Consider the following 115,343-nt stretch of genomic DNA (forward strand, 5'->3'; position numbering starts at 1 on the left):
AAATTCTCAATAAAAACTTATACTTAACTTTCGTGCATGAAAGAATTAGTTAATTATATATTGCAGTTTGGCAATTTGAATCAGCAGCAAATTGATTTGATTTTGACGAAAGCCAAAGAAAAAGAAATCAAGAAAGAGGAATATTTTTCTGAAGCTGGAAAAATAGCCACAGAAGTTGGATTTATCGTTGACGGAATAATGCGTGTTTGTTACTATAACAACAAAGGTGAGGAGATTACTAAATATTTTATCGATGAGAATAATCTGGTCGTAGACTTAGAAAGTTTTGACAATAATATTTGTTCCTCTGCTTATGTCCAAGCGGTTACAGATTGCAAAATCATTGTATTTTCTAAAGCTGAATGGCAAGAATTACTAGATACCATTGTAGGCTGGGACACGATTGTACATAAAATCATTTCGAAAGCATTAATTCAAAAAGTGGCTAGAAGAAGTCCGTTGGTTTCAGAAGATGCTACAACTCGTTATTTGTCATTTATGGAAATGTTTCCAAAAGTAATCAATAGAGTTCCACTTTCGTATCTCGCTTCTTATCTCGGAATAACACAATCGTCTTTGAGCAGGATTAGGAAAAACATCCGTTAAAATCGCTTTTTGCCATATGGCAAATGTTTTTATTTTTTATCCATGCAATTTTGCCTCAGATAATTTTAAAACATAAAAAAATGAAAATAGTATTAATTACGGGCGCAAATAGAAGTATTGGTTTAGAAACTGCTAAACAGCTCTCCAAGAAAGGATTATTTGTTTACTTAGGAACGCGTGATCTTGCAAAAGGAGAAGAAGTAGTAAAAGAATTGCATGAAAAAGGATTTCAAAACATTCAAGCTATTCAAATTGATGTCACAAATGCAGAAAGTGTTTTAGCAGCAAAAAATAGCATTGAAAAAGAAAAAGGCAAATTGGATATCCTGATCAATAACGCTGGAATTCTAGGCGATATTCCGCAAGATCCTTCTACGACTTCTATCAAAAACATTCAGAAGGTTTTTGATACGAATTTCTTCGGAGTTATAGCCGTTACACAGACTTTTCTTGAATTATTGAAAAAATCAGACAGTCCGAGAATCAGTAACATAACATCTGGACTTGGTTCTCTGACTTTGCACAGCGATCCAACTTGGAAATATTATGCAATTAAAGCCATTTCGTACGTTTCTTCCAAAACTGCTTTAAATGCCTTTACAGTTACTTTGGCTCATGAATTAAAAGAACTGCCATTCAAAGTAAACTCAATTGATCCAGGTTATACCGCAACCGATTTTAACCATCATAGCGGACCAGGAAGCGTAGAAAGCGCAGCTAGTTTTATAATAAAACACACTTTGCTAGATGAAAATGGACCAACAGGAAAATTCTTCAGTAATGATATTGAAGACGAAAGCGAAGAAAGTCCTTGGTAAAAGAAGAAAACCTTCCAAAATCATTGATTTTGGAAGGTTTTAGCATTATAATAACGATTCGTTCTAGAGAAAAGTAGTAAATTTAACCCGTTATTAATTTTTAAGAAACAAAACAATGTCCATTACAACTGAAGCAGAATTAGCAGGAATGAAAAAAATAAGTGAGGCTGTAGCTTTTACTTTAAAAGAAATGAGAAAATTTGCCAGACCTGGAATATCTACAAAAGAATTAGACGATTACGGCGGACAAATTTTAAATGATTTAGGAGCTAAATCTGCGCCTTATCTAACGTATGGATTTCCTGGTTGGACTTGTATTAGTGTTGATAATGAATTTTGCCACGGAATTCCTTCCGAAAAAAGAATTTTACAAGAAGGCGATTTAATAAATATAGACGTTTCTGCTGAATTAGACGGATTTTGGTCAGATAATGGAGGTTCTTTTGTAATTGGTTCAGATGTAAACGAACATCAAAAACTTGTCGATGCTTCTAAAGATATTTTGCATAAAGCGATTCACAATATAAAAGGCGGCGTTCGTATTTCTGATATTGGTTTTTTAATTGAGACAGAAGCAAAAAGACGCGGTTACAAAGTAATTAAAAACCTAACGGGACACGGAGTAGGGAGAAGTCTTCATGAAGCGCCACATGAAATTGCGAATTACAGAGATCGTTTTAATCAAACTAGATTTAAAAAAAATTCTGTTGTAGCAATTGAAACGTTCATTTCTACCGCTTCTACATATGCTGAAACCCTAAAAGATGGCTGGACAATGGTTGGAAATAAAGGCGGATTCATGGCACAACACGAACATACCATTGTTGTAACTGAAGGAAAACCCATTATCTTGACAGAAATGAATGAAATTTGGAATTAAGAAAAACATAAAATAAAAGCTCCATTAGAAATAATGGAGCTTTTGTGTTTTTAAACAGATTTATTCTGTTTATTAAATTCGTTAACTAAATTTTTATTTGCTTCAATTATCTTACTTGGATGTATCATATTTGGGTTGAATATAAAATCGTAATTCACGTCTTTTGGTTTAAACTTATTTACTCCAAAAGCTACACTATTGGGCGGAATATCTTTTGTGATAATAGAACCAGCGCCAATAACAGAATTCTCTCCAATTACTACTGGACCCAAAATTTTAGCTCCATCGGCAATTACAACATTTTTAGCAACAATAGGGCTTCCAACATTTTCCCATTCTTTACTAATTTTATTATACTTCAAATTGGCTCCGATAGAAACGTTTTGAAAAATTACTACATTTTCGCAAATTTTAGAAGCAACAATTGTACACCCGCGTCCGTGATGCGCAAACAAGACACTCTTGTCCATTTCAGCGCAATTGATTTCACAGCAATAGAGTTTTTCTAATAAATTGCCAGCAATCAGTTTTAAAAACCTATTTTTTGAATGACAGTTTATTTTAACTAATGTATTAAACATATTATTTTCCAGCTTTGGGAATAACTTCTAACTCATAATCCATAACTCACAACTCAATTAAGGTTCCCAAAGTTCAATTTTATTGCCTTCTGTGTCCATTATATGAACAAATTTTCCGTAATCGTACGTTTGAATGTCATCAAGAACAGTAACGCCGTTTGCTTTTAATTGCGTTACAAGTCCTTCAATATTTTGAACACGGTAATTGACCATAAAATCTTTCTTAGACGGAGAAAAATAGGCATCACCTTTCTTAAAAGGGCACCATTGCGTTGATTCGATTTGCTCTGGATTTTCAAGATTTCGAGACTCAAAACTTGCAGAACCCCAATCGTTTATTTCCAATCCTAAATTTTTAGCATACCAATCTTTTGTTTCTTTCGGATTGTCAAGAAAAAAGAAAATTCCGCCAATACCTGTGACTTTTGGCGTAATTTCATTTGAATTATTTTCCATATAAATAGTTATTTAAGATTGTTTAATCAATGTCATTTTTAAGTCTAAGGTATTAAAAATATTCATTGCGTTTTCCTTTTTTATTCTTTTGATTTATCTTTACATCAAAGCTTTTGCACTAAAATATAGCATTTATGAAAACGGAAAGAATTTACAAAATACTATTTTCTAGCGTATATCCTTTATACATTCAAAAAGTCGAAAAAAAGGGGAGAACCAAAGAAGAATTAGATGTCGTAATCAAATGGCTTACAGGATATAGCGACGAGCAAATTAAAGTACAAATTGAAAAGAAAGTAGATTTTCAAACCTTCTTTGCTGAAGCTCCAGAAATCAATCCGAATGCATCCAAAATTACTGGAGTCATCTGCGGATATCGAGTAGAGGAGATTGAAGATCCATTAATTCAAAAAATGCGATATCTAGACAAATTGATTGATGAAATCGCCAAAGGCAAAAAAATGGAAAAGATTCTAAGAGAATAAAAAAAGACCTTCAAAACTACTTGAAGGTCTTTAATTTTTAAACCCTCAATAAACCGCGAAAGCCTCTCGCGGCATAATAAGAATCGGCTCCATTATGATATACAAAAACAGTATTGTATCTAAAATCGGAGAATATTGCACCTCCCAATTTTCGTATTTCTGGCGGAGTTAAAATCCAGCTCGAAGTTTTAGCATCAAATTTTCCTAGCTTTTGAAGTTCTTTATATTGCTCTTCGTTTAAAATTTCAATTCCCATTTCTTGTGCCATATTGATAGCGCTGTCGGCGGGTTTGTGTTCTTTTCTTTTTTCGAGCGCCTCATGATCGTAACAAATGCTTCTGCGACCTTTAGGACTCTCAGCCGAACAGTCTACAAAAAGATATTCATCTGTTTTTTTATCATAACCCATAACATCCGGTTCGCCTTCAGTTCTTTCCATTTCGTCAAGAGACCACAATTTTAAAGGACTAGCTTTTAATTTTGCTTCTATTTTTGCCCAATCCAAATTCTCATGTCTACTTTTATTTTTCTCAAAACGTTTTTCAAGAATGCTCAAAAGTTCTTCTTGCTCATTTGCTGTCAATTGCTTTTTCATGATTTGAGTTTTTTAGTTAAAGCTGCATTTTCTGTTTTCTGGTCTGAAATACCAAGAAACTACAGTTAAAACAATTAATAATACAGGTCCAAAAAGGGTTGAAGCCTCATCTTTTATAGCCAAATGCGACACTACAGCCCCAGACATTGCAAAAAAGAAGCCTGCATATGCCCATTCTTTCAATAAGCCAAATTTAGGAATCAAAATTGCGATAACGCCTAAGAGTTTCCAAACACCTAAAAGCGTTAAAAAGTATAGAGGATAGCCTAAACGTTGTATCATTTCTACCTCTTCTTTCATTGGTATAAGTTGTACAATACCGGTAGCCGTCATTCCTAAAGCCAGCCAAAGTGTAGCAATCCAATAAATAATTCTATTACGTTTTGTCATGATTATTTTATTTTAGTTACAATTTCTTCTAGTCTATTATGTGCCATGTTCAAACCTTGAGCAAAAGGCAGTTTCAATTGCGTCGCTCTATGTTCGATCGATTTGTAAATAATCTGCATCGTTAATTTACTCGTGTCATCTGTTAGTTTTTCGAATTCAAGAAACTCCAACTGAGGCGCAAAATTGATATTTTCCATCTCAAAAGTGCGCACTATCTTTTGGTTGGGAACAAAATCATGAATAACACCATTGGCTTTAAAAACTACATTTCCATTAACATCGCTTGTCTCAAACTCCCAGCCACCATATTTTTTATTTTCGAGTCTCAAAACTTTTGTTCCCATCCATTGTGCTACAATTTCAGGATCTTCATAAGCTTTAAATAATAATTCTACAGGCAAATCAAATTCTCTTGTAATCACAAGGTCATGCCTGTCGTCTTCAGCATGAATTTTGGTTTTCTTTTCCATGGTTTTATTTTTTGTAGTTTTTCATAATTGATTCTAACTTATTAAAACGATCATCCCACATTTTTCTAAAAGGTTCGATGAATTTGTCAATTTCTTTCATTTTTTCAGGATTTAAATGATAATAAATTTCTCTTCCGTTTTGTGTCTGATGCAATAATTCGCATTCGTTTAGAATTTGAATATGTTTTGAAATCGTCTGTCTTGACGAATTAAAATTTTCGGCAATTGCCCCAGGAGTCATTGCCTGAATGGCTACTAAACTTAAAATAGCTCTTCGAGTAGGATCGGCTATTGCTTGAAAAACGTCTCTTCTAATTTCCATTACGCAGTTATTTGACTGCAAATATAATGAAGTCATTTGACTGCACAATATTTTTTTAAATTTTTTTTCAAAAAAAAAAACCTTCAAACTTTTAAATTTGAAGGTTTTACGTATGCTTTTCATTAAGATTAATCTAAACCAGCAAACTGAAAAGGTTTTGTTTCTTTGAAGTTTAGAAGAGAATCGCCCGCATAGTTTTCATTATTGGCGAGACTCAATTTCTTGATTTTTCCTTTTTCGCTAAAATCAATTTTACTGAATTCGACCCAAATAACATTCGGATTTAAAACATTGTCAAAATAATAAACCAAGTTTTTCTGGTCAGCTACCGTTCTCCAACGCGTAGAGGAGATATTAGGTTCAGTTTCAGACGAAATCCCAAGAGGAACAGAACAGTTTCGAATTACACCAAAAACACTAGCCAACGCCGTTCTTGTGTTATCTGTCTTTGGGATTGCATCAATATAATAGAAAGCTCGTACAAAGCGATCTGCTGCACGGTTCGTTCCAGGAAGCATGATTGTGCCTGGAATTCCTTTCCAATACGCATTTATAGCCAATTGCTGGTCAAAAATCGGAGAATTGGTCATTGTCACATACTTTCTATCATGATGAATAACCAGTTTGCCATTTATATATTCAAAAATGGCATTGTCTCCACTAGAATCGGAAATAGATAAATGGACCGTAGCAAAAATATTGGTTCCTGGAATGTGTGAAGAGGCAATTACAAAATCGTTTTTTTCTAATGCCGATACTGTTTCTGCAACAGTCGAAAAATTATCCAAAACATATTGAAGCCATAAAGAAACAGCCAAACCTTTTACTTTTCCGTTTTTCTCAAATGCAGGATATTGCGATTCTACCAGCCACAAAAGATTCCCTACAAGTCCTTTTTCGTTCATTCCATCAGAAGAAGCAATATCCCAAGAACTCGTAATAACGCTTCCGTATTTGGATTTCCATTTAATAGAACTCGTTCCAGCTTCTCCAGCTCTTTCAATTCCGCGAGGGAAAATCCATAAATTGGCAGGAATTTCTCCACGCCAATCCATTGAACGTGCTGTAATAATTGTTCCGTTTAAACCTTCGTAAACCACTCTTGTACAAGGAAGAACAGTTTCGGTTATTAATAAGGTAAATGCAAGTAGGACGGGAAAAATTCTGTTTTTTGGCTTCATAAAATTTTTAATTTTAATTAAACGTTCAATTTGAATTTCATCAGTTTTTACTGCAATTTACGGAAATTTTAATTTAATATTTTGAATATCAAATTAATACTAAAGAAAAGAGCCAAGAGAATTCTTAGCGCTAATTGTTTTCGTTTTAAAGTAAAATACTTTTTCCGATATTAATCTGTTCCAAAAACGACTGATCGTGCGAAATCACAATTAAAGTGCCTTGGTATTCATTGATGGCCGCAGTAAGGATTTCGATATTTTGAATGTCCAAATTGTTTGTTGGCTCATCTAGAATGATAATTTCTGATGCTTCGTCGCTAATCGTTAGACAGCACAGCATTAAACGCATTCTTTCGCCACCGCTTAACGCATTACAAGGCTTGTCCCAATCATTTCTAGAAAATAAAAAACGATTTAATCTCATTTTGATATCGTGTTCTTCCAAACCAGAATCGTTAAAAATCTCAGCTTGCTCATAAATTTTCAAGTTTTGATTTAATAAAGAATAATCCTGATCAATATAAATTGCTTTTTTTGCTAAAGAAGTAATTTGCCCTTTTATTGGATTCAACTCGCCCAGAATAATTTTAATTAAAGTAGTTTTTCCCGAACCATTTAATCCCTTTATTACCAAGCGATCACCAGACAGAATTTCAAAACTTAGATTTTCATTCCAAAGATCTTTCTCGCCATAACTATAATTGATTTCTGAAGCTTTAAAAAGGGTTTTTCCCTTAAGAAAAGAAGTGTTATTAAAACCAAATTTCATTTGATCTATAGCGGGAAGCGACGAACGCAGGTTTCTTAAATCTTCAGAAATGCCGCTTATTTTTTCCCCATGAACATCCTTGATCTTTGAACTGCTTTTTTCGGCTTTATTTCGAAGCGTATTCATCATAATTCTAGCAACACCCGATTTTTCCTGTTTCTTTTTTCCTCTCGAATCTAATTTGTTTTGGCGTTCGATACTTTCTCGTTCTTTTTCTTTCGCTTTTTTCAATGCCTTTTCTTTGCTCTGAACGTCTTGTTCTAAAGCATTATTTTCTACTTTTTTCTGTTCGCTGTAAAAATCATAACCGCCACCATAGACCAAAATTTCATTTTTTGTCATTTCTAAAGTCTTATTCAGAATATTAAGCAAAGTTCTGTCGTGGCTTACAATTAAAAGCGTGATTGAGGTCGATTTGATAAAATCGTACAATAATGTTCTTGCCGCAAAATCCAAATGATTACTAGGTTCGTCCAATAAAACCAAATCGGGTTCATGAATCATGATTCCAGCCAGAAATACTTTTGTTTTTTGTCCGCCGCTTAAGGTTTCCATTTTCTGGTTCAAATCCAGATCATGCAATTGCCAATAGGAGAGAGCTTCATTACAGCGTTCTTCAATTGTCCAATCATCATCCAGTAATTGAAGATTTTCTTCGGTTACTACACCTTCAAGTATTTCTTTAAGTGAAGCTATTTTTTCCTTTATTTGTAAAGCTTCAGCAATCGTCAAGTTGTTAAACTGACCGAATAATTGCGGAACAAAATAAGGTTTAGAATCTTGAATGATTTGCCCTGAAAAGGGTTGTAATTCGCCAGCAATAATTTTTAATAAGGTTGATTTTCCGACACCATTATTTCCGACCAAAGCGGTTTTGTCGTGATTATTTAGCGTAAAGCCAATGTTTTGAAACAGCATGTCTTTATTCTCATGCTGATAAGAGATATTTTGAAGAATAAGCATAATTCCTTTCTTTTATAGATAAATATTCTAGCCATCACAAAATCGTGATCGCTTACTCAATTTTCCTGAAAGAAATTATTTTTCACATACAGCACTGCTTATTTAAGAAATGCAAAGATATTTATTTTAGTTTTAAAAATCAAAAAACCATTCTTTACAATTGTAGTGAATGGTTTTTTGTATCAAATTACAAGGTAATTTGTATTCTAAATTTTATCAAATGTTAGTTTGGCTTCTTTGGTATCTAAAATTAATTTATCATCTGTGATCGTGCTTTCACAAACATATGGTGTTCCAACTTCGTCTTTAATAACAAGTTTTTTACCTTTTTGGCTTAACGCGTAAGTTCCGTCTGTGATTTCACGAAGCAAATATCCAGTAACATGCCCGTCTTCAGTAAAAGTAAGCATCCCATTGGTTAAAATTGCATTTTTTGTAGAATCAGAAACGGTTTCTTTTGGTTCTACAGCACTAACTTTCCATGAATTCACAAGCTTGTCTCTTTTACGATGACATGAAACAATTAATACAACGACAGCAATGGCAATTACGAGGGTAAATAATTTTGAGTTTTTCATGATTTTGTGATTAAAAGTTAAACAGGAAAAAGTTACAAAAAAAAATAACATTAAAATATTCGTAATCAAATATTTATAAAGATTTTTTTTACTTCTAAAAATGAATTGCTTTTAATACAGAAAGTCTTTGTTTTTGGGACTTTTGCTGATAACCAGTCTTTTACAAATTAACGATTAAAATCGTCTTAATTGGACAAATTGCCTTTTAGAGACCGTTAATTTAGAGTCAAAGCTCCTAAAATTTCTTCATACATAAACGGACCTCCAGGATAAGTTGCAGTATAATCCAGATTCATCCAGACTTGTCCACGCTCATCTATATGGTAGTGTAGTTTTTTGTCGTAGCTTTCTTTCACAAAAAGAACATTTTTGATAAGATAATTGACTTTTTCCAAATCGATCATCGAACCAATTAAAATTTCAGGATAAATGTGCCCTTTGGTATGAATAAGGCGAGGAGTTCCGCCAATAGAACGCACAGCAGCCGCCATCAAAATAGAGTGATCATCGCAATCGCCTGAGAAATACTCAAGTGATTCGCTGGCGGTTGCGATATAATCACCGTCTTTTGGATCGTTTACATAATTCCATCTGCCGTTTATTTCTTTAAAAACAGCGAAACACTGAATTATGGTACGATAATCTGAATAACCTCTAATGCCTTTAAAATGCTTTGAAGTTGCCATAATAGCAAAGTTTCGCACTTTAGGATTTTGATATTCAATAGCATTTAAAATCTTTGATTTATTAGGAAATGGAAGCAGTTTTGCCACAATAATATCCTGCGGATATGGATTATCTGACATGGTGTAAATCATAGAATTATAATCTTCAGAGATTTCGTTAAAACCATAATTTCCAATTACCGATCCGTAAAATAAAATCAACAAATAAACTGCAACGCACAGAATAATAATTGTTCTGAGATACATCAGAAGAAAAAACACAGTTGCAAAAACAAAAATAAAGATAAATATACGATCTAGATTGAATGCCCATTCTAAATCGATCAAATTTTGATGCAGTATGATGAAAATCGGTATTGTGATCAAAAGACTCAACAGCGAAATAATAATCCTATCCCACGGCGATTTCACCTGTAGTTTGGATTTTAAATGCGGTAAGTCAATTTTAGGGAATTTCATCATACGAATCAAAAAGCAGTATTTACAAAGCTTTTACTGTTTCTACAAAAATACTTTTTTTATCAATAATTCCCAGATCAAATAATTGATTTTGAATTTTATTAAAAGATTTTTCTGTCAAATTTTTCTGTGACCACTGAGTCAGTTTCAACCATTCTTTAATATCCTCTGCTTTTTGATTAAACAGTTCAGATAATTTTTTGTCAATTTCTGGAATTTCTTTAAAATCAACCGTTGTTTTGTTGATTATTTTAAGAATCGTCTCTACCGTTTTGGCATTCTTTTTTAAAAACTCATCACGCCCCACAATAATAAATGAAGGCCAAGGAGTAGGGCAGTCGTCAATTCTTCTAAAAACACCTTTATCTACAAGTGGTTTAGTCATAAAACGTTCCCACATAAAATAATCGGCTTTTTTATTGGTCAAAGCATCAACAGCGCCATCTATAGTATTTACGATTTCAAATTCGAGATCATCCATTTCCCAGCCTTGCTCATTTGCATTTACATAAGCCATTAATTGTGATCCCGATCCTAATCTCGAAATAGCTGCTTTTTTGTTTTTAAGATCTTTCAACGTCTGAAAATCAGATTTTGCATCAACGTGAATTCCCCAAATTAAAGGAGATTGTACGTAAACCTGAACAATTTTGCTCGGATTTCCAGCTGAAATATCTTTTAGAATTCCTTCGGTTAAAATAACAGCAAGATCTGTTTCTCCGTCCCGAAGCATTTGGCACATTTTCCCGGTTCCCTCGGGTACATTTGTCCATTGTAAATCGATGTTCTCTTCTTCAAATTCGCCGTTTTCGATGCATAGATGCCACGGCAAATTGAAGTGTTCCGGAACACCCGCAATTTTGACAGTTTTCATTTATTTTAAGTTTAAGTTAAGTTGCTTGGTATGCGTATGCGTAATCTTATGGTTAAATTTGGTTAGTTTTACTTATTGTTCAAAATTATTTTAACACATAGAAACATAGCTTTTGCAAATTTTAAAAAAAGGCGTTTCACTAATTTCAGTCCACATAGCTATGTGTTAAAGCTTGCTTTTTCTATAATCTCAAACAGATTCAATAAAAATCTATGTTTCTATGTGTTTAAATACAATATTAGTTTTTTAATAAATCTGCTCTGTGCTTTTCTGAAAGACAAGGTTCTGCAAATTCGATAATATCTTGCGATTCGTATTCGTTCAAAAGACTTCTTACCAAAGAATAATCAATGTCTTTGGTTATTTCTGCTGCAAAAAATGTTTCATTCAATCCTTCAGACAAACAATTTAGCGCTTTTAATCTTTCGCGAATGATTTCTTTATCAAAACCTTTTTCTAAAACCGCAACCTGAATAATCGAGTTTCCAGAATTCTGGATCGTTTTTCTATGCATAAAACGTTCTTCCATTTCGTCATATTCTGCATAAAAAATGTCATCCGTAGCAATCAAAGGTCCAAAGAATGGAATATTATCCAATTTAAAAAGTCCTTTTTCTAGATCTATAATTTCTGCCCACATGGTTTCAGACACTACTTCATCTAGATAATCACTATAGTATTTAAATAATATTTTCTTATGAGTTTCCTGTTCCATTATTCAATTTCGCTAATTACAGCTTTTAAAGGTGATATTACAATTCTATAACCATCGGGATCCTGAATCATTTTTCCATTTTCATTCCAAAACGGATTCAGCGAAGGTATAACTGCAATATTCTGTTGCGTTAATTTATTTACTAATTTATCATAATCTGCAATAGTTTTAGGATATAATACCATTGCGTCATCTTCATCAAAAGTATGTTTGGCCGTGACTTTAGATTGCGTAAACTCAAAATGCCAGTCTAATCCTGGTTTTCCAATAAAAACGCCATCATAATTATTATGATTTTCAAATCCGCCTAATCGTTCAAACCCGAGTATGTCCACATAAAAATTCTCCATTTTTTCTAAATCATTCGTATGTCGTGCCACTCGTAAAAACATAAATGCTATGATTTTATTTGATTAATATGATGTTCTAAATGCTCTACATAATCGGTCATCAGAAACCTTAAATCAATTACAGATTCATCGCTTAAAATGATTTTATAATCCAAAGCATTTTCGTCAACAGATTTCATGATTCTAACAATCTGATTATTTATTGAAAACCATAATTGAGTTAGTTCCTTAATGTCTGTTTTCTGATACTGATTTAAATTTACTAATTCGATCTGATTATACGGTCTGTGCCTATACGGTTTTTCCGAATAATTAATCTCTGTAAAACGTACCAGATTATGGATTGCAGAATCTACCAAATGACCTAAAACCTCTTTCTTAGACCATTTACCAGGATTTTTTGCGTCTAAAGTTTCATTCTGTATTGTTGGAATATAATTTACATTCTCATTCAATAACTGTTCAAATTTGAGAATAACACTTTCCATCAAGATGTTAATTAGTTTCCTGCTAATTTATTTAATGTATAAGCAATTAGTTCATCTACTGCTTTATACGGATCTTCACTGAAAGTTCCGCTAGCACGATTTGCAATAATAGCATTAAGCGATAAAGCATTGTGACCTAGTAGAGCCGAAAGCCCGTAAATTGCCGCTGTTTCCATTTCTAAATTAGTGATTTTAGTTTCATTAAAACTAAAATTATCCATTTTGTTATTCAATTCTTCATCTTGAATATTCAAACGTAAAACTCTTCCTTGTGGACCATAAAATCCTCCAGCAGTTGCCGTAATTCCTTTAAAAATTTTATCTGATTCTATTAGTTTTTCTAATTTTTCAGAACATTGCGTTACGTAAGGTTTTCCTTTTTTTGGATCCCAGTTCGTATGTGCTACAAATGCATCTTCAATTTCGGTAATAGAAACATCTTCAATTAAATAGGAGCGAAGCATATTGTCTAATCCCAACCCAAATTTTGACATTACAAAGCTATCAACTGGAATATCTTCCTGCAAAGAACCCGAAGTTCCAATTCTGATAATATTTAAAGAAGTCAATTTTTCTTTTGGCTGACGCGTTTTCAGATCAATATTTACTAACGCATCCAATTCGTTTAGTACAATATCAATGTTATCAGGGCCAATTCCTGTAGAAACTACCGAAATTCTCTTTCCTTTATAAATACCTGTTTGTGTTTTAAATTCTCTTTTTTGAGCAGAATGTTCGATTGAATCGAAAAATTGAGTGATTTTTTCTACTCTATTTTGGTCACCAACAAAAATAATGTCGTGCGCTATATGTTCAGGACGAAGGTTTAAATGGTAAACGCTTCCGTCAGGATTTAGTATTAATTCTGATGATTGAATCATTTTTTTTTAAGTTTCTAAGGTTCTATTTTTTAAATTTCAATTTTTAAATTCCAAATTCCAAGACCTAATTTTTGATTTTCATTTTTAAATCTAGAAAATTTGGAATTTGGATTTTATTTTTTGGAATTTTATCCTCCTACACGTTTGGTTTTGAATCCTTTTTCTTTTAGGATTGCCATAATTTTATCTCTATAATCGCCTTGAATTATAATCGAATCGTCTTTAAAAGTTCCTCCAACGCTCAATTTGGTTTTAATTTCTTTGGCCAAGATTTTAAAATCTTCATCAGAGCCTTCATAACCTTCAATTATAGTAGTTGGTTTTCCTTTTCTTTTTTCAAATTTACAAATCATTGGCTCTTTCTGAACATAAAGAACGTGTTCTTGTTCTTCAACTTGCTCAGGTTCATTCGATTCTACGTGATCTGGAAATAAGTTTTTTAATTGATCTTTAAAGTCCATATTTTTTTATTCTAAAAATAAATTTCAAGCATAAAGATATTTAAAAATTAAATTCCAAACCCCAAGAAAAACTTGGAATTTGGAATTTTTAATTTAAAATTTATGTAAGTTTATTTTTTAATTAAACCTAATTCTACTAAACGTTCGTATAAGAACTCTCCAGCAGTAATATCTTCATATTTCTTCGGGTTTTCTGCATCAATACAATTTTCAAGGCAATCCAAACGCATATCGCTTACTGGATGCATGAAAAATGGAATTGAATAACGTGAAGTTCCCCACAATTCTCTTGGCGGATTTACAACTTGATGAATTGTAGATTTTAATTTGTTGTTAGTATGTCTAGACAACATGTCACCAACATTGATCACCAATTCGTCATCTTGCGCAATGGCATCGATCCAATCGCCATTATGGTTCTGAACTTGCAATCCTTTACCTTGAGCTCCCATTAATAAAGTAATCAAGTTGATATCACCATGAGCTGCTGCACGAATTGCGTTTTCTGGCTCAGAAGTAATAGGTGGGTAATGGATTGGTCTTAAGATTGAGTTTCCTTCTTTTGCATAATTGTCAAAATAAAACTCATCTAAACCTAAATGTAAAGCCAAAGCTCTTAAAACATAAACCCCTGTTTTCTCTAGTTTCTGGTACGCTTCTTTACCCACTACATTAAAACGCGGTAATTCGGTAACTTCAACATTGTCTGGGTATTCTGAAGCCCATCTTGAATCTGCGTCAACGTATTGACCAAAATGCCAAAATTCTTTTAAATCTCCTTCTTTGCGTCCTTTAGCATGTTCTTTTCCAAAAGAAACATAACCTCTTTGTCCGCCGATTCCAGGAATTTCATATTTATGCTTAGTCTCTATTGGCAAGGCGAAAAAATTTCTAATTTCACCATAAAGTTCGTTTACCAACTGATCATCAAGGAAATGACCTTTTAAGGCAACGAAGCCAATGTTTTCAAATGCACTGCCGATTTCATTTACAAATTTTTGTTTACGTTTCGGGTCGTCCGAAAGGAAATCACGTAAGTCTACACTAGGAATGTTTTGCATACTTTACATTTTTTATTTTAAAAGATAAAAGGTGTCATAAGCACCTTTCGCTAACAAAGGTAGATAATATTTTAGAAAATAATCTTAAGCTCAGGCATTAAAAGCAGATTTCTTATTAAAATTTTATATCATAATCCAATAAAATTGGCGCAAATTGTTATATTTGAAACACTAAAAAACAAAAATTTTCATGATTTTTTACCGACAAAACCTTACTAACACCGAGTTATTAGATTTATATAAAAAGATATTAAAGCCAAGATTGATCGAGGAGAAGATGCTGATCCTGATACGACAAGGAAAAGTCTCTAAATGGTTTTCTGGAATAGGACAAGAAGCCATTGCAGTTGGAGTAACTGCTGTTTTAGACCAGTCAGAGTACATTCTTCCAATGCACCGAAATCTTGGTGTTTTTACAACAAGAGAAATCCCGCTTCATCGTTTATTCTCGCAATGGCAAGGAAAAGCAAATGGTTTTACCAAAGGACGAGACAGAAGTTTTCACTTTGGAACTCAAGAGTATAATATTATTGGAATGATTTCGCATTTGGGTCCGCAGTTAGGAATTGCTGACGGAATCGCGCTTGCGAACAGACTTCAAGACAATAAAAAAATCACTGCAGTTTTTACCGGAGAAGGCGCTACAAGCGAAGGAGATTTTCACGAAGCTTTAAATATTGCAGCCGTTTGGAAATTGCCTGTAATGTTTATCATTGAAAATAATGGCTACGGACTTTCAACGCCAACCAACGAACAATATGCTTGCGAAAACCTTGCTGATAAAGGAATTGGCTACGGAATTGAAAGCTGGATTATTGACGGAAATAATATAGTTGAAGTTTATAATAAATTGTCTCAGCTAAAAAAGGAAATGCAAGAAAATCCTCGTCCTATTTTGTTGGAATTTAAAACGTTCAGAATGCGCGGGCACGAAGAGGCGAGTGGCACAAAATACGTTCCTCAGGATTTAATGGATCAATGGGAACTGAGAGATCCTGTTACCAATTACAGAAAATATCTAACGGAAAACGGAATTTTAACGGCAGAACAAGACGAACAATTTCACGCCGAAATAAAAAAAGAAATTGATGAAAATTGGACGATGGCAAATGCAGAACCTGAAATCGAACCAACTTACAGTGGAGAATTAGATGATGTCTATAAACCATTTCAATATGAAGAATATACACATAATTCTGATTCAACAAATATTCGTTTTATAGATGCCATACGAAACAGTTTGGAGCAATCTATGTGGCGTCATAAAAACTTAGTTCTTATGGGGCAAGATATCGCCGAATACGGTGGAGCCTTTAAAATTACAGATGGTTTTGTTGATGCTTTTGGAAAAGATAGAGTGCGAAATACGCCAATTTGCGAAAGTGCCATTGTTTCGACAGGAATGGGATTATCAATCAACGGATATAAAGCAATTGTAGAAATGCAGTTTGCAGATTTTGTTTCAACCGGGTTTAATCCAATTGTAAATTTATTGGCCAAATCTCATTATCGTTGGGGTGAAAATGCCGATGTTGTAGTTCGCATGCCTTGCGGCGGAGGAACTCAGGCAGGACCATTTCACTCGCAGACCAATGAAGCTTGGTTTACTAAAACTCCAGGTTTAAAAGTAGTTTATCCTGCATTTCCTTATGATGCAAAAGGACTTCTAAATACCTCTATTAATGATCCGAATCCAGTTTTATTCTTCGAACATAAATTATTATACAGAAGTATTTATCAAGATGTTCCAACAGACTATTACACTATTCCTTTAGGTAAAGCGGCGTTGGTTAAAGAAGGTAATTCTGTTACCATTATTTCGTTTGGAGCACCCGTTCACTGGGCTTTAGACACTTTAGCAAAGCATCCAGAAATTGATGCTGATTTAATTGATTTAAGAACTTTACAGCCTTTAGACACCGAAACCATTTTCGCTTCTGTAAAAAAGACAGGAAAAGCTATAATCTACCAAGAAGACACTATGTTTGGTGGAATCGCAAGTGATATTTCGGCTTTAATTATGGAAAATTGCTTCGAATATCTTGACGCTCCTGTAAAACGTGTAGCGAGTTTAGATTCTCCAATTCCGTTTACAAAAGCACTTGAAGATCAGTTTTTACCAAAAAATCGTTTTGAGGAAGTTCTCCTTGAGTTACTAAGATACTAAGTTTCTGAGATGCTGAGTTGCTAGGACGCTAAGAAAAAAACTTAGAATCTTAGCAACTTAGAAGCTTTAAACAAGAACTACCAAGCGTTTCCCATCAGAAAGTTCTGCATTCCACATTTTCTCAATATCCGATAAATGAACGGTTTCAATATTTACTTTTAGTATATTTTTTGAAGCCAAAAGAAACATTTCAGGAAGTATTTCAGAAAACAACAATTTGACTTCTTCTTTTGTCCAGCTTCCTAATCCTGAACCGGATAACTGAAGATCAACGCTTCGTAAAATCTGCGCAGATAATTGAATAGTATCTCCAGACATTGAGCCTACAGAAACATATCTCGTTTTAGGTGTAAAGTTTCCATTTCCTTTTAAAACAGAAAGAATAAGTTCTGCCGAATGTCCCCATAAATAATCAATTACAATATCAATTGGAGTGTTTTTATGGATTTCTTTTAACTGAGAAACAAAAGATTCGTCCTCTTGTTTTAAGTAAACAATTTGATCTGCACCAATTTCTAAAAGGTTTTCAAGGGATTTTTCGTTTCTTCCTGTAACAATAATGTTCTTAGCTCCGTAATGCTTGGCAATTTGAACTGCCATTTGTCCTGTAAAACCAGTTGCTCCATTTATTAAAACGGTTTCACCAGGCTTTATTCCAGCTTTAAAACGAAGCGCCATTGCCGAACCTGCAACCGCATTTGGCATTGCTGCGGCCGTTGCATCGTCAATTTCGTCTGGTAAAACCACCATTCGGTTTTGCTCTACTAAAGCTTTTTCGGCGATTGTTCCTGAGATTCCGCGGGCATAAACTCTTGTTCCGTTTTCTAGAACTCCAATTCCGTCACTTCCGACTATAAATCCGTTTTGATTTTCTTTTTCCGAAGAATAATGATCTCCGCTTGCAATGCCTTTATCCAGATTTGTAATGGCTACGGCTTTTACCAAAACCAAAACTTCATTTTCATTTGACGCAATTGGCTCCGGAAACTCTGCATATTTTGGCAATTCGCCTTTTGTATAAACTACTGCTGCTTTCATAATTATTAAATTTTATGAAGCAAAATTACAGAGCTGTTTATGGGCAGACGATAACATTTGTTATCAAATTTTTCTTTAAACCATATAAGTCATATAAGCTAATTTCAGTTTGGCTTAGATATCTTAGTGGTAAAATATCAATTATTCTTTACTTACTAATTTACTTTTCAGTCTGCTTAAATGCACAGTAGTTATGCCCAAATAAGAAGCAATATAATGTTGTGGAACACGCAATATGATCTGAGGCCTTTCTTTAATTAAATTAGTATAACGCTGTATAGGGGAGTCTTTTATAAATGAAACAAAATATTTCATATAATCAAAAGTACGCTCAAAAAGCATATTAATGAGTTTATCTCTCAATTCTGGAATTTCTTTTATTTCTTCGAGAATTTTATCCAGATCATTTTTATGAATCCACCACAAAATTGAAGGCTCAATCGTTTCTATATTTGTCGGACTTGGAAGTTTCTTCATAAAACTTTCGATAGAAGCAACGCTCTGATTTTCAAAAAAGAATTGTGTAGTCAGATCTTTTCCGTTATTGTTAAACCAAACTCGAATACATCCTTTTTCTATGATATAAAGTTTTTTGGAAACTTCGCCTTCTTCTAAAAGTGTCGTTTTCGCAGGAACTTCAAGACGATTAAAATAACCAATGTATTCGTTCCATTTTTCATCGGTTAAAGGAAATTTATTTCTGAATTGGTTAAACATTTTTTCATTCTATTTCACTTCCACTTCAAACAATTGCACCTGATTTTTCAATCGGTCAATCAATAAATTCATCATTCGTTTATTTAAATCAGAAGAGTTTTGAATGTAAGTATTGTATTCCTCTACAGTAAAAAGCGCCATTACAATTCCTTTTAAAGAATTCCTGAATTTAATGTCTTTCTGAATAGAATTTTCGATTGTCTGTAGTTTTTTTTCAACCGAGTAAGAATAAAAATCTGGTTTGTTTTTGTTTACATAATTGATAAAAACCGCGATGAATAAGTCGTTTTGGAGTTTTAAAATAGGCCTGATGGTCTGGTTTTGAAAGATCTCATCTGCTGAAGATTGAGCACTTACCGTTCCTAAAGTTTCGCCTCTGAATTCTTTTAAAAAAGTGTCTCTATCTTCCATGTTTTTTTCTTTTTAGTTTTATTTAAAGTTAAAGAAATAATCCCATAGTAAAAACCTATTTTTGTTTTTATAAAAATAAATTATGCGATTATTTCTGTTTCTCTGCTTATTACTAGCTTCTTGCAATTCTAAAGAAGATAAAGAAAAATACAATCATCAATTATATCGTGCTGTAAACAATAAAGACACAGCGGTTTTGGATATTCACATAAATGACAAACGTTTTTACGGACGCTATGAAATTAGTCATTACGGAACCGGAAAAGATTCTGGAGATGTACGAGGAGATTTAAGAGGCGATACGCTTCGAGGTGATTATCATTACATTTCGTTTGGTGGTGCCTGGAAAAGAGTCCCGCTAGCTCTTTTAAAGAAAGACGAAAAGCTTTATCTAGGAAAAGGAGTAATCGGAACTTATTTTAATCTTCCGTGTTACGTTCCTGAAGTTCCAATCGAGTATAATAATCCTGAGTTTCTGTTTGAAAGGATAGAGGAGAAGTAGTTTTTTTGTTTCAGGTTTCAGGTTTCAAGTTTCAGGTTTCAAGTTTCAGGTTTCAAGTTGAATGGCTTGTGTGTTTTACCGCAAGGTTCGCAAAGTTTTTTTTGTATTGGAGTTTAATAAAAACGCAAAGTTCGCAAAGCTTTATCAAAAAAACTTTGCGAACTTTGCGTATTCTTTGCGTATTCTTTGCGCTCTTTGCGGTTAAATATGCGCAATCTAAATCAACTTGAAACCTGAAACCTGAAACAAAATCTAACTCAACGTAGAAGGCAATTCAAAAATTTCAAGATCAAAATATCGTACCGAAGCCATAACATGATCGAAAATATCAGCCATAATGTATTCGTAATTAGCCCAGCGTTTATCGCTCGAAAACACATAAATTTCTAAAGGAACTCCATGTGCGGTTGACTGTAATTGTCGGCACATGATATGCATATTTTTGTTCAATCCTGGATGATCATTTAAATATTGCATGATGTATTTTCTAAACAAACCTAAATTGGTCATATTTCGGCCATTTAGCGAAAGCGTTTTATCAATTCCTCTAAGATCATTGTATTTGTCAATTTCCGCTTGACGGCTATCTATATAAGAGGTTATCAATTGTACTTTTTTTAGTTGATGCAAATCTTCATCATTCAAAAAACGAATTGTGCTGCTTTTTATCAAAACATGTCTCTTGATACGTCTTCCATCAGATTTCTGCATTCCGCGCCAGTTCTGGAACGAATCTGAACTTAATGCATACGTCGGAATTGTGGTAATCGTATTGTCGAAATTTCGAACTTTTACCGTTGTTAGATTGATTTCAATTACATCTCCATCGGCACCAAACTTATCCATTGTAATCCAGTCGCCAATACGAACCATATCGTTTATCGCAACTTGAACACTCGAAACAAATCCTAGAATTGTATCTCTAAAAATTAAGATGATAATAGCTGAAAGTGTTCCTAAAATGGTTAATAATTCGCCTTTTTTAATTCCGAATAAAGTCGAAATGATCATGGCAACACCAAAAATCCAGAGCACAATCATAATAACCTGAACAAAACTGTCAATTGGCTTGTCGCTATATTCAGGCTTTTGTTTTAAGTAATCTCGTAACGAATTAAAAACCGTTCGAACAATCCACAATCCAAGTAATACAATATATATACCGACAATTTTTCCGAAAATCGATTCCCAATATTCATATTTATCTAAAATAACGGGAACGGCTTTGTATATAAAGAAAAACGGAATTAAATAAGCGGTATATCTTGTTGTTTTGTTTTGAATTAAATAATCGTCAAACTTGGTTTTGGTACGTTGCGCAAAAACAGCGGTCAAAGTAACCAAAAGAAATTTGGCTGCGTAATAAATTACATAAGCCAGTGCTATTAAAATAGCGATATTAAAGATCAGACTGGTATAAGACGCAACATTACGGCTCATTCCCCAATCTCTAAAAACAGGATATAAAAAATTAAATATTTTTTCCAAAAGCTTATGCATTTGCTTTAGTTTCTAAATATTTTTTCTCGATATAAAAAGTTCCAAACGGAATAAGAGAAGCAACTAGAATGATTGCAAATGTTTTTAAATCCCAATTCATTGATTTTTTCAATAAAAAGGCTAAAAGAATGTATCCGATAAATAGAACACCGTGTGTCATTCCTAACGGACGTAATAATGTATGGTAAAGTTCAGGATTATTGTTTTTGATAATTAACATATTAGCAAACAATACTAAATAAGAGATTCCCTCTAAAATGGCAGTAATTTTGAAAATCTTGAGCATGTATATATTTTTTAAGTTTTATGCCCGCAAAATTAAGGATTCTGGATTGATTTTAGAATTTAAAAATTCAAAATTACATAAGTTCAACAGGCCGAAAATTGGAATTTGGAATTTAAGAATTTGAAAATTATCTTTACTGTATGAGTAAAAGAGATTTAAAAAAATATTTAGGCGAATTAACAAAAGAGCAACTCGAAGAACAATTGATCGAATTGTACGAGAAATTTGCTCCTGTAAAGGTGTATTATGACTTTGTTTTCAACCCAAAAGAAGATAAATTGCTTCAGGATGCTAAAGTCAAAATCTCGCACGAATATTTCCCTATTAAAAAACCTGGGGCAAAATGGCGCCCAAAAGCCAAAATGCGAAGATCGGTTGCTCAAAAATTAATTAAGCATTTTATGATGCTAGGAGTAGATTCTTATATTGTGGCAGATATTATGCTTTATAATATCGAAATTGCGCAAACGTTTTCTTCGCAAAATTTCATCAAGCAGGAATTGTTTTACAAAAGCATCCTTAATTCTTTTGAGCAAGCAGTAAATTTTATTGTCTCAAACGGAATTTTTAACGATTTTAAATTGCGAATTAATGCAATTCAGAACGAAACTTCCGAGCAAAAATGGAAAAATAAGTACGAATTTGAGGCAATTTTGGAGAAAATCGACTATTAAAAGCCTTTCTCATAAAAAATCTTTATTTAAAAAAAACATTTATTTTAAGTTAAAAGAAGATGAATAACTGTTTTTTCGATGTATTTTTGCAAAAATCCAAAAATAAACAATGTCTCAAAACACTTTAGAAATACAAAGAGAAGAGAAGAAAGAACTGTATGCATACCAAAAAGGCGATATTGACGCCATTTTTGACCGTTTAGACAATGCTCCTCCAAAACACCACTTACTGTATCAGCTTCCAACAGGAGGAGGAAAAACAGTAATATTTTCTGAAATCGTTCGCCGCTATTTATCTCATAATGATAAAAAAGTGGTGGTTTTAACGCACCGAATCGAACTTTGTAAACAAACTTCAAAAATGTTAACTGGTTTTGGTGTAACAAACAAAATAATCAATAGTAAAGTAAAAGAATTGCCAGATCAGAATGATTTTTCTTGTTTCGTGGCGATGGTTGAAACTTTAAAAAACCGTATTAACGATGAAAAACTTCATCTAGACAATATCGGTTTGGTTATTATTGATGAGGCACACTACAACTCATTTAGAAAACTATTAAACTCATTTAAAAATGCTTTTATTCTTGGAGTAACAGCAACACCTTTGAGTTCGAACATAAAATTACCAATGCACCAAAGTTACAACGAGCTTATTGTGGGTGATACTATTGGTTCTTTGATTGAAAAAGGTTTCTTGGCAAAAGCTACAACTTACAGCTATGATGTTGGTTTGACTTCGTTAAAAGTGGGTATTAATGGAGATTATACTGTAAAATCTTCAGATGATTTATATACGAATACCTTGATGCAGGAAAAACTGCTTCATGCGTATACAGAACGTTCTTTAGGTAAGAAAACATTAATTTTCAATAACGGTATTCATACTTCATTATATGTATATGAAACGTTTAGAGAAGCAGGTTACGATATTCGCCACTTGGATAATACAAGTAGTTCTGAAGAGCGTAAAGACATTCTGCAATGGTTTAAAAAGACTCCAGATGCCATTTTGACTTCTGTCGGAATTTTGACAACTGGTTTTGACGAACCGACTGTAGAAACTATTATTTTGAATAGAGCAACAAAATCATTAACGCTATATTTCCAAATGATTGGTCGTGGCTCTCGTAAATTGCCTGGAAAAGATGAATTTACAGTTATCGATTTAGGAAATAATGCCGCTCGTTTTGGTTTATGGAGCGATCCTGTAAACTGGCAGCATATTTTTAAATCGCCAGAGTTTTATTTGGAGAATCTTCGTGATGATCATGAAATCGAAATGTTCTTTAAATACAGCATGCCACCAGAATTGCGTGCCAAATTTAGCAAAACGGCCGACGTTAGTTTTGATGTTGATGAAGAACATAAATTAATCATCAAACAAAATCTTCGTTCAAAAGTAGTTTTAGACAAATCTTTAGATCAGCATGCTGGAATGTGTGTAGACAATACAGAAACGCTTCAGGAAGCAAAAATGCTAGCTAAAGAATTAGAAGATGATATTGAAGACCGTATCAAGCGTTATTCTAAATGTTTGAGCCAATGCAGTAAAAACTACCGTGAATGGCTGGTTGACGATTACAAACAAAGATTGACTTTATTGATTGGAAAAAAATATCGTGAGAAAATCATGAACGAACCAGATTGATAATTTAAAAGTTTAATTGTTTCAGGTTTCATGTTTCAAGTTATTGGAATCTAAAACATTATTTATAATACAAAAGGAGAAATAGCATTTCAAAGTAAATGTAATTTCTCCTTTCAACTTATTAAGTTTTTGGTGTAACTTGAAACCTGAAACTTTAAACAAAATTAAAGAACATGTCTAAACCATTCTCAACATTAGGACTTTCGGCTCCAATTTTAAAAGCTTTAAGCGAATTAAATATTGTTGAACCAACAGAAATTCAACAAAAAACAATTCCGTTATTTTTGAGCGAAACCCATGATATTGTTGGTTTAGCAAAAACAGGAACCGGAAAAACCGCTGCTTTTGGATTGCCTTTATTACAATTGGTAAATGCAGAATCAACAATAGTTCAGGCTGTAATTTTAGTTCCAACGAGAGAACTGGGACAGCAGATTTTTAGAAACTTAGAAAGCTTTTCCAAATATATTCCTAATATATCTATTGCTTCAATTTGTGGAGGAACTCCAATAAAACCACAAATCGAAAGATTAAAAGAAGGTGCTCAAATTGTAGTGGCAACTCCAGGACGTTTAATCGATTTGATTCAGCGAAAAGCAATCGATTTAAAACAAACCGAATATCTAGTTTTGGATGAAGCCGACGAAATGGTGGCCATTCTTAAAGAAAGCTTAGACGAAATTGTTGCGGAACTACCTAAAAAGCACCGCACTTTATTATTTTCAGCTACACTTCCTGGAACCATAAAACAGCTGATTCAGAATTATTTGAACAAAAATGTGATTCAGATAAGCGCGAATATGGAAACTGTTGGAAATGAAGGAATAGACCATGAATATATTGTGGTAGATCCGATTGAAAAACTGGAAGTTTTAATGCATTTCTTGAATTCTAGAGACGGCGAAAGAGGGATTATTTTCTGTAAAACGAAAGCTGCCGTTAACAAATTAGCTAAAAATCTGGCCATCAATAAATTTTCCTCGGGAGCACTTCACGGAAGTTTGACACAGGGAATTCGTGATCGAATTATGGAACAGTTTCGCGAAGGACATATCAATATTTTGGTTGCAACCGATTTAGCTGCGAGAGGAATCGATGTGAAAGAAATCTCGTATGTAATTAATTATCACTTACCTGATACTTACGAAAACTACGTTCACCGAAGTGGAAGAACGGCAAGGGCAGGAGCAAAAGGACTTTCTTTGACGGTTTTACAACAAGAAGAAGTTTTTGAAATTGCTGATTTTGAAAGAGAATTAGGAATTAAGTTCTCTGAATTTAAAAAACCTTCAGCGGCAAGTCTTGAAGAAAACAATATGCTTTTGTGGGCAAAACAAATCTTCAAAACAAAGCCCAATCATGAGCTTTCGCAAGATTTAAAAACCAGAGTAAAAACCGTTTTTCATCATTTGACAAAAGACGAACTAATCGAGAAATTAATGGCAAGTTATGTCTTACAGAACAAAATCGATGTAGTTGAAAAAACAGTTAAAAAATTCAAAAAGTAATAAATATGACAATTGTCATTGCATATTAAAGTTGTATATTTATAAGGAATTATTTTATAATCCTACTTAATACAACATATATGAGAATAGTCATTATTGGAGGGGGATTTGCAGGGATTAACCTAGCAAAAGAACTTGTAAATCAGCCTCAAATACAAGTAACGCTTGTCGACAAGAATAATTATAACTTTTTCCCACCACTTATATATCAAGTTGCTACGGCGTTTTTAGAACCATCGAGCATTAGTTATCCTTTTAGAAAATTTTTCGCAGGTAAAAAAAATCTAAGTTTTCGTCTTGGCGAATTATTGTCTGTTTCTCCTGCCGAAAAGAAAATCACTTTAAGCAACGGAGAACTTGAATACGATTATCTTGTTTTTGCCACTGGTGCAGAAACGAGTTATTTTGGCATGGAAAACGTAATGAAAAATGCCATTCCGATGAAAACCTTAAATGATGCCATCGTAATGCGTAACACATTGCTTAAAAACCTTGAAAAAGCAGCCATTTGTAAGGATATGCGAAAAAGACGTAAATTACTTACAATCGTAGTAGCAGGAGGGGGACCAACAGGAGTGGAGGTTTCCGGAATGTTTGCTGAAATGAGAAAAAATATTCTGCTTAAAGAATATCCAGAATTGGATACTTCTGCGAGCAATGTTTATTTGGTTGATGGTGGAGATGCACTTTTATCACCAATGAGCAAAGATTCACAAAAAGATACTTTGGAGGCGCTGACAAAACTTGGAGTTGTAGTAAAACTAAACACTAAAGTCGTTGATTACGTTGATGATACAGTGGTTTTTGAAAATGGAGAAACCATTAAAACCAAAAACTTAATTTGGGCTGCCGGTGTTTCTGCAAAAATCTTTGAAGGAATTCCGAAAGAAAGTTACGGACGCGGCCGACGCATGGCAACTGACGAATACAATAAAGTAAACGGTGTAGAGAATATCTATGCCATTGGTGATACAGCAATTGCTGCAGGAGATAAAAATTTCCCTGATGGACATCCGCAGGTTGCTCAGGTTGCCATTCAGCAAGGTTTGAATCTGGCTAAAAATTTCAAAGCCATGGTAGTCAATAAACCTCTTAAACCATTTGCCTACAAAGACAAAGGATCCATGGCCATTATAGGAAAAGCAAAAGCTGTTGTAGATTTACCTAGTCCAAAATGGCATTTTAAAGGTTTCTTTGCTTGGATCATCTGGCTGTTTATACACTTAATTTCTTTAATCACTTACAGAAATAGATTAAACACATTCTGGAATTGGATGGTTGCCTATTTCGCAAAAGATCAATCGCTTAGAATGATTATTCGACCAGATAAAAAGACACAAAATTAGGTTTTGTAAAATTCCAATAAATTTTAAAAATTCCAATTTTTTGAAATTCCAAAATCCAAAAAATATAAAGCCGAAATCATTAGATTTCGGCTTTATTGTATATAATCCAATTGGAATTTGGATTTTAAAAAAAAATGGAATTTAATTCTTTTTTAATGTCCTATAATTATATCGTCGCTATCTGACAATTCAACTTTTTCTTTTATAAATCGTTTTCCAATATTTAAAATAATAAATGCTGTAATAGTTGTAGTGGTCATAATGGCAACCATAGGTATTACAGAACTTTTTACAAAAACACCAACTGCAAACGAAGCCAAAGCCCCGATTCCTAGCTGAATTGCGCCCATTAACGCAGAAGCACTTCCGGTGTTTTTAGCAAAAGGAGCAAGCGTTAACCCAGCAGTATTTGGATTTGAGATTCCTAAACAGGCTAGAAACAAAAATAACATTCCGATCGTTTGGTATAATCCTAGAAGATCATTTAAAGCCAAAATCAAGAATATGACGCTAATAATAGATTGCGAAATTAAAGCTCCAAAAATCATTTGTTCGCTTGAAAATCGCTTCAGCAACATAGAATTTAACTGACTCGAACCAATAAAACTAATAGACATTAGCGCAAAAATCCATCCATAAGTTTTAGCGTCAACCTTGTAAATGTCCATAAAAACTAGAGGGGAAGCCGCTACATAAGAAAACAATCCCGAAAATGCGACTGCTCCAGTAAATGCATAAGTATAAAATTGAGGCTCTTTTAAAACTAACAAAAAATTAGATATAATAGGTTTTGGTTTTAAAGAAATTGAAGTATCAGGCTTGTAAGTATCTGGAAGACCGAATTGTGAAGCTGCCAAAATCAAAATTCCCATGCACATCAAAATAAAAAACACAGCGTGCCAACCTAAATCTTCTGTAACATAACCGCCAACTGTTGGCGCCAACATTGGAGAAAGTCCCACAACCAACATTAAAAGTGAAAACACTTTCGGAATATCTTTTACAGGAAATAAATCACGAACCATTGCTACAGAAGCAACTGTGGCAGCGCAACTTCCAATAGCCTGAATAAAACGAAGAAATATAAATGAATCTATATCAGCAACATAAATGCATCCTAAAGAAGCGAGAATGTAAACCAAAAGTCCAATAAATAACGGTTTTTTACGTCCGAAACGGTCTAATAAAGGTCCATAAAGCAATTGTCCAGCCGAAATTCCGATGAAATAACTGGATAAACTCATAGAAACTTTAGCAACAGTAGTATTTAAATCTTTTGCAATTCCTGAGAAACCAGGTAGATACATATCTATTGAAAAAGGACCTAGAGCGGTTAAAGAACCTAATATGAGGATGAGCTGAATATATTTTTTTGTTGTCATTATCTTAAAAAAGGGCTTATAATTTTCTGCAAAGGTAAAGATTTCATACCTTGTTATAGAACTTGAAGAAGTTTATAACAATAAATTAAAGTAATCGCGAAAATTATTGAGCGTAACTATCTATTAATCTTTAAATTAAGAAAGTATGAAAAAGTACCTTTTGTTATTAGCAGTTTTATTTACATCAATTTCATTTGCTCAAACTATTACGTCAAAACAAGAAGAAGCCAGCGTTGAGCAGTACGAGCTTCTTAAAAAAGTAAATCAATATTATCCAGACATTACATTAAGTAAATCGGTTACCAATTTTTACGCTGATGGAAAAATTATCGATTCGCAGCAAGATTTCGATTTAAGAGGAACAAAATTTTCTAGTTACAAATTAGGTATTGAACCAGGAAACAAAAAAGTAAAATTTGATTATACTTCTAGTGAAGCGGGTCATGTGTATGGCGACGTTACAATTTTTAACGGAAATGCTTTACGAACAACTTTTAACGAAAAAACGAATCAAATTGATGTTTCGTTAAACGGAAAATCGGTTTATTTGAAAAAATTGTAAATTTTAAAAGATTTAGAAAAAGCATCGCAAATTTGTGATGCTTTTTTGATTTATATTTGGTTCAGATTTTAATAAAATAAATTACAATGAAAAAATTTCTTTTCCTGGCATTTTTAATTTCCTTACAAGCATTCTCACAGCAAAATAAATTCTCAGGAACTTGGGGAAACCAAAAATGTAAAGACTGCAAGAAAGAGTATGTTTTTACAATTACGATTGCACAATCCAATTATAAGATTTTTGGAACCGCCGAAGTTACAAGCGATCATAAAGAATTAAACTCAGGAATTTTGGAAGTTTCCGGACATGTTTATCCGCATGGCGATAAAGCTCAAGTAAAATTGAAAGATAAAAATGGAGTTACATCTAGCGCAGTTTTATTTGTAAAAGATGAAGTATTGCAATTTAATAAAAATGGCGGAGGTGACATTGTGCCAAAAGATATGATTTTGAATAAATTGTATGAATAAAGCTCCTTCTCGGAGTTATTCTATTTTGAACTATAATTTATATTATGTAAAATAGAATATTTCAAAAACTGCCCTACAAATACGCTGTACAGCTTTTAGCTTAAAATGTTTTCATTTGTCGGAAATTTATCATCCTCGCTTCTAGGGTTGTTTTTTGCTTGAGAGTTGTACTTTTATTTCTAAACTGAAATCTCGAGAATGCGTTATATGATTTTATTTTCCAAAAATTCTCAAATATTGAAAATTTGAATTGCTAGATTTACAGTTTGTATTCTAAATTCAAATCGCTCATAAATACGCTGTATGATTTTTATTTTCAAAAGTTCTCAAATATTGAAAATTTACCGTGCTTGATTATGTAGTTAATTTTTTCAATTCAAACATTTTCTTTAAATTCAAATCGCTTATAAATACATTGTACAGTTTTCATTTTAAAAAATTTTAAAATATTAAAAATTTAACCTGATACATTATCCGTTCGTTTTCAATTCAAATATTTTTCTTGAATTCAAATCGCTTATAATTACGCTGTATGAATTTTATTTTCTAAAATTCCTAAATATTGAAAATTTAGCGTGCCGGATTTATATAGTAAGTTTTTAAATCAAAAGATTTTTCTTAAATTCAATTCTTCATACATGCGCTATATAATTTTTGATTTAAAAAAATTTCAAATATCGAGTATTATCAGTCTGGTTAATTAGTGTTGCTCAGAATAAATCATCTTTTTGCCAATCCTAAATATTCAAAATTTAAAAACCTAAAAGTTTTTGCAAGTCTTATTGTCATTATCTTTTAACATTTCTTTAAAATAATTAGTTTCTACTAAAGAACTTTCATTGTAAGAGTTTATTTTACTATTTTTACATTCGATACTTTAAAAATAAATTATCACATATATGAATACAGTTGCTGAACATATTGCAGATTTTTTAAAAGAATACAAACCGTTTGATAATTTAACTTTTCAGGAATTATCAGATATTGCTACGAATATTCGTGTCATTAATTTAGAAAAGCATGCGGTATTATTTCAAAATAACGATCCGCTTCATGAGAACTTTTATGTTGTAGCTTCTGGTGTCATTAATCTTACGACTATTGCTGATGCCGAAGAAACTATTATAAATAAGTGTCATGAAGGCGATATTTTTGGTTTACGTCCGTTTTTTGCCAAAAATAACTACATGATGACGGCTAAAGCGCGTGAAGAAAGTATTGTATATGCTATTCCAATTGCTGTTTTTAGACCTTTTGTAGCCAATAATTCAGATGTATTAAACTTTCTTCTGGAGAGTTTCGCTGTAAATTCACGCCACACCAAAGACAGCATGAGTTCTAACGGCAAGTTAGTTTCAGATTCTGATTATATAGATCAGCAGACAGAAATGCAATACATTCAGTCACTTAACTACAATAATTCACCGTTAACGACAAAAGCAGATTCTATAATTAAAGACGTTGCCATTTTAATGACAGATTCTATGTTAGATAACATTATAATCTGTGGCGAAAAAAATCACCCAATTGGTATTGTAACCAATGCCGATTTATCGTCAAAAATTGCAACAGGACGCTTTCCTATTACTGAAACTATCGATAAAATTATGTCGTCGCCAGTTGTTACAGTTTTAGAAAATGTCTCTTTGGCCGAAGCGCAATTATTAATGCTGAAACACAATGTAACGCACTTATGTGTTACTAAAGATGGTACAAGCAAATCTGTAGTTAAAGGAATTATTTCTGAGCACGATCTTATTGTAGCACAAGCTAGTAACCCTGGTGTGTTAATTAAAGAGATTAAACGTTCTCAGCTTCCAAAAGATTTAAAACAAATACGTGATCGTCTATCAGATTTGATTCAGAATTCGATCCAAAAAAATATTCCAATCTCGCACGTTAGCAATATTGCAAGCGAGATTAACCTAGCTATCATTAAGAGAGCAGTCGAATTATCTATTTTAGACTTAGGCTCCCCTCCTGCACGTTTCGCTTGGTTAAGCATTGGTAGTCAAGGACGTAAGGAGCAATTATTGCTTACAGATCAAGATAGCATCTTAATTTTTGAAGATGTTACGCCAGAAAAATACAGAGAAGTAAAAGATTATTTCTTAAGATTGGCAAAACGCACTACTTCTATATTAGAAAAAGTGGGCTACGATTATTGTCCAAACGGACATATGGGAAGCAATATGCTTTGGTGCAAATCATTGAGTGACTGGACAAAACAATACAACAGCTGGATGAATACTCCGGGTGAAAACAGTAATGATTTGAGCAGTATTTTCTTTGATTATGAAATTGTTTTTGGAGAACCAAAAATTGAAGAAGCTATTGAAAACGTAATTTTTAAGAATGCCGTTAACAATACTTTATTCTTTGACTTTTTAGGAAATGATGCTTTGAAGAGAAATTCTCCTTTAAGCTTTTTCAAGAAATTTATTGTTGAAGAAGATGGTCCTAACAAAGATAAATTTGACATTAAGACAAGAGCTTTGATGCCATTAATTGATGGAGCACGTTTATTGATATTAAATGCAAATATTAAAGGAATTCAAAATACTTACTTGAGATTCAAGCAATTGGCAATTACAGATTCTAAAAATGCTGAAATTTATTTAAGCTGTGCAGAAGCTTTTTTAACGCTTTCTAAATTTAGAACTGTTGAAGGATTAAAAAATGACGACTCGGGCCAATATATTAATTTAAGAGAAATGTCAAAAACTGACAAAGAGAAATTAAAAAATGCACTATCCCCAATGAAAGACCTGGAGGAACTGATTAAGAGTAAATTTCAATTGACACAATTCTCATAAAATATGCTAGACTGGCTAAAAAACATTAACAAAGACTATCCAGAGTTCTGGAAAGACTATTTGACTAAATTCGAAACCAAACCTAATAAGTTTGTGGTTTTGTCTACTGAAACTTCTGGTTTAAATCCGGATAAAGATGTTGTTTTGTCTCTTGGAGCCTTCTCAGTTATTGACGACAGTATTGTTATTAAAGAAAGTTTCGAAACAGTCTTATTACAATATAAATACCTTCAGGATAACGGACTTTCTAATGAATTTATCATTGAAAGCAAAATGATGAAAATGCCTGAACCTGATGCTCTTGAAGCTTTTGTGAAATTTATCGGAAATTCAATTTTAGTTGGACATCATATCAATTTCGATATTGAAATGCTGAATGCTGCCCTAGAACGCTTGAATTGTGGCCGATTAAAAAATGAAGCTCTAGACGTCGATGTGATGTATAGAAAATTGACTGATATAAACGACAAACAGTTTTCGCTTGACGATTTATGCGAAATTTATAAAATTCCAAAAAGTGATCGCAATTCTTCTTCTGAAGATGCATACCGAATTGGACTTTTGTTCTTAAAACTAAAATCTAGATTGGGAATCAAATAAATTTAAAAAACATTAATTACTAAAAATACAAAAAAGCCCCTCGTAACTTTGGTATAAATTATCTCAGCAGTACAAACAAAAAATCTACTTTAAATTTAAAATCTATGAAAAAACTATTAATTATTTTACCCATGCTATTTTTTGCAACAACAATTTTTGCACAAAAACAAGATCCCTCATCTAAGCGTATCTTAGGAAGCTGGTACTCTAAAGCAAATGTGGATACTAAATGGGTTTTTAATCAAGATGGAAATGTTTACAATTATGACAACAACCAAATGAAAGTGATGTACAAATATACTGTCTCACGCAGCTGTCAGAATTATTCGGATAACAATACTGAATATGTAACTTTACGAGATAAAGATGGTAATGAATTTTGTTTTAAAATAAATGGAGTTAATGAGAAAAAAAATGGAATTTTATCTCTTACTAACTTAAGTAATTCGGAAACTCTTGTTTTTGTAAACGATGTTAACATAAAAATTGCAGAATAATAGAAAAAAATCTACATTTTTAAATTTACAAATTACAATCGATTAATAAAAAACGCCTCTTAATTTTAAGAGGCGTTTTTAGATTTATATTCTTACTTAAGAAATCCTTTCCTTTATAATTTCTTCTACAATTTCTGGATTCAATAAAGTTGAAGTATCTCCAAAATTAGAAAAATCTCCTTCGGCAATTTTACGTAAAATTCTACGCATAATTTTTCCTGAGCGTGTTTTTGGCAAACCAGAAACGAACTGGATTTTATCTAATTTAGCGATCGGCCCAATGTGATCAGCAATATATTGGTTAATCTCTTTAGAAAGGTTTTCTTTATTTCTAACTTCTCCAGTTTCTTTCAGAATAACGTAACCATATAAAGCATTTCCTTTAATATCATGTGGGAATCCAACAATAGCAGATTCTGCAACAGCTGGGTGCTCGTTGATCGCATCTTCAATTGGCGCAGTTCCTAAATTATGACCAGAAACAATTACTACGTCATCTACTCTACCCGTGATTCTGTAGTATCCAACTTCATCTCTTAAAGCGCCGTCTCCTGTAAAATATTTTCCAGGGAAAGCAGAGAAATAAGTGTCTTTATAACGTTGATGATCTCCCCAAATAGTTCTAGCGATTCCTGGCCATGGGAATTTAATACATAAACTTCCAACTACTTGGTTTCCTTCAATTTCATTGCGTTTTTCATCCATTAAAACAGGTTGGATTCCAGGTAATGGCAATGTTGCATAAGTTGGTTTGGTTGGTGTTACAAAAGCAATGGGCGAAATCATAATTCCTCCAGTTTCTGTCTGCCACCAAGTATCTACAACCGGACATCTCTTATCTCCAACGTGGTCATTAAACCAGTGCCAAGCCTCTTCGTTAATTGGCTCTCCAACAGATCCAATAACTTTAAGAGATTTTAGAGGATATTTTTGAATGTAATCTAAACTTTCTTTTGCTAACGAACGTATTGCTGTTGGCGCTGTATAGAATTGAGTGATTTTGTGTTTTTCGATAATATCCCAAAAACGGCTAAAATCTGGATAAGAAGGAACTCCTTCAAAAATAACAGTTGTAGCTCCGTTTAATAATGGACCATATAATATATAAGAGTGACCTGTGATCCATCCGATATCTGCTGTACACCAGAAAATATCATTGTCTTCGTAATTGAAAACATTTTTGAAAGTATACGCAGTGTAAACCATATAACCAGCAGTAGTATGAACCATACCTTTTGGTTTTCCTGTTGATCCTGAAGTATATAAAATAAACAACGGATCTTCGGCATCCATAATTTCTGCAACGCTGTTGTCTAAAGCTGCGTCTAATAATGGCTGCAACCAAACATCACGGCCCTCTTTCATTTTTACATCAGTATTAGTTCTTTTAGTCACTAAAACTTTTGTAACAGAAGGACAAGTTTCTAGAGCTTCATCAACAATTCCTTTTAAGTCAATTGTTTTATTTCCTCTATAACCTCCGTCTGATGTAATTACCATTTTACATTCACAATCATTGATTCTCGCAGAAACTGCAGAAGCAGAAAATCCAGCGAAAACAACAGAGTGAATAGCTCCAATTCTAGCACAAGCCAAAACAGAAACAGCCAATTCTGGAATCATTGGCAAATAAATGCAAACTCTGTCTCCTTTACGAACACCTTGCTCGCGAAGAACGTTTGCCATTTTTGAAACTCTTTCGTATAATTCATTATACGTTATATGTAAAGCTTCTTCAGAAGGATCGTTCGGTTCAAAAATAATTGCCGTCTTCTCTCCTCTTTTGCTTAAATGTCTATCAATACAGTTTTTGGTAATGTTAACTTTAGCATCTGTAAACCACTTTACTTCTGCTTCGGCCATATTAAAATCAACAACCTTTTCCCATTGCTGGTACCATGTGAAATTCTCCTCAGCTATTTTTCCCCAAAACTTTCTTGGCTCTCTTATTGATTTATTGTAATGTTTAAAGTATTGTTCTAAATTTTCAATTTTGTAATAGCTCATCGTTTGTTGAATTTTTTTATAAATGTATTAAATCTGAACGTATCCGTGAAATAATTTAATTCATAAATTTTATTAAAAAAAAACATTTATTTAATAAAATATGATAATTATCTGAAATTATTTCAAATCCTTTATTTTTTATTGGCACTTAAGGCAAAAAAGGCATAATAAATAGATATTATGCCTTTTTTAATTTAACAAATTTCAGTAACAATTAATTTTTTGCAAACCGCACTGCGAGACTTTTCTCTATTTTGAAAATAGCAGCATCATTATTAATTAAAACAGAAATTTCAACAAGTATATTTTATAAATATACCCCATTATTAGGGATCCGCTTCACTTAACTCTCTCACAGAAGTTAAGTGAATGCAATATGCATCTATATCTTTTATCTTAATAAGTGCTTACTAATTCAAAATATTACAAATCATTGATATAGTGCAAATCCCGCAAAATCGAATTCTGCGGGAATTCCCAATTTTTTTAATTATCCAATTTTTTTCATTGCTGTCATAGACTCTCTCAACCAAGCACCTACTTCTTCGATAGGGTGTTGACGAATTTCTTTGTTTACAGCGATCAATACTGCATTATCAACTCCGTTTGATGTTGAAAATGGTTTACCAATAATATTAGTTTCTACTTTTTTCATGAATTCAGTCAATAATGGCTTACATGCATGATCAAATAAGTAACATCCGTACTCAGCAGTATCAGAAATTACGCGGTTCATTTCAAACAATTTCTTTCTTGCAATTGTGTTTGCAATTAATGGCAATTCGTGTAATGACTCGTAGTAAGCAGATTCTTCGATGATTCCAGCTTCTGTCATTGTTTCAAAAGCTAACTCAACACCAGCTTTTACCATTGCAATCATTAATACTCCATTATCAAAATATTCTTGCTCTGAGATTGGAGCTTCTTGTGGAGCCGTCTTTTCGAAGTTAGTTTCTCCTGTTGCAGCTCTCCATTTCAATAAGTTAACATCATCATTAGCCCAGTCAGCCATCATCGTTCTAGAGAATTCTCCAGAAATAATATCGTCTTGGTGTTTTTGAAATAATGGACGCATGATATCTTTCAATTCTTCTGCTAATTCGTAAGCTTCAATTTTAGAAGGATTATTTAAACGATCCATCATATTGGTGATACCACCGTGTTTTAAAGCTTCAGTGATAGTTTCCCATCCGTATTGGATTAATTTAGAAGCATAAGCAGCATCAATTCCTTTTTCAACCATTTTGTCGAAACATAAAATAGATCCTGTTTGCAATAAACCGCAAAGAATAGTTTGCTCACCCATTAAATCTGATTTTACTTCAGCTACGAAAGATGATCTTAAAACTCCTGCTCTGTGTCCTCCAGTTGCTACAGCGTAAGCTTTTGCTTGATCTAAACCAAATCCGTTTGGATCATTTTCTGGGTGAACAGCGATAAGAGTTGGAACTCCAAATCCTCTTTTGTACTCTTCACGTACCTCAGAACCTGGACATTTAGGAGCACACATAATTACAGTGATGTCTTTACGAATCTGCATTCCTTCTTCTACAATGTTGAATCCGTGAGAGTAAGACAAAGTAGATCCCTGTTTCATTAATGGCATAATAGCAGTTACCACAGCAGTATGCTGTTTGTCTGGTGTAAGGTTACAAACTAAATCTGCAGTTGGAATCAATTCTTCGTAAGTTCCTACCGTAAAACCATTTTCAGTTGCATTTTTATAAGAAGCTCTTTTTTCTGCAATTGCATCAGCACGCAATGCATAAGAAATGTCTAAACCAGAATCTCTCATGTTTAAACCTTGATTCAAACCTTGTGCTCCACAACCAACAATTACAACTTTTTTTCCAGCCAATGCTGCAATTCCGTCTGCAAACTCAGATTGCTCCATAAATTCGCAAACTCCTAATTGTTCTAATTGTAATCTAAGTGGTAATGTATTGAAATAATTTGCCATTTTTTTTTTAATATTTAATGAAATGAAATTTTATAATTGATATATAACTAAGATTTTTTATTATTTAAAGGATTCTAACAATGTAGAAATCTCCATTTTTTGTTTAGAAACTGATATTCTTCCCGAACGTACAAACTGCATAATTCCGTATGGTTTAAACTTTTGGTATAATTCTTCAATTTCAGAACGTCTTCCAGATTTTGAAATCACGAAGAAATCACGAGAAACCGTTACAATTGTAGACTGGCTTTCTTTGATGATATTCTGAATCTGTTTCTCGTCAAACAACAAACTTGAAGCGATTTTAAACAAAGCATTTTCTAAGAAAATAGTCTCTTCATCTGTGTGATAAAATGCTTTAATAACTTCAATTTGTTTTTCAATTTGGCCTACAATATTCTGAACCCATTTTTCTGTCGTATTTACTACGATGATAAATCTTGAAACATTCTCTATTTCTGATTCTGAAACATTTAGACTTAATATATTAATGTGACGCTTTAAGAATATTCCAGATATCCTATTTAACAAACCCACATTATTTTCTGAGTATACCGATATGGTAAATGTTTTATCTTCCATTTGCTTTTTTAGTTTTATTTGTTTCAAGTTTCAGGTTTCAAGTTGTTGAACTTGGAACATGAAACTTGAAACCTGAAACTTTTTTCTTAACTTAATCTAATTTCTGATACACAAGCTCCTGTTGGAATCATTGGGAAAACGTTGTTTTCTTTTTCGACTACAACTTCTAAGAAGTATGAATCTTTTGATGCCAGCATCTCAGCGACCGCTGCATCTAGATCTTCACGCTGTGTAACTTTTTTAGATTTGATATGATATCCTTCAGCAATTGCAACGAAATTTGGATTAATCATTTTTGTTGAAGCATATCTGTTATCAAAGAATAATTCCTGCCATTGGCGAACCATTCCTAAGAATTCATTGTTTAGAATAACAATCTTCACTGGAACTTGAGTTTGGAAAATGGTTCCAAGTTCCTGAATTGTCATTTGGAAGCCTCCATCACCAATAATCGCTACTACTTCACGCTCTGGTTTTCCCATTTTTGCTCCAATTGCAGCAGGCAATGCGAATCCCATAGTTCCTAATCCGCCAGAAGTAATGTTACTTTTAGTTGAATTGAATTTAGCATAACGGCAAGCAAACATTTGGTGCTGCCCAACATCTGAAACGATAATAGCATCTCCTTTTGAATGTTTGTTGATCATTTCGATAGTTTCTCCCATCGAAATTCCTTTACCATTTGTTGGATTTAATTCTTCTTTTATCACTGAATCATATTCAACTTTATTTAATTCCTTAAATTCATTGTGCCATAAATCATGAGATTTTGCATCAAGAAGTGGCAATAAAGCTGCTAAAGATTCTTTTACATCTCCTAAAACCGCAATTTCTGTTTTCACGTTTTTATCAACCTCTGCAGGATCAATTTCGAAGTGAATTACTTTTGCTTGTTTTGCATAAGTGCTTAATTTACCTGTAACACGATCGTCAAAACGCATTCCGAAAGCAATTAAAACATCACATTCGTTTGTTAGTAAATTTGGCGCATAATTTCCGTGCATTCCAAGCATACCGACGTTTAGAGGATGATCTGTTGGCAAAGCCGAAAGTCCTAAAATTGTCCATGCTGCTGGAATTCCAGCTTTTTCAATCACCGCTTTAAACTCAGCTTCCGCCTGACCCAAAATAACTCCTTGTCCAAAAACAATAAAAGGTTTTTTGGCACTATTGATTAGAGCTGCAGCTTCGGCAACTTTATCTAAGTTTAATTTTGGAACTGGAACATAACTTCTAATTCCTGTACATTTTTCATAACTAAATTCGAACTCATCAAATTGAGCGTTTTTAGTAATATCTACCAATACAGGTCCTGGACGACCAGAACGAGCAATGTAAAATGCTTTTGCAATAATTTCAGGAATTTGAGAAGCTTCAGTTACCTGAAAATTCCATTTTGTAACCGGAGTTGAAATTCCGATAATATCTGTTTCCTGAAATGCATCAGATCCTAATAAATGTCTTCCAACCTGCCCTGTAATACACACTAACGGAGTTGAATCGATTTGAGCATCTGCAATACCAGTCACTAAATTTGTAGCACCTGGTCCAGAAGTAGCAATTGCCACCCCTACTTTTCCCGTAGCTCTTGCATAACCTTGAGCTGCATGTGTTGCACCTTGTTCATGACGTACTAAAACGTGGTGTAATTGATCTTGAAATTTATATAATTCGTCGTAAACTGGCATTATCGCTCCACCTGGGTAACCATAAATTAAATCTACTCCTTCTGCTAATAAACATCTTATAACGGCTTCTGCCCCTGATATTTTCATAGTATATTGTTTTTTCAATGTCAATTTCAATATCAAACTTCAATGGCAATAGCAAAAATCAATTTTAAATTAATCTTTTATATTTTTTTATTATAATCGCTACTGACTTTTGATATTGTAATTGTTATTGCTTTTTGAAATTGTTATTGTAATTAATTATCGGTTACACATCCTGTTGATGCACTCGAAACCGATCTAGCGTATTTAAGTAAAACCCCTTTGTCAACTTTTAATTTCGGCTGAACCCATGCCGCTTTTCTTGCTGCAAATTCTTCGTCAGATATCTTCAGGTCGATTGTATTTTTCACAGCATCGATAGCGATTAAATCTCCATCTTTTACTAGTGCAATACCACCACCGTCATATGCTTCTGGTGTAACGTGACCTACCACGAAACCGTGCGAACCGCCCGAGAATCTACCGTCTGTAATTAGTGCACAACTGCTTCCTAATCCAGCTCCAATAATCGCAGATGTAGGCTTCAGCATTTCAGGCATTCCCGGACCACCTTTTGGCCCACAACCCCTGATGACGACTACATTACCTGGTTTAATCTTTCCGGCTTGAAGACCTGGAATTACTTCAAATTCACCTTCAAATACAACAGCTGGTCCTTCGAAATATTCTCCTTCTTTACCGCTGATTTTTGCCACAGCACCTTCAGAAGCAAGATTTCCGTATAATACCTGAATATTTCCTGTTGGTTTTAATGCTTTTTGAATTTCATGAATAACTTCTTGTCCGTCTTGTAAATCTGGAGTTGAAGCTAAGTTTTCTGCAACTGTTTTTCCTGTTACGGTCAAACAATCTCCGTGGATAAGTCCCACTTTCAGTAAGTATTTCATAACTGAAGGAATACCTCCAACTTCGTGGATATCTTCCATCATATACTTACCACTTGGTTTCATGTCTGCTAATACTGGTGTTCTATCGTTAATAGCTTGAAAATCATCTAAAGTGATTGTAACTCCAACAGAATGTGCCATTGCAATTAAGTGCATAACAGCGTTTGTAGAACCACCTAAAACAGCTACGATTGTAATAGCATTTTCAAAAGCCTTACGAGTCATAATGTCTCTTGGCTTGATATCTTTTTCCAATAATATTTTGATTGCTTTTCCAGCTTCCAAACATTCGTCTCTTTTCTCTTGACTCAAAGCAGGATTAGAAGAACTGTATGGTAAGCTCATTCCTAATGCTTCGATTGCAGAAGACATTGTGTTTGCAGTATACATACCGCCACAAGCACCAGCCCCTGGACAAGCATTCTGAATAACACCTTTAAAATCTTCTGGAGTGATTTCGCCTTTTACTTTTTTACCTAAAGCTTCAAAAGCAGAAACGATATTTAGAGATTCTCCTTTCCATTTTCCAGAGTGAATAGAACCACCGTAAATCATCATTGACGGGCGATTCAATCTTCCCATTGCAATTAATGCACCTGGCATATTTTTATCGCAACCAGGAATTGCAATAATACTATCATACCATTGCGCTCCAGCAACAGTTTCGATAGAATCTGCAATTACATCTCTAGAAACCAGCGAGTAACGCATACCTTCAGTTCCGTTAGAAATACCGTCACTGACACCAATGGTATTAAAAATAAGTCCGACAAGATCCGCATCCCAAACACCTTTCTTAACATCTTTTGCTAAATCATTAAGGTGCATGTTGCAAGTGTTACCATCGTAACCCATGCTCACAATACCAACTTGTGCTTTCTTTAAATCTTCTTCAGTTAAACCAATTCCGTACAACATCGCTTGTGCCGCTGGCTGTGTTTGATCTTGTGTGATGGTCTTGCTGTACTTATTTAATTCCATTATTGCTTTTATTAATTTTTAATTTTTTATTCAAAAAAAAACCTTCCAGTATTTGGAAGGTTTGTAATATAGTCTTTCAATTATATTTATAACATTCCCGATGCAGATGTGTGAATCACATTGACAACAACGACAGAAGTAATAATAATTGAGATTTGCATCATTTATTTTTTTAGTGTCACAAAAGTAAGTAAACTTCTGGAAGTAAAAAAATAAAATCTCAACATTTCAAAGACTTCTTGTTATTATCTTCACGTTTTAACAAAAAATATTAAACAATTGTAGATTGTCCAATACTTACATTATCATTATTAAAATACAGCAAATCGTCTTTGCTGAAAATAAAATTAGAAACGAACTCTCCTACTTCGTTTGTTCCAAATTTTGAATCTGGTTTCAAATCAACTGTAACTACTTTGTATTCAATTGCTTTCTCTACGGCTTTATAGATTACATGAGCTTCTTTAGTTAATCCAAAATGTTCTAACAAAAGCGCTGCCGCTAAAATCGAAGCAATCGGATTAGCTATGTTTTTTCCTTTTGCCTGCGGATATGATCCGTGAATTGGCTCAAACAAAGCATTTTTTTCTCCTAAAGACACTGATGGCAATAAACCAATAGATCCTGTAATTACACTTGCTTCGTCTGATAAAATATCTCCAAACAAATTCTCAGTCAAAATCACATCAAACTGTTTCGGATTTAAAATCAGCTGCATGGCTGCATTATCCACAAACAAGAAATCAAGTTTAACATCTGGATAATCTTCGCTCACTTTCTGAACTACTTTTCTCCACAATCTTGAAGTCTCCAAAACGTTTGCTTTATCGACCATTGTTAGCTTTTTGCGTCGTTTTTGTGCCGATTTAAAAGCTAAATGTGCAATTCTAGTAATTTCTTCTTCTGAATATTCACATAAATCTGAAGCGTGTGTTCCTTCTTCATTAAGTGTTTTTGTTCCAAAGTAAGCTCCACCAGTTAATTCTCTAAAAATCGTAAAATCAGCTCCTTCAATAATTTCTCTCTTTAAAGGAGAAGCTTCAATTAAGGCTTTATAAGGTTTTATAGGACGAATATTAGCAAACAATCCTAATTCTTTTCGCAGTTTTAATAATCCTTGCTCTGGACGAACCTTTGCATTTGGGTTGTTATCGTATTTTGGATCCCCAATTGCACCAAGCAAAACTGCATCTGTATTTAAACAAAGATTCAGAGTTTGTTCCGGCAAAGGACTTCCTGTTTTATCGATAGCAACCGCTCCCATGAGCGCTTCCTCAAAAACAAATTCATGATTATACACTTCGCCAATGGCGTACAAAGCTTTCTTAGCTTGTAAAATTACTTCAGGTCCAATTCCATCTCCTGGTAAAACTGCTATTTTTAAATTCATAATCTCTCGCTATTTATGTCTTTAAATCCTTATTGTTCCTTAAAATTCTTATTTTGAAATATTAGTTTCTGATTAAGTCTCCTTCTATTTTAGAAGCTTCAATAATTTGGTGAATATCTGCGTCTACAACTTCTTTTTTAATATCAGCGAATTTCAAGAATTCGATGTAAACGATATCCAACTGTACTTTTGTTAATTCGTAACCTACTTTTTTAGCACGGTAAGCCAAAGCAGCTCTTCCGCTTCTTGCTGTCAAAATGATTGAAGATTCATTAACACCCACGTCTAGCGGATCCATAATCTCGTAAGTTGCTCTGTTTTTGATTACACCGTCTTGGTGAATTCCAGAACTGTGTGCAAAGGCATTTGCTCCAACAATTGCTTTATTTGGCTGTACAATCATTCCCATACTTTCAGAAACCAAACGGCTCATTTCGTTCAATTCTCTTGTATTGATGTTTGTGTCTAAATTTAAGTAAGGGTGTTGTTTGAAAATCATTACCACTTCTTCAAGCGCAGTATTTCCAGCTCTTTCACCAATACCATTAATAGTACATTCTATTTGTCTTGCTCCATTGATAGCTCCTGCAATTGAGTTTGCAGTTGCCATTCCTAAATCATTATGACAGTGACATGAAAGGATTACGTTTTCGATTCCTTTTACGTTTTCTTTTAAGTATTTAATTTTTGCTCCGTATTCTTCCGGAAGACAGTATCCAGTAGTATCAGGAATATTCAATACAGTTGCTCCAGATTTAATAACTTCTTCACAAACTTTAGCTAAGAACGCATTATCTGTTCTACCTGCATCTTCTGCGTAGAATTCTACATCTTCTACATAAGATTTAGCATGCGCTACAGCAAATTTTGCTCTTGCAATAATATCTTCAGGCGTAGTTTGTAATTTGTGGAGTATATGAGATTCTGAAGTTCCGATTCCAGTATGGATTCTTGGTTTCTTAGCGTGCTTTAAAGCAGCTGCTGCAACATCAATGTCGTTTTTTACGGCTCTTGTAAGTCCGCAGACGGTTGCATTTTCTACAATTTTACAAATCTCAGAGACCGATAAAAAATCGCCTGGACTTGACACAGGAAAGCCTGCTTCGATAATGTCAACTCCCATTTTGTCTAGTCGTTCTGCGATAACTAATTTTTGCTTAGTATCTAACTTACATCCTGGAACTTGTTCACCATCTCGCAATGTGGTGTCAAAAATTTGAACTTTCTCTCTATTCATATTCATTTATTTAATGTAATTTCACATCTTGATAACAAATATATATTGTACTATTACAGTATGAAATTCATTTTAATGAAATTATACTGTTCATAAAACGTTTTATCTTACATCAACTAACTTATAATCAGTAAGTTATATTATTATTTTTTACAATGGCTAACCATCAAAAAGATTTCTTATTTGTTCTAATCAAATCACTTTCGAAATCAGAAAAAAGGCAGTTTAAAATTTTTGCAAGCCGATTAGAAACGAGTTCAAACACAAAATTTATCGAATTATTCAATATTTTAGATAAATCTGAAGTTTATGATGAAAAACTCATTCTTAAAAGTGGTATTATCCAAAAAGTACAGTTATCTAATTTAAAATCATACTTATACAAACAGATTCTAGTCAGTATAAGATTAAATATCCCTAGCCAAAACATTCGTTATCAGCTTCGAGAACAAATGGATTTTGCCGTTATTTTATATAATAAAGGATTATACAAGCAGAGTTTAAAAATTCTAGATAAGACCAAACAGCAAGCTTTAGAAAATGACGAAAAATATATGGCGTATGAAATTGTTGAATTCGAAAAACTAATCGAATCGCAATATATTACCCGAAGTATTCAAGGACGTGCTGACGAATTGGTTGTTCAGGCCAAAGAGTTAAACTACCGAAATACGATTTCAAGTAAATTATCTAACTTATCGCTTCAGCTATACGGCATCATGCTAAAAACGGGTTACGTAAAAAGTGATGAGGAATATAAATATATAGACGACTATTTTAACAGACATATTGCAAAACTAGACGAAAGCAAGTTTGGTTTCCGCGAAAAATACTGGTTTTATAATGCTAATCTTTGGCGAAGCTTTCTGGTACAAGATTTCTTGGCGAGTTATAAATTTGCTTATAAATGGGTTCAGCTTTTTTATGATAATCCAAATATGATTTATCTTAATCCTGTGTTTTTCCTAAAAGGAAACCACTATTTTCTCGAATCGCTTTATATGCTGAAATATACCTCGAATTTCAAGAGATATTTGAATCTTTTAGAAGAAACCATTGCAGACCCTAAGTTTCCTTCAAATGATAATCTTGCATCATTGTCTTTCTTATATGTATACAACAATAAATTAAATCTACATATTTTAGAAGGTACTTTCGCGGAAAGCGAATATTTAATTCCTGAGATTTTAAATAAACTGAAATTACACAGCGAACATCTTGATGAGCATCACGAAATGTTGTTTTTCTATAAAATTGCTTCTATTTATTTTGGTAACGAAAAATACAATGAATGCATTAATTACTTAGATAAAATCATCAACAACAAAAACTTGACCATGCGCGAAGATTTAATGTGCTTTGCAAGATTATTGTCTCTGATTGCACATTATGAGCTTGGAAAAGATTATTATTTAGAAAATCATTTGAAAAGCACGTATAAGTTCTTATTGAAAATGAACGATTTGCACGAAGTTCAAAAAGAGATTATCAAGTTTTTAAGAAACCTAAACAACTTCTACCCTGCTGATATTAAAAAGGAATTCAAAAAAATGCATACTCGTTTCGTAGAACTTGAAAAGAACACCTACGAAAAAAGAGCTTTTTTATATCTTGATATTATTTCGTGGCTGGAAAGCAAAATCGAAAACAGAAAAATTGCTGATATTATAAAGGAGAAAGCGAAATTGAACAACAGATAAATGTTTTAAATTACAATAAAGAAATTCCAAATTCCAATCAAAAGGGTTGAAAAACTTTGTTTTTCAACCCTTTTTGTCATCCTGAGAAACGAAGGATCGCACTCGTAAATCAACAAAGATTGGAGAATTACCTTTCGATAGTTTCTAGTGTGATCCTTCGTTCCTTATGATTACATACTAAACGCTAAAAACAGCAAACTCGACAGGTTTAAAAAAACTGTCAGGTTTAATAACCTCAAAAAAAAATCCCAAACTCCGATAATTGGAATTTGGGATTTTATATATTGAAAATTAAAAGATTTTATTCAACTATATTAGAAGTCGTTACATAGAAATCTTTATCTACTTCTACTTTTCTGTCTTCACTTGTTGTTTTTACTGATTGCCATTCTGTAGTTGGTTTCAGCCAAGTTTCAACACCGTTTAATTTTACTCTTACTGGCATATCAAATTTAGAAACACAGTTTGTCCAGTGGTAACCGAAAGTTCCGTTTTTAAACATATATTCAAAAACCGGGATTTGAGTTGTAGTTAAATATTGTGCAAAAACTCTGTTGAAGTTAATTCCTGACTGGTCGTTGATATAATCTTGAATCTGTTTTCCCGTAACTGTTTGGTGATAGAAGGTCTTATTCATACCTCTTAAAATCGATTTCCATTTTGCATCATCATTGATTACCTGACGAATCATATGTAGCATTGAAGCTCCTTTTGGATACATATCGCCAGAACCTTCATTATTCACATCATAATGTCCGATAATTGGAATATCATTTTGAATATTTTTTCTACAGCCAATTACATACTCTGCACCAGCTTCTTTTCCGTAGTAATACTCCACAAAAAGGCTTTCTGAATAGTTTGTAAAACTTTCATGAACCCACATATCAGCGATATCTTTATAGGTAATATTATTGGCATACCATTCGTGGCCCGATTCGTGAATAATGATAAAATCAAACTTTAATCCCCAGCCTGTTCCACTCAAATCACGTCCTAAATATCCATTTTTATATTGATTGCCATAAGTTACAGAACTTTGGTGCTCCATTCCTAAATATGGAACTTCAACCAATTTATAGCTGTCTTCGTAGAACGGATAAGGTCCGAACCAGCTTTCAAAAGCTTTTAGCATTTTTGGAGCATCTTTAAACTGCTCTTTTGCTAAAGCTAAATTGTCTTTTAAAACATAATAATTACAGTCTAAATTTCCTTTTTCGCCTTTAAAAACCTCAGAAAAATTCACATAATCACCAATATTGATGTTTACACCATAATTATTGATTGGGTTTGAAACATACCAATTGAAAGTTTTAGTTCCGTCTTTTTCTTTTTTAACGCTCTGTAATCTTCCGTTAGAAACTTCCGTTAAATCTCCTGGAACATTTACGCTAATCAACATATTCTCCACTTCATCGTACATATGATCTTTACAAGGCCACCAAACGCTCGCGCCTAAACCTTGACAAGATGTCGCAATAAAATCTTTTCCGTTTTTATCTTTTTTCCAAGAGAAACCACCATCCCAAGGAGCTCTAACAGCTTCTTTAGGTTTTCCTTCAAAGAAAATTACGATTTCTTTTACTGCACCAACTTTTTGCTTTTCTATTAAAGTAATAAAGAAAGCATTTCCATTTCTTTCAAATTTTAAATCTTTACCATTCTGAGTCACTTTAGTAATATTCATTGGCTCCTGTAAATCGATCTGCATACGATTGTTCTCTGTTAAAACAGTATAACGAACAGTATTTGAACCTGAAATAAATTTCTCTGAAGGCTTAACCTTTACATCAAGGTGATAATATTTTAAATCCCACCAGGCTCTTTCTTTTGTGATGCTTCCGCGTAAAGTATCCTGATGTGTAAAAACGGTTTCTGACTTATTTAAAAGTCCCTGAGCATTGGCAGAGAAACCAACCAAAAAGGCGATAAAAATGCCACTAAAGTATTTTTTCATTATTTATAAATTTGTACAAAATAAAGGTTTTAAATCAGTTTATTTTCAACAAATGTAAACATTCATATCTAGTATTTTAAAATTTTATGATTTCCGGCAGAAAAAAAAATCACTTATTTCAATTAATCTTCTCTATTTTAGTGGTTTTAAAATACTAGAATCATATATGAGATTTGGCACAATACTTTCGTCTTTACTGGTAATAATTGCAACTACTGTTAATTCACAAAATATCCTCATTCATAAAACAAATAAAAAAATAAAAATCGACGGTGATTTAACCGACTGGAAAACGCCTTTTCTTGGCCCTTTTGTAATTCATAATACAGGAGAAAGCGCCACTCAAAAAACCTTCGTCTCACTTTCTTGGAATAATAAAAACCTTTACATCGCTTACAACTGCACTGATTCTAAAATTGTTGGGACGCTACAAGCAAAAGATTCACAGATTTTTCAAACAGATGATTTAGCTGAAATTTTTCTTGATCCAGACGCAGACAGCCAAAACTATATTGAAATTGGTGTAAACGCATTTTCAACAAACTATGATTTACTTTTAAAATGCATTTCAGAAGGATGTGGCGGATGGAATACCTCAATGGATTTTGACATTAAAGGCTTAGAAACTGTCAGTAAAATCAATAAAGACGGATACACTGTAGAAATAAAAATTCCTTTTTCTAGTCTTAGAAAAATTAAAAATGGCGGTTTTTCGAAACCTAAAGTCGGAAATAAATGGAAAGGAAATGCTTTTAGGATTGATTACGGTAACACAACCGAATATATTGCTTTACAGCCTTATAATAGTTTAAAGTTTGGTTTTCATCAGCCGCAAGAATTTGCAGTTTTTGAATTTGTGAAGTAATTATAAAACGGGAAAAAATTGTACTTCTGTTGGCTTAAAATATTCTGCATTCTCAACTAAAAACTTAAAAGCCGTATTAGTTTTTGTCATTTTATAAACTTCAAAAATAGACTTGCTGCGCACAAAATGAGCATTTTGATAAAATCGATCATTAAAATTTCCATAAAATGTATACGTATCCAAAAACATAGAAATCCCTTTCTTTAGAATTGTAGGATTTACAAAAGCTTTGGGCAAGAATATATCGAGAAAAGTATTATTATCTACATACAACTCTCCAGTACTTTCATTAATTGGATAAAAATTTCCATACGGAGATCTTTCCAGAAACAAAATCATTCTCTGTCCTTTTTTTAATTCTTTATTTCTGGGATCACATAGCCACTCTTTCCAGATTGCTACATTAATTTTTGAGCTAGATTTTCCTTTTATGAACTCACTTATCGTGAACTCATATTCATTTTCAGAAACTTTAGAAATAGTTCCGTCAACAATCAAAACAGCTTTAGAAATAACCATCGAATATGGCATTACATTTTTTTTAAAGCCATAATTTAAACTCGGAACCAAAAGCAAAAACAAGTATAGAACTAATCGCATAAATATATTATTTAATACTAAAATACTATATTTTTTGTTATTTCGAGTGAAGGGAGAAATTCCCTCTATAGATCGACAAAGATTGAATACATTCTTTGCGGAATTTCTAGTGTGATTTCTCCCTTCGGTCGAAATGACAAGCTTGTGTTACTTTTGGCGTCCCTTCAAAACCTCCACAACATCATTCAATTGATATCCTTTTGCTTGAAGCAGAATCAAATAATGAAACAATAAATCAGCGCTTTCGCTAAGGAACAAATCATCATTATCATCTTTAGCTTCAATAACAACTTCTACAGCTTCTTCCCCAACTTTTTGAGCAATTTTATTAATTCCTTTTTCAAATAAAGAAGCTACATAACTTTTCTCTGAATCAGCATTTTCTCTGCGAGTTTTGATTGTGTTTTCTAATTGAGAAATAAAACCATAATTCGCATCATTTGGCTCTTGCCAACACGTATCAGCTCCTGTGTGACAAGTTGGTCCAACAGGTTTTGCCTGAATTAAAAGCGTATCTCCGTCGCAATCATTTTTAATGCTTACTAAGTTTAAAAAGTTACCACTCTCCTCACCTTTTGTCCAAAGTCTTTGTTTAGAACGGCTAAAGAAAGTTACTTTTTGTGTTTCTATTGTTTTTTGAAGCGATTCTTCGTTCATATACCCCAGCATCAGAACATTTTTTGTTTCTGCATCCTGAATGATCGCCGGAATTAATCCGTGTGCGCTTTTGATATCGATGTCCATAATTATTTTTGATTTTTGATTTCAGATTTTAGATTCTTAAAACTGAAATTGATTTTTTATTTATTGATTGAAATTTGGATTTTTTACAACCTTACTTCAATACCATTATTCTTAAGTTCTTGTTTCAAAGCTTTGATTTCGATATCCTTAAAGTGAAAAACGCTTGCCGCTAAAGCTGCATCAGCTTTTCCTTTTTTGAAAGAATCTACAAAATGCTGAATATTTCCAGCGCCTCCCGAAGCAATAATGGGAATATTTACTAGTTCTGAAAGTTTAGCCAAAGCTTCATTTGCAAAACCGTTTTTAGTTCCGTCATTATCCATCGATGTGAACAAAATTTCTCCAGCACCACGTTCTGCAACTTCCACAGCCCAATCGAATAAATTTAACTCAGTTGGAACTTTTCCACCAACCAAATGTACAATCCATTGTCCGTCAATTTGTTTAGCATCGATTGCCACAACAACGCACTGGCTTCCAAATTTCTGAGCCAAATCATTAATCAATTGCGGATTTTTTACTGCTGATGAATTAATTGAAACTTTATCTGCTCCATTATTCAACAGAATATCAACATCTTCAACAGATGAAATCCCACCTCCAACCGTAAACGGAATATTGATTTTCTCTGCGACGCTTCGCACCATGTTTACCAGTGTTTTGCGCCTTTCTTCTGTTGCAGAAATATCTAAGAAAACCAATTCATCCGCACCTTCAGCCGAATAAATTTCAGCTAATTCAACAGGATCTCCAGCATCGCGCAAATCCACGAAATTAACGCCTTTTACGGTTCTTCCGTTTTTTATATCTAAGCAAGGTATTATTCTTTTTGCTAACATTTATCTAATGTGTTAATTAGAAAATTATTCAATTAGATAATTAATTTACACAATCTGCAAATTAATTATCTAATTATCAAATTTTCTCATTTACTAATTATAAAATTCTCTAGTTGTTTCAAGCTAATTCTCCCTTCGTAAATCGCTTTTCCAATTATGGTTCCTTCGCAACCTAATTCGGCAAGCTTTGGCAATTCGTCAAAAGTTGAAATTCCGCCAGAAGCGATTAGTTTTACGCCTTCAGCTTCTGCTAAAATTTTACTGTATAAATCAAAACTTGGACCTTGAAGCATTCCATCTTTGGCAATATCGGTACAAATAACATACTGAATTCCTTTTGATTTATAATCTTGAATAAACGGAACCAAATCTTCATTAGATTCTTCTAACCATCCAGAAACGGCAATTTTTTCATCTTTAGCATCAGCGCCTAAAATGATTTTTTCTGAACCGTATTCTGAAATCCATTTTTCGAAAATTGCTCTGTTTTTTACGGCAATACTTCCGCCAGTTATTTGGTTTGCACCGCTTTCAAAAGCAATTCTCAAATCGTCATCCGATTTTAATCCGCCTCCAAAATCAATTTTTAAGCTCGTTTGATTGGCAATTTGTTCCAATATCTTATAATTGACAATTTTGCTCGATTTTGCACCGTCTAAATCTACTAAATGCAGATATTCGATTCCGTGTGCTTCAAATGATTTCGCTACTTCAAGCGGATTTTCATTGTAAATTATTTTAGTATCATAGTCACCTTTGGACAAACGAACGCATTTTCCTTCAATGATATCTATGGCTGGTATTATTCTCATGCTTTTAATTTTAGATTTCTGATTTTAGATTTTAGATTCTAAAAATTGAAATTGATTTTTTGAAATTTTGATTGATATTGAAATTTTACATTTTTAAAAAATTTCCTAGAATCTTTTCGCCAACATCACCACTTTTTTCTGGGTGAAATTGAGTTCCGTAAAAATTATCTTTTTGTAAAGCCGATGCATATTCAACGTCGTAATTTGTTGTAGCAATAGCTTCATCACAATTTGGCGCATAAAAACTGTGAACTAAATACATGAATTCATTTTCAGAAATACCTTTAAATAAATCGGTTTTTAAATCATAAATCTGATTCCATCCCATTTGTGGCACTTTTACATTGTTTGAAAATTTCAAAACATCAACATCAAAAATCCCTAAACCTTCTGTATTTCCTTCTTCTGTTTTGTTGCACATCAATTGCATTCCGAGGCAAATTCCTAAAACAGGCTGTTTCAATTCTGGAATCAAACTTTCCAAACCGCTTTCACGAAGTTTTGCCATCGCTGAACTCGCTTCGCCCACGCCCGGGAAAATCACTTTATCGGCCGATTTAATTTCGTCCGGATCATTACTCAAGACTGCCTTAAAACCCAATCTTTCAATAGCAAACATAATGCTCTGAATATTTCCTGCTCCGTAATTTATAATTACTATTTTCATTATTTTTTTGTTTGTTTTGTTTCAAGTTTAAAGTTTCAGGTTTCACGTTCTGTTGAGCAACTTGAAACTTGAAACCTGAAACTTGAAACAAATTTTAAAGCATTCCCTTTGTTGAAGGCAAAATCATTTTCTCAGTATCTCTTTTTACGGCTACTTTTATCGCTTTTGCGAAAGCTTTAAAAATGGCTTCAATTTTATGATGTTCGTTGATTCCTTCTGCTTTGATATTTAAGTTGGCTTTTGCGCCGTCTGTAAATGATTTAAAGAAGTGATAGAACATTTCTGTTGGCATTTTACCTACCATTTCGCGTTTAAATTCGGTTTCCCAAATCAGCCAGTTTCTTCCTCCAAAATCAATTGCTGCTTGTGCTAGACAATCATCCATAGGAAGACAGAAACCGTAACGCTCGATTCCTAATTTGTTTCCTAACGCTTTCGCGAAAACTTCTCCTAAAGCAATTGCAGTATCTTCTATGGTGTGGTGTTCATCTACTTCTAAATCGCCTTTTACAATAATTTCCAAGTCCATTTGACCGTGACGTGAAATTTGATCTAACATATGATCAAAAAACGCAATTCCAGTATCGATTTTGCTTTTTCCTGTTCCGTCAAGGTTTAAGTTGATGTAAATATCCGTTTCGTTTGTTTTACGAGTAATAGAAGCAGAACGCGCTTCTAATTTCAAGAATTCGTAAATCTTCTTCCAATCCATTGATTGCAAAACGATTGTATCATTTAATTCTTCACGTTTAGATGAAATTTCATTGCTTCCAATTCCATCTGTATCGTTCATGAAAATGGCTTTTGCTCCCAAGTTTTTAGCCAGTTCCACATCTGTTAAACGGTCACCCAAAACAAAAGAATTAGCCAAATCATATTCGGGATTGTTCAAGTATTTAGTCAGCATTCCTGTTCTTGGCTTGCGGGTTGGTGCGTTTTCTTCTGGAAAAGTTCTGTCTACGAAGATTTCATCAAAAACAACTCCTTCATTTTCAAAAGCTTTTAGAATAAAATTCTGCGTTGGCCAAAAGGTATCTTCAGGAAAACTATCCGTTCCTAAACCGTCTTGATTGGTTACCATTGCCAATTCGTAATCTAATTCATTAGCGATTTTAGCCAGATATTGAAACGCCTTTGGATAAAACTCTAGTTTATCTAAGCTGTCTAATTGTAAGTTTTCAGGTTCTAAAACAATCGTTCCATCACGATCGATAAAAAGTACTTTTTTCATGTTTTTATTTTTGAGAATAAAGAAAAAAGAGTAAAAAAAATAGACTTTTCATTCTAGCTCAAAAGTTCTTTCATTTTTTTCTTTCTTCTTTACTCTATATTCTTTCTTCTATTTCAACAATTTCAATTCTCTAATTACAACTGCATTTTCTTCTTTCGTTCCAATTGTAAAACGAAGGCAATTTTCGCATAAAGGCTGTGTTGTTCTATTGCGAATAACGATTCCTTTTTCAATTAATTGATCGTATCTTTTGTTAGCATCATCTACTTTGGCTAAAATAAAATTGGCTTCTGTTGGATATACTTTTTCAACAAAACTTACTTCAAGTAAAACTTTAAGCAATTCTTCTCTTTGCTTGATGATAGAAGCTATTTCTTGTTTTATTTTGTCAGAATCTTTCAAACGTTCTTTCGCTCTTTGCTGTGTCAATTCGTTTACATTATAAGGCGGTTTAATTTTATTCAAAACCGAAACCACAGCTTCAGATGCATAACAGATTCCTAAACGAATTCCTGCCAAACCATACGCTTTTGAAAGCGTTTGCGTAATCACTAAATTTGGATATTCGTCAATTTCTGTCAGCCAGCTTTCTTTATCTGAGAAGTCAATGTAAGCTTCATCAATAACGACTAGACCTTTAAAGTTTTGAAGCAATTTCACGACACTTTCATCTGAAAATGAATTTCCTGTCGGATTGTTTGGCGAACATAAAAAGATGATTTTAGTATTTTCGTCAACCGCTTCTAGAATCTTTTCAACTTGAGGTTGAAAATCTGTCGATAGGAGAACTTCTCTGTTTTCAACAGCATTAATATTCGCTAAAACGCCATACATTCCGTATGTTGGAGGAAGCGAAATGACATTATCTTTTTTAGGTTCACAGAAAGCTCTAAAAAGCAAATCTAAAACTTCGTCGCTCCCGTTTCCTAATAAAATCTGATTTTGCTTTACTAAATTATTTTTAGCTAAAATAGCTTTAACTGAATTCTGCTGCGGATCCGGATAACGGTTTACTCCATTTTGAAACGGATTTTCATTGGCATCCAAAAAAATCATTTCTGCTGTATCAAAATCTTCAAACTCATCTCTTGCAGACGAATATGGTTTTAAGGATTTTACGTTTTCACGTGTTATTGTATTTATATCGAATTTCATTTTTATTTATTTTTTAGAATATAGAATAAAGACGATAGACTCTCTTCTGATTTGCAGTTTTTTTACTCTTTGTTCTATATTCTATACTCTTTTCTCTTTATAAACTCTTCAATCTTAATGTTACAGCATTTTTATGCGCCTGTAACCCTTCGGCTTCAGCCATAGTTTCGATGGCGCTTCCTATATTCAGAATTCCTTCTTTAGTAATTTTCTGAAAAGTCATCGATTTCATAAAACTGTCTAGATTTACACCGCTGTAATTCTTTGCATAACCATTTGTTGGCAAAGTATGATTCGTTCCTGAAGCGTAATCTCCGGCACTTTCAGGCGTGTAATTTCCAATAAAAACAGAACCTGCATTTACGATTCCGTTACAGTAGAAATCATCATATTCAGAACAGATTATAAAGTGCTCTGGTCCATATTCGTTGATTAAATCTAAAGCGATTTGATCGTTTTCCACATAAATCAATTTCGAATTTTCGATCGCTTTTTCTGCAATCGCTTTTCTTGGAAGCACTTCTAACTGAGATTGTATTTCTTTCTCTACTTCTACAATTAGTTTTTTTGAAGTCGAAACTAGAATCACTTGGCTATCTGTTCCGTGTTCTGCTTGAGATAATAAATCTGAAGCCACAAAAGCTGGAACTGCTGTATCATCGGCCACAATTAATAATTCTGAAGGCCCTGCAGGCATGTCAATTGCAACTCCAAATTGCGTTGCCAATTGTTTTGCTACCGTTACAAATTGATTTCCTGGTCCGAAAATTTTATATACTTTCGGAATGGACTGTGTTCCAAAAGTCATTCCTGCAATTGCCTGAATTCCTCCAACTTTTAGAATTTTAGTTACGCCACATAAATTCGCCGCATATAAAATTGCTGGATTAATTTTGCCTCTTTTATCTGGTGGCGAACACAATACAATTTCTTTACAACCCGCAATTTCAGCAGGAACCGCCAACATTAAAACAGTAGAAAACAAAGGCGCTGTCCCTCCAGGAATGTATAAACCAATTTTTTGAATTGGTCTTTTCTCTTGCCAGCAATTTACTCCTTCAATTGTTTCCACTTCGACTCTTTCTGTTTTCTGAGCGTTGTGGAATTTATAAATATTTTCTTTTGCTAATTCAATAGCTTCTTTTAATTCATTAGGAATCAAACTAATCGCCTCAGTTATTTCTTCTTCTGAAACTTCATAATTGTCTTGTGAAATTCCATCAAAAATCGAAGTATATTTTGCTACAGCTTCATCTCCTTTTCTTTGTACTTCTTTGAAGATTTCTTTTACTGTAACTTCAATATCATCAACGGTTTGAGTTGGCCTTTTTAATATTTCTGACCAGATCTCTGGTTTTGGATTATCTATTTTATTCATTATTTTTTTCGCTTTAAGCTTTAAGCTATACGCTATAAGCTAATTAACTTTGTGTATTTTTTTCCGGCCTTAAGCTTAAGGCTTACTGCCTAAAGCAGGCAAAGCCCTACAGAACCATTTTCTCGATTGGGCAAACTAGAATTCCTTCTGCTCCTACTTCTTTTAGCTGGTCAATTACATCCCAGAAAGTATCTTTGTCGATTACAGAGTGAACACTACTCCAACCTTCTTGAGCGAGAGGAAGAACCGTTAAACTTCTCAAAACGGGAAGGATTTTTCCAACCGCTTCGATTTTATCGTTTGGAACGTTCATTAGGATATATTTCGAATTTCTAGCTCTTAAAACCGCTTGAATTCTGAATTTTAAAGTATCAATGTGTTTTTGAATTTCTGGAGAAACTTTTGGAGAAACTGCTAAAACCGCTTCGCTTTTTAAGATTACTTCAACCTCTTTTAAGTTGTTTTTAAAAAGTGTGCTTCCGCTTGAAACGATATCTACAATTGCATCTGCAAGTCCAATATTTGGCGCAATTTCCACTGAACCAGAAATTTGGTGAATATCTACCTTTATACCAAATTTACTGAAATATTCGTTAACCGTGTTTGGATAAGAAGTTGCAATACGAAGATTGGCTAAATCTTGAACCGAATTGTATTCGAAAGTTTTTGGAACCGCTACCGAAACTTTGCATTTTGAGAAACCTAGTTTCTGAACGACTTCGATTCCTTTTCCTTTTTCTACCAAAAGATTGTCGCCAACGATTGCTAAATCTACTACTCCATCAATTAAATACTGTGGAATATCTGAATTTCTAAGGTATAAAACTTCAAGAGGAAAGTTTGAAGCTTCTGCTTTTAACTGATCGATTCCGTTGTTGATTGAAATACCGCAGTCTTTTAGAATTTGAATGCTGTCTTCGTTTAAACGACCCGATTTTTGAATTGCAATTTTTAAAGTACTCATTTTTTTAGTTGTTTGTTGGATTAATAGTTTGAGTACAAAGAGAGTTAGAATTAAAAAACCCGTTTGATGTACTCAAACGGGTTTTAAAATATGATGATTTACATGCATACCATTAACACATCGCTTGAGAGCAATAATGTAAATGATGATGATGTAATTGAATTGAAATCATGATTGGTTTTGTTTTTTACTTCTTTGATTCGGTTGCAAATATACTAGATAAAATAATTAAAAAGCAATTTTTAATTTAACTTAACGATAGTTTATTGTTAAAAATCGTTTTCAACTGCATTTTACTTGATGATTTTAAAATTACTTTAACGAATTATCATATTCTTCAAAAACCAATAATACCTTGGTTCCTTTCCCAATTTCACTTTCAATTTTAAATTTAATCTGTAGCAAATCTGTCATTCGTTTTACTATAAACAAACCAAGTCCTGTTCCTTTTATTTCAGAGTGATTTAAGGAATCTGACCTAAAAAAAGGATTCAAAATAGACTCTAAATCTTTTTTGGCAATCCCAATTCCTTGATCTGAAATATTGCACAAAATTTTATGATTTTCTCTGGATAATGAAATTTTAACTTCACTATTCGGTTTAGAATATTTTATAGCATTTGAAATGATATTTCGAAGAATGGTCACTACTAAATAATTATCAGAATAAATATAAAATTCTTCTTGAGCATCCCAAATCACATTTATTTGTCCAGACTTTATTTTCTCCGTATTTAATGTTAGCACATCCAAAACGACTGCATTCAGATAAACATTTTCTTTTAGAATATTCTGTTTTTGATTCTCAAAACGAGCCATCATGAGCAACTGATCTACAAGCGAATTTAAATGGTCAACTTCATTAATACAATAGTTGATTTTTTCTTCGTATTCCTTGCTATCACGAGGTTTACGAATAAGTACTTCAAGTGTTCCTTTAATTACAGTTAAAGGCGTTCTTAATTCGTGTGAGGCATCAGATGTGAACTGTTTTTCGCGTTCAATCGCATCTTCAATTCGATTCAATAAATTATTAATGGTCTTTGAAAGTGTAAACAATTCATCCCTAGTTTTTGGCAACGGAATTCTTGCTTTCAGATTGTCTTTAGTAATAATTTTAGAAGTTTGAATAATATTATTTATTGGTTTAATACTTCGTCCTGCATAAAATCTTGCTAGAAAAAATAAAATCAAAAGGATGATTGGAAAAGCAACTAGTAAAGTATCCATTAGATTGTCCAACACTTTTGAAGAATCAGAAAGCGACATTGCAATAATCAAATAACCAACTTTTTTAGATTGCACATGAAGCGGCACTTGTATCTGGCGAATTGTACTCCCTAGTAATTTCGTATCAAAAGGATGAAAATGCTCTTTCTTATTATGAAAAACGAGTTTCTCATTTTTTAAATTAGGCGATTTTTCGATAATTTTTTTGTTCAAATCCAAAAACTGAACAAAAATAGGATTTACATCTACTGAATTATGTTCTCTTTCCTCCCATTCTTCGGCATCCATAAAAATTACAGCGCCTTTTTCTATTCTTAGTTCTTTAAAATGGTCCTGAACTTCTATATTTAAATTCTCGTCGATATGATTGTAAACGGTGAGTTTTACAATAAAATATATAGCCGAAAAGACTGCTAAAACCAGCAATCCGGTTCCTACAATATAATTTAATGCAATTCTATTTCTAAAGGATAATGAAGTCATTTTATTAATCATTGGCGATATATCCAATGCCACGGATAGTTTTTATATAATCTTCTTCAATTTTAAGATTGAGTTTTTTTCTAATTGCATTCATAAAAACATCAATAACCCCCGTGTCGTATTCAAAGTTGATTTCCCAGACATCTCTTAAAATCTGATTTCTTGTGCAGACTTTTCCTTTATGCTGAATTAAATAGGCCAACAATTCAAACTCTCGCTGTGTTAGCGAAATTTCTTCCTCACCTTTTAGAACAATATGTCTCGCCAAATCCATCGTAATGTTTCCGAGTGTCAAGGTTTCAGCTTGCTGTTTATTTCTAAAGTGAACTTTAATTCGCTCCACCAATTCCTCGAAGCTAAATGGCTTTTTGATATAATCGTTTGCTCCAGCTTTTAATCCTTCTATAGTTTCCTGAACCGTATCTTTTGCAGTCAAAAAAATGATTGGCGTAGTCTGATCTTTGATTCTGATTGCCTTACAAAGATCTAAACCATTGATTTTTGGCAGCATCCAATCTAAAAGAATCAAGTCAAATTTTTGTTCCTGAACCAATTCAAAACCTTTAGAACCATCGGCTGCGGTCGTAATTTGATAACCTTCTTCTTGCAAACCTTGTTTTAGAAATTGAACAATTCCTACTTCGTCTTCAACTATTAAAATATGCATTTATCGTATCTGATTAAAATTTGAATTTCATTTTTTCAATTCAAAGATAGAAAATTTAACACTGAGTAATAATGGAATACCCTAATAAATAAAGAAAACCAGCATCTTAAGCAAACTTTAAGTTAACGTTAAGTAAGGTAAAAGTGGAACTTAATCTGGCATTAATCAATCGAAAGTAATTTTGTAAAAAAAATAATCTGATGAATTTTTCAAAAAAGCTTTCTCCTTTTTACAATCTATCTTTACTCTATTTTATTGTGAGTTTTACCCTTAGAATTGTATTATTATTTCATCCCATCACTCAAAGTTCGTTTACCTTTTCTGAGAGCTTAAAAATCTTCTCATTGGGTTTAGTATCAGACTTTTTCGTTTTTTCTGTAGCTCTGGCTTTCTTGTGGTTGTATCTTATTTTTATTTCAAATTCAAAATATAACAAACCAAATGGATATATTATACTAGCCGCTTTTTTGGCACTATTACTATATATCGCTTCTGGAAAAAGTATTTTTGATGAATATGGTGGCGCTTTGCCTAGAATCGTTTTGATTTTCGTTTCGATAAAAACACTTCTTTTTGCGCTTTTTCTTTTCTTGCCCAAACACAGAGATAAGATCCGATTTTGGCTTTTTGCTTTTGTGATTTTCCTTTACGTTTTACTGATTTTACAAAACGCAATAAGTGAATTTTTCTTCTGGAATGAGTTTGGTGTTAAATACAATTTCATCGCTGTCAATTACCTAATTTATACTAACGAAGTAATTGGAAACATTATGCAATCTTATCCTGTAGTCCCTATTTTCTCTGCATTATTTATTATCACTGGGATTATTACGTTTTTCATCATAAAAAAATCAAGAAACTATATTGACGAGATTCCTAGTTTTAATGAAAAATTAAAAATTACAGCTATTTACGCCGTTTTATTTGTTTTTTCTTTATTGGCGATTCCTAGTTTGGCTAAAACAGAAAACTCTAAAAATATATTCGTTAACGAATTGCAATCGAATGGCATTTATAAATTCTATCTGGCTTTTCAGAACAATAAATTAGATTATTTTAAATTCTACAAAACGATTCCAAACGAAAAAGCTTTTGCCATATTAAAGGAAAAAATGCCTACTATTTCAGGAACAAACACTTTGCGCGAAATAAAAGAAGATTCGCTTGAACAACGTAAAAATGTAGTTTTAATTACGATTGAAAGTTTAAGTGCCGATTTCATGAAAATGTATGGGAACGAACAAAATATTACACCTTTTCTAGATAGTCTTGCTCAAAAAAGCTTGTTGTTTACAAATGTATATGCAGCTGGAAACAGAACTGTACGCGGTCTAGAAGCCGTAACTTTATGTCTTCCTCCAACGGCTGGAGAAAGCGTTGTAAAAAGAGAGGATAATAAAAACAAATTTTCGACTGGATCTGTCTTTCTTCAAAAAGGTTACAATGTAAAATTCATGTACGGTGGAGATGCGTTTTTTGATAATATGCAGGATTTCTATACTGGGAATGGTTATCAAATTATTGACAAATCTAGTTTTGCCGAAAACGAAGTTACTTTTTCTAACGTTTGGGGAGTTTGTGATGAAGACATGTACAACAAAGCGATTAAAGTGATGAATGCTGAAGCGAAGCAGAATAAGCCTTTTTTCAATCATATTATGACAGTAAGCAATCATAGGCCTTTTACTTATCCTAATAATAAAATTGACATTCCTGGGGATATTAAATCTCGCGATGGCGGTGTAAAATATACCGATTTTGCTTTAAGCCAATTCTTTAAGCAAGCTCAAAAAAAGCCTTGGTTTAAAAATACGGTTTTTGTAATTGTTGCCGATCACTGTGCATCGAGCGCAGGAAAAACGGAACTTCCATTAGATAAATATAGAATTCCAGCTTTAATATATACTCCAAATATGAAGCCTGAAAAATGCACTAAATTGATGTCTCAAATAGATGTTATGCCAACATTATTTGGTCTTTTAAATTTTGATTACCAAAGTAAATTCTTTGGATGTGATGTTTTCAAACCAGATTATCAGCCAAGAGCTTTTATTGCTACCTATCAGGATTTAGGATTAATAAAAGATAATGTTTTGACTATTTTATCTCCGAAACAGCAGATCAAACAGTTTCAATTAAAACAAAATAGCAAAGCTGGTATTTCTCCCGAATTCCAAATTCATTATGATGAAATACCATTGAAAAGAGAAAACAAGAATCTAGTTAACGAAACTATTTCTTATTATCAATCAGCTTCTTACGTATTGAAAGAGAAAGAATATCAGCTTAAAGATTTAGCCAATAAGAATAAAAAATTATACGCAAACATTCGTTAATATAAGCAATCAAAAAAGCCTCAGATCATAAGGAATCTGAGGCTTTTTAAGTTCTATTTCAATATGAAACTTGAAACAAAAATTTAGTCATTCTGATTTTTCATTCCAAATAAATCTCCTTTTTGGAACATTTTCAAATCATCCTGTAAAAATTGATAGTTTCTTTGAGTCACAGCTGGCGCATCTAAATCGCTCAAATCTGGTTTTCCAGCATTTATCCAAGCCGTATACCAGAAACTTGCAGTTGCTGCAATAGCTTTTTTCATTTGGCTTTCAACCATTCCGTTCAATTGTTCGTGCAGTTTTTTAGCATAGTCATCAGAGAAAACAGCTGTATTGTATTTCGTTTTCAATACATTTCCTTCAGCATCCATTTTAAACACTTTGTCTTGCGGAGTTGCTACTCTTAATTTTTTGTCGATATCCAATAAAGGCTGTGCTAAACTGTGCGTATCGTTAATCAAGTCCCAAATTGCTTTGTGAACATCTGGATAATATTGCGCTTCAGGAACATTTAATTTGTAATTTTTAACAAATAACTCTGGCAATCTGCTTTCCCAAAGTGAATGAATTCCTTTTTGGTCTGTTAATTGTCCATCGTGATTTGCAGAAGTATGCAATGGCATGTGTGCATCACCAACATAATGACCTAAATCTGCCGCTAAGAATAAGATTTCAGCTTTATTTTTTTCTTTAAAAGCTTTAGTCAGTTTTGCCATCATTTCTTCCAAATACCATGGCAAGATTCCGTTATCCGATAAGAATTTAGCATCGTATTTTTGTTTCGCTTCTTCTAATGTTTTTGGATAAGTGTCAGCAGCACCAAAGTTTTCCATATCAAAATAGTGTCTTTGGCCTTCTTCTTTATAATTTAAAGCATACTTACGGATATCTGGAACCGAAGCTTCTTGTGTAATAAAATCAATGTGATTGTAGAAAAATATCTGTAATTGTTTTGGTAAAGCCATTACAGCAGCTTTGTTAATACGCTCATGGCCAACATTTCCCCATGACAGCATAATAAAGCCAATAACTAATGCACCGAAAGCGATTAATTTTGGTCTCATTTGGATTTTTTTCATTTGTTTTTTTATTAGAGGGAGCAAATTTAGCTTTAATTAAAGAATACGCAAAAAATACTATCAATAAGATTCTACAATTTTATTTTTTTGAGATTTTAAGCTTTAAAAACAGCATAAGCCTATATTAACACTAATTTTCTTTATACATTTGCTTTACTAACAAAATTTAATTTTATGCGCCAGATTACCTTAAATTTATTTCTACTTATATCTACTTTTTGCTTTGCACAAGAAACTGATTTACAGCTAAAAAATATTAGCGACACCCTATTAAACCCAAAAAGAATTCTTAAAGTTTCTGATCCGTTAAACGGTGAGAAAACAATGCAAAAACTATTTCCTGGCAATTTATATCATCTTTCTGATAAAAACACTTTTATAAGCTGGAAATGCAAATCATGCCAACCTTCTCCCTTTCTTGATGTAAATGGCGTAGAAGGCGATCAAATGTTTCCTTATACAGAAGGCGTTGCCACAAGACTTATAGCTAATATTGATTACAGCGATTCAAAAGGAAATCAATTTAAAATTTTAGCTTTTAACCATTCTGTTCATGACGAAGACGGACTCCAAACAGGGCGTTTTTCTGGTGGATTGTTAGGCGTGGCTAAGTTTGCAAAGAATGATAATGTTTGGGAAATGAGATCTTTCCAACCTGCAGTAGCTGCGTTTGGGGCTTTTGCGCGATGTCCGACTCCTAAATTGGTTGAAATTGGAGAAGATCAATATGCCCTTTCTTTGATTCATGCAAACGGTGGTGCTGGTGGCGCTTATGAAGGCTATCTTTATCTCATTGCTGGTTTTGGCGGGAAATATCAGCCCATTCTGGAAGTCAATAATTATCAGCTAACTAACTCTTCTTTTATTGCTTGGAGCGGATCTTACAAAGTAGTCAATGAGAATTCTAAGAAACATTTTAGAGATATTATCATTACCACAAAAGGAACTTATAATATAAAAGCAAGAGGCGAAGACGAATTTGACGTTGCATTTCCCGAAGAAATTGCAACAATGGCCAAAACCAAAAAAGCATTTGATTTTGAGATTGAAAGACGTTATTCATTCAAAGGAAAATTTTACAAAATGATGGACAAACCTATTGTAAAATTCTCTAATGTAAAATAATAGTTTGAAAAAAACTTTGAGTATAGTTTTACCGCAAAGAGCGCAAAGTTTATTTACCTAAAATTTTGAATAAAACGCAAAGTTCGCAAAGCTTTGCACAAAAAACTTTGCGAACTTTGCGTAATTCTTTGTGCTCTTTGCGGTTAAAAAATATTAGTTCAAATAAAGAATTGATACTAAAGCTAAAACAGCAATAAAAATCCAAAGAAAAACGCCTTGTAGCAATGGCTTTACTCCTACTGCTTTTAAAGTGGCAAAGTTTAAAGTCGCTCCAATTAGGAACAAAGTTATGGTTAGACCAATTTTGGCAATTCCAACAAGATGTCCTGTAAAAATGGCTGTTGACGGAACATACGTATTCACTAGCATTGCTATAACAAACAAACCAATAAAATAAGGGATCTTGATTTTTGAATTCTTGCTTTTAAAAAGAAAAGCGGTCAAGATTGAAATTGGAATAATCCATAAAGCTCTGGCTAGTTTTACTGTTGTGGCAACTTGTAATGCTTCTGCGCCGTATTTATTGGCAGCACCAACTACAGAACTCGTATCGTGAATGGCAATAGCGCACCAAAGACCGAAATCTTTTTGTGACAAATCTAATTGATGCCCAATAAATGGAAAAACAAACAAAGCAATTGAATTCAGTATAAAAATAACTCCCAAAGCAATTGAAGTCTGATTTTCGTTTGATTTGATAACTGGCGAAATGGCTGCGATCGCACTTCCTCCGCAGATTGCCGTTCCGCAAGAAATTAAATGAGACGTTTTTCTTTCTGTTTTAAGCCATTTGCCTAACAATAATCCAAAAAGTAAAGTACTGAAGATTGAAAAAACCGTTAGAACAAATCCTTCTTTACCAGCTGAAACAGCGCTATGGGCATTCATCCCGAATCCTAAACCAACAACCGAAAACTGCAACAAAAATGTAATGGCTTTGTGATTAAATTCTACAAATGGATTCCCGAAAAGATTCACAATTAAAACGCCTAATAAAAGCGCGATCGGCGGAGAAATAATCGAAAATAAACATAAAAGAATTACGGCAAGAAAAAGGACTTGCTGCAAGGACTGATTAATTTCAAATAATTGTGCTGTGGTTTGTTCTTTTGTTTTCAAAATAAATGGGTATTGATATTATGTAGCAAAGTTCCGCTGTTTATATTGAAAACGCCAATCGTAAATTGCAATTGGCTATAACTTCAAGTTATAATGAGATGCTAAATTCTGAATAAACAGTTCTGATAATGAATCTGATTTTCCTTGTAACGTAGCCACATAAAAATATCTTTCTATTGATAACTTTTCTACATCCAAAACAATCAATTCTTTATTTTTCAACTCTTTGCTCACAGCATGAATAGACATAAAAGCAAAACAATCTGAGTTTAGTAAATATGATTTTATGCTTTCTGTACTTCCTAATTGCATTTCTATCTGTAAATCGGTTAGTTTCAAATTTACTTTTTTCAATGCAAATTCTATAACTTCAAGTGTTCCAGATCCGCGTTCGCGAGTTAGAAATTTCATTGATTTCAAATCGTTTACCGAAATTTCATTTTGTTTTACAAAAGGATTATGACTGTTGCAAACCAAAACCAATTCGTCTTTTAAAAACGGAATGTATTTTATAGATTGATTTTTAGATTGTCCTTCTACAATTCCGATTTCAATTTCTTTATTGATTAAGGCATTTTCGATTTGTTCTGTATTTCCATTCAGCAAATTGACTTTTATATCTTTTTGCTTTTGATGAAAACGCGCCAAAACTGGTGAAATAATATATTGTGAAATGGTTGTACTAGCTCCTAGCCTAAGCAAACCTTGACGTTCTTTATTAAAAGAACTCATTTCAAAGTCTATTTCGCGATAGATATCAAAAATACTTTTAGTATATTTTAGAAGGATTTTTCCAGCTGGAGTTAAAGCGATTTTAGAACCGTTTCGTTCAAAAAGTTTGGTTTTATAGGTTTCCTCTAATTCTTGGATATGTTTAGAAACTGCTGGCTGAGTAATATACAGTTCTGTTGCCGCTTTAGTAAAATTAAGGCGGAGCGCAACGGTGTAGAAAACTTTTAGCCTGAAATCCATTTCAAAAAAATTAAAGATAAATAATTATTGCCAATCTATTGGAAATGTTCCAGATTCGTTTAATAATAAAACTAAATTATATTTACCTATTTTTTTATCTTTTCTATAAATATAAACTTTTTTTGAAAATGCTTTTTTAACTAAACTATCGTCTTTTTGAATATCGATCTTATAAGAATTAAAATTAGCAAAATTGAATTTCTTTTCCACACCATCCACAGTAATGTTACCTTTTGCATTTTCATTAATTTTAGTGATCACAAATTGATAGTCATTTCTATTTTCTTTTCTAGCGTTTATGTAAATCCAAAAAAAAATAGCACAAAAAAACAGACTAAAGAAAATGAAAACTTTTTTAAAAGACATAACACTTCATTTTAAAGCAACCCATTATACTTTCTAACAAACCATTCAATTGTTAGTAAAGTAGCAATCAAAATCAATAACCAAACCCAGTCAATAATTGGCGTTTTACTTGAGATATTTTTTTCAATTGATTTGTATTCTTTGTTTTCTAAAAGTGTATTAATCAATTGATCGGCTTGATCTTCGAAGAAAGCTTTTCCTCCTGTTTGCTGAGCCAATTGCTGTAATTTAACCACATCCGGATTTACGAATTGCTTTTCGATATCAAAATCTAAAATTTCAAAATGACTTGCGTATGAAGTATTCGAGTTTAATTCTTTTACTGTAAAGTTATATTTTCCTGCTGGAAGTCCTTCTAAATTAGCCGAGAAAGAATTGCTTCCCTTCAGTAAATCGTAGTTTTTAGTTTGTTTCGTCGCAGCATTTACAACAGTAATGGTAAGTCTGGCTTTTTCATCAAACTCATAATTTTTATTGAAATATTGAGCGTTAATAATGATTTCTTCGCCAGAATTATAAAAACTTTCGTGAGATACTACTAATGATTTCTTTGAAGTCGATGATGCTAAATATTGAATAATCTTATCCATAAAAACATCATATTTCTCAAATGACTGATTATCGACATGACTTTGCAAACGCCATTTCCAGCTATTTTCTCCTAAAAGAAAAGCGGTTCTTTTTCCTTGATTTTCGGCGAAAGCCAATAAAGGTGCATTGGTAGAAACGTTTCTAATTTTTGAAGAAAGCAATACAGACACATTTCCGTTAGTGCTTATATTTCCAAACGGATTTTGCAAAGGCGGGAAATTTTCAAAACCAATATTATCTATTGCAAACAGGTTGAAGGCTGATTGGAATTCACATAAAAAATCTTCTCGCTGATTACTCATTTTAAAAATTAGATTGTTCTGCTGCTGATTTAGAAAATTGAAATCGGTATTGTTTCCTGTTATAATAAAAGTATTTGTCCCTTTTAATTTATTGTTGTCAAATATCGCTTTAAAAGCTGCTGTTGGCTGATATAAAACCAAAACAGAAATACCTTCTAAATCATTAATCTGATTTGGTTTAGCTAAAATCACTTTACGCTGTGCATTAACTTCAATAGAGCGCTTTAAAGCCGCAATATCTGGATGATTTATAGCAGAAACAATTGCAACAGTTGATTTTTGATCTATTATTTCTACTGCAAAATTTTTGACGTTATTATAACTGTTTTTTTCTTTTGCAGATGATTGAATATTGGCTTTATAAATCTGCAATCCTACTTTGTCTGCTGGAAGAAGCAAGTTTAGCGAAACTGTTTTCTTTGATGGCGAGAAAGCTAGTTTTTCTTTTGCTACAACTGTGCTTCCTTGCGTAATGGTAAATTCTGCATTTGTGGTTTTATCTCCTCCATATTGCAGAAAAACTTCAACTGGAAATTTATTTTTGTGAAAAGCGTATTTATTTACGTTTAACTGATTGATTTTTAAATCAAAAAAAGTGGTTGTATCTCCCACAACCAAAGGATAAACTTTATTGACAGGATCAAAACGATATACATAATCGTTTCCTGTAGTTTGATTTCCGTCAGTAATAATGACTGTTGGGAAAATCAGATTTTTGTGGATGCTTTTTAGATTTTTGGCCACTTCGTCTAAATTGGTCTGATTTCCTTTGAAATCAAATTGGTCTGAAGTTTTAAAATCATTATCAAACTGATAGGTTTGAACATCGAATTTTTCTTTTAAAGCTGGATTCGAAACCACTTTTTGATATAATTCAACCGCTTTCTGGTCTGATTTTAAAGCGGCAATAGAACTCGAATTATCAACCACAACTGCCAGAGGCGTTTTGGTAATTTCAAGAGAGTTTTTTGAAATAATCGGATTTATCAATAAAACCAACAATCCGAAAATGGCTAGAAAACGCAAAAAAGCCAAAAGTATAATCACATTGGATTTACTTTTGGCTTTGAAAAAATATTGAAAATACGACAAACCACCAGCAATTACTAAAGAAAGCAATAATAAAAGAATCGTGTTTGTAGTCATAATTTATTCAGTAATTGGAAGATTAATAATTCAAAGATTTCAAAACCTTTGAACCTTTGCAACTTAGCACCTCAGTGCCTTAGGTTAGCATTCCTCCGCAAACATTAAGAACTTGTCCTGTAATGTAAGCACTCATGTCTGAAGCTAAGAAAAGACAAGCGTTTGCAACGTCTTCTGTAGTTCCTCCGCGTTTCAACGGAATACCTTCTCTCCATCCTTTTACTACATCTTCACTTAATTTTGCAGTCATTTCAGTTTCGATAAAACCTGGTGCGATTGCATTGCAACGAATATTACGAGAACCTAACTCAAGAGCTACAGATTTAGTAAATCCGATTGCACCTGCTTTTGAAGCTGCATAATTTGTTTGACCTGCGTTTCCAGAAACTCCAACAACAGAACTAATATTAATGATAGATCCTGCTCTTTGTTTCAAGAAAGTTTTCTGAATCGCTTTTGTCATATTAAAAACCGATTTCAAATTCACATCAATTACTTGGTCAAAATCTGCCTCAGACATACGCATTAACAAATTGTCTTTTGTAATTCCGGCGTTGTTGATTAAGATGTCAACAGTTCCAAAATCTGCTAAAACAGCATCAACAAAAGTCTGAGCTTCGTTAAAATCTGCTGCATTAGATTGGTATCCTTTAGCTTTTACTCCTAAAGCATTTAATTCTGCTTCTAAAGCTTCTGCAGATGCTGCAGATGAGCTGTATGTAAAAGCAACATTTGCTCCATGTTTAGCAAAAACTTCAGCAATTCCTTTTCCAATTCCACGGCTTGCACCAGTAATAATTGCAACTTTTCCTTCTAGTAATTTCATATTCAAAATTAATGTTAATATTTCTTTACAGCTTGCGCCATTACTTATTTGCATTTTCTGCTAAAAAAGAAAATTCCATAAGTTTTACCTACGCTATAAATGACTTGTCAAATATATAATATTTCCCTTTTTAAAAAAAATAGCATTAGTGTAATTTATAAATAAGAGCTTTTCTTTAGCATAAAACAAAAAACCGTTTCAATTTGAAACGGTTTTATTACTTAAAAGTTTACCTAGTAATATAATTAAGGCAAATCAAATTCTGGAGCTGGAATAATCTCAACTGGCTGATCAATACATGGATGAATGTATTGCCCCATTACGGCTCCATCTCCTGTTTGACAATCCCAAGTTAACTCTCCAGCTTTAATACTTCTTTGCTCTTCGCGGTTCAAAATCTCAACTCCTTGAAAATTTAAAATTGATTTTAACATAATTATTTGTTCTTTGGTTTTTTGGTAAACTCAATCCGTTATTGTCTGTTGAGTTTTCAGACATGAAAAATTAATTTCAGCTTTAAATATAAGAAAAAAAGTATAATAAATTTACATAAAGAAAGATTAAACTTAAAAAACAAAAAACAGCTCATAAAAATGAGCTGTTTCCCCCAAAATAAAAAAACAAAACTAAAAATCTTAGAATATGATTTTGCCACATTTTTAAAGATACACTTGTACCAATACTATTTTGTATCCCTAAAAGTCATTGACAGTCTTTAATTGACAGTCTTTATTCGTCTTTATCTTCATTAATCTTATTCATGACTACACACGCAATCGCTACTACTATGGACAGATATAAATAAGGTCTTAAGTATGGATAATAATATTGATTTACAATAAGCAACCCTATTAGCCAAAAGAATATTGCTATAGTTGCAGGTGTAATTATTTTTTTAATCATAATATCTATAAATTAAGAAGTTATATACTTGATTCAGAAATTATGCTGGATAAGAGCAGCTCATTTTTTTGAGCTGCTCTTTAAAATTAATTAAGTTTCCAAGTTGTCATTCTAAACGGACTTGACGCGCTTGTAAATGTATAAACAGGATCTGAGTAGAATAATCTGAAACTTTCTGCTTTTACATAAATTCCTTGCGGATCCATGAAGTATTTATCAATACTTGCCAAGAATGCTGGTGTCGCTAAGGTAGTATTTCCGTTCCATGATTTATGTTTCAAAATCATTTTCTTACCTGCTGCGTCTTCTTCGATAGTAACATGATGCTGTAAAGGAGATCTTCCGACAAAAGTGTAATAGATAAAAGTTCCGATAGCATGATTGCTATAGATTTCAATAGATGCGATACTTTGTCCTGACGGCAACAATGCGTTTACTTTTTCTAGTTCAGCGTAAAATAATGATGAGTTTGCTGGTGAATCGATTGTGTAATCGTCTACAAAGAATCCAAACCAAGCTAATGGCTTACCTGGAAGCAATAGTTTATAATCGTCTGTAAGAACTAGCGGTTTATCGGTATACTTTATAACTGCAGATACGCCACCTGTTCCTGTTGCAGTAAAACTTCCATCAGTATCGTTATAAACAAAATTTGATAATTTTTGTCCACCTACTTCAACTGCAGGACTTACTACAATTCCTGTTGGAGAATATCCTATTCCCATGTTATAGCTTACAGAGTAACCATTTTCAATAGAATTTGAGTTTGCAAAACGCGTTACTGCTGTAAATGAAAAATCAAATTTATGCGTAGTCGTACCATCATTTGTTTCCAATAGTCTAAAAAGTGGTCTTTCTTCTCCTCCAATAACATTCTTTTCCATCAGAAGATTTTTAGGCAATTCTGTCCAATCTTCTGCAGTTGCTTTTACAAAACGTAATTCTTGATTGCTTCTGTTGGTTCTAAAAATGATTTCTCCATTTTCTTGTCCATAGTACAAAAATTGAAAATCTCCTAAATAACCTTTTGCTCTCAATGCCGGAATGGGATAATTGTCTGAATCTGATAAAAGATGAATTCTATTTTTTGTCGTAAAAGTTAAACTCACCGTGCTTCCTACTTGAATCGCGTATTCACTTTTATAAGTAGCTGTATCAGTATCGAAATCTGATGCCATTTGCACAGTTCCATCGTCAGCAAATCTAAATAAATGAGTATATCCTCCTAAAACTGTATTATCTGTAAAATAAACCGCTTTCCACCCGTATTGAGATGAAAGCAGTGCTTCGCTTAACTCTGTTTTTTGCTTATTTAATCGAGCGGTAGGCGTATCATTAAAAAGTTGTTCTGCATCTGTATTATTATTACAGGCGATCAATTGCAGTATTAAAACAGCTGCAAATAAGTACTTATATAGTTGTTTCATTTTCATAATGCTTGTTTTAATTTATTACAGATGTTGTATTCTTTTCTGCTTCATCTCTTAAAGCATAAAAATCCATGTTGAATGCTTCTTTAAAATACTTAACCACAATAGCTTCTTTTGATTTTAAAGCCTGAAGAGCAAAAGGATTTTCAATACCATCCAAAAATGCCGCGTATTCTGCTTTTGTATAAATTAGAATCATCGCTGCCGTTTCTGCAAAATCTTCGTTAATATTTGATCTTGCATAACTTGTAATAAATCCAAGCTCATTTGATTCTTCAATTTCAAAATTGTACCAATCTGCGGTATAACCTCCCGGTGTAAGCGTTTTCCAAGTTTTTTCGTCAAAAGGTTTGTTCTGATTTAAAATATGAATGTATTCGTGCTGAATTGTATGTATAAACTGCGCTACGTTTTCGCGATCCGATTTATCGATATAATCTGTTTCAAACAAAGTAACTCTCTGCCCTCCTTCAGCCAAACCTAAAGTTTTGGTTCCAACACTATTTAAATTAACTCCTCCAACCAAAACAATTTCTCTTGGCGCAATTTTCTTTACAAAATCTGGACCTCCAATTGCGGCATAACTTTTTAGCCAAATTGTTTCAACTATTTCAAGAGCAGGTTTTACTTTATCAACTTCAGGTGGGAATAAATAACGACTGTTGTCTACCGTGTTTTGGTTCCATTTATACTGAACATTAATGTTGTATGAATTTAAATAAGTAGCGTCAATCCAATTATCTAAACTTGTTTTCTCTGGTTGTGTAAAATCTAATTGGCTTTCTCCAGGCAAGTCATCGCTTCCACATGAAAATAAAGTTATCGAAACTAGAGCTAAAACCGCAATTTTATTATATTTTAATAATTTCATAATTTTCATTTTTAAGATTATCTAGGATTTAGTTCGATACCAGTACTTGAAGCGTGCAACGGAATTTGCAATGCTCTTCTGTTATCGTCTTTTACTAAAATATTAGCTGGTTTATTTGATGTCTCGTGTCTAACTACTAGGTTAAAACGTTTAATATCAAACCATCTAAGTCCTTCGTGTATAAAATCTCTTCTTCTTGTTTCTGCAATTGCTTTTATATAAGAGGTCTGCACTGGAGTCATTGTATAGAATGGCGTATATTCGTCTGCAATTACAGGGAATTTAGCCACTACTCTAGCCTCAGTCAATTTATCTGTTGTCGGATTGTATGTTGGAGTTCTTGTTGCTAAGAAATATTCTAATTCTCCTGTAGCCGTAGCAATATCTCCCTTCATAACATGCGCTTCGATTCTATTTAAGAAAAACTCATCGTTACTTAATAATACTTCAGCAACATAAGGATCTCCAATTCCAGCTGTTACGTTAGAATATTTAAAGTATTCATAAAACTTAGGCAAGAACAATGTGATACTTCCGTTTGAAGAATAAAAATTATAATAGTACGCTTTTCCGAAAAGATTTGTGCTTGTTCCAAAGATTTCTGGACGGCGTAAACCTGATAAATTAAAACGATTTAAATGGTATACTCTACTTACGATCGTATTTGCAGAAACGATCAAAAGATTGGTTCCAACATCACTCGCTCCGTATTTTAACTGCTGATCTTCTACACTTAAAGGTTCGTAAACTGAAAAATCTCTTATTGCTGAGGGTCTAGAACCTAAGTCATTAGACAATTCAATTACTTTATCCCAATTTCCTTTTACTAAATAAAATCTGCTGGCAAAAGCTTTTGAAGCCGCTACATTAAAGTGAAATTTTGGTTCTTTATACTCGTTTGTCACGTACTTTAAACCTTCTTCAATATCTTTTTCAAGAAAAGCATATACTTCAGCAAGTGTATTTCTCTTATATTTTGTTATCAATTCCGTTTCTGGTTTTGTTACATACGGAACCCCTAAATCTGTATCTGCAGTTGCTGGATTGTAACGTTTTGACCATAGTGAAACCAACATAAAATGAGAATAAGCTCTCGCCATCAAAGCTTCACCTTTTTGCGGATTTAAGCTTGCCGGACTTCCCAACTCTTCTATTGCCTCCAATGCTTTGTTTGCGTGTGCAATTGCCCTATAACAAGCATCCCAGTAATACGCTTGAGTATCAATATCAGTAGCTTCTGTATTAATTTCCCAATTGTAGTTTTGCTCGTTTCTTACTAATGTTGTAGCTAATCCACTATCAAAAACATTATCAGACATAGTTTCAGCAATCTCGAAATAACTCATTTGAGGATAGGCTTCTACTAATAATTCTTTTATTTTTTCTGGCGTATCAATTTCGGTTCTATTATCTGGTTTCTCCGACAAGAAATCATCGCAGCTAGTAATACAAATGAGTATTAATAGGGATAATGCTATTTTTAAGTTTTTCATGATTTTGACTATTATAATGAAAGGTTTAAAGTAAATGTGTATTGAGTTGTTACAGGAAAAGCAACTCCTCCAGAATTACGAAACTCGGGATCTTGTCCATTTAATCTTTTATCAGAATAAACTAACCAAGGATTTACCGCAGAGCCTTTTAATGTAAAAGTGCTCACACCGATTTTCTTTTTAAAATCAGCAGGAAATTCCCAGCTTAATGATATATTTTTTAATCTGACAAAATCTCCATCTGCAATACGAACATCAGAATAATTATACGTATTATAAGCTCTTGCCAAGGTACGGTCTCCGCCATAATTAGCATTTAAACGTCTGTCTGCAATAACTGGAACATTGGTATAATTTTCATCACCAGGATTAATCCAACGGTTTGTAAAGTCTTTTGTAAACACTGTTAAATCATCGTAAGTACTATCGTATACAGGATTTAAACGAACTTTATTTCCTCCTGAACCTACAAAGAATATGTACAGAGACAAGTTTTTGTATGTAAATGTATTGGCAAAACCAAATGATTTATTAGGCTCGATTGATCCTTCATATTTCAAATATTTAGTAACATTTAAATTATCCTGAAAATTAGCATCTGTAATGTTATTCTCTGCTCCGTCTTGCAATATAAACGTAGGAAGACCTTGGTTGTTCAAACCTGTAAATTGGTAAGAGTACAATGAATTTCTTGGATGTCCAACCGTATTTCCTCCGTTTGAATCAACTAAATCGAATGCCGTTGGCGTGTTCTGCAATTTTGTAATCTCTTGATGATAAACAGAAAAATTAAGGTTTGTAGACCATTTAAAATCTTTACCATTAATGTTTTTAGTTGTAATACCAACCTCCAAACCTTTAGTCTCCATATCGGCATTGTTACCTTGTCTAATTCTTTGTCCGCCAATACCAGAAGTAATTACATAATCTACAAGATCAAAAGCTTTACGACGGTAAACGTCTGTTGTAAGCTGCACTCTGTTATTAAACATTCCAAGATCAAGTCCGATATTTGTTTCAAACTGTTTTTCCCAAGTCAAATTTCCGTTTTGAAGCTCTTCAATTCTAATTCCTGATTCTCTATCATCAAGTCCGAAACGATCTGTAATGGCACTTTTGTAAATCGCCAAAGAGTTTGTTGCTGGTCCTGCAGTAGCTGTTAAACCATATGACGCTCGTACTGCTAAAGTATTTACTGATTGCACATCTTTCATGAAGCTTTCTTCAGCCACATTCCATTTTCCACTAAAAGTGTAAGTTGGCAGCCATCTTGACGAATCGCTATCTCCTTGTCTATTAGAACCATCATAACGTCCTGTAACAGAAGCTGTATAACGCCTATCATAAGTATAACCTACTTTACCAAAGAAACCTACTGTTCTTTCTTTTTCTTCATTAAAACCGTAGTATGAATCTCCAGCATTAATTATTTTTTCGATAATTCTCGGATCTGTAAAAGCAGTTAAACCACGATCATATTGCAAACCTGCAGCCGTAAATTGATCACTAGTTCTATCGACAACTCTCATTTCAGTTCCAAACAAACCTTCTACTTCGTGCTTGTCACTAAATATATTTCTGTAGCTAACACTATTTCTTAAATTGTAAGATGTCATGTCGTTTGTAAACTTTCTTAAGAATCCTCCATTTGGCAAGACTGATTCTTTTGGAGCTGTTAAATCGTTTGGATCTTGGTATAAAAAGATATTCTGATCTCTAACCAATGTATTTACCCCATCTTCTCCAATTGCTGTTCCTGCTCTGTAGGCACCAACAACGTTTGAACCTTCTAAAATTTTATGCTCACGACTTGTGTTAGCATAACGAGCTGAACCCGTTAAATTATAAGTTAAATGCGGATTAATTTTATAATCTAAATCCAATTGAAAACGAATATCTTTTACCTCAATTTCCATGAAGTTGTTAGCCAATTCGTTTACGATGTTCATTTTTGCCCAGTTGTTTCGGTAGTATTCCAAATTTCCATTATCGTCATACGGACGTAAAGTTCTACTTGTATTCAACACATAATTAAAAGGATTGATGTCAAAATCGCGTGTTACTTTACCAAAAACAACATCTTTTTCACTTTCGTAACTCCCTGGAGCACCTTGATCTCTAATAGAAGCCAATGTAGATAAGGTTATATTTAATCTATCGTTGACATAAAAAGTTCCTTTAATGTTACTAGAAATCTGTTTTACATCATCGGCAATAGTCCACCCTGGATCTGTATAATAACCCAATGAAGCATAAAATGTATTGTTTTTGCCTCCACCAGAAAAACTTAAAGAGTGATTTTGCGTAATAGATGGTCTAAACAAAACACTGAACCAATCTGTATTGGCTTGCTCGTATTTCTTCAAAAAATTATTACGGCTAACAGGATCATTATTAACCAAATAAGTTCCAGTTTCAGGATTATAAGTATTTATAGCTCTTCCTAAAATATTGTAAGCGCCTCCATATCTTCCGTTTACAGTAGTTGGCAAGTCTAAATATCCTTTAGCTTCCATTTCTTTAAAAATACTCATAGATTCCTGAGAATTTAGAATATCAAATTGACTATAATTTGGAACTGTTCTTACAGTCTGTTCCAATCCGTAGCTAATTTTTAACGGAGAATCTCTACGTCCTTGTTTTGTTGTTACAACAACAACTCCATTTAACGATCTTGAACCATAAATTGACGTAGCCGATGCATCTTTAAGAATTTCAATACTTTGAATATCGTTTGCACTTAAGCCTGCTACAGATGAACTTAATAATGTCTCTGAATTTCCAGATGCCAAATCAGCAAAAGACATATTGATAATATCTTCTTGGACAACACCATCAATAACCCATAATGGCTTTGTATCCCCAAAAATTGAAGAAGATCCACGAACGGTAATTTTAGGAGCTGTACCAAAAGTTCCTGTAACATTCTGTACGGTAACCCCAGCCGCTTTACCTTCGATCATTCGGCTTACGTCAACTACACCATCTATTTTTAATTCGGTGCCCGAAATTTTACTAATAGCACCAGTAAACGTTCTTTTTGAAGTTTTTTCATATCCAGTGGTAACCACAACCTCTTTTAAGTTCTGACCCGCTTCAGTCAAAACAACTGTTGGAGAAGTATTGTCAATACCAATTTCTTTTGTCTCCATACCTACATAAGAAATAAGCAAACGGTCTACATTTGCAGGCATTTCGATCGTGAAATTTCCATCAAAATCTGTTAAGACAGCTGTTTTTGTGCCTTTTGCCATTACAGTAGCACCAGGTAGCGGACTTCCTGATTGGTCTGTAACTTTTCCTTTAATAATGGGTCCAAAAGCCAAAATTTCAAACAAAGAATCATGATTGTTTCCATAAGAAAAAGTATTAATCGTATTCTTTTGAAGAACAATCTGATTGCTTACTTCTGAAAAAGTAATATTAAAAGGAACCAATATTCTGCTAAGCACGCTCGACAGAGTTTCTTGGTTTGCTTCTATACTAACCTTCTCTCCTAGTTGAGGAAGTCTTGAGTTATAGGAAAATTTTACATGAGCAGACTTTTCGATTTTTGATAAAGCATTGTCTAAAGTTAGATTATCAACTGTAATAGTAACTTTAGTATCTAATTTTTTCTGCCCATTTACATTATTTGCGAGAGTAACACTTGAAAACACAAGCGCTAACACAAACTGAAACAGCGTTATTTTCATGATTTGGTGAAGTAATCGTTGCTTGACAACAGGTTTTTTCATAATTTTGGTTTGTTTTGATTAATACTATTCGCGTGTATTTTAAGAAACATCATAAATTACCCTTTACAGAGAGTGATTTATTCAGATTTAAGTGTCGATAATGTTACAGCATTCTCGGCACTTTTTTTATGCATTCATTTTTTACATAGGCAATTACAAATTATTTTTTAGTTTTTGAATTAGTTAAAATTTTGGATTTTTTCTTTTTATTTTAATTGAATTAAGAATTCTAGTTACAGCCAGAAGTCGTAATTACAATCTGATTTCCATTCATTTCATAATTAGTATCATTACCGATGCTTTTGCAGATTATTTTCAGCTTTTCGGCCAACGGCTGATCGCTTAATGAAGTAGTTAATCGGCAGTCTTTCAATTTGTCGTGAGGAAAATCAATATCTACTAAATAAGCTTGCTCTATAGTTTCAAGTATTTGTGCCACAGGAATATCTGTAAACTCAAAGCTTAATTGCTCGATATTTCGCACACTGCTCACTAAAATCGGATCTTGCGTAATATTGGTTATTTTATTAAAAACCAATTCTTTACGAGCAAATCGAAGAGCCTGATTTGGAAGCAGCACAATTTCTTTATTTTCGTTACTTCGAACTAAATCATTCGATTTTACCTTTACTTTACCGGTGCGAACAAGAACTTCAACATTTTGCTGATCTGGATAAGCTTTTATTCTAAAGCTTGTTCCCACAACTCGAGTTACAATTTCGTTAGCATAAACAAAAAAAGGCTTTTTAGGATTTTTACTAATTTCAAAGAAACCTTCGCCGGATAAATACACCTTTCTTTCGTTTCCGGTAAAGATTTTAGGGTAACTTAATTTACTATTAGGCTGTAATAAGACCGAACTTCCGTCAGATAAAGTAATGGTCTGAGACTTTTCAGTATTATTAGTTTGTTCTACCAAACCTTCATCATTTTCCTGAACCAGTTCGTTGTAAGTAACTACATTATCATTTGCAGTCCATTCAGTTCTAAAAAACCATACAGAAAAAACACCTACCAAAATAGCAGCTGCAACACCGCTAATCCAATATCTCTGTACTTTTAATTTTTTAATTTTTGAAGTTTGCTGAGAAAGTTCTTCTCTTTGTTCAATCTTACGCCAAGTTTCCTTCAAGGCTTCATGAACTTCATTTGAAGATAAGTTAGATTCTGGAACTCGCATTGCCAACAGTACAAGCCTTGCATCTTCAACAAGTTTGGCTCTTTGAAGATTTTCGAGAGTCCATTCTTCCCAGCCTTGTTCATCAATCTTGGACAAAATCCATAATTGAAAAGATTCATCAGCTAAGAAGTCTTCTATTTCGGTATAATTGTTACGTTTTTGCATCTCATTATTAGGGTTACAAAAACATAGAGGACAGTTTTTTTATTATATACTCATCTATTTAAGATTTTTTTTTGTTTTTCTCTTAAATTTTTAAAAAACCCCTGAAGATATAAGGATTAAAAGCGGAATACTGCCCTTCCATTCTTTTCGAAGACTTAACAAACCACGATGCAAAAGATTGCTAGCCGATTGATAATTTACATCTAACAAGTCGGCTATTTGATCTACACTAAGACCTTGGTGATAACGCAGATACAGCGCTTCTTTTTGGCGACCTGGAAGATCGTTCAATAATTTATTTAAATACAAAACGCGCTCAGCTGTTACTTCATCTTCAACCAAACGGTTTTCTATAGAAAAGTCAAAAAGAAATTCTAAAACATCGGTCGTCGTTGTTTTTCTAAATACATGATCTCTTTCATGCAAACGCGCAATTCGCTTTCTAACACTAGAAAGCAAATAAGCTTTAACAATAACATTATCTTGAAGAGAGTCGCGATAAAGCCAGATATCAGCAAAAACATCTTGAATACAATCTTGCACTTTCTCTTCATACGGACAAAGTGAATTGCCGTAACTGATTAAGTCTCTATAATATTTCTCAAAAAGTAAAGAGAATGATTTCTCATTACCATTTTTCAAATTATTCCATAGAATAAAATCGTCTAAAACTTTGTTCTTTAAAATTTGGCTCATACAAAAAAGCTTTGGGGCGTAAAATCAAATTATTTAAGAAGGATTTCTTTAAATAACAGATTAATTACAGGGATTAAATTGTATACTAAATTTTGATTTTTTTTAGAATTAAACTAACCTATAAAACGTTTAATTAACAAAAATTAAACAAGTATTTTACATGACAACTCATTTTAAGACCTATAAAAAGAATCAAATTTTAACATTATTTTTTGTTTTTGTTTGATAAATATAGAAAAGCAAATAATCAAAACCCAACTTATTACAAAAAAAGATAAACTTTTTCCAAAATCATCAGAATTTACCTTTTGTTTTTGATTAAACTTAAATTTACTATAATTTAAATTTTAATTAACTAAAATAGATTCAGCTATTAAAATTTTAAGCTCTCAAAACATTTCGCCATGATTTTATAAAATGAAGTGCACTTATAAAAACTGAAACTTTATAGCATAAAAAAAAGCCTTACTGAAAACAGTAAGGCTTTTCTTCTATAAATTTTGTACTGCTTAAAAAGCTACATTCCATCTTGGCAATTTACCATTTGCCTCTAAGAAATTTTGCAAAACTTGCCCTTCAACCGCAGTTGGAATCGCTTTTACATCTCCAGCAAAAGTTTCGTACCAAACTACTTCTAATGCTTCAATGTTCTCTAGTTTCATTTGTGCTGGCCAAGAATATTTTCTTCCAGTTTTAGCAAATTGGTGTCCGTTTACGATTTTGTCGTAAAGTCCGCCATTTTTGCTTTTTAAAGTTCCGTCATTCTGAACAGTTCCTGTAGAACCAACCATGATCAATTCTTTTTCATCACCTTCAACAGCATAAACAACAAAGATTCCTGCACTTCCTTCTGGCGCGTTGCAAACTTCTTCTAAACTATCATTTACAGTAAAAACAAAACTGTTTGTTGACTTAAATTTTTCTAATTCTTTGTACATATTTCTTCTTTAAGCTTCTAAGATACTGAGGTTCTAAGATGCTAAGTTTTTTTCATTTACGCCTCAGCCTTTAAAATGTAAAAAAGTCTCAACAGGATATTGAGACTTTTTTTTTGGAATTTTTTATTTTGAAACTTGAAAATTATCCAAGTACTTCTTTTACTTTTTTACCAATTTCAGCTGGTGAATCAACAACGTGAATTCCGTTGTCTCTCATAATTTGTTTTTTAGCTGCAGCTGTATCATCAGAACCTCCAACGATTGCACCTGCGTGACCCATTGTTCTACCAGCAGGAGCAGTTTCTCCAGCGATAAATCCAATAACTGGTTTACGGTTACCATCAGCTTTTACCCATCTTGCAGCATCAGCTTCAAGTTGACCACCGATTTCTCCAATCATGATGATAGCTTCAGTTTCTGGATCGTTCATTAATAATTCAACAGCCTCTTTAGTTGTAGTTCCAATAATTGGATCTCCACCAATACCAATTGCTGTAGTGATTCCTAAACCTTGTTTTACAACTTGGTCAGCAGCCTCATAAGTTAAAGTTCCTGATTTAGAAACGATACCAACTGTTCCTTTTTTGAAAACGAAACCTGGCATAATACCAACTTTAGCTTCACCTGGAGTAATTACACCTGGACAGTTTGGACCAATTAATCTTGAATTTCTTTCTTTAACATAATTATTTGCTTTAATCATATCTGCTACAGGAATTCCTTCTGTAATAGCAATAATTACTTTAATTCCAGCATCAGCAGCTTCCATAATTGCATCAGCAGCAAAAGCTGGCGGAACAAAAATGATAGAAGTATCAGCACCAGCTTGATCAACAGCATCTTTTACTGTATTAAAAACTGGACGATCTAAATGGCTAGTACCACCTTTTCCTGGAGTAACACCTCCAACAACATTAGTACCGTACTCAATCATTTGAGAAGCATGGAAAGTACCTTCGCTTCCTGTAAATCCCTGAACAATTATTTTGGAATCTTTATTAACTAAAACACTCATGATATATATTTTATGTAGTTTTTAAATTTGTGTTGCAAAAATAAGGTTTTGTAATGTATTTTGACTCTTTTATTGTCAAAAAAATATTAAGAAAATTGACTCATTTGATAACCTCTATAAAGTTTATCATCTTTTATCTGCCAAATGGTTGCAAAATGCGCTAAAAGCATTTCTTCTCTCGGATTCTCGATTGTTTTAACAAAATGAGAGTAACGTACTGATACTAAATCATCTTCGGTAATAATATGGCTAATTCTAACTTTAGAGCGCACATAGGCACGGCTAAGCTCATTGGCCATTTCAACTATCGAATCATAATCCATTTGAATAAAACCTTTACTGCTGTTCCATTCAAGAATAACATCAGGATGCAGATAAGTTTTTAAAATTTCGCTATCAATTAAGGCATCTGACTTGTAAAATTTCTGAACAAATTCTTTAATAGACATAATTACTTCAATTTATTTAAAATTTCAGGAATCTTCTTAATATTGGCTAATTGTTTCAATTTTTCTCTAGACTCTTCAATTGGAGTGCCAAAATACGATTTTCCACCTTCAACTGACTTAGTTACACCTGTCTGCCCCATTACAATAGCTTTTGAACCAATTGTAATACCGCTTGTAGTTCCTACCTGACCCCACATTGTAACTTCATCTTCAATAATCACGCAGCCAGCAATACCGGTTTGAGAAGCAATTAAACATTTCTTACCAATTACGGTATCGTGTCCAACATGCACTTGATTGTCTAGTTTTGAACCAGCTCCAATTGTTGTATCTCCCGTAACACCTTTATCGATTGTGCACAAAGCTCCAATACCAACATTATCTTCAATAACAACTCTTCCACCAGAAACTAACTGATCAAAGCCTTCTGGACGTTTCTTATAGTAAAAAGCATCGGCTCCTAGAATAGTTCCAGCATGTATGATTACATTATCTCCAATTACAGTATGATCGTAAATAGAAACATTAGAATGTATTAGACAGTTTTTACCAATTTTTACATGGTTCCCAACAAATGTATTGGGCTGAATTATAGTTCCCTCTCCTATTTCTGCAGATGCTGCAATAGCGACATTAGCAAACTGAAAAGGCTTAAAATGCTTTGTAAGAGTATTAAAATCTCTAAAAGGGTCATCTGAGATTAAAAGCGCTTTACCTTCTGGGCATTCTACTTCTTTGTTTATCAAAACAATGGTCGCAGCCGATTGTAAAGCTTTATCATAGTATTTTGGATGGTCCACAAAAACAATATCTCCAGGCTCTACAACGTGTATCTCGTTCATGCCTAAAACTTGAAAGTCTTTGTCTCCAATAAATTTGCAGTTAAGCAAATTGGCAATTTCTTGTAAAGAATGACTCTTTGGAAATTTCATATAGTATAATTAGAAAACTTGTAAATTAGAAAATGAGTCAATTAGAATGTGAATATACAAAATTATGTCGATTCACAGATTATCTAATTGACTCATTGTCAAATTATCTTAATTAAAATAACTATTCTTTAACACGCTCCATGTAAGAACCTGAAGCTGTATCAATTTTAATTTTATCGCCTTCGTTAATAAACAAAGGGACATTTATATTTGCTCCAGTTTCTACCGTAGCATTTTTTGTAGCATTTGTAGCCGTATTTCCTTTTACTCCTGGCTCAGCATAAGTAACTTCAAGAATTACAGATGCAGGCATATCTACTGATAATGGCAAATCTGTTTCTGTGTTAATTTGCACCATAACGTTTGTTCCTTCTTTTAACAAATCTGGAGCATCCAAAATGTTTTTGTTTAAAGAAATCTGCTCAAACGTTTCAGCATTCATAAAGTGAAATTCATCACCTTCTGGGTATAAGTATTGAAATGTATGCGTCTCAACACGAATAACGTCAATTTTGTGACCTGCTGAGAAAGTATTGTCTAATACTTTACCAGAAGTTAAACTTTTCAATTTTGTTCTTACGAAAGCTGGACCTTTTCCAGGTTTTACGTGAAGAAATTCAATGATTTTATAGATATCGTGATTAAATTTAATGCACAATCCGTTTCTAATATCTGATGTAGATGCCATTTGTTTTTTTTTATTTTAGATTTTAGAATGTAGATTTTAGATTCTAGACAAAGAATCAATCTTCACTTTTTTGTTATTTATTATCTGTCGTTTAGAAATCTAAAATCAGAAATCTAAACTCTAAAATTAATAGTTCCCTGAGTAACCTTTCATAATTCCTCGAGAAGAATTTCTAATAAAATCTAGAATTTCATCTCTTTCTGGAGTCGCTTCCATCTCAGCCTCAATAATACTTAAAGCTTGAGTGGTATTGTAATTCTTTTGGTATAAAATTCTGTAGATTTCCTGAATTTCTCTAATCTTTTCAGTAGTAAAACCTCTTCTTCTTAAACCAACAGAATTGATCCCCACATAAGACAAAGGCTCTTTTGCCGCTTTTGTAAACGGAGGAACGTCTTTTCTAACCAATGATCCTCCAGAAATCATGGCATGATCTCCAATATGGATAAACTGGTGAATTGCAGCTAAACCTCCAATAACAGCATGATTACCAACCACTACGTGTCCAGCTAATGCAACACCATTTACAATAATTGCATTATTTCCGATCTCACAATCGTGCGCTATGTGAGCATAAGCCATTACTAAACAATTATTACCAATTACAGTCTGACCAGAAGCAATTGTTCCTCTATTTATAGTTACACATTCTCTAATTGTACAATTATCACCGATAATAGCAAGAGAATCTTCACCTCCAAATTTTAAATCTTGTGGCACTGCAGAAATTACAGCTCCTGGAAAAATGTTACAGTTTTTTCCAATTCGAGCACCTTCCATAATGGTCACGTTTGAACCAATCCAAGTACCATCACCAATAACAACATTATTGTGAATTGTTGTAAATGGCTCTATTACAACGTTTTTAGCGATTTTCGCGCCTGGATGAACATATGCTAATGGTTGATTCATCTGTATGTTTTATATTTTTAATTAAAATATTCTAATTTGAAGCAACAAACCTAAACAATAAATTTGATAATTTATTATTGTTTTCTTGCTATTTGTGCCATTAATTCTGCCTCAGTAACTAATTTACCATTTGCGTAAGCGTTAGCCTGCATATGGCAAATTCCTCTTCTGATAGGAGAAATTAACTCACATTTAAAAATTAAAGTATCGCCTGGCAACACTTTATGCTTAAATTTAACATTGTCAATTTTCATGAAATATGTTAAGTAATTTTCAGGATCTGGAACAGTGCTTAATACTAAAATCCCACCTGTTTGTGCCATTGCTTCTACAATTAATACACCTGGCATAACTGGAGCTTCTGGGAAGTGACCTACGAAGAAATTCTCGTTCATCGTAACATTTTTCAATCCTACTACGTGACGATCAGACATTTCAATAATTCTGTCGATTAACAAGAATGGAGGTCTGTGAGGTAGCATAGACATGATTTTATGAATATCCATCAATGGCTCTTGATGCAAATCATAAGTAGGAACATGATTTCTCTGCTCTATTTTGATAATTTTTGCTAATTTTTTTGCAAATTGAGTGTTTACAAAATGCCCTGGCTTGTTAGCAATAATTTTTCCTTGAATACGAACTCCGATAAGAGACAAATCTCCAATTACATCAAGAAGTTTATGTCTTGCTGCTTCGTTTGGATAGTGTAAAGTCAAATTATCTAAAACACCATTTGGCTTAACAGAAATCTCTTCTTTACCAAATGCTTTCTTTAAATTCTCCATTGTAGATTCAGAGATTTCTTTATCTACGTATACAATTGCATTGTTTAAATCTCCACCTTTAATAAGTCCGTGCTCTAACAAAGACTCTAATTCGTGTAAGAAGCTAAAAGTTCTAGAGCTTGCAATTTCAGATTTAAAATCTGTTAAACTTTTAAGAGTAGCATTTTGAGTACCTAAAACTTTCGTACCAAAATCTACCATAGTAGTAACCTGATATTCGTCGCTTGGCATAACAAGAATTTCGCTTCCTGTTGCTTCGTCTGTAAAAGAGATAACTTCTTTTACTACGTAAACATTACGTTGTGCGTCTTGTTCTTCGATTCCAGCTTTTTCAATAGCTTCAACAAAATATTTTGATGAACCATCCATAATTGGAAGTTCAGAGGCATTCAATTCAATAATAATATTATCCAAATCACATCCAACCACTGCAGCTAAAACATGTTCTGGTGTTTGAATTTTCACACCTAGTTTCTCAAGATTTGTTCCTCTTTGAGTATTAACAACATAATTAGCATCAGCTTCAATTACCGGTTGACCTTGCAAATCTACTCTTACAAAAGTGAAACCATTATTAACGGGTGCAGGTTTAAAAGTCATTGTAACTTCTTTTCCAGTGTGTAAACCAACTCCTGTTAGCGAAATTTCATTTTTGATGGTCTTCTGTTTAACCATTATTTCCATTTTTTGGGTTTATTATTTGTTTTTTTAATTCTTCAACTTCAGCCACAATTTTAGGCAGATTCTTAAAATGAACGTACGATTTATTAAAATCTGTATATCCAAGAGACGGAGTTCCTTGTAGAACTTCATCATCTTTAATGTTTCTGGCTACACCCGATTGCGCTTGAAGCCTAACATTATTTCCTATTGTTAAATGACCTGCAATACCTACCTGCCCTCCAATCATACAATTCTCTCCAATTTTTGTAGAACCAGCAACACCACTTTGAGCGGCTATCACGGTATTTTTTCCAATTTCTACATTGTGAGCAATCATAATCTGATTGTCTAACTTAACTCCTTTTCTAATTATTGTAGAACCTAGAGTTGCTCTATCTATTGTTGTGTTAGCGCCAATATCTACATTATCTTCAATAATAACGTTTCCAATTTGCGGCACTTTACTGTATTCACCATTTTCATTTGGAGCAAAACCAAAACCATCAGCACCAATTATAACGCCAGAATGAATCGTGCAATTGTTTCCAATTACAGTTTCGGAATAGATTTTTGCACCAGCAAAAATGAATACGTTGTCACCAATAGTAACATTGTCGCCAATAAAACTATTTGGATATATTTTTACATTATTACCTAAAACTACATTTTGTCCGATATAACCAAAACTTCCTAAATACAGATTTTCTCCATATTTGGTTCCCTCAGACATAAATGACTGTGGTTCGATTCCTGTTTTGTTTAATTTTACCTGATTATAAAAGTGCAAAAGTTTAGAAAACGCCGCATAAGCATCTTCCACTTTAATTAGTGTAGTTGTAATTTCCTGTTCCGGAATAAAGCTATCATTAACAATTGTTACCGTCGCTTTTGTAGTATATATATAATTGATATACTTTGGGTTAGCCAAAAAAGTAAGCGATCCTTCGTCTCCTTCTTCGATTTTAGAAAGCTTAGAAACTTCTGCATTGGGATTCCCAACAACTTCTCCTTCTAAAATTCCTGCTATTTGTTCTGCTGTAAATTTCATCGCGACAAAAATATAAAAAATAGATTTTAAATGTTAATTTTATATAAGTTGTTTTGGAAAACAGATATAATATTTTGTCACCAATTTAGATAACGATTTCAAATTCAGCTGATCAGAAGCTTCAACAACATCTTCAATTGTTTTATCTTTTTTCAAAATACGAATAGGTTCTGCTTCTTTACTGTATGCTTGGTTTTTTATTTTCCCTCTAAAAATAAAATATCCAGCATCTACTGCCGAAATTTGATGTGCTTCTGCAAACTCTTCTTTTAAAGACTGAGATTCTTCCATCGGAATTTTTTCCGCACTAAGCTTAATTTTCAACAAATCTCTGTTAATTATCATTTTGCTTAAAGTAGAAAGTATAAAATCATTATGTCTCTGCCAAGCTTTCAGCGCACTAATAATATCAAAATCATCTAATTGCGAAAACAAATCCAATTTCTCAGCATCAAAATCTTCTAGTGTAATTTTATTTTGCATGAAATACATCAAAGGCTCACTGCAAGGCAATTTAACTCCTTTCAAAGTCAGTTCTTTTGCTCTCTTCAGCACCTTCATTAAAATTAACTCAGCTACTAAACTGGTTTTGTGCAAATAAGCCTGCCAATACATTAATCTTCTAGAAAGTAAGAATTTCTCGACGGAATAAATTCCTTTTTCTTCAATTACCAAAACATCGTTTTCAACATTCATCATCTGAATCAATCGTTCAGAATTTACATTTCCTTCAGCTACACCTGTATAAAAACTATCTCGTTTTAAGTAATCCATACGATCCATATCCAATTGACTTGAAATCAATTGCAGCATGAATTTTCTATGATATTCTCCCTTAAAAACCTGAATTGCCAAACTTAATCTTCCGTCAAATTCTTCATTCAGCTGATTCATAAACAATAACGAAATCGCTTCGTGATGCACATCTTCTACAATACTTTTTTCCATAGCATGCGAAAATGGCCCGTGCCCAATATCGTGAAGCAAAATTGCTATTAAAAGCGCATTTTCTTCTTCTTCAGAAATCACAACCTCTTTAAAACGAAGCGTATCAATTGCTTTCTTCATCAAATGCATACATCCTAATGCGTGATGAAAACGAGTATGATTTGCTCCAGGATACACCAAATACGATAATCCCATCTGAGAAATACGACGCAGACGCTGAAAGTAAGGGTGTTGAATTAAGTCGTAAACTAGTTCGTTCGGAATCGTAATGAAACCATATATAGGGTCGTTGAATATTTTTAATTTATTGATCTGAGTCACAGTCCAGTTATTTTTTTGGTCAACAAATATAAGTAAATAAGTATAAAGAGTTTGGTGTTTTTTATTTAAAAATCACACTTTAAATTACCATGATTATCAATAAAATACATTTAAAAATGTTAAAATTCAAAATAAAATCATGCTTCGACTTTGGTAATTTTATACTATTTTTAATACTTTTTAAGTTCTATAACTTTAAATTGCAGTAAAATTAAATTGATTTATGGATAAGATAAAAATACTTTGGGTCGACGATGAAATCGATCTTTTAAAGCCTCACATATTATTTCTCGAAAAAAAGAATTACGAAGTTATTACTTGCAATAACGGATTAGACGCGATTGCCTTGTTTGAAGAAGATAATTTTGATATTGTTTTTCTCGACGAAAACATGCCTGGAATGAGCGGATTGGAAACGCTTTCTGAAATGAAAGAAAAAAAATCAGCAATTCCGATGATTATGATCACCAAGAGTGAGGAAGAATATATAATGGAAGAAGCCATTGGTTCTAAAATTGCTGATTATTTGATTAAACCCGTAAATCCGAATCAGATTCTATTGAGTTTGAAGAAAAATTTGGATGATTCGAGATTAATCACAGAAAAAACAACTTTAGATTACCAGAAGGAATTCAGGAAAATTTCAATGGAATTGGCAATGGTTAATTCTTATGAAGACTGGATTGAATTGTATAAAAAATTGCTTTTTTGGGAATTAAAACTAGAAGACATCAATGATACAGCGATGATCGAAATTTTAGAATCTCAAAAAGTAGAAGCCAATTCCCAATTCGGAAAGTTCATTGAACGAAACTACGAAGATTGGTTTGCTCCAAAAGCAGATAAACCGATACAGTCCAACACCTTATTTAAAGAACTTGTTGTACCTGAACTTAAAAAGAAAGACAAGCCGATTCTATTTGTGGTAATAGACAATCTAAGATACGATCAATGGAAATCTTTTGAATCTGTCATTTCAAATTATTACAAATTAGAAAAAGAAGTACCTTACTACTCTATTCTTCCAACGGCTACTCAATATGCGCGAAATTCAATTTTCTCAGGTTTAATGCCTTTAGAAATGGAAAAACAGTTTCCTGAATATTGGAAAAATGATGTTGAAGATGGTGGAAAAAACCTTTACGAAGCAGAATTTTTATCCGCTCAATTAAAACGTTTGGGTTTAAACATTAAAGAAGATTATTTTAAAATCACCAATTATGCTGGCGGAAAAAAGTTAGCAGAAAACTTTAAAGCTTTAAAAGGAAATGACTTAGTAACGGTGGTTTACAATTTTGTTGACATGCTTTCGCACGCTAAAACCGAAATGGAAGTAGTAAAAGAATTAGCATCAGACGACAAAGCGTATCGTTCTTTAACTCTAAGCTGGTTTAAAAATTCTCCATTACTAGAAATTATTCAGCAAGCACAGCTTTTAGGCTTCAAATTAATTTTAACAACAGATCACGGAACAATTAATGTAAAAAATCCGTCGAAAGTTGTGGGAGATAAAAATACAAGTCTAAATTTGCGTTATAAAACAGGACGTAGTTTGACTTACGAACAAAAAGATGTTTATGTAGTAAAAGAGCCTAAAACCATTGGTTTACCCGCCATAAACATGAGTAGTTCGTTTATTTTTGCCAAAAATGATTTTTTCTTGGCTTATGTAAACAACTATAATCATTATGTGAGTTATTACAAAAACACGTATCAGCATGGCGGAATTTCTTTAGAAGAAATGATTATTCCGTTCTTGGTATTTAATCCGAAATAAAAGTTTATCGCCACGAATTTCACAAATTGACACTAATTTTAATTGAAAAGAAAGAATTAATTCGTAAAAATTCGTGAAATTCGTGGCAAAAATCAACACATACAATGAACATCGTTTTTTCATTAGATCAAATTCAAGAAGTTGCAGAGCAGATTATTGCTTCAAATCCAAAAAAAATCATTCTTTTTAATGGCGAAATGGGAGTTGGAAAAACAACTTTAATCAAACAGTTATGCAAAAGTTTAGGGGTTAAAGACGCTACAAGCAGTCCGACTTTTTCTCTTGTAAATGAATATCAAACTTCTAATAACCAAACCGTTTATCATTTTGATTTCTACAGATTAAACAAAGAAACCGAAGCGCTAGATATGGGAGTTGATGATTATTTATACTCCGGAAATTGGTGTTTTATTGAATGGTCTGAAAAAATTGCGAGTCTCCTTCCTGAAGACACTTCAACAATAACAATTGAGTTATTAGCAGATGAAAAAAGGGAATTAAAATTAGCTTAATATTGATCCTTACTATTAGCAGAATTTTTACACTAATTTTAAAACTTTTTACGTAATTTGTACCTTTAATTTTTTGCATTATCCATGTCAATCACATTAACTCCATTTACAAAACAACAATTAATACCGCAAGAAGAAAAACTTGAGGTAGGTCGTTTTAAAAGAGAACTTTTTATAGGAATTCCTAAAGAAACAAGTTACCAGGAACGCCGTATCTGCCTTACGCCCGATGCAGTCACTTCCTTAACTTATGAAGGTCATCGCGTTATGATCGAATCTGGAGCGGGAGAAAGTTCGAGTTATACAGATAAAGAATATGCAGATGCTGGTGCAGAAATCACAAAAGACACTAAAAGAGTTTTTGGCTGTCCGTTTCTATTAAAGGTAGAACCGCCTACTCTAGCAGAAATCGAAATGATCAATCCTGAAACAGTTATCATTTCTGCTATTCAGCTTAAAACTAAAAAGAAAGAATACTTCGAAGCGCTAGCGCAAAAAAAGATTACAGCTTTAGCTTTTGAATATATTAAAGATGAAGATGGATCCTATCCTGCAGTAAAATCTTTAAGCGAAATTGCAGGAACAGCTTCAATCCTTATTGCAGCTGAGCTAATGATTACTAACGAATTTGGAAAAGGCCTTTTGTTTGGAAACATTACAGGCGTCCCTCCTACTGAAGTTGTTATTTTAGGAGCAGGAACAGTTGGTGAATTTGCCGCAAAAACCGCTATTGGACTTGGTGCAAACGTAAAAGTTTTTGATAATTCTATTACAAAACTACGTCGTCTTCAAAACAATTTGAATCAAAGAATTTTTACTTCAACTATACAGCAAAAAGGTTTATTAAAAGCCTTAAGACGTTGTGATGTAGCCATTGGCGCCATGCGCGGAAAAGAAAGATGTCCGATTGTGGTGAATGAAACAATGGTTGAGCACATGAAAAAAGGAGCTGTAATTGTTGATGTCAGCATCGATACGGGCGGTTGCTTTGAAACTTCGGAAGTTACAACTCATGAAAAACCTACATTTATAAAAAGCAACGTTTTACATTATTGTGTGCCTAATATACCTTCACGTTATTCCAAAACTGCTTCATTATCAATAAGTAATATCCTAACTCCTTATCTTCATCAGATAGCTGAAGATGGTGGTATTGAAAGTGCAATTCGTTGCAACAAAGGTCTCAAAAACGGGATTTATCTGTATCACGGAATTTTAACCAATAAAGCGATTGGCGATTGGTTTGATTTACCTGATAACGATATTAATTTACTTGTATTCTAAAGGAACTTTAGTGTACCTTTGCAAAAAAAATATTTCATGAAGTTCGCATACCGTTTTGCATATTATCTGATTGGTCTCGTAATGGGATGTTTTATTGTATCAGGATTTTTTATTGGAAAAGACACTCGTTGTAATTATTTCCCAAATGCTCGAGTTTTAAATAACCTTAGAACAAAACCTTTTCAATATTCTCCAAAAGCCGTTCAGACTTTAAGCGAAAAATGGGTTGACACAGCAGACGTTAAAAATACATTAACTTATGGAGATGTAGATTTTGACCAAAGTAATGTTCCGTTCAATAAAGGAAAACTTTATATCATTGAAGGAAAGACAGTAAAAAATCAAGAGATTATTCTAAAAGTAGTTAATTACGAAAATAAAGCTGTTTTAGAAGAAATTGTAAAAAAGTGATTTTTTAATTCATAGACAAAAGCAATCGTTTTTTTTCAGATAAAATGTGTGACACATGAACGAGAAAATAACTTCTGTAAACATAAAATCTTTCAGAGAACATTTTTATAAAGCACTATCTGAAAAACTTTCATTTGATGGATATATCTTCAAAAGATCAAGCCAAGAGTTTATTTTAATTGATGGTAACCACATTTTCACTTTGCAAGCGTATACAATTAAAATGAATACGGGAATTGTGATTAAGATTAATGGATTTTACTCATCACAAACATTTAATGAAATTCAAAAATTAGTGATGAATAATTATTATTCATTGCAAACGAGCAATATTGTTGGAGGATCAACTCAATTTATTGCTGAAGAATATCATGAAATGTCTGATGTAAATATACCAAATGATTTTTGGTGGGACACAAATAGCATTTCAATTCAAAATTTAGCTGATGATTGGTATTTATTGTATTCACAATATTTGAAACCTTTTTTGAATAAATGTAGAGATATTGAATTTCTCAACCAACTTGTGAATGATTATAAAATTGACAAACCAGGTTTTATAGCGGGCGGCTACGACAACCGAATATTGAAAGGAATTATTTTAGCTCATATGGCTGGGGAATCAATTTCAAATATTGAAAATTTAGCATTATTATATGAAGATGAAGTACGAAAGAAAAAATACCCCTACTTAAAACATTTTATAGAAGTAAAAGATGCATTTTTTAGCCACTTAAGAAATACTTTCCATAATTTAAATTTTAAGAGTTTTTGTTTACATCAATTAAACAAAACAAATTGAGGCTCTACATTATTAAAATAGAACCCCATTTCTATATTCTACCACTCAATTTCCTTCAATCCTTTAGATTTCAGAAAAGTATTTGTCTGACTAAAATGTTTATTTCCGAACCAAAATCCCCTATTTGCACTTAATGGCGAAGGATGTCCCGATTTTAAAATATGATGTTTTGAAGCATCAATCAAAGCAGCTTTCTTTTGAGCGAAACCTCCCCAAAGCAAGAAAACAACATTTTCTTTTTCAGCAGAAATTTGCTTGATAACTGCATCTGTAAATTTTTCCCATCCTTTTCCCTGATGACTTCCTGCTTCAGATTGCCTTACCGTTAAAGTTGCATTTAACAGAAAAACACCTTGATCTGCCCAGCGTTCCAAATTACCTGTGTTAGGCATTGGTATATTGAAATCATCTTGAATTTCTTTGAATATATTTTGAAGTGATGGCGGAAAAGGAATTCCGTCATTTACAGAAAAACACAATCCATTGGCTTGATTTGGTCCATGATAAGGATCTTGTCCAATAATAACCACTTTTACTTCATCAAAATGACAATGATCAAAAGCTGAAAAAATCTGATTTCCTTTTGGATAACAAACTTTTGTTGCGTATTCAGATTTTACAAATTCGATTAAATCGTTGAAATATGGTTTTTCGAATTCTTCATTCAAAACTGGTTTCCAAGAAGAATGCATTTTTACGTCCATAATTTTTTTTATGCGAATTTCAGAAATAATTACTTAAAATCATATTTACTAAAAAGAAAAATATCAAAAATCGAAAGTCAAAAATTAAAATGACAATAAAGAAAAAAACTCATAATTCATTATTGTTTTCGTACTTTTGCCTCTACTTTCATAAAGAAATTAAATGATCAGTATTACAGAAAAAACATTACAAGACTTACAATTTCCAACTGTTTTGGAAACCATCTCAGATGGTTGCAACACCGATATTGGAAAAGAAAAGGCTTTACAAATAAAACCATTTAGAGACAAAGAAGAATTAATGCAATCGCTGATGCAAACATCAGAGTACGTATCTTCTTTTCAAAATAATAACGCAATTCCAAATCACGGATTTGACGCTATCACGCACGAAATTAAATTCTTAGCAATTGAGGATAGCTTTCTTGAAGTAGGAAGTTTTAGAAAAATCGCAAATCTTTCCGCAACAACAAATGTCTTACTGAATTTCTTGAAAAAATTCGATGACTATTATCCCAATTTAAATGCTAGAGCCTCAAGAGTAGAATTAACCAAAGACATTATTACTGCAATTGATGCAATTGTAGATAAATATGGCGAAATAAAAGACAATGCTTCTCCTGCTTTGGCTGGGATTAGACAAAACATGAACTTAGTTCGCGGAAAAGTGAATCAAAGTTTTGGTGTCGCTTTAACGCAGTACAACGGCTTGGGTTATCTAGACGATATTAAAGAAAGTTTTGTACAAAACCGTAGAGTTTTAGCGGTTTTAGCGATGTATCGTCGTAAAGTAAAAGGTTCAATTTTAGGGAGTTCCAAAACTGGAAGCATTGCTTATATCGAACCTGAAGCTACTTTGAAATATTCTCGCGAATTAGCAAACTTAGAATACGAAGAGAAAGAAGAAATTACAAGAATTTTAAAAAATCTATCAAATGTAATTCGTCCGTATCTTTCTTTATTAATTGAATATCAAGACTTTTTGAGCGACATTGATGTAGTTGCAGGAAAGGCAAAATATGCAAATCGAATAAACGGAATCTTACCAACAATTACAGAAGAAAGAAGATTATTCTTTAGAGAAGCGTATCATCCAATTTTATATCTTAACAATAAGCAGAAAAAAGAAGTTACGCATCCGCAGACCATTGAGTTAAAACAAGAAAATAGAATTATTGTAATTTCGGGACCAAATGCTGGAGGAAAAACCATTTCCTTAAAAACAGTTGGTTTATTGCAATTAATGCTCCAATCTGGAATCTTGATTCCGGTTCATGAAAGAAGCGAAACTTTTTTATTTGATAGAATCTTAACTGATATCGGAGACAATCAATCTATTGAAAATCACCTAAGTACTTATAGCTACCGATTAAAAAACATGAATTACTTTTTAAAGAAATGTAATAGCAAAACCATGTTTTTAATTGATGAATTTGGTACAGGTTCTGATCCTGAATTGGGTGGTGCTTTGGCTGAAATTTTTCTGGAGGAATTTTATCATCGTGAAGCGTTCGGAATTATCACAACACATTATTCCAATTTAAAAATTTTAGCAAACGAGCTACCATATGCTATAAATGCGAATATGATGTTTGACGAAAAATCTCTTGAACCAATGTATAAATTAGCTTTGGGTCAGGCAGGAAGTTCGTTTACATTTGAAGTTGCTCAAAAAAATGGAATTCCGTTTGGATTGATCAATCGTGCAAAAAAGAAAATTGAAGTCGGAAAAGTTCGTTTTGATAAAACAATTGCTACTCTACAGAAAGAGCGTTCGAAGTTGGAAAAAACTTCTTTGAATCTGAAAGAAGAAGAAACTCGTGCTCGAGAAGAAAGCAAAAAGATGGAAAACATCAATACAAGAATCCAACAAAAATTGGAAAGCTATCAGGAATTATATGACAGCAACCAAAAGATAATTTACATTGGACAAAAAATTGATGATATTGCTGAGAAGTATTTCAACAACAAAAACAAAAAAGAACTGATCGGTGAATTTTTGAAAATTGTTGAGATCGAAAACTCTAAACGTAAAAAAGCAACTCCGAAAGAAGTAAAAGCAAAAGTTGAAAAACAAAAAGAAATTATTGCTGAAGTACAGGTAAAAGTTGAGGAAATTCGAAAAGAGAAAAAAGAGAAGAAACTTAAACCCGTTATTGAAAAACCAAAACCAATTTTGAAAGTTGGCGATAGAGTAAGAATGCTTGACGGAAGATCTGTTGGAAGTATTGATTTAATCGAAAAAAATAAAGCAACAGTTAATTACGGAATTTTTACTTCGAAAGTAAGTTTAGATGAATTGGAATTGGTTGAAGCGGTTAAAAAGTAAAAATTTCAGTCTCGGTGGCAGTTTTCAATCTTTAAAAACGGCTAAAAAACTGCAAAACCAAAATGAAACGATTTAAGAAACGTTTTTATAAAATACGATAAAATAGATGCTTTATTTTTTAAAATTCATCTTAAAGGATTTATTAAAGCCGTTTTTGATTTATAAAATTTATTAAAAACGACAATTCAATAAGCAGAATTAATAAGTACTAATTTAATTAATCCAAGTTCATTTTTATGTATATCAAAACGTGAAATGTAAAATTTGAAATAAACACAATAAAATGGAAAGCCTTCCAGAAAATAAAAAAATAGTTCTTTTTGACGGAGTTTGCAATCTGTGCAGTTCTGCTGTGCAATACATTATAAACCATGACAAAAAAGACATTTTTAGATTTGTTGCATTGCAATCAGAATTGGGTATTTCCATTTGCAAACATCTAGGAATCAGTTTTTCTAAAATGGATAGTATTATTTTGTACGATCCAAAAACAGCGTATTTTTATAAGTCTTCGGCAGTAATTGAAATAGCTAAAAATTTTGGAGGTTTATGGAAGTTAACTCCTGTCTTTAGAATTGTACCAATTTTTATAAGTGATAGGATTTATGATTATGTTGCAAAAAACAGATACAATTGGTACGGCAAGAAAGAAAGCTGTATGATTCCGACTTTAGAGTTGAAATCTAAGTTTCTTTAAGAAATTCCAAAATTCTGAAATCCCAAATTCCAATAGCAAAACTTACAACATACGATATCTAAAACATATTCAATTCAAAATAAAAATCCCAAACTCCGGTAAATTTGGAACTTGGGATTTTTTATTTGAAATTTATCAGAAACTATCTGATCAATTTTCTGTATTTCAAACGCTTAGGAGTTAAGTCACCACCAAGACGTTTCTTTTTGTTTTCTTCATAATCAGAGAAACTTCCTTCGAAGAAATAAACTTCAGAATCTCCTTCAAAAGCTAAAATATGCGTACAAATTCTATCCAAGAACCATCTGTCGTGAGAAATAATTACAGCACAACCTGCAAAATTTTCTAAACCTTCTTCAAGAGCTCGAAGTGTATTTACGTCAAGGTCATTTGTTGGCTCATCCAGTAAAAGCACGTTTCCTTCTTCTTTCAAAGTCATTGCCAAGTGTAAACGGTTACGTTCTCCACCAGAAAGCATTGAAACTTTTTTGTTTTGCTCGCCACCACCAAAGTTAAAACGTGATAAATAAGCTCTTGAGTTCACTTGCTTTCCTCCCATCATAATCAATTCCTGACCATCAGCAAAGTTTTCCCAAATAGATTTGTTTGGATCAATATTAGAGTGCGACTGATCTACGTAAGCAATTTTTACAGTTTCACCAACAGAAAATTCACCACTATCCGTAGCTTGTTCTCCCATAATCATTTTGAAAATAGTCGATTTACCAGCACCGTTTGGTCCGATAATTCCAACAATACCAGCTTGTGGCAAAGTAAAGTTCAAATTATCATACAATAATTTTTCACCAAAAGCTTTAGCAACGTTTTTAGCTTCAATAACATTTGTACCTAAACGTGGACCGTTCGGGATATAAATTTCTAGATTTTCATCTAGTTGTTTTTGATCTTCGTTTAATAATTTGTCGTAATTCTGTAAACGTGCTTTTTGTTTAGTCTGACGACCTTTAGCTCCTTGACGAACCCACTCCAACTCACGTTCTAAAGTTTTTCTACGTTTAGAAGCCACTTTTTCTTCTTGAGCCATACGGTTTGATTTTTGATCCAACCAAGAAGAATAATTTCCTTTCCATGGAATACCTTCTCCTCTATCTAACTCTAGAATCCATCCGGCAACATTATCCAAGAAATAACGGTCGTGCGTTACAGCAATTACAGTTCCTGAATATTGCGCTAAATGCTGCTCCAACCATAGAACTGACTCAGCATCAAGGTGGTTGGTTGGCTCATCTAATAACAATACATCTGGCTGTTGCAATAACAAACGGCATAAAGCTACACGACGACGCTCTCCTCCTGATAGGTTTTTAATTGGTGTATCTCCTTCTGGAGTACGCAACGCATCCATTGCGATTTCTAATTTTGTATCGATTTCCCAAGCACCAAGAGCATCAATTTTGTCTTGTAATGCCGCTTGACGGTCCATCAATTTATCCATTTTATCCTGATCTTCGTAGTATTCTGGAAGACCAAATAAGTCATTGATTTGGTTGTACTCCTCTAAAACTGCCATTGTTTCTGCAGCTCCTTCACGTACAATTTCGATAACTGTCTTAGAATCATCAAGAATTGGTTCTTGCTCTAAATATCCTACTGTATATCCAGGTTGAAAAACTACATCTCCTTGGTAGTTTTTGTCAACTCCAGCAATAATCTTTAAAAGAGAAGATTTTCCAGAACCATTAAGTCCCAAAATACCAATCTTAGCACCATAAAAGAAACTAAGATAAATATTCTTAAGAACCGGTTTGTCTGCTCCCTGATAGGTTTTGCTCAATTTCTGCATTGAGAAAATTACTTTCTTATCGTCTGACATTTTTTATTTTTTTATTATAATTATTTACTTTTTTTTAATCTCAAAATTCTAAACTCTGCCTTTCAAAGCATTGAATACCCAAGCATTAGCAAAAAATCCAACTCCAACAGCAGCAAATCCCCATCCTGAAACATCACTATATCTAAAGATTCCAAGAGCTATAAGCAACAACCCCATAAGTACCATTATCAAAGTTGCCCATCCTAAAATGGTATTTTTATTCATTCCCATAATTGTGCAATTATTTTTAAGTAGTAAAATTTTTAGAAACGCAAATATCGTGAATTTTAATGGCTTAATTAAATATTTTATAGAGCATTTCTTTTAGCAAATCCGATTGTGGCAAAGCATTGGCTCCCACACCTTTACTTTTAACATCAATATCGCGTAAGGCTCCAACAATTTGACTCACCTTTCTCATTGGATAGTTTTTTACTGCCAAATCATATTCTTTTAAGAAATACGGATTAACTCCAAGTGCCGAAGCGACATTTTTAGGGTTTTTATCTTTTAATCCGTGGTATTTTAAAAGCTGGACAAAGAATCCAAATACCAATCCAGTAGTCATAACTAAAGGATATTCTTTAGGGTTATGAGCAAAATTCTCTGCTATCTTATAAGCTTTCAATTGATTGCGCTCTCCGATTGCTTTTCTAAGTTCAAATACATTATAATCTTTACTAAAACCAATATTCTCTTCAATATGCTCTGCAGTAATCATCGTGCCTTGCGGTAAAATAATCTGTAGTTTTTCTAGCTCGTTGTTGATTTTACTCAAATCTGTACCTAAAAATTCTACAAGCATGGCATTGGCTTTCGGATCAATTGTATATTTTTTCCCAGCCAAAACGCGTTTAATCCAGTCTCCTACTTGATTTTCGTATAATTTTTTACTTTCGTAAACAACACCTTTTTGTCCTAATAGCTTAGTAACTTTTTTACGTTTATCTAGTGTCTTATATTTATAGCAAAAAACTAAAACAGTTGTTTGCATTGGATTTTCTACATAAGACTCTATTTTATCAATTGTTCTGGATAAATCCTGCGCTTCTTTTACGATAACAACCTGACGTTCAGCCATCATAGGATAGCGCTTGGCCGTTGAAACAATATCATCAATTGATACATCTCTTCCATATAAAACTGTCTGATTAAAACCTTTTTCTTCTTCAGCTAATACATTCTGTTCAATATATTCAGACAATTTATCTATATAATAAGGTTCTTCACCCATTAAAAAATAAATCGGTTTAATATCTCCGGCTTTAATTTCGTTAACAATTTTTACTACTTCGTCCATTCAATCTTTTGTTTCAAGTTTCAGGTTTCAAATTCTGTTTCAAAACTTGAAACTTTAAATTTGAAACCTGAAACTATTTTATATTTTTGCTTTATGCTTAAACTTAATTTCCCAGCTTATACTTTCCGATTCAAAAATAGCGAAAATAAAGTGTCTATTTTTGATGAAATCAGGAAAAAATTTATAATTCTTACGCCAGAAGAATGGGTTCGCCAACACGTAGTTCATTTTTTAATGCATGAAAAAAAATATCCCAAATCACTTATTAATGTCGAGAAAGTTTTAACCGTCAACGGATTACGAAAACGATACGACGTTGTTGTATTTAACCCAGATGGTTCTATACACATATTAGTAGAGTGCAAAGCGCCAGAAGTTAAAATCTCTCAGGCAACTTTTGATCAAATTGCACGTTACAATATGACAATGCAGGCACGGTTTTTGAATGTTACGAACGGACTGAACCATTTTTATTGTCAAATGGATTTTGAAAACGAGAAATATGAGTTTTTAAAAAATCTGCCTGACTATAAAGAAAACCACTAACAAATAATAAAGACTAAGTACCTTTGGATAAAATAGCAGTTGTCATTTTAAATTGGAACGGAGTAAAATTGCTGGAGCAGTTTTTACCCTCTGTTATTCAGTTTTCAGAAGGAGCAACAATTTACGTTGCTGACAATGATTCTACGGACAATTCTGTTGCGTATGTTACAGAACATTTTCCAACCGTAAAAATTGTAAAAAACTCCGGCAATTATGGTTTTGCAAAAGGTTATAATGACGCCTTAAAACATATTGATGCTGAAATATATGCATTAGTAAATTCAGATATTGAAGTCACAGAAAATTGGCTTCAACCCATTCTAGACATTTTCGAAAAAGAAAATCAAACTGCTATTATTCAGCCAAAAATTCTTGACTTTAAAAACAAGGAATATTTTGAATATGCAGGTGCTGCTGGTGGTTTTATCGATAAATACGGATTTCCTTTTTGCAGAGGAAGAATATTCGATACAATTGAAAAAGACAATGGGCAATACAATGATAATATAGAATTATTCTGGGCTTCAGGCGCTTGTTTTTTTATTAGAAAGAAAGTTTTTCATGAATTGGGAGGTTTTGATGAAAGCTTCTTCGCACATCAAGAAGAAATTGATTTATGCTGGCGAGCTTCAAATGAAGGGCATATTATAAAATACAATTACCAATCTGTTGTTTATCATGTTGGCGGCGCAACTTTACAACAAGGAAATCCTAAAAAAACGTATTTGAATTTTAGAAATTCATTACTAATGTTGGTTAAAAATCTGCCTTCAAAAGGATTATTTTTTGTGATTTTTTTCCGCATGGTATTAGATGGTATTGCCGGTATCCGTTTTCTTACACAAGGTAAATTCGGGCACACTTTTGCTATTTTAAAAGCCCATTTTTCTTTTTATTGCTTATCTTTAAAATATCTTAAAAAACGAAAAGATTTTCAAATACAGCAATACTATTCGGTGAAAAGCATCGTTTTCCTTTATTATATCAAGAAATTGACCTTATTTAAAGAAATCTTTAACAGTATTCAAAATATTAAAAACTAAATTTGTAATCAAGTCTAATTAAAATTAAATTTATGAGAAAAATAGTTATCGCACTATCAGTATTAATGGCCCTAACATCTTGTGTTTCTAAAAAGAAATATGCAGAGTTAGAAGCTAAAAACAAAGAGACTCAAGATTTGTTAAACTCTTGTACTGTAAAATTAAACACGTGCTTAGAAGAAAAAGCTGGATTAGCTGCTACAGCTGAAAGCTACAAACAACATAATCAAGATTTAATCAACAGCTCTAAAGATTTAACTATCTTAACTACTAAAGGTGCTGAAAACCTTGAAAAATCTCTTGAAAGTTTAAAAGAAAAAGATTTGAAAATTTCTAGACTTCAAGATGCTTTAACTAAAAAAGACAGTGTTACTTTAGCATTAGTTACAAGCTTGAAAGGTGCAGTTGGAATTAATGATCCAGACATCGAAATCAATGTTGAAAAAGGAGTTGTATTTATCTCTATCGCTGATAAATTATTATTCAAAAGCGGAAGCTACGATGTAAGTGACAAAGCTAAATCTGTTTTAGCAAAAGTTGCTAAAGTTGTAAACGACAAACCAGATTTCGAATGTATGGTTGAAGGACACACTGATGACGTTCCTTACAAAAGCAACGGAATTATCTTAGACAACTGGGATTTGAGTGTTAAACGTTCTACTTCAATCGTTCGTGTATTAACAAACGATCTTGGTGTTAACCCAGCTAAATTAATTGCTGCAGGTAGAAGTTCTTATGTACCATTAGTTGCAAACGATTCTGCTGAAAACAAAGCTCGTAACAGAAGAACTCGTATTGTTGTTATGCCAAAAATCGATCAATTCTATGATATGATTGAAAAAGAAATGAAGAAACAACAAAAATAATTAGAGTTTCACATACTTTATAATACAGAAAAAGCAGGTCTAATGACCTGCTTTTATGTATCCTTAATTTTTTTAATAACCAATTAAATATAAATCAAGAATAGCATTATTTTTAAGTAACTAACTAAATTTTAACATAATAAAGTTACTCATAATTTCTCTACTTTTATACTTTTAGTGTATTTTTTTACAAAATATCAATATCTCCCTTACCTTCCCTTACGATAACTGGCTCATGTTCAGAAAGATCAATAATTGTAGAACCTACATTATCTCCATAGCCTCCATCGATTACAAGATCTACAATATTCTGCCATTTTTCAAAAATTAATTCTGGATCAGTAGTATATTCTATTACATCATCTTCATCTCGAATAGAAGTTGAAACAACCGGATTTCCTAACTGGCGAACAATCTCTAATATGATACTATTATCAGGTACACGAATACCAACTGTAGTTTTCTTTTTAAACTCTTTTGGCAAACTATTATTTCCAGGTAAAATAAAAGTATATGGTCCCGGCAAGGCTCTCTTTAAAATCTTAAACGTTGACGTATTAATCTGCCTTACATAATCTGATAAATTACTCAAATCGTGGCAAATAAATGAAAAGTTCGCCTTCTCTAATTTTACGCCTTTTATTCTAGCAATTTTTTCCAACGCTCTCGAATTGGTAATATCACAACCTAAACCATAAACAGTATCAGTTGGATAAATTACCAAACCGCCATTCTGAAGCACTTTTACCACTTTTGCAATAGCAGCTTCACTAGGTTTATCTGGGTATATTTTAATAAATTCGGCCATTTTGTTTTTTGTTAGTTTTTGTTTCAGATATAAAGTTTCAAGTTATGCAGTTATTCTCAAAGTCAAGCAACCTGAAACTTGAAACCTGAAACAAAAATATTATTATCCTACGACATCTAATTTAGCAAATCTTAACAACAATTTCTTAATTCCTCCAACTTCAAATTTAATTTCTGCTTTTCTATCTGGCCCAACACCTTCTAGATTCATCACTTCTCCTTTTCCAAAACGTTCGTGCATTACCACATTTCCAACAGTTAGTTTACTGTCAAATAAATTCGAATTTCCGTTACTTGGCGCATTTCCAGAAACCGGTTTTAGTTTTCTAATATTCAAATCAGGCTTTGGATTGTTGTCTGTAATATGTTTTGGCGGAGTTCCTCCTACCGGTTTTGCCAATCGCAATTTTGATTTATCTACATCTCCAAAAATATCGCCATCAATTGGAGACTTATAACGATAATTTGTTTCGGCTGGAGTCAAATATTCCAAAAACTGACCGTCAATTTCTTCAATAAAACGAGAAGGTTCACTATCCGTTAGTTTCCCCCAACGGTAACGAGACTGGGCATAAGTCAAATACGCTTGATGTTCTGCACGGGTTAACGCTACATAGAACAATCGGCGCTCTTCTTCCAATTCACTTCTTGTACTCATACTCATAGCACTTGGAAACAAATCTTCTTCCATACCCACCACAAATACATGCGGAAACTCCAGCCCTTTTGCTAAGTGAATTGTCATCAAAGCAACACGATCATCATCGTTTGTATCTTTATCCAAATCGGTTGCCAAAGCTACATCTTCCATAAACTCAGAAAGCGCACCTCTTGCTCCATCAATTTCTCTTTGTCCTTCTGTAAAATCTTTAATACCGTTTAAAAGCTCTTCGATATTCTGAATTTTGGCCATTCCTTCAGGAGTAGCATCTTTCTTCAATTCCTGAACCAATCCGGTTTTCTTTGCAACGTGATCTGTAATATAAAAAGCATCTTGATTCTGATCGATAACCTGAAAACTCTGGATCATAGTAACAAAATCTTTCAATTTGTTCTTTGTACCAGCATTCAATTTCAAATCGATTTTATCAATATTTACCATTACTTCCCAAATCGAACGTTTGTAATGATTAGCCGCAATAGTTAATTTTTCAACTGTCGTATCTCCAATTCCACGTGCTGGATAATTGATTACACGAACCAAAGCTTCTTCGTCTTTCGGATTTAGAACCAGACGCAAATAACATAAAACGTCCTTAATCTCTTTACGTTGATAGAAAGACAAACCGCCATAAATTCTATACGGAATATCACGTTTTCTCAAAGCATCCTCCATGGCACGCGACTGAGCGTTGGTACGATACAAAATTGCAAAAGCACCATTATGCAATTGATTTTGCATTTTCTGTTCGAAAATCGTACTTGCAACAAAACGACCTTCTTCTGCATCAGTCAAACTTCTATGAACCTTAATTTTTGGTCCAAATTCGTTTGCTGTCCAAACCACTTTATCTAGTTTGGTTTTATTGTGTTCCATCACGGTATTTGCCGCTTCTACAATATTTCTTGTTGAACGGTAATTCTGCTCTAAACGGAACATAATTACGCCTTCGTAATCTTTCTGGAAATTCAGAATGTTATTGATATTCGCACCACGGAAAGCATAAATACTCTGCGCATCATCTCCAACCACACAGATATTCTGAAATCTATCCGATAAAGCTCTAACAATCAAATATTGAGAGTGATTCGTATCTTGGTACTCATCAACCAAAATATAACGGAAACGATCTTGGTATTTAGCTAAAACCTCAGGAAAACGAGTCAATAATTCGTTGGTTTTCAACAACAAATCATCGAAATCCATTGCACCAGCCTTAAAACAGCGATCAACATATTGCTGATAAATCTCTCCTAATCTCGGTCTTTTAGCCATTGCATCGGCCTCGACCAATTCTGGATTGTTAAAATAAGCTTTAACCGTAATTAAACTATTTTTATAATTAGATATACGTCCTAAAACTTGTTTTGGTTTGTAAACATCGCGATCCAGCTGCATTTCTTTTATAATAGAAGAAATCAGTCTAGCCGAATCCTGAGAATCATAAATGGTAAAATTTGAAGGATACCCCAAGTGATCTGATTCGGCACGCAGAATACGAGCAAAAATAGAGTGGAAAGTTCCCATCCAAAGGTTCTTTGCTTCGCTCGCTCCCACAATATCCGAGATCCTGTGTTTCATCTCGCGGGCTGCTTTATTGGTAAAAGTAAGCGACAAAATATTGAAGGCATCAATACCTTGAGCCATCAAATACGCAATTCTAATTGTTAAAACACGTGTTTTTCCCGAACCTGCACCAGCAATAATAATCATTGGCCCGTCTTTCTTTAAAACAGGCGCTCTCTGCGCTTCGTTGAGCTGGTCAATATATTTCTGCATGTAATTTTCTCCTTTTATGCAAAAATAAGAATTAAAAAAGAAAGTTCCTAAGATGCTTTTGGAAGGTTCTAAGTTCCTAAGATTCTAAGATGCTAAGTTTTTTTTTGAAGCCAAACAAATGGCATTTTATTAGACATGGTTTCCCGCTTTCGGCTTTATCTCTCCGCTCCGCTACGAGGATACCGCCTCAATCGGGGCTAGAAAACAGACAATTGGTTTTCTTTAAATATTTTGAGAAAACTTGGAATTAGATATTATATTTATTTTTTAATTTTTCTTTAAAATCAGAAAAAGAAATAACTCTTCCAGCTTTAATATCATCCATACTTTTTTGAAGTTCTATATTTAAATCTTCATCGGGAACATCGTTAAAAAAAACTTCGGCATCTTCTATAATTTCATCCATTTTCTTATGTTTTCTAATTTTTAATTGCCTCCAATTATTATGCCATACAGTTTTGAATAGCCGTTGGTTTTAACCAACGGTTAAGTTTAAAATATAATTAGGCTTTAGCCAAAATCGTAAAGTTTGGCTAAAGCCTAGTCCATTTAATTTAAAGAACCGTTGGTTAAAACCAACGGCTATTCAAAAAAAAAAAACTTAGTATCTCAGATTCTTAGAACCTTAGCAACTTAGAATCTTAGAATCTTAGAATCTTATTTAAAAAACACATCATAAGCAAATCGAATCAAAGTACCCACAACAACTATCAAAAAGAAAATTCTAATAAATCCGTTTCCTTTGTTGATGGCTAGTTTTGCTCCGAGCCAACCTCCCAATCCATTACTAATTGCCATCGGAATTGCAATTGTCCAAATGATTTTTCCTTTAATCATAAATAGGCAAATCGAACCGAAATTGGTTGCTAAATTTACCATTTTAGCATTCGCAGAAGCGTGAAGAAAATCGAATCCTAAAAGAGCAATAAAAGCTACAACAAAGAAACTTCCAGTTCCAGGTCCGATAAATCCATCGTAAAATCCAACAATTATACTAATAACAACAGCATAAAATATTTGGGTTGTCATCGAATGGTCTTTAGCAACATGCTGTCCGAAATTTTTTTTGGCGTAGGTATATACAAATAACAACGATAAAACCACCAACAAAAGCGGTTTCATAAAATCATTGCTTACCATGGTCAAAATTGTAGATCCTAAAAATGCCGACGGAACTGCCAAACACATCATAATAATTAACAGTTTCCACTGAATCACGACTTTCTTTAAATATTGAAAAGCGGCAAAAGCAGTTCCGCTAAATGCTGGAATTTTCAAGGTTCCAACTACAGTCGAAACAGGAAGATTTGGTAATAAAATTAATCCCATTGGTGTTTGGATTAATCCGCCGCCGCCTACAATTGCATCAATAAATCCTGCAGCAAACGCCGCCAAACAAAGAAAAAGTATTAAGTATGAATCCATTAAAAATATATTTTGGTCTCAATAAAAAACAAGTTGCAAAAGTACATCTTCCTTTTTGTTTATTACCATAAATTTAAAGTTGATTTTTGATCAAAAAGTATATTTTTGCTTAAAAATTATTCAAATGGATTTCAACAAAATAATAGAACTTGCGAGTTATACTTTACCAGCCTTAGTTACAGGAGTTGTAGCTTATCGTTTTTTTGAGTTACATATTAAAAACAATGACAGAAAACGTGCTTTTTTATTAAACAAACAAGCACACAAAGAGTCGTTGCCACTACGTTTACAGGCTTACGAGCGTATGACTTTATTTTTGGAGCGTATCAACTTGACCAAATTATTAATCAGAGTTTCTCCTATTTCTCAAAATAAACATGATTACGAAAATTATGTAATTGACCAAATTGAACAAGAATTCGAGCACAATTTAACACAGCAGATTTATATGTCAGAAGACTGCTGGACAATCATTATAACTGCAAAAAATGCAACAATCCAAATGATTCGTAAAGCCGCCATGAGCGATAAAGTTGAAAATGCTGATAAACTTCGTGAAGTAATCTTAAATGATTTATTAGAAAAACAATCTCCAAGTAATGCCGCTTTAAGTTTCATTAAAAGTGAAGTTGCAGAACTTTGGTATTAAAAATATTTAGGATTTTAGATTTTAGAAGGTAGATTAAGTTCTTCAATCTAAAATCTAAAATCTAAAATTAAATGAAAATCTTATTGTCACTCATTACTTCAGATTTATTCTGAGCGTACTCATAACCTTGTTCCCACCATTCTTTCATTACCTCTTTATTAAAAATCAAGGCATTATCGGTTAATTTTATGGGAGTGTAATATAAATTTAGTTTTACATTCTTATTATTTGCCATAAGTTTTCCTATAGCAATATCATGTTTTTCAACCTGATCTAAGGCAATTCGGAACAAATCGATCATTAATGAAAACGGATTCTTCCCGATTACTGTTTTAGTTGTATTAACCTCCGTTTCAAGCACAATTACGTCTATTTCTGTAGCTCCTCTGTTAATTGCTTCACGTATTGGAACTAAGCTTGAAAATCCACCATCACCATATTCGCAGTTATTTTTTTCAACCAAACTCATAAAAGGAACATAATTGCTCGATATCCAAGACCACTCGCAAAATTCTTCGTACGTACAGTCTTTTACCGATTTATATTCTGATTCGTTTTTAGTAAAATTGGTTACCGTAACGATAACGTCGGTTTTTAATTTTTTGAGTTTATTAAAATCTGAAAGAGAAAAATTATTCTGAATATACTTTTTCAACCCTTTACTTTCTCCAAAAGTTCGTTTTCCTTTAAAAAACTGACGTAATACATTAAAGTGATTAATTGTCACAATGTCAACTCCATCTTTGGATTTCACCACAAATGGGCAAATATTGAAGATACTTGACATGGTAACATTGGTGTATACAGAATGTATTTTTTTGATATGACCGAGAGCTAAATGCGGAATCAATAAACTTCCAGTAGAAGTTCCTATAAATAAATCGTATTCATGTTTCTTTTCTTCTATTAGATACTGGGCAACACCGCCGGCAAATGCGCCTTTACTGCCACCACCTGAAATAACCAATGCTCTCATAAATTGTAATATAGGTTTTGTTTTTGGATTTTATTTAAGCTGAAAGAATATAGAATATAGAAAAAAGACTTCTACTCAATCTATTTTTCTATTTTCTATTCTCTATTCTCTAAAGCTCTTTCAACAAACGATTCAACTGGAATTGCTCATCGGGTGTCAAATTAGGTAAAATTCTATTAAATGAAGCACGCATTTCAGGATTTTTTAGCAGAAGTCTAATTGTGTCTCTTCCAAATTTTGAAAACTGCCACATATGGTGTGTAGTAGCGCCAACTAAATTACTCAAAACCTGATCGTTAATAATTTTGAAGGCTATTAACTTTTCTAAAGCATTTTGTCGTGTTGTAGCTTCATATTTGGTAGACGAAAACGCAATCAACTCATTTACTAAAGAATCTGGATCATTACTATAGTTTGGTGTTGACAAAGCAAGAGAAAGCCACAACGTTCTTAGATTATAATCATTAAAACCAATCCAATTTTTAGATTTATCCAAATATCCTGTTCTATGATTGGGGAAATTTCTCCACAACCAATACAGTGCTGCTTCTTGTGTCTGATAGGATTTATCATCTAAAAGTGTTTCATAATTTGCTCTAAAATCTTCTGGAACTTTGGTTAAAGATCCAGCAAGATTTTGACGGACTTTAATATTATTGGTTTGCATTGCTAAAAGCAAAAGCGACTTTTTGTCTTCGTATTTTTCATTTTCCAACTGATCAACAACCGCTTCTTTTACAGATTGGTAAACATCTGATTCTAAAACGTTTTTCAAGATATCTGTTTTCTCTCCTAATGGCGTTTTTTTCAATTTATCGATTTCCAATCTTTTTTGGATTGCTTCGTTTTTACTTAATAAAGCATTTGCAGTCGGCGTATCAAAAGCAGTTGATTCCAGCCAAGTTTTTTGAAATTTATCCAAATCGAAATCAGATACTTTTTTTATCTCGTCGAAAAAATTCTGTGTGTTTACGGTTTGATAAGCGTATTTATTTAAATAACTTTTAATTGCTTTTTTAAAAGCTTTATCTCCAATAGATTCACGCAAAACAAATAGCGCCCAAGCTCCTTTTTCGTAAAATGTCAGCGAACTTGCTTTTGGATTTAAAACTGGAATAGTATCGGTGCGAGAAGCAAATTTTATCTGCTGTGCCGTATCGTATAATTTAGAATAAAAGTAATCTTCTCCGTAAATATCTTTTTCAGCAAGCAAGGCAAAGTATGTTGCAAATCCTTCCTGAAGCCAATGGTGTGTACTACTTTCAGCTGTAATCAAATCTCCAAACCAATGATGCGCCAATTCATGCGCATCTACATTGGTATAATTTCGATCGCAAAAACCTGTTGAATCTACTACATATCGTGTTGCAAAAAGAGTTGAAGTTGTATTCTCCATTCCAGCATACAAAAAGTCTCTAACAGGAATCTGTCTGTTAATCTTCCAAGGATATTTTACGCCAATTTCTTTTTCCAGAAAATCAAAAATTCGTTTTGAATAACGATAAGTGGGTTCAAAACGATCTGCATCTTTAGGCTCGTAATAATATTCTAAAGGTATTCTGCTTTTAGATTTAAACTCTCTTTTATGATATTTTCCGATTGCCAGCATTAGCAAATACGAACTCATTGGCTTCTCCATCTGATATTGCCAGTGATTTAGATTTCCGTTAGCTGTTTTTTCTTTTAAAACCCCGTTTGAAACTACTTGATAGTCTTTATCGTAAGAAATACCTAGATTAAAAATCAATTTTTCATTCACATCGTCAAAACTCGGAAACCAATTGCTCGTGTATCTTCCCTGCCCTTGTGTCCAGATTTGTACTTCGTCATTTTCCATATCCACAAAATACAAGGCTTGTTTTGGTTTTGTTGAATAATTAAAAGTTAGACGATTTTCTCCTTTTTTAAATGGAAAAACCAATTTTAATTGTTTGGTTGTATTAATGAAAATGATTTCTTTCTCGTTGATTTTCACATTCGAGAATTCCATGTTTTTAGCGTCAATCGAAATCGTATCACAATCCTTTAAAACCTCAAATTGAAAATCGACAGCACCCGAAACTGTTTTTTCTTTTGAATTTAAAGACAATTGTCCTGAAACAGATTTAAAATCGACGTATTGCGTTTGTTGTGCAAAAAGAAAACCAGTGAATAATAAAAAAATGTATTTCATTGAAACAAATTTGAAGGCGAAAACCCAAAGTTACAAAAGGTTTCCTTTACAAGTAGAATGAAATTTGTAAGTTTACCATATAAAACCGCAAATCGTGTCTATACCTCAAAAAGCCTTATTTAACTGGAGCAGCGGTAAAGATTCTGCTCTAGCCTTATACAAAACACTTCAAAATACTGATTTTCAGATAGAATATTTGCTAACAAGTGTAAACCAGCAGTATCAGCGCATTTCGATGCACGGAATTCGCGTTGAACTATTACAGGAACAAGCGCAAAGCATCGGAATTCCGTTAAAAATTCTTGAAGTTCCAGAAATGCCAACTATGGAAGTTTATGAAAAAGTGATGACTGAAGTCTTAACCGAATTAAAAGAAAACGGAATAACACATTCTATTTTTGGAGATATTTTTCTGGAAGATTTACGTCAATATCGCGAAAATCAGTTGGCAAAAATTGGCTTAAAAGGTGTTTTTCCAATCTGGAAAATTCCAACTCAAGATTTAATTCACGAGTTTATTGCATTGGGATTCAAAACAATTGTGGTTTGTGTAAACGAAAAATATTTAGACAAAAGTTTTGTTGGTAGAGTTATCGATCAGGATTTCATAAATGACTTACCTAAAAATGTAGATGTTTGTGGTGAAAACGGTGAATTTCATACTTTTACTTTTGACGGGCCAATATTTTCTAAACCAATTGATTTTGAAATTGGCGAAATTGTTTATCGAAAATATGAAAAACCAGAAAAGAAAGATTCGTCAAACACAGCTTGCGATACCAATGATGAAACTGCTTTTGATTTTGGATTTTGGTATTGTGATTTAATTAAAAAGTAAATGAAGTTTTTTTATAAATTTATATTTCTAGTTCTTATTTCTTTCTCTTTGCAAAGTTGTTTGGTTAACAGATGCAAAAGGCCTCAAATTACCGGCTATATTTACGATGCAGAAACGAAACAACCTATAGGAAATTGTACTGTTGGAGAGACTTTAAGTCAAACAAACGGTTACTTTACATTAGCAGAGAAGCGTTATCGCCAATTTACATTTTTTGGTTTCGAGGCGCCAACTTTAGCTGTAAATGAAGCGATTAAAAAAGAAGGTTACGAATCTCAAAACATTCAATTTATACAGCCTTTTGGCGGTGGAATGAAAAAAGGAGCTTTTCATAATGCAGACACTATTTACATCAAGAAGACTATTTTAAAAACAAACTAATATGGCTTTAAAAGAAAATGATGAAGTAAAAAAAGTACTATTCTTTTTGAATGAAATTGGTATTGAAATTATTGAAAAAGAGCTTGAAGCAACCTTTTTGCCAGGTTTAGATTTAGGGCCCAATTGCATTTATATCGATTATAGTAAACTATTATATCCTGGCGATATTTTACATGAAGCTGGACATCTTGCAGTAACAATTCCTTCAGAAAGAGAATTGGTTGGTTCTACACAAATTTCTAAAGATTGGCCGACTCAAGGCGACGAAATTGCTGCTATTTTATGGTCGTATGCCGCGTTGCATCATTTACAATTTCCTGCTGAATTTGTATTTCATCCAAACGGATACAAAGGTCATTCTGACTGGTTTATTTCGAACTTCGAATCTGAAAATTATATGGGATTACCTCTTCTGGAATGGATGGGATTATGTCTTGGAAATGAAAAAGCCGAAAAAGAAAATAAATCTCCTTTTCCGGCTATGCAAAAATGGCTTCGTGATTGATCTTAAGTAGATTGGTCAACCCAAGTTTTTAAGAACCATTTGTTATCTTTTAGTTCAAAAATGTAATCAATATAAATTCCGCTATCAAGTCCTCGTTCTTGAAGTGTGACTTTATTTTTCTTTACCACCAAGGCGCGCTTTAAATATTTCTCATCCGATTTTCTATTCAAATTAAGGGATTTATAATTTTCTTTTGGCATTGTATAATCCGCTAATTCAAAATCATCATTATTCATTTTATACTTTAAAGGAAAAATAACTCTGCTAATTTGAAATTTCTGATCTTCATTAAATTTCTTAAAAAAGACATTAAAATCTTCTGGAGCTGTTTTGGCGTTCTGAGCATAAACTGCAGCATTTAAACTCATTGCAAAAACAAAAACTATAAAAAAGTACTTTTTCATTATTCTTCATACATTTTAAGCAAGTTCGTAACGGTATTCCAGTTTCGAATTGTTGCTGTTACATTTAATTTTTTCTCGATATATTTTTGATCAAAACGTGTTTTTCCAGCACCAACGGCATATTTAATAAAAATCCTGTTTTCATCGATACTGGCTTCGTCTGGTTTAAACTGACTGATTTTCAAATCGTTTATACTTTCCTTTTTTAAATTCATTGAAACAAAAGCCACATAAAGCTTTTTGGTATCAATATCTTTCTCTTTTAAAAACGGATTATTGGCAAAACAAGATTCTAAGTTCTCTTTGGCAATCATCACAACAGGAACTTCGTGTCCAAAAACTTTAAATATTTCTTGTTTGATCATAAAACCAACTTTAGAAGCTTCTTCTTCGCTGTCTACAAAGACATTTCCAGATTGCAGATACGTTCTAACATTCTGAAAACCAATATTTTCCAGCATCGCTTTCAAAGCTTCCATTTTCATCATGTTATGCCCAGAAACGTTGATTCCGCGTAAAAGCGCTAAATGTGTTTTCATTTTTTCTAATTTAAGTCAAAGATAAAAAACTATTCGTCATCATCTTCTTCACTAATTTCAATATCAAATTTCACTAAGAAATCATTGAACTTTTGCTTGTATTTTCTTTTTGCTTGTGCTACAATTTCGTCTGCTTCTTCATTTGATTCTATAGCATCAAAACCAAACTGTTCTTTAACCCATTTTTGAAACTCTTCTTTATTTTCGCTTTCCTCATAATATTCTTCATCTTTATAAAAATAAGCAGAATCAAAATCAACAGAAATTTCAGTGTCTAATGTCAGAAGCTGAATTAGTTTACGAGTGCTTTCTGCTACAACGTGAACACCACCTTCATCGCCAAAAACAACAATCGGACAATTATTCAAATCTTTATCTATAAGCCAATACGCATATGAACTTCCAGATCCGTTTGCGCCTGCAAATTCGATAAAACTATTGTAAAATTCCTCTTCTTCAGACCATGTTTTTATTCCTGTTTTCTCTTCAGTTATAGTAAGTCCAAAACATTCCGAATAAGATTCTACTCCATGTTCTTGCTCGAACTCATACAATTTCACTAAATCTTCAGGTAATTTATAGCTGCCAAATTGAACTGCAAATTCTTCCAATGAAAAACTGCCGTCATAATCTGCATATTCTGTTTCATCCTCTTCGTCATCTTCTTCTTCGGCTTCTGGAGCCATCAATATTTCAAATGTTTTAAGGACAGCATTTTTTACGCAGAAAAACTCAATTCCGGGAGCATTTTCGTCATTCATCCATTGGTATTTTGGATCTCCGTTTTCATCAAGATATTCCAGAATAATCATAATTTCTTCATCTTCATGACACCACAAAGCACGCATTCGGATATTAAAACCATTTGAAATTTCTTCAGAAATCTGGCTGTATTTTTTTCCTTCATAATCAAAAGGAATAAACAAATAAGTGGTTCCAGAAATATGTCTAACGATTTTTCCGTTTTCTTTCAATTCTTCATTTTCAGATAAAACTTCGACCATATTGATAAACTGATTACGGAAATCTGCATACGAATACTGCTCTTTTTTATCGTAATCTAAGATTGAAAGTCCTTCTTTAAAAATATCCAAATAGTTATTGCCCAATATTTCGCTTCCATAACTAGAAAGTTCTACAAAAGCATCGTCTACAATATCTGACAGTTTGTGTGTTGAAGGCAGATAATTCTCGACAGTTATAATAGATCCGTCAGTGTCTTGCACATTGCTACAAATCAAAACGTCGGGTCTGCCCGAACTTATGATCGCCTGGACATCTGTAAAACGTTCAAAATGAAATAGCATATCATCTGTATAAACCAGCCAAGCTATAAGATCACCTTTTACAAAAAGTTCTCCGTGATTATATTCTCCCGCAAGCGTATCGCACTGTAAGCCTCCGCCCAAATAATGAACGCTTCCAAACAAATTGATATTGACTGTTGTTGTCTTTCCTAAAACAATTAAAGCCGGAGAATTATCCGTATCAAAAGAACTGATAAGCTTTGCAACTGTTAGATTTCCTTTGAAAATAAATCCTAAAATGAAAATATCCGGATGTTCTTCGGTACTAAAATCCATCTCAAACAAGTCCATTTCTACATCATCTTCTGCTAATAGAAATATCGGATTTTCTTCGTAATCAGGAAAACGCCAAGTATCTTCAAAAACATTATAAATTTTCTGATTCTTGAAATCGATAAGATCTCCTATAATATTGTTGGCTTCGTGTCGGTTAATTACTTTGAATGTAATACCAGAAAACACCATAGTTTCAAAAGGAACTTTTTCTTCT

Annotated in this window: 110 protein-coding genes (1 of these 110 only partly in view); 33 read left to right on the forward strand and 77 right to left on the reverse strand. The window is 32.9% G+C overall.

What is annotated here, in order from left to right; all coding sequences use genetic code 11:
* The first annotated feature begins 36 nt into the window (after nt 1-36).
* The 3 genes from SOM12_RS11660 (at nt 37) to map (ending at nt 2,304) form a co-directional block, all read left to right on the forward strand.
* Complete coding sequence (locus SOM12_RS11660; protein WP_320493537.1) at nt 37-606, forward strand: Crp/Fnr family transcriptional regulator; 570 nt, start codon at nt 37-39, stop codon at nt 604-606.
* Nucleotides 607-686: 80 nt separating this feature from the next.
* On the forward strand, nt 687-1,424 hold the full coding sequence (locus tag SOM12_RS11665; RefSeq protein WP_320493538.1) for an SDR family oxidoreductase: 738 nt from the start codon (nt 687-689) through the stop codon (nt 1,422-1,424).
* A gap of 115 nt (nt 1,425-1,539) precedes the next feature.
* Complete coding sequence (map, locus tag SOM12_RS11670; protein WP_320493539.1) at nt 1,540-2,304, forward strand: type I methionyl aminopeptidase; 765 nt, start codon at nt 1,540-1,542, stop codon at nt 2,302-2,304.
* Between the two features lie 50 nt (nt 2,305-2,354).
* Here map and SOM12_RS11675 read toward each other — a convergent pair whose 3' ends face one another.
* Both SOM12_RS11675 and SOM12_RS11680 read right to left on the reverse strand, forming a co-directional pair.
* Nucleotides 2,355-2,774 carry a serine O-acetyltransferase gene (locus SOM12_RS11675; protein WP_253251860.1) on the reverse strand — a complete coding sequence of 140 codons (420 nt, stop codon included), beginning with the start codon at nt 2,772-2,774 and terminating at the stop codon, nt 2,355-2,357.
* 168 nt (nt 2,775-2,942) lie between these two features.
* Nucleotides 2,943-3,341, reverse strand: a complete 399-nt coding sequence (locus SOM12_RS11680; RefSeq protein WP_095931222.1) for a VOC family protein — start codon at nt 3,339-3,341, stop codon at nt 2,943-2,945.
* Nucleotides 3,342-3,475: 134 nt separating this feature from the next.
* On the opposite strand from SOM12_RS11680, the gene SOM12_RS11685 reads away from it, so the two are divergent.
* The gene (locus tag SOM12_RS11685; protein ID WP_320493540.1) at nt 3,476-3,826 is read left to right on the forward strand and encodes a DUF2200 domain-containing protein; all 351 of its coding nucleotides are present in this window, start codon (nt 3,476-3,478) and stop codon (nt 3,824-3,826) included.
* Between the two features lie 37 nt (nt 3,827-3,863).
* Here the strand turns inward: SOM12_RS11685 and SOM12_RS11690 are convergent, their stop codons facing one another.
* The 15 genes from SOM12_RS11690 to SOM12_RS11760 all read right to left on the reverse strand — a co-directional run bounded on the left by SOM12_RS11690 (nt 3,864) and on the right by SOM12_RS11760 (nt 15,069).
* Entirely contained in the window at nt 3,864-4,421 is a 558-nt protein-coding gene (locus SOM12_RS11690; RefSeq protein WP_320493541.1) for a DUF4256 domain-containing protein, read from the reverse strand.
* A gap of 12 nt (nt 4,422-4,433) precedes the next feature.
* Nucleotides 4,434-4,811 (reverse strand): DoxX family protein, encoded by a 378-nt coding sequence (locus SOM12_RS11695; protein WP_320493542.1) that lies wholly within the window; start codon nt 4,809-4,811, stop codon nt 4,434-4,436.
* Nucleotides 4,812-4,813: 2 nt separating this feature from the next.
* Nucleotides 4,814-5,281 carry an SRPBCC domain-containing protein gene (locus SOM12_RS11700; protein ID WP_320493543.1) on the reverse strand — a complete coding sequence of 156 codons (468 nt, stop codon included), beginning with the start codon at nt 5,279-5,281 and terminating at the stop codon, nt 4,814-4,816.
* 4 nt (nt 5,282-5,285) lie between these two features.
* Nucleotides 5,286-5,603: an ArsR/SmtB family transcription factor gene (locus SOM12_RS11705; protein WP_008464153.1), complete on the reverse strand. Its 318-nt coding sequence runs from the start codon at nt 5,601-5,603 to the stop codon at nt 5,286-5,288.
* A 128-nt stretch (nt 5,604-5,731) separates the two neighbouring features.
* Nucleotides 5,732-6,784, reverse strand: coding sequence for a linear amide C-N hydrolase (locus tag SOM12_RS11710; RefSeq protein ID WP_320493544.1), 1,053 nt, complete (start codon nt 6,782-6,784; stop codon nt 5,732-5,734).
* A gap of 145 nt (nt 6,785-6,929) precedes the next feature.
* On the reverse strand, nt 6,930-8,516 hold the full coding sequence (gene abc-f, locus SOM12_RS11715) for a ribosomal protection-like ABC-F family protein (protein ID WP_320493545.1): 1,587 nt from the start codon (nt 8,514-8,516) through the stop codon (nt 6,930-6,932).
* A 206-nt stretch (nt 8,517-8,722) separates the two neighbouring features.
* Complete coding sequence (locus SOM12_RS11720) at nt 8,723-9,094, reverse strand: hypothetical protein (RefSeq protein WP_250836136.1); 372 nt, start codon at nt 9,092-9,094, stop codon at nt 8,723-8,725.
* Between the two features lie 215 nt (nt 9,095-9,309).
* Nucleotides 9,310-10,242: a transglutaminase gene (locus SOM12_RS11725; protein ID WP_320493546.1), complete on the reverse strand. Its 933-nt coding sequence runs from the start codon at nt 10,240-10,242 to the stop codon at nt 9,310-9,312.
* Between the two features lie 19 nt (nt 10,243-10,261).
* Nucleotides 10,262-11,113, reverse strand: coding sequence for a substrate-binding domain-containing protein (locus tag SOM12_RS11730; RefSeq protein ID WP_320493547.1), 852 nt, complete (start codon nt 11,111-11,113; stop codon nt 10,262-10,264).
* A gap of 238 nt (nt 11,114-11,351) precedes the next feature.
* Nucleotides 11,352-11,828 carry a DUF4265 domain-containing protein gene (locus SOM12_RS11735; RefSeq protein WP_320493548.1) on the reverse strand — a complete coding sequence of 159 codons (477 nt, stop codon included), beginning with the start codon at nt 11,826-11,828 and terminating at the stop codon, nt 11,352-11,354.
* A complete protein-coding gene (locus SOM12_RS11740) occupies nt 11,828-12,220 on the reverse strand; it encodes a VOC family protein (protein WP_320493549.1) in 393 nt (130 codons plus the stop codon). Before SOM12_RS11740 ends, SOM12_RS11735 begins: the two co-directional genes overlap by 1 nt.
* A gap of 5 nt (nt 12,221-12,225) precedes the next feature.
* Nucleotides 12,226-12,666, reverse strand: a complete 441-nt coding sequence (locus SOM12_RS11745) for a DinB family protein (protein ID WP_320493550.1) — start codon at nt 12,664-12,666, stop codon at nt 12,226-12,228.
* Between the two features lie 11 nt (nt 12,667-12,677).
* Nucleotides 12,678-13,547, reverse strand: coding sequence for a nucleoside phosphorylase (locus tag SOM12_RS11750; RefSeq protein WP_320493551.1), 870 nt, complete (start codon nt 13,545-13,547; stop codon nt 12,678-12,680).
* Between the two features lie 128 nt (nt 13,548-13,675).
* On the reverse strand, nt 13,676-14,008 hold the full coding sequence (locus tag SOM12_RS11755) for a translation initiation factor (protein ID WP_057117964.1): 333 nt from the start codon (nt 14,006-14,008) through the stop codon (nt 13,676-13,678).
* 110 nt (nt 14,009-14,118) lie between these two features.
* Nucleotides 14,119-15,069 (reverse strand): isopenicillin N synthase family dioxygenase, encoded by a 951-nt coding sequence (locus tag SOM12_RS11760; RefSeq protein WP_095929325.1) that lies wholly within the window; start codon nt 15,067-15,069, stop codon nt 14,119-14,121.
* Nucleotides 15,070-15,259: 190 nt separating this feature from the next.
* Between SOM12_RS11760 and SOM12_RS11765 the strand changes: the two genes are divergently transcribed.
* A complete protein-coding gene (locus tag SOM12_RS11765; protein WP_320493552.1) occupies nt 15,260-17,236 on the forward strand; it encodes a dehydrogenase E1 component subunit alpha/beta in 1,977 nt (658 codons plus the stop codon).
* A gap of 66 nt (nt 17,237-17,302) precedes the next feature.
* Here the strand turns inward: SOM12_RS11765 and SOM12_RS11770 are convergent, their stop codons facing one another.
* From SOM12_RS11770 to SOM12_RS11780, 3 genes are all read right to left on the reverse strand, one after another.
* Nucleotides 17,303-18,274 (reverse strand): zinc-binding alcohol dehydrogenase family protein, encoded by a 972-nt coding sequence (locus SOM12_RS11770; protein WP_320493553.1) that lies wholly within the window; start codon nt 18,272-18,274, stop codon nt 17,303-17,305.
* 141 nt (nt 18,275-18,415) lie between these two features.
* Nucleotides 18,416-18,991: a Crp/Fnr family transcriptional regulator gene (locus tag SOM12_RS11775; protein WP_320493554.1), complete on the reverse strand. Its 576-nt coding sequence runs from the start codon at nt 18,989-18,991 to the stop codon at nt 18,416-18,418.
* A gap of 9 nt (nt 18,992-19,000) precedes the next feature.
* The gene (locus SOM12_RS11780) at nt 19,001-19,402 is read right to left on the reverse strand and encodes a glyoxalase (protein WP_320493555.1); all 402 of its coding nucleotides are present in this window, start codon (nt 19,400-19,402) and stop codon (nt 19,001-19,003) included.
* Between the two features lie 82 nt (nt 19,403-19,484).
* On the opposite strand from SOM12_RS11780, the gene SOM12_RS11785 reads away from it, so the two are divergent.
* On the forward strand, nt 19,485-19,904 hold the full coding sequence (locus SOM12_RS11785) for a hypothetical protein (protein WP_320493556.1): 420 nt from the start codon (nt 19,485-19,487) through the stop codon (nt 19,902-19,904).
* A 252-nt stretch (nt 19,905-20,156) separates the two neighbouring features.
* Here SOM12_RS11785 and SOM12_RS11790 read toward each other — a convergent pair whose 3' ends face one another.
* Nucleotides 20,157-21,404, reverse strand: coding sequence for a mechanosensitive ion channel family protein (locus SOM12_RS11790; RefSeq protein ID WP_095929319.1), 1,248 nt, complete (start codon nt 21,402-21,404; stop codon nt 20,157-20,159).
* On the reverse strand, nt 21,397-21,690 hold the full coding sequence (locus SOM12_RS11795) for a DUF3817 domain-containing protein (RefSeq protein WP_095929318.1): 294 nt from the start codon (nt 21,688-21,690) through the stop codon (nt 21,397-21,399). Before SOM12_RS11795 ends, SOM12_RS11790 begins: the two co-directional genes overlap by 8 nt.
* A 140-nt stretch (nt 21,691-21,830) precedes the next feature.
* On the opposite strand from SOM12_RS11795, the gene SOM12_RS11800 reads away from it, so the two are divergent.
* The 4 genes from SOM12_RS11800 to SOM12_RS11815 all read left to right on the forward strand — a co-directional run bounded on the left by SOM12_RS11800 (nt 21,831) and on the right by SOM12_RS11815 (nt 26,866).
* Nucleotides 21,831-22,364, forward strand: a complete 534-nt coding sequence (locus tag SOM12_RS11800; protein WP_095929317.1) for a DUF6155 family protein — start codon at nt 21,831-21,833, stop codon at nt 22,362-22,364.
* Between the two features lie 109 nt (nt 22,365-22,473).
* Entirely contained in the window at nt 22,474-24,012 is a 1,539-nt protein-coding gene (locus SOM12_RS11805) for a DEAD/DEAH box helicase (protein ID WP_095929316.1), read from the forward strand.
* Nucleotides 24,013-24,185: 173 nt separating this feature from the next.
* A complete protein-coding gene (locus tag SOM12_RS11810; protein WP_320493557.1) occupies nt 24,186-25,520 on the forward strand; it encodes a DEAD/DEAH box helicase in 1,335 nt (444 codons plus the stop codon).
* An 80-nt stretch (nt 25,521-25,600) separates the two neighbouring features.
* Nucleotides 25,601-26,866: an NAD(P)/FAD-dependent oxidoreductase gene (locus SOM12_RS11815; RefSeq protein ID WP_320493558.1), complete on the forward strand. Its 1,266-nt coding sequence runs from the start codon at nt 25,601-25,603 to the stop codon at nt 26,864-26,866.
* A gap of 152 nt (nt 26,867-27,018) precedes the next feature.
* Here the strand turns inward: SOM12_RS11815 and SOM12_RS11820 are convergent, their stop codons facing one another.
* A complete protein-coding gene (locus tag SOM12_RS11820; protein ID WP_320493559.1) occupies nt 27,019-28,248 on the reverse strand; it encodes a multidrug effflux MFS transporter in 1,230 nt (409 codons plus the stop codon).
* Nucleotides 28,249-28,393: 145 nt separating this feature from the next.
* On the opposite strand from SOM12_RS11820, the gene SOM12_RS11825 reads away from it, so the two are divergent.
* From SOM12_RS11825 to SOM12_RS11845, 5 genes are all read left to right on the forward strand, one after another.
* Nucleotides 28,394-28,810 carry a hypothetical protein gene (locus tag SOM12_RS11825; protein WP_320493560.1) on the forward strand — a complete coding sequence of 139 codons (417 nt, stop codon included), beginning with the start codon at nt 28,394-28,396 and terminating at the stop codon, nt 28,808-28,810.
* Between the two features lie 86 nt (nt 28,811-28,896).
* The gene (locus SOM12_RS11830; RefSeq protein ID WP_320493561.1) at nt 28,897-29,280 is read left to right on the forward strand and encodes a hypothetical protein; all 384 of its coding nucleotides are present in this window, start codon (nt 28,897-28,899) and stop codon (nt 29,278-29,280) included.
* Between the two features lie 899 nt (nt 29,281-30,179).
* Entirely contained in the window at nt 30,180-32,096 is a 1,917-nt protein-coding gene (locus SOM12_RS11835; protein ID WP_095929312.1) for a DUF294 nucleotidyltransferase-like domain-containing protein, read from the forward strand.
* Nucleotides 32,097-32,099: 3 nt separating this feature from the next.
* On the forward strand, nt 32,100-32,696 hold the full coding sequence (locus SOM12_RS11840; RefSeq protein WP_095929311.1) for a 3'-5' exonuclease: 597 nt from the start codon (nt 32,100-32,102) through the stop codon (nt 32,694-32,696).
* Nucleotides 32,697-32,800: 104 nt separating this feature from the next.
* Nucleotides 32,801-33,193 carry a hypothetical protein gene (locus SOM12_RS11845; protein WP_095929310.1) on the forward strand — a complete coding sequence of 131 codons (393 nt, stop codon included), beginning with the start codon at nt 32,801-32,803 and terminating at the stop codon, nt 33,191-33,193.
* Between the two features lie 96 nt (nt 33,194-33,289).
* Here SOM12_RS11845 and acs read toward each other — a convergent pair whose 3' ends face one another.
* From acs to SOM12_RS11880, 7 genes are all read right to left on the reverse strand, one after another.
* Nucleotides 33,290-35,200 carry an acetate--CoA ligase gene (gene acs / locus SOM12_RS11850; protein WP_320493562.1) on the reverse strand — a complete coding sequence of 637 codons (1,911 nt, stop codon included), beginning with the start codon at nt 35,198-35,200 and terminating at the stop codon, nt 33,290-33,292.
* A 490-nt stretch (nt 35,201-35,690) separates the two neighbouring features.
* On the reverse strand, nt 35,691-37,160 hold the full coding sequence (gene ilvC / locus SOM12_RS11855; RefSeq protein ID WP_095929308.1) for a ketol-acid reductoisomerase: 1,470 nt from the start codon (nt 37,158-37,160) through the stop codon (nt 35,691-35,693).
* 60 nt (nt 37,161-37,220) lie between these two features.
* The gene (ilvN, locus tag SOM12_RS11860; RefSeq protein ID WP_095929307.1) at nt 37,221-37,742 is read right to left on the reverse strand and encodes an acetolactate synthase small subunit; all 522 of its coding nucleotides are present in this window, start codon (nt 37,740-37,742) and stop codon (nt 37,221-37,223) included.
* Between the two features lie 86 nt (nt 37,743-37,828).
* On the reverse strand, nt 37,829-39,517 hold the full coding sequence (gene ilvB, locus SOM12_RS11865; protein WP_320493563.1) for a biosynthetic-type acetolactate synthase large subunit: 1,689 nt from the start codon (nt 39,515-39,517) through the stop codon (nt 37,829-37,831).
* Between the two features lie 152 nt (nt 39,518-39,669).
* Nucleotides 39,670-41,343 carry a dihydroxy-acid dehydratase gene (gene ilvD / locus SOM12_RS11870; protein ID WP_095929305.1) on the reverse strand — a complete coding sequence of 558 codons (1,674 nt, stop codon included), beginning with the start codon at nt 41,341-41,343 and terminating at the stop codon, nt 39,670-39,672.
* A 271-nt stretch (nt 41,344-41,614) separates the two neighbouring features.
* The gene (gene leuB / locus SOM12_RS11875; RefSeq protein ID WP_250836111.1) at nt 41,615-42,733 is read right to left on the reverse strand and encodes a 3-isopropylmalate dehydrogenase; all 1,119 of its coding nucleotides are present in this window, start codon (nt 42,731-42,733) and stop codon (nt 41,615-41,617) included.
* A gap of 61 nt (nt 42,734-42,794) precedes the next feature.
* Nucleotides 42,795-43,970, reverse strand: a complete 1,176-nt coding sequence (locus SOM12_RS11880) for a 2-isopropylmalate synthase (RefSeq protein ID WP_320493564.1) — start codon at nt 43,968-43,970, stop codon at nt 42,795-42,797.
* A gap of 155 nt (nt 43,971-44,125) precedes the next feature.
* On the opposite strand from SOM12_RS11880, the gene SOM12_RS11885 reads away from it, so the two are divergent.
* On the forward strand, nt 44,126-45,670 hold the full coding sequence (locus SOM12_RS11885) for a hypothetical protein (RefSeq protein ID WP_320493565.1): 1,545 nt from the start codon (nt 44,126-44,128) through the stop codon (nt 45,668-45,670).
* A 301-nt stretch (nt 45,671-45,971) separates the two neighbouring features.
* Here SOM12_RS11885 and SOM12_RS11890 read toward each other — a convergent pair whose 3' ends face one another.
* The gene (locus SOM12_RS11890; protein WP_320493566.1) at nt 45,972-47,627 is read right to left on the reverse strand and encodes a M1 family metallopeptidase; all 1,656 of its coding nucleotides are present in this window, start codon (nt 47,625-47,627) and stop codon (nt 45,972-45,974) included.
* A 166-nt stretch (nt 47,628-47,793) separates the two neighbouring features.
* Between SOM12_RS11890 and SOM12_RS11895 the strand changes: the two genes are divergently transcribed.
* On the forward strand, nt 47,794-48,492 hold the full coding sequence (locus SOM12_RS11895; protein ID WP_320493567.1) for a carbohydrate-binding family 9-like protein: 699 nt from the start codon (nt 47,794-47,796) through the stop codon (nt 48,490-48,492).
* Here SOM12_RS11895 and SOM12_RS11900 read toward each other — a convergent pair whose 3' ends face one another.
* The 11 genes from SOM12_RS11900 to SOM12_RS11950 all read right to left on the reverse strand — a co-directional run bounded on the left by SOM12_RS11900 (nt 48,493) and on the right by SOM12_RS11950 (nt 59,262).
* Entirely contained in the window at nt 48,493-49,092 is a 600-nt protein-coding gene (locus tag SOM12_RS11900; RefSeq protein ID WP_320493568.1) for a hypothetical protein, read from the reverse strand. It abuts the gene before it with no gap.
* 147 nt (nt 49,093-49,239) lie between these two features.
* Complete coding sequence (hisIE, locus tag SOM12_RS11905; protein ID WP_320493721.1) at nt 49,240-49,839, reverse strand: bifunctional phosphoribosyl-AMP cyclohydrolase/phosphoribosyl-ATP diphosphatase HisIE; 600 nt, start codon at nt 49,837-49,839, stop codon at nt 49,240-49,242.
* Between the two features lie 80 nt (nt 49,840-49,919).
* A complete protein-coding gene (gene hisF / locus SOM12_RS11910; RefSeq protein ID WP_320493569.1) occupies nt 49,920-50,675 on the reverse strand; it encodes an imidazole glycerol phosphate synthase subunit HisF in 756 nt (251 codons plus the stop codon).
* An 86-nt stretch (nt 50,676-50,761) separates the two neighbouring features.
* Nucleotides 50,762-51,487 (reverse strand): 1-(5-phosphoribosyl)-5-[(5-phosphoribosylamino)methylideneamino]imidazole-4-carboxamide isomerase, encoded by a 726-nt coding sequence (hisA, locus tag SOM12_RS11915; protein ID WP_320493570.1) that lies wholly within the window; start codon nt 51,485-51,487, stop codon nt 50,762-50,764.
* An 85-nt stretch (nt 51,488-51,572) separates the two neighbouring features.
* On the reverse strand, nt 51,573-52,154 hold the full coding sequence (gene hisH / locus SOM12_RS11920) for an imidazole glycerol phosphate synthase subunit HisH (RefSeq protein WP_320493571.1): 582 nt from the start codon (nt 52,152-52,154) through the stop codon (nt 51,573-51,575).
* 94 nt (nt 52,155-52,248) lie between these two features.
* A complete protein-coding gene (hisB, locus tag SOM12_RS11925; RefSeq protein ID WP_320493572.1) occupies nt 52,249-53,385 on the reverse strand; it encodes a bifunctional histidinol-phosphatase/imidazoleglycerol-phosphate dehydratase HisB in 1,137 nt (378 codons plus the stop codon).
* A gap of 108 nt (nt 53,386-53,493) precedes the next feature.
* The gene (hisC, locus tag SOM12_RS11930) at nt 53,494-54,540 is read right to left on the reverse strand and encodes a histidinol-phosphate transaminase (RefSeq protein ID WP_320493573.1); all 1,047 of its coding nucleotides are present in this window, start codon (nt 54,538-54,540) and stop codon (nt 53,494-53,496) included.
* A 97-nt stretch (nt 54,541-54,637) separates the two neighbouring features.
* The gene (gene hisD, locus SOM12_RS11935) at nt 54,638-55,918 is read right to left on the reverse strand and encodes a histidinol dehydrogenase (RefSeq protein ID WP_320493574.1); all 1,281 of its coding nucleotides are present in this window, start codon (nt 55,916-55,918) and stop codon (nt 54,638-54,640) included.
* A gap of 106 nt (nt 55,919-56,024) precedes the next feature.
* Nucleotides 56,025-56,882 (reverse strand): ATP phosphoribosyltransferase, encoded by an 858-nt coding sequence (hisG, locus tag SOM12_RS11940; RefSeq protein WP_095929293.1) that lies wholly within the window; start codon nt 56,880-56,882, stop codon nt 56,025-56,027.
* A gap of 312 nt (nt 56,883-57,194) precedes the next feature.
* A complete protein-coding gene (locus SOM12_RS11945) occupies nt 57,195-58,595 on the reverse strand; it encodes a HAMP domain-containing sensor histidine kinase (RefSeq protein ID WP_320493575.1) in 1,401 nt (466 codons plus the stop codon).
* Between the two features lie 4 nt (nt 58,596-58,599).
* The gene (locus SOM12_RS11950; RefSeq protein ID WP_320493576.1) at nt 58,600-59,262 is read right to left on the reverse strand and encodes a response regulator transcription factor; all 663 of its coding nucleotides are present in this window, start codon (nt 59,260-59,262) and stop codon (nt 58,600-58,602) included.
* Nucleotides 59,263-59,462: 200 nt separating this feature from the next.
* Between SOM12_RS11950 and SOM12_RS11955 the strand changes: the two genes are divergently transcribed.
* Complete coding sequence (locus SOM12_RS11955; protein ID WP_320493577.1) at nt 59,463-61,598, forward strand: LTA synthase family protein; 2,136 nt, start codon at nt 59,463-59,465, stop codon at nt 61,596-61,598.
* Nucleotides 61,599-61,681: 83 nt separating this feature from the next.
* Here SOM12_RS11955 and SOM12_RS11960 read toward each other — a convergent pair whose 3' ends face one another.
* Entirely contained in the window at nt 61,682-62,680 is a 999-nt protein-coding gene (locus SOM12_RS11960) for a zinc dependent phospholipase C family protein (RefSeq protein ID WP_320493578.1), read from the reverse strand.
* 324 nt (nt 62,681-63,004) lie between these two features.
* Here SOM12_RS11960 and SOM12_RS11965 point away from each other — a divergent pair, with 324 nt between their 5' ends.
* Nucleotides 63,005-63,805 carry a hypothetical protein gene (locus tag SOM12_RS11965; protein ID WP_320493579.1) on the forward strand — a complete coding sequence of 267 codons (801 nt, stop codon included), beginning with the start codon at nt 63,005-63,007 and terminating at the stop codon, nt 63,803-63,805.
* Between the two features lie 153 nt (nt 63,806-63,958).
* Here the strand turns inward: SOM12_RS11965 and SOM12_RS11970 are convergent, their stop codons facing one another.
* From SOM12_RS11970 to SOM12_RS12070, 21 genes are all read right to left on the reverse strand, one after another.
* The gene (locus SOM12_RS11970; RefSeq protein WP_320493580.1) at nt 63,959-64,924 is read right to left on the reverse strand and encodes a YeiH family protein; all 966 of its coding nucleotides are present in this window, start codon (nt 64,922-64,924) and stop codon (nt 63,959-63,961) included.
* Nucleotides 64,925-64,999: 75 nt separating this feature from the next.
* Nucleotides 65,000-65,896 (reverse strand): LysR family transcriptional regulator, encoded by an 897-nt coding sequence (locus SOM12_RS11975; protein ID WP_095929287.1) that lies wholly within the window; start codon nt 65,894-65,896, stop codon nt 65,000-65,002.
* Between the two features lie 24 nt (nt 65,897-65,920).
* The gene (locus SOM12_RS11980) at nt 65,921-66,262 is read right to left on the reverse strand and encodes a hypothetical protein (RefSeq protein WP_095929286.1); all 342 of its coding nucleotides are present in this window, start codon (nt 66,260-66,262) and stop codon (nt 65,921-65,923) included.
* Nucleotides 66,263-66,273: 11 nt separating this feature from the next.
* On the reverse strand, nt 66,274-68,301 hold the full coding sequence (locus SOM12_RS11985) for a hypothetical protein (RefSeq protein ID WP_320493581.1): 2,028 nt from the start codon (nt 68,299-68,301) through the stop codon (nt 66,274-66,276).
* Nucleotides 68,302-68,380: 79 nt separating this feature from the next.
* The gene (gene fabG / locus SOM12_RS11990; protein WP_095929284.1) at nt 68,381-69,127 is read right to left on the reverse strand and encodes a 3-oxoacyl-[acyl-carrier-protein] reductase; all 747 of its coding nucleotides are present in this window, start codon (nt 69,125-69,127) and stop codon (nt 68,381-68,383) included.
* A 245-nt stretch (nt 69,128-69,372) separates the two neighbouring features.
* The gene (locus SOM12_RS11995; RefSeq protein WP_141248133.1) at nt 69,373-69,561 is read right to left on the reverse strand and encodes a hypothetical protein; all 189 of its coding nucleotides are present in this window, start codon (nt 69,559-69,561) and stop codon (nt 69,373-69,375) included.
* A 555-nt stretch (nt 69,562-70,116) separates the two neighbouring features.
* A complete protein-coding gene (locus SOM12_RS12000) occupies nt 70,117-71,457 on the reverse strand; it encodes a DUF4302 domain-containing protein (RefSeq protein WP_320493582.1) in 1,341 nt (446 codons plus the stop codon).
* A 16-nt stretch (nt 71,458-71,473) separates the two neighbouring features.
* Nucleotides 71,474-72,331 (reverse strand): substrate import-associated zinc metallohydrolase lipoprotein, encoded by an 858-nt coding sequence (locus SOM12_RS12005; protein ID WP_320493583.1) that lies wholly within the window; start codon nt 72,329-72,331, stop codon nt 71,474-71,476.
* A 17-nt stretch (nt 72,332-72,348) separates the two neighbouring features.
* Nucleotides 72,349-73,824: a RagB/SusD family nutrient uptake outer membrane protein gene (locus SOM12_RS12010; protein WP_320493584.1), complete on the reverse strand. Its 1,476-nt coding sequence runs from the start codon at nt 73,822-73,824 to the stop codon at nt 72,349-72,351.
* 11 nt (nt 73,825-73,835) lie between these two features.
* Nucleotides 73,836-77,561 carry a SusC/RagA family TonB-linked outer membrane protein gene (locus tag SOM12_RS12015; protein WP_320493585.1) on the reverse strand — a complete coding sequence of 1,242 codons (3,726 nt, stop codon included), beginning with the start codon at nt 77,559-77,561 and terminating at the stop codon, nt 73,836-73,838.
* A 229-nt stretch (nt 77,562-77,790) separates the two neighbouring features.
* Nucleotides 77,791-78,906, reverse strand: coding sequence for a FecR family protein (locus SOM12_RS12020; RefSeq protein ID WP_095929279.1), 1,116 nt, complete (start codon nt 78,904-78,906; stop codon nt 77,791-77,793).
* 90 nt (nt 78,907-78,996) lie between these two features.
* Nucleotides 78,997-79,602, reverse strand: a complete 606-nt coding sequence (locus SOM12_RS12025) for an RNA polymerase sigma factor (RefSeq protein WP_320493586.1) — start codon at nt 79,600-79,602, stop codon at nt 78,997-78,999.
* A gap of 509 nt (nt 79,603-80,111) precedes the next feature.
* A complete protein-coding gene (locus SOM12_RS12030) occupies nt 80,112-80,540 on the reverse strand; it encodes a hypothetical protein (RefSeq protein ID WP_320493587.1) in 429 nt (142 codons plus the stop codon).
* Nucleotides 80,541-80,682: 142 nt separating this feature from the next.
* The gene (gene sucD, locus SOM12_RS12035; RefSeq protein WP_057118027.1) at nt 80,683-81,555 is read right to left on the reverse strand and encodes a succinate--CoA ligase subunit alpha; all 873 of its coding nucleotides are present in this window, start codon (nt 81,553-81,555) and stop codon (nt 80,683-80,685) included.
* Between the two features lie 86 nt (nt 81,556-81,641).
* Complete coding sequence (locus tag SOM12_RS12040) at nt 81,642-82,004, reverse strand: nuclear transport factor 2 family protein (protein WP_095929276.1); 363 nt, start codon at nt 82,002-82,004, stop codon at nt 81,642-81,644.
* A gap of 2 nt (nt 82,005-82,006) precedes the next feature.
* Nucleotides 82,007-82,936, reverse strand: coding sequence for a UDP-3-O-(3-hydroxymyristoyl)glucosamine N-acyltransferase (locus SOM12_RS12045; RefSeq protein ID WP_320493588.1), 930 nt, complete (start codon nt 82,934-82,936; stop codon nt 82,007-82,009).
* A gap of 121 nt (nt 82,937-83,057) precedes the next feature.
* Nucleotides 83,058-83,624, reverse strand: coding sequence for an elongation factor P (gene efp / locus SOM12_RS12050; protein ID WP_095929274.1), 567 nt, complete (start codon nt 83,622-83,624; stop codon nt 83,058-83,060).
* 126 nt (nt 83,625-83,750) lie between these two features.
* On the reverse strand, nt 83,751-84,536 hold the full coding sequence (gene lpxA, locus SOM12_RS12055; protein ID WP_091497682.1) for an acyl-ACP--UDP-N-acetylglucosamine O-acyltransferase: 786 nt from the start codon (nt 84,534-84,536) through the stop codon (nt 83,751-83,753).
* A gap of 74 nt (nt 84,537-84,610) precedes the next feature.
* Nucleotides 84,611-85,999 (reverse strand): bifunctional UDP-3-O-[3-hydroxymyristoyl] N-acetylglucosamine deacetylase/3-hydroxyacyl-ACP dehydratase, encoded by a 1,389-nt coding sequence (locus SOM12_RS12060; RefSeq protein ID WP_095929337.1) that lies wholly within the window; start codon nt 85,997-85,999, stop codon nt 84,611-84,613.
* On the reverse strand, nt 85,992-87,035 hold the full coding sequence (gene lpxD / locus SOM12_RS12065; RefSeq protein WP_095929273.1) for a UDP-3-O-(3-hydroxymyristoyl)glucosamine N-acyltransferase: 1,044 nt from the start codon (nt 87,033-87,035) through the stop codon (nt 85,992-85,994). Before lpxD ends, SOM12_RS12060 begins: the two co-directional genes overlap by 8 nt.
* Nucleotides 87,036-87,074: 39 nt before the next feature.
* On the reverse strand, nt 87,075-88,304 hold the full coding sequence (locus SOM12_RS12070; RefSeq protein WP_320493589.1) for an HD domain-containing protein: 1,230 nt from the start codon (nt 88,302-88,304) through the stop codon (nt 87,075-87,077).
* A gap of 223 nt (nt 88,305-88,527) precedes the next feature.
* Between SOM12_RS12070 and SOM12_RS12075 the strand changes: the two genes are divergently transcribed.
* The 5 genes from SOM12_RS12075 to SOM12_RS12095 all read left to right on the forward strand — a co-directional run bounded on the left by SOM12_RS12075 (nt 88,528) and on the right by SOM12_RS12095 (nt 93,090).
* On the forward strand, nt 88,528-90,081 hold the full coding sequence (locus SOM12_RS12075) for a bifunctional response regulator/alkaline phosphatase family protein (RefSeq protein ID WP_320493590.1): 1,554 nt from the start codon (nt 88,528-88,530) through the stop codon (nt 90,079-90,081).
* A gap of 104 nt (nt 90,082-90,185) precedes the next feature.
* A complete protein-coding gene (gene tsaE, locus SOM12_RS12080) occupies nt 90,186-90,593 on the forward strand; it encodes a tRNA (adenosine(37)-N6)-threonylcarbamoyltransferase complex ATPase subunit type 1 TsaE (RefSeq protein WP_320493591.1) in 408 nt (135 codons plus the stop codon).
* Nucleotides 90,594-90,677: 84 nt separating this feature from the next.
* Nucleotides 90,678-91,877: an alanine dehydrogenase gene (locus SOM12_RS12085; protein WP_095929269.1), complete on the forward strand. Its 1,200-nt coding sequence runs from the start codon at nt 90,678-90,680 to the stop codon at nt 91,875-91,877.
* 36 nt (nt 91,878-91,913) lie between these two features.
* The gene (locus SOM12_RS12090) at nt 91,914-92,288 is read left to right on the forward strand and encodes a DUF4258 domain-containing protein (protein ID WP_095929268.1); all 375 of its coding nucleotides are present in this window, start codon (nt 91,914-91,916) and stop codon (nt 92,286-92,288) included.
* 55 nt (nt 92,289-92,343) lie between these two features.
* On the forward strand, nt 92,344-93,090 hold the full coding sequence (locus SOM12_RS12095) for a hypothetical protein (RefSeq protein ID WP_320493592.1): 747 nt from the start codon (nt 92,344-92,346) through the stop codon (nt 93,088-93,090).
* A gap of 38 nt (nt 93,091-93,128) precedes the next feature.
* Here the strand turns inward: SOM12_RS12095 and SOM12_RS12100 are convergent, their stop codons facing one another.
* On the reverse strand, nt 93,129-93,794 hold the full coding sequence (locus SOM12_RS12100) for a uracil-DNA glycosylase (protein WP_320493593.1): 666 nt from the start codon (nt 93,792-93,794) through the stop codon (nt 93,129-93,131).
* Between the two features lie 163 nt (nt 93,795-93,957).
* Here SOM12_RS12100 and SOM12_RS12105 point away from each other — a divergent pair, with 163 nt between their 5' ends.
* Together SOM12_RS12105 and SOM12_RS12110 are read left to right on the forward strand one after the other, a co-directional pair.
* Nucleotides 93,958-96,123: an endonuclease MutS2 gene (locus tag SOM12_RS12105; protein WP_320493594.1), complete on the forward strand. Its 2,166-nt coding sequence runs from the start codon at nt 93,958-93,960 to the stop codon at nt 96,121-96,123.
* 283 nt (nt 96,124-96,406) lie between these two features.
* Nucleotides 96,407-96,820, forward strand: a complete 414-nt coding sequence (locus SOM12_RS12110) for a thiol-disulfide oxidoreductase DCC family protein (RefSeq protein ID WP_320493595.1) — start codon at nt 96,407-96,409, stop codon at nt 96,818-96,820.
* Between the two features lie 142 nt (nt 96,821-96,962).
* On the opposite strand, the gene ettA is transcribed toward SOM12_RS12110, so the two are convergent.
* The 3 genes from ettA to holA form a co-directional block, all read right to left on the reverse strand.
* Entirely contained in the window at nt 96,963-98,654 is a 1,692-nt protein-coding gene (gene ettA / locus SOM12_RS12115; protein ID WP_095929264.1) for an energy-dependent translational throttle protein EttA, read from the reverse strand.
* Between the two features lie 48 nt (nt 98,655-98,702).
* The gene (locus SOM12_RS12120) at nt 98,703-98,885 is read right to left on the reverse strand and encodes a CAL67264 family membrane protein (protein ID WP_095929263.1); all 183 of its coding nucleotides are present in this window, start codon (nt 98,883-98,885) and stop codon (nt 98,703-98,705) included.
* A 64-nt stretch (nt 98,886-98,949) separates the two neighbouring features.
* The gene (gene holA / locus SOM12_RS12125) at nt 98,950-99,954 is read right to left on the reverse strand and encodes a DNA polymerase III subunit delta (protein ID WP_095929262.1); all 1,005 of its coding nucleotides are present in this window, start codon (nt 99,952-99,954) and stop codon (nt 98,950-98,952) included.
* A 93-nt stretch (nt 99,955-100,047) separates the two neighbouring features.
* Between holA and SOM12_RS12130 the strand changes: the two genes are divergently transcribed.
* Genes SOM12_RS12130 through SOM12_RS12140 form a run of 3 tightly spaced genes read left to right on the forward strand, consistent with a single transcriptional unit; the run spans nt 100,048 to nt 102,409 of the window.
* A complete protein-coding gene (locus SOM12_RS12130) occupies nt 100,048-100,500 on the forward strand; it encodes a type I restriction enzyme HsdR N-terminal domain-containing protein (protein WP_248726757.1) in 453 nt (150 codons plus the stop codon).
* 23 nt (nt 100,501-100,523) lie between these two features.
* Entirely contained in the window at nt 100,524-101,543 is a 1,020-nt protein-coding gene (locus tag SOM12_RS12135) for a glycosyltransferase (RefSeq protein WP_320493596.1), read from the forward strand.
* 32 nt (nt 101,544-101,575) lie between these two features.
* Nucleotides 101,576-102,409, forward strand: a complete 834-nt coding sequence (locus tag SOM12_RS12140) for an OmpA/MotB family protein (RefSeq protein WP_095929259.1) — start codon at nt 101,576-101,578, stop codon at nt 102,407-102,409.
* 187 nt (nt 102,410-102,596) lie between these two features.
* Here SOM12_RS12140 and SOM12_RS12145 read toward each other — a convergent pair whose 3' ends face one another.
* From SOM12_RS12145 to SOM12_RS12160, 4 genes are all read right to left on the reverse strand, one after another.
* On the reverse strand, nt 102,597-103,217 hold the full coding sequence (locus SOM12_RS12145) for an L-threonylcarbamoyladenylate synthase (RefSeq protein ID WP_320493597.1): 621 nt from the start codon (nt 103,215-103,217) through the stop codon (nt 102,597-102,599).
* Nucleotides 103,218-103,319: 102 nt separating this feature from the next.
* Nucleotides 103,320-105,656 carry an ATP-dependent helicase gene (locus tag SOM12_RS12150; protein ID WP_095929257.1) on the reverse strand — a complete coding sequence of 779 codons (2,337 nt, stop codon included), beginning with the start codon at nt 105,654-105,656 and terminating at the stop codon, nt 103,320-103,322.
* 247 nt (nt 105,657-105,903) lie between these two features.
* A complete protein-coding gene (locus tag SOM12_RS12155) occupies nt 105,904-106,062 on the reverse strand; it encodes a hypothetical protein (protein ID WP_320493598.1) in 159 nt (52 codons plus the stop codon).
* Between the two features lie 251 nt (nt 106,063-106,313).
* Nucleotides 106,314-107,081, reverse strand: a complete 768-nt coding sequence (locus tag SOM12_RS12160) for a sulfite exporter TauE/SafE family protein (RefSeq protein WP_320493599.1) — start codon at nt 107,079-107,081, stop codon at nt 106,314-106,316.
* 124 nt (nt 107,082-107,205) lie between these two features.
* Here SOM12_RS12160 and SOM12_RS12165 point away from each other — a divergent pair, with 124 nt between their 5' ends.
* Nucleotides 107,206-107,730, forward strand: coding sequence for a hypothetical protein (locus SOM12_RS12165; protein WP_095929253.1), 525 nt, complete (start codon nt 107,206-107,208; stop codon nt 107,728-107,730).
* Between the two features lie 67 nt (nt 107,731-107,797).
* Here SOM12_RS12165 and SOM12_RS12170 read toward each other — a convergent pair whose 3' ends face one another.
* Nucleotides 107,798-108,706 (reverse strand): patatin-like phospholipase family protein, encoded by a 909-nt coding sequence (locus SOM12_RS12170; protein ID WP_095929252.1) that lies wholly within the window; start codon nt 108,704-108,706, stop codon nt 107,798-107,800.
* 109 nt (nt 108,707-108,815) lie between these two features.
* The gene (locus tag SOM12_RS12175) at nt 108,816-110,879 is read right to left on the reverse strand and encodes a M1 family aminopeptidase (protein ID WP_320493600.1); all 2,064 of its coding nucleotides are present in this window, start codon (nt 110,877-110,879) and stop codon (nt 108,816-108,818) included.
* Nucleotides 110,880-110,979: 100 nt separating this feature from the next.
* On the opposite strand from SOM12_RS12175, the gene SOM12_RS12180 reads away from it, so the two are divergent.
* From SOM12_RS12180 to SOM12_RS12190, 3 genes are read left to right on the forward strand one after another with little or no spacing between them, the layout of a single operon-like run.
* On the forward strand, nt 110,980-111,717 hold the full coding sequence (locus SOM12_RS12180) for a diphthine--ammonia ligase (RefSeq protein ID WP_095929336.1): 738 nt from the start codon (nt 110,980-110,982) through the stop codon (nt 111,715-111,717).
* Nucleotides 111,718-112,098: a hypothetical protein gene (locus SOM12_RS12185; RefSeq protein ID WP_095929250.1), complete on the forward strand. Its 381-nt coding sequence runs from the start codon at nt 111,718-111,720 to the stop codon at nt 112,096-112,098.
* Between the two features lies 1 nt (nt 112,099).
* Nucleotides 112,100-112,603 (forward strand): hypothetical protein, encoded by a 504-nt coding sequence (locus tag SOM12_RS12190; RefSeq protein WP_095929249.1) that lies wholly within the window; start codon nt 112,100-112,102, stop codon nt 112,601-112,603.
* Nucleotides 112,604-112,605: 2 nt separating this feature from the next.
* Here the strand turns inward: SOM12_RS12190 and SOM12_RS12195 are convergent, their stop codons facing one another.
* The 3 genes in view from SOM12_RS12195 to SOM12_RS12205 are tightly spaced (at most 29 nt apart) and all read right to left on the reverse strand, a layout consistent with a single transcriptional unit that may run on beyond the window.
* Nucleotides 112,606-113,007, reverse strand: a complete 402-nt coding sequence (locus SOM12_RS12195) for a DUF4348 domain-containing protein (RefSeq protein ID WP_095929248.1) — start codon at nt 113,005-113,007, stop codon at nt 112,606-112,608.
* Nucleotides 113,007-113,546, reverse strand: a complete 540-nt coding sequence (locus SOM12_RS12200; RefSeq protein WP_095929247.1) for a DUF1697 domain-containing protein — start codon at nt 113,544-113,546, stop codon at nt 113,007-113,009. Before SOM12_RS12200 ends, SOM12_RS12195 begins: the two co-directional genes overlap by 1 nt.
* Nucleotides 113,547-113,575: 29 nt before the next feature.
* On the reverse strand, nt 113,576-115,343 hold the 3' portion of the coding sequence (locus SOM12_RS12205; protein WP_320493601.1) for a hypothetical protein. Its footprint extends 8 nt past the window's final position; the window shows 1,768 of its 1,776 coding nt (coding positions 9-1,776); its start codon lies beyond the right edge, outside the window — the gene reads right to left on this strand; its stop codon occupies nt 113,576-113,578.

This window comes from Flavobacterium sp. CFBP9031 (assembly GCF_034044945.1).
Classification (GTDB): domain Bacteria; phylum Bacteroidota; class Bacteroidia; order Flavobacteriales; family Flavobacteriaceae; genus Flavobacterium.

What these genes read in the sequence shown, in the direction of transcription:
- SOM12_RS11825 (WP_320493560.1), top strand. Translation starts at nt 28,394, where the DNA reads ATGAAAAAGTACCTTTTGTTATTAGCAGTTTTATTTACATCAATTTCA.
- SOM12_RS11815 (WP_320493558.1), top strand. Translation starts at nt 25,601, where the DNA reads ATGAGAATAGTCATTATTGGAGGGGGATTTGCAGGGATTAACCTAGCA.
- SOM12_RS11755 (WP_057117964.1), bottom strand. Translation starts at nt 14,008, where the DNA reads ATGGACTTTAAAGATCAATTAAAAAACTTATTTCCAGATCACGTAGAA.
- ettA (WP_095929264.1), bottom strand. Translation starts at nt 98,654, where the DNA reads ATGTCAGACGATAAGAAAGTAATTTTCTCAATGCAGAAATTGAGCAAA.
- SOM12_RS11750 (WP_320493551.1), bottom strand. Translation starts at nt 13,547, where the DNA reads ATGATTCAATCATCAGAATTAATACTAAATCCTGACGGAAGCGTTTAC.
- SOM12_RS11720 (WP_250836136.1), bottom strand. Translation starts at nt 9,094, where the DNA reads ATGAAAAACTCAAAATTATTTACCCTCGTAATTGCCATTGCTGTCGTT.
- SOM12_RS12175 (WP_320493600.1), bottom strand. Translation starts at nt 110,879, where the DNA reads ATGAAATACATTTTTTTATTATTCACTGGTTTTCTTTTTGCACAACAA.
- SOM12_RS11660 (WP_320493537.1), top strand. Translation starts at nt 37, where the DNA reads ATGAAAGAATTAGTTAATTATATATTGCAGTTTGGCAATTTGAATCAG.
- SOM12_RS11780 (WP_320493555.1), bottom strand. Translation starts at nt 19,402, where the DNA reads ATGGAAGATAGAGACACTTTTTTAAAAGAATTCAGAGGCGAAACTTTA.
- SOM12_RS11885 (WP_320493565.1), top strand. Translation starts at nt 44,126, where the DNA reads ATGGCTAACCATCAAAAAGATTTCTTATTTGTTCTAATCAAATCACTT.
- SOM12_RS11880 (WP_320493564.1), bottom strand. Translation starts at nt 43,970, where the DNA reads ATGAATAGAGAGAAAGTTCAAATTTTTGACACCACATTGCGAGATGGT.
- ilvB (WP_320493563.1), bottom strand. Translation starts at nt 39,517, where the DNA reads ATGAAAATATCAGGGGCAGAAGCCGTTATAAGATGTTTATTAGCAGAA.
- SOM12_RS11820 (WP_320493559.1), bottom strand. Translation starts at nt 28,248, where the DNA reads ATGACAACAAAAAAATATATTCAGCTCATCCTCATATTAGGTTCTTTA.
- SOM12_RS11890 (WP_320493566.1), bottom strand. Translation starts at nt 47,627, where the DNA reads ATGAAAAAATACTTTAGTGGCATTTTTATCGCCTTTTTGGTTGGTTTC.
- SOM12_RS12140 (WP_095929259.1), top strand. Translation starts at nt 101,576, where the DNA reads ATGAGAAAAATAGTTATCGCACTATCAGTATTAATGGCCCTAACATCT.
- hisB (WP_320493572.1), bottom strand. Translation starts at nt 53,385, where the DNA reads ATGAAAAAAGTACTTTTTATCGATCGTGATGGAACGATTGTTTTAGAA.
- SOM12_RS12030 (WP_320493587.1), bottom strand. Translation starts at nt 80,540, where the DNA reads ATGTACAAAGAATTAGAAAAATTTAAGTCAACAAACAGTTTTGTTTTT.
- leuB (WP_250836111.1), bottom strand. Translation starts at nt 42,733, where the DNA reads ATGAATTTAAAAATAGCAGTTTTACCAGGAGATGGAATTGGACCTGAA.
- SOM12_RS12000 (WP_320493582.1), bottom strand. Translation starts at nt 71,457, where the DNA reads ATGAAACAACTATATAAGTACTTATTTGCAGCTGTTTTAATACTGCAA.
- tsaE (WP_320493591.1), top strand. Translation starts at nt 90,186, where the DNA reads ATGAACATCGTTTTTTCATTAGATCAAATTCAAGAAGTTGCAGAGCAG.
- SOM12_RS12120 (WP_095929263.1), bottom strand. Translation starts at nt 98,885, where the DNA reads ATGGGAATGAATAAAAATACCATTTTAGGATGGGCAACTTTGATAATG.
- SOM12_RS11705 (WP_008464153.1), bottom strand. Translation starts at nt 5,603, where the DNA reads ATGGAAATTAGAAGAGACGTTTTTCAAGCAATAGCCGATCCTACTCGA.
- hisA (WP_320493570.1), bottom strand. Translation starts at nt 51,487, where the DNA reads ATGAGAATAATACCAGCCATAGATATCATTGAAGGAAAATGCGTTCGT.
- SOM12_RS12170 (WP_095929252.1), bottom strand. Translation starts at nt 108,706, where the DNA reads ATGAGAGCATTGGTTATTTCAGGTGGTGGCAGTAAAGGCGCATTTGCC.
- efp (WP_095929274.1), bottom strand. Translation starts at nt 83,624, where the DNA reads ATGGCATCTACATCAGATATTAGAAACGGATTGTGCATTAAATTTAAT.
- SOM12_RS12045 (WP_320493588.1), bottom strand. Translation starts at nt 82,936, where the DNA reads ATGAAATTTCCAAAGAGTCATTCTTTACAAGAAATTGCCAATTTGCTT.
- SOM12_RS11690 (WP_320493541.1), bottom strand. Translation starts at nt 4,421, where the DNA reads ATGAAAAAGCAATTGACAGCAAATGAGCAAGAAGAACTTTTGAGCATT.
- hisG (WP_095929293.1), bottom strand. Translation starts at nt 56,882, where the DNA reads ATGAGTACTTTAAAAATTGCAATTCAAAAATCGGGTCGTTTAAACGAA.
- SOM12_RS11835 (WP_095929312.1), top strand. Translation starts at nt 30,180, where the DNA reads ATGAATACAGTTGCTGAACATATTGCAGATTTTTTAAAAGAATACAAA.
- SOM12_RS11785 (WP_320493556.1), top strand. Translation starts at nt 19,485, where the DNA reads ATGCGATTATTTCTGTTTCTCTGCTTATTACTAGCTTCTTGCAATTCT.
- SOM12_RS12190 (WP_095929249.1), top strand. Translation starts at nt 112,100, where the DNA reads ATGGCTTTAAAAGAAAATGATGAAGTAAAAAAAGTACTATTCTTTTTG.
- SOM12_RS11830 (WP_320493561.1), top strand. Translation starts at nt 28,897, where the DNA reads ATGAAAAAATTTCTTTTCCTGGCATTTTTAATTTCCTTACAAGCATTC.
- SOM12_RS11950 (WP_320493576.1), bottom strand. Translation starts at nt 59,262, where the DNA reads ATGCATATTTTAATAGTTGAAGACGAAGTAGGAATTGTTCAATTTCTA.
- SOM12_RS11700 (WP_320493543.1), bottom strand. Translation starts at nt 5,281, where the DNA reads ATGGAAAAGAAAACCAAAATTCATGCTGAAGACGACAGGCATGACCTT.
- SOM12_RS11805 (WP_095929316.1), top strand. Translation starts at nt 22,474, where the DNA reads ATGTCTCAAAACACTTTAGAAATACAAAGAGAAGAGAAGAAAGAACTG.
- SOM12_RS11765 (WP_320493552.1), top strand. Translation starts at nt 15,260, where the DNA reads ATGATTTTTTACCGACAAAACCTTACTAACACCGAGTTATTAGATTTA.
- SOM12_RS11800 (WP_095929317.1), top strand. Translation starts at nt 21,831, where the DNA reads ATGAGTAAAAGAGATTTAAAAAAATATTTAGGCGAATTAACAAAAGAG.
- SOM12_RS11980 (WP_095929286.1), bottom strand. Translation starts at nt 66,262, where the DNA reads ATGTCTTTTAAAAAAGTTTTCATTTTCTTTAGTCTGTTTTTTTGTGCT.
- SOM12_RS12100 (WP_320493593.1), bottom strand. Translation starts at nt 93,794, where the DNA reads ATGGACGTAAAAATGCATTCTTCTTGGAAACCAGTTTTGAATGAAGAA.
- SOM12_RS11775 (WP_320493554.1), bottom strand. Translation starts at nt 18,991, where the DNA reads ATGTTTAACCAATTCAGAAATAAATTTCCTTTAACCGATGAAAAATGG.
- SOM12_RS12155 (WP_320493598.1), bottom strand. Translation starts at nt 106,062, where the DNA reads ATGGATGAAATTATAGAAGATGCCGAAGTTTTTTTTAACGATGTTCCC.
- SOM12_RS11985 (WP_320493581.1), bottom strand. Translation starts at nt 68,301, where the DNA reads ATGACTACAAACACGATTCTTTTATTATTGCTTTCTTTAGTAATTGCT.
- SOM12_RS11760 (WP_095929325.1), bottom strand. Translation starts at nt 15,069, where the DNA reads ATGCAAAACATTCCTAGTGTAGACTTACGTGATTTCCTTTCGGACGAC.
- SOM12_RS12165 (WP_095929253.1), top strand. Translation starts at nt 107,206, where the DNA reads ATGGATTTCAACAAAATAATAGAACTTGCGAGTTATACTTTACCAGCC.
- SOM12_RS11680 (WP_095931222.1), bottom strand. Translation starts at nt 3,341, where the DNA reads ATGGAAAATAATTCAAATGAAATTACGCCAAAAGTCACAGGTATTGGC.
- SOM12_RS12090 (WP_095929268.1), top strand. Translation starts at nt 91,914, where the DNA reads ATGAAGTTCGCATACCGTTTTGCATATTATCTGATTGGTCTCGTAATG.
- SOM12_RS12200 (WP_095929247.1), bottom strand. Translation starts at nt 113,546, where the DNA reads ATGAAAACACATTTAGCGCTTTTACGCGGAATCAACGTTTCTGGGCAT.
- SOM12_RS11840 (WP_095929311.1), top strand. Translation starts at nt 32,100, where the DNA reads ATGCTAGACTGGCTAAAAAACATTAACAAAGACTATCCAGAGTTCTGG.
- hisH (WP_320493571.1), bottom strand. Translation starts at nt 52,154, where the DNA reads ATGAAAATAGTAATTATAAATTACGGAGCAGGAAATATTCAGAGCATT.
- SOM12_RS12010 (WP_320493584.1), bottom strand. Translation starts at nt 73,824, where the DNA reads ATGAAAAACTTAAAAATAGCATTATCCCTATTAATACTCATTTGTATT.
- ilvD (WP_095929305.1), bottom strand. Translation starts at nt 41,343, where the DNA reads ATGGAATTAAATAAGTACAGCAAGACCATCACACAAGATCAAACACAG.
- SOM12_RS12185 (WP_095929250.1), top strand. Translation starts at nt 111,718, where the DNA reads ATGAAGTTTTTTTATAAATTTATATTTCTAGTTCTTATTTCTTTCTCT.
- SOM12_RS12025 (WP_320493586.1), bottom strand. Translation starts at nt 79,602, where the DNA reads ATGAGCCAAATTTTAAAGAACAAAGTTTTAGACGATTTTATTCTATGG.
- SOM12_RS11810 (WP_320493557.1), top strand. Translation starts at nt 24,186, where the DNA reads ATGTCTAAACCATTCTCAACATTAGGACTTTCGGCTCCAATTTTAAAA.
- ilvC (WP_095929308.1), bottom strand. Translation starts at nt 37,160, where the DNA reads ATGGCAAATTATTTCAATACATTACCACTTAGATTACAATTAGAACAA.
- SOM12_RS12075 (WP_320493590.1), top strand. Translation starts at nt 88,528, where the DNA reads ATGGATAAGATAAAAATACTTTGGGTCGACGATGAAATCGATCTTTTA.
- SOM12_RS11955 (WP_320493577.1), top strand. Translation starts at nt 59,463, where the DNA reads ATGAATTTTTCAAAAAAGCTTTCTCCTTTTTACAATCTATCTTTACTC.
- SOM12_RS12060 (WP_095929337.1), bottom strand. Translation starts at nt 85,999, where the DNA reads ATGGTTAAACAGAAGACCATCAAAAATGAAATTTCGCTAACAGGAGTT.
- SOM12_RS12085 (WP_095929269.1), top strand. Translation starts at nt 90,678, where the DNA reads ATGTCAATCACATTAACTCCATTTACAAAACAACAATTAATACCGCAA.
- SOM12_RS11995 (WP_141248133.1), bottom strand. Translation starts at nt 69,561, where the DNA reads ATGTTAAAATCAATTTTAAATTTTCAAGGAGTTGAGATTTTGAACCGC.
- lpxD (WP_095929273.1), bottom strand. Translation starts at nt 87,035, where the DNA reads ATGAAATTTACAGCAGAACAAATAGCAGGAATTTTAGAAGGAGAAGTT.
- SOM12_RS11975 (WP_095929287.1), bottom strand. Translation starts at nt 65,896, where the DNA reads ATGGATTTCAGGCTAAAAGTTTTCTACACCGTTGCGCTCCGCCTTAAT.
- SOM12_RS11900 (WP_320493568.1), bottom strand. Translation starts at nt 49,092, where the DNA reads ATGCGATTAGTTCTATACTTGTTTTTGCTTTTGGTTCCGAGTTTAAAT.
- fabG (WP_095929284.1), bottom strand. Translation starts at nt 69,127, where the DNA reads ATGAAATTACTAGAAGGAAAAGTTGCAATTATTACTGGTGCAAGCCGT.
- SOM12_RS11735 (WP_320493548.1), bottom strand. Translation starts at nt 11,828, where the DNA reads ATGGAACAGGAAACTCATAAGAAAATATTATTTAAATACTATAGTGAT.
- SOM12_RS11965 (WP_320493579.1), top strand. Translation starts at nt 63,005, where the DNA reads ATGCAAAAACTATTTCCTGGCAATTTATATCATCTTTCTGATAAAAAC.
- sucD (WP_057118027.1), bottom strand. Translation starts at nt 81,555, where the DNA reads ATGAGTGTTTTAGTTAATAAAGATTCCAAAATAATTGTTCAGGGATTT.
- SOM12_RS12145 (WP_320493597.1), bottom strand. Translation starts at nt 103,217, where the DNA reads ATGGCCGAATTTATTAAAATATACCCAGATAAACCTAGTGAAGCTGCT.
- SOM12_RS11740 (WP_320493549.1), bottom strand. Translation starts at nt 12,220, where the DNA reads ATGTTTTTACGAGTGGCACGACATACGAATGATTTAGAAAAAATGGAG.
- SOM12_RS12150 (WP_095929257.1), bottom strand. Translation starts at nt 105,656, where the DNA reads ATGCAGAAATATATTGACCAGCTCAACGAAGCGCAGAGAGCGCCTGTT.
- SOM12_RS12130 (WP_248726757.1), top strand. Translation starts at nt 100,048, where the DNA reads ATGCTTAAACTTAATTTCCCAGCTTATACTTTCCGATTCAAAAATAGC.
- SOM12_RS11745 (WP_320493550.1), bottom strand. Translation starts at nt 12,666, where the DNA reads ATGGAAAGTGTTATTCTCAAATTTGAACAGTTATTGAATGAGAATGTA.
- SOM12_RS11770 (WP_320493553.1), bottom strand. Translation starts at nt 18,274, where the DNA reads ATGAAAGCAGCAGTAGTTTATACAAAAGGCGAATTGCCAAAATATGCA.
- SOM12_RS11790 (WP_095929319.1), bottom strand. Translation starts at nt 21,404, where the DNA reads ATGCATAAGCTTTTGGAAAAAATATTTAATTTTTTATATCCTGTTTTT.
- holA (WP_095929262.1), bottom strand. Translation starts at nt 99,954, where the DNA reads ATGGACGAAGTAGTAAAAATTGTTAACGAAATTAAAGCCGGAGATATT.
- SOM12_RS12040 (WP_095929276.1), bottom strand. Translation starts at nt 82,004, where the DNA reads ATGTCTATTAAAGAATTTGTTCAGAAATTTTACAAGTCAGATGCCTTA.
- lpxA (WP_091497682.1), bottom strand. Translation starts at nt 84,536, where the DNA reads ATGAATCAACCATTAGCATATGTTCATCCAGGCGCGAAAATCGCTAAA.
- abc-f (WP_320493545.1), bottom strand. Translation starts at nt 8,516, where the DNA reads ATGCTTATTCTTCAAAATATCTCTTATCAGCATGAGAATAAAGACATG.
- SOM12_RS12105 (WP_320493594.1), top strand. Translation starts at nt 93,958, where the DNA reads ATGATCAGTATTACAGAAAAAACATTACAAGACTTACAATTTCCAACT.
- SOM12_RS12020 (WP_095929279.1), bottom strand. Translation starts at nt 78,906, where the DNA reads ATGCAAAAACGTAACAATTATACCGAAATAGAAGACTTCTTAGCTGAT.
- SOM12_RS12005 (WP_320493583.1), bottom strand. Translation starts at nt 72,331, where the DNA reads ATGAAATTATTAAAATATAATAAAATTGCGGTTTTAGCTCTAGTTTCG.
- SOM12_RS12095 (WP_320493592.1), top strand. Translation starts at nt 92,344, where the DNA reads ATGAACGAGAAAATAACTTCTGTAAACATAAAATCTTTCAGAGAACAT.
- SOM12_RS11695 (WP_320493542.1), bottom strand. Translation starts at nt 4,811, where the DNA reads ATGACAAAACGTAATAGAATTATTTATTGGATTGCTACACTTTGGCTG.
- SOM12_RS11710 (WP_320493544.1), bottom strand. Translation starts at nt 6,784, where the DNA reads ATGAAGCCAAAAAACAGAATTTTTCCCGTCCTACTTGCATTTACCTTA.
- SOM12_RS11665 (WP_320493538.1), top strand. Translation starts at nt 687, where the DNA reads ATGAAAATAGTATTAATTACGGGCGCAAATAGAAGTATTGGTTTAGAA.
- SOM12_RS12015 (WP_320493585.1), bottom strand. Translation starts at nt 77,561, where the DNA reads ATGAAAAAACCTGTTGTCAAGCAACGATTACTTCACCAAATCATGAAA.
- SOM12_RS12110 (WP_320493595.1), top strand. Translation starts at nt 96,407, where the DNA reads ATGGAAAGCCTTCCAGAAAATAAAAAAATAGTTCTTTTTGACGGAGTT.
- SOM12_RS11730 (WP_320493547.1), bottom strand. Translation starts at nt 11,113, where the DNA reads ATGAAAACTGTCAAAATTGCGGGTGTTCCGGAACACTTCAATTTGCCG.
- SOM12_RS11895 (WP_320493567.1), top strand. Translation starts at nt 47,794, where the DNA reads ATGAGATTTGGCACAATACTTTCGTCTTTACTGGTAATAATTGCAACT.
- SOM12_RS11845 (WP_095929310.1), top strand. Translation starts at nt 32,801, where the DNA reads ATGAAAAAACTATTAATTATTTTACCCATGCTATTTTTTGCAACAACA.
- acs (WP_320493562.1), bottom strand. Translation starts at nt 35,200, where the DNA reads ATGAGCTATTACAAAATTGAAAATTTAGAACAATACTTTAAACATTAC.
- SOM12_RS11685 (WP_320493540.1), top strand. Translation starts at nt 3,476, where the DNA reads ATGAAAACGGAAAGAATTTACAAAATACTATTTTCTAGCGTATATCCT.
- SOM12_RS11725 (WP_320493546.1), bottom strand. Translation starts at nt 10,242, where the DNA reads ATGATGAAATTCCCTAAAATTGACTTACCGCATTTAAAATCCAAACTA.
- SOM12_RS11960 (WP_320493578.1), bottom strand. Translation starts at nt 62,680, where the DNA reads ATGAAAAAAATCCAAATGAGACCAAAATTAATCGCTTTCGGTGCATTA.
- SOM12_RS11945 (WP_320493575.1), bottom strand. Translation starts at nt 58,595, where the DNA reads ATGACTTCATTATCCTTTAGAAATAGAATTGCATTAAATTATATTGTA.
- SOM12_RS11675 (WP_253251860.1), bottom strand. Translation starts at nt 2,774, where the DNA reads ATGGACAAGAGTGTCTTGTTTGCGCATCACGGACGCGGGTGTACAATT.
- SOM12_RS11795 (WP_095929318.1), bottom strand. Translation starts at nt 21,690, where the DNA reads ATGCTCAAGATTTTCAAAATTACTGCCATTTTAGAGGGAATCTCTTAT.
- SOM12_RS12160 (WP_320493599.1), bottom strand. Translation starts at nt 107,081, where the DNA reads ATGGATTCATACTTAATACTTTTTCTTTGTTTGGCGGCGTTTGCTGCA.
- hisC (WP_320493573.1), bottom strand. Translation starts at nt 54,540, where the DNA reads ATGAAATTCGATATAAATACAATAACACGTGAAAACGTAAAATCCTTA.
- hisD (WP_320493574.1), bottom strand. Translation starts at nt 55,918, where the DNA reads ATGAATAAAATAGATAATCCAAAACCAGAGATCTGGTCAGAAATATTA.
- hisF (WP_320493569.1), bottom strand. Translation starts at nt 50,675, where the DNA reads ATGTTAGCAAAAAGAATAATACCTTGCTTAGATATAAAAAACGGAAGA.
- SOM12_RS12195 (WP_095929248.1), bottom strand. Translation starts at nt 113,007, where the DNA reads ATGAAAAAGTACTTTTTTATAGTTTTTGTTTTTGCAATGAGTTTAAAT.
- ilvN (WP_095929307.1), bottom strand. Translation starts at nt 37,742, where the DNA reads ATGGAAGATAAAACATTTACCATATCGGTATACTCAGAAAATAATGTG.
- map (WP_320493539.1), top strand. Translation starts at nt 1,540, where the DNA reads ATGTCCATTACAACTGAAGCAGAATTAGCAGGAATGAAAAAAATAAGT.